The sequence below is a fragment of the Microbacterium sp. CR_7 genome, assembly GCF_041954755.1.
Lineage (GTDB): Bacteria > Actinomycetota > Actinomycetes > Actinomycetales > Microbacteriaceae > Microbacterium.
In genome coordinates, this window is sequence record NZ_JAVAYF010000005.1 from 282,091 (window position 1) to 392,807 (window position 110,717).

General features: G+C 70.7%; 111 protein-coding genes (2 of these 111 only partly in view). 42 read left to right on the forward strand and 69 right to left on the reverse strand.

Annotated elements, in window-relative coordinates; genetic code table 11:
- The 3 genes in view from RAC81_RS13155 to RAC81_RS13165 are tightly spaced (each overlapping or abutting the next) and all read left to right on the forward strand, a layout consistent with a single transcriptional unit that may run on beyond the window.
- A protein-coding gene (locus tag RAC81_RS13155) for a glucose 1-dehydrogenase (RefSeq protein WP_375082773.1) crosses the window boundary here: on the forward strand, positions 1-156 show its 3' end. Its footprint begins 612 nt before the window's first position; 156 of the gene's 768 nt are visible here — the last part of the coding sequence; the start codon falls outside the window, past its left edge; it ends in the stop codon at positions 154-156.
- On the forward strand, positions 156-1,205 hold the full coding sequence (locus tag RAC81_RS13160) for a zinc-binding dehydrogenase (RefSeq protein WP_375082774.1): 1,050 nt from the start codon (positions 156-158) through the stop codon (positions 1,203-1,205). The genes RAC81_RS13155 and RAC81_RS13160 overlap by 1 nt, the downstream gene beginning before the upstream one ends.
- On the forward strand, positions 1,202-1,810 hold the full coding sequence (locus tag RAC81_RS13165) for a gluconokinase (RefSeq protein ID WP_375082775.1): 609 nt from the start codon (positions 1,202-1,204) through the stop codon (positions 1,808-1,810). The genes RAC81_RS13160 and RAC81_RS13165 overlap by 4 nt, the downstream gene beginning before the upstream one ends.
- Before the next feature lie 70 nt (positions 1,811-1,880).
- Here RAC81_RS13165 and RAC81_RS13170 read toward each other — a convergent pair whose 3' ends face one another.
- A complete protein-coding gene (locus RAC81_RS13170; RefSeq protein ID WP_375082776.1) occupies positions 1,881-2,528 on the reverse strand; it encodes a hypothetical protein in 648 nt (215 codons plus the stop codon).
- Positions 2,529-2,605: 77 nt separating this feature from the next.
- A complete protein-coding gene (locus tag RAC81_RS13175; RefSeq protein WP_375082777.1) occupies positions 2,606-2,914 on the reverse strand; it encodes a hypothetical protein in 309 nt (102 codons plus the stop codon).
- Positions 2,915-3,045: 131 nt separating this feature from the next.
- On the opposite strand from RAC81_RS13175, the gene RAC81_RS13180 reads away from it, so the two are divergent.
- A complete protein-coding gene (locus RAC81_RS13180; protein WP_375082903.1) occupies positions 3,046-3,348 on the forward strand; it encodes a YciI-like protein in 303 nt (100 codons plus the stop codon).
- Here the strand turns inward: RAC81_RS13180 and RAC81_RS13185 are convergent.
- Positions 3,345-4,586 carry a Fic family protein gene (locus RAC81_RS13185; protein WP_375082778.1) on the reverse strand — a complete coding sequence of 414 codons (1,242 nt, stop codon included), beginning with the start codon at positions 4,584-4,586 and terminating at the stop codon, positions 3,345-3,347. The two genes, RAC81_RS13180 and RAC81_RS13185, sit on opposite strands and share 4 nt — an antisense overlap.
- A 131-nt stretch (positions 4,587-4,717) precedes the next feature.
- Positions 4,718-5,071: a hypothetical protein gene (locus tag RAC81_RS13190; RefSeq protein ID WP_375082779.1), complete on the reverse strand. Its 354-nt coding sequence runs from the start codon at positions 5,069-5,071 to the stop codon at positions 4,718-4,720.
- A 114-nt stretch (positions 5,072-5,185) separates the two neighbouring features.
- Here RAC81_RS13190 and RAC81_RS13195 point away from each other — a divergent pair, with 114 nt between their 5' ends.
- The 4 genes from RAC81_RS13195 to RAC81_RS13210 all read left to right on the forward strand — a co-directional run bounded on the left by RAC81_RS13195 (position 5,186) and on the right by RAC81_RS13210 (position 9,561).
- Positions 5,186-6,115, forward strand: a complete 930-nt coding sequence (locus RAC81_RS13195) for an NAD(P)-dependent oxidoreductase (RefSeq protein ID WP_375082780.1) — start codon at positions 5,186-5,188, stop codon at positions 6,113-6,115.
- A gap of 163 nt (positions 6,116-6,278) precedes the next feature.
- Positions 6,279-7,535: a Na+/H+ antiporter NhaA gene (nhaA, locus tag RAC81_RS13200; protein WP_375082781.1), complete on the forward strand. Its 1,257-nt coding sequence runs from the start codon at positions 6,279-6,281 to the stop codon at positions 7,533-7,535.
- Between the two features lie 144 nt (positions 7,536-7,679).
- Positions 7,680-8,729, forward strand: coding sequence for a type IV toxin-antitoxin system AbiEi family antitoxin (locus tag RAC81_RS13205; RefSeq protein WP_375082782.1), 1,050 nt, complete (start codon positions 7,680-7,682; stop codon positions 8,727-8,729).
- 88 nt (positions 8,730-8,817) lie between these two features.
- Positions 8,818-9,561 carry a hypothetical protein gene (locus RAC81_RS13210; protein WP_375082783.1) on the forward strand — a complete coding sequence of 248 codons (744 nt, stop codon included), beginning with the start codon at positions 8,818-8,820 and terminating at the stop codon, positions 9,559-9,561.
- 132 nt (positions 9,562-9,693) lie between these two features.
- Here RAC81_RS13210 and aztD read toward each other — a convergent pair whose 3' ends face one another.
- Genes aztD through aztB form a run of 4 tightly spaced genes read right to left on the reverse strand, consistent with a single transcriptional unit; the run spans position 9,694 to position 14,004 of the window.
- Positions 9,694-10,887, reverse strand: a complete 1,194-nt coding sequence (gene aztD, locus RAC81_RS13215; RefSeq protein ID WP_375082784.1) for a zinc metallochaperone AztD — start codon at positions 10,885-10,887, stop codon at positions 9,694-9,696.
- A 50-nt stretch (positions 10,888-10,937) separates the two neighbouring features.
- The gene (gene aztC, locus RAC81_RS13220; RefSeq protein WP_375082785.1) at positions 10,938-11,858 is read right to left on the reverse strand and encodes a zinc ABC transporter substrate-binding protein AztC; all 921 of its coding nucleotides are present in this window, start codon (positions 11,856-11,858) and stop codon (positions 10,938-10,940) included.
- Positions 11,855-13,078 (reverse strand): ABC transporter, encoded by a 1,224-nt coding sequence (locus tag RAC81_RS13225; protein WP_375082786.1) that lies wholly within the window; start codon positions 13,076-13,078, stop codon positions 11,855-11,857. The genes aztC and RAC81_RS13225 overlap by 4 nt, the downstream gene beginning before the upstream one ends.
- Positions 13,075-14,004 (reverse strand): zinc ABC transporter permease AztB, encoded by a 930-nt coding sequence (gene aztB / locus RAC81_RS13230; RefSeq protein ID WP_375082787.1) that lies wholly within the window; start codon positions 14,002-14,004, stop codon positions 13,075-13,077. Before aztB ends, RAC81_RS13225 begins: the two co-directional genes overlap by 4 nt.
- A gap of 55 nt (positions 14,005-14,059) precedes the next feature.
- On the opposite strand from aztB, the gene RAC81_RS13235 reads away from it, so the two are divergent.
- Positions 14,060-14,683, forward strand: coding sequence for a metal ABC transporter ATP-binding protein (locus RAC81_RS13235; protein ID WP_375082788.1), 624 nt, complete (start codon positions 14,060-14,062; stop codon positions 14,681-14,683).
- Here the strand turns inward: RAC81_RS13235 and RAC81_RS13240 are convergent.
- Positions 14,680-16,281, reverse strand: coding sequence for an FAD-dependent oxidoreductase (locus RAC81_RS13240; protein WP_375082789.1), 1,602 nt, complete (start codon positions 16,279-16,281; stop codon positions 14,680-14,682). The genes RAC81_RS13235 and RAC81_RS13240 overlap by 4 nt on opposite strands.
- 77 nt (positions 16,282-16,358) lie before the next feature.
- On the opposite strand from RAC81_RS13240, the gene RAC81_RS13245 reads away from it, so the two are divergent.
- Positions 16,359-16,919 carry a helix-turn-helix domain-containing protein gene (locus RAC81_RS13245; protein ID WP_375082790.1) on the forward strand — a complete coding sequence of 187 codons (561 nt, stop codon included), beginning with the start codon at positions 16,359-16,361 and terminating at the stop codon, positions 16,917-16,919.
- Positions 16,920-16,934: 15 nt separating this feature from the next.
- On the opposite strand, the gene RAC81_RS13250 is transcribed toward RAC81_RS13245, so the two are convergent.
- Genes RAC81_RS13250 through RAC81_RS13275 form a run of 6 tightly spaced genes read right to left on the reverse strand, consistent with a single transcriptional unit; the run spans position 16,935 to position 24,770 of the window.
- Positions 16,935-17,630 (reverse strand): response regulator, encoded by a 696-nt coding sequence (locus RAC81_RS13250; RefSeq protein WP_375082791.1) that lies wholly within the window; start codon positions 17,628-17,630, stop codon positions 16,935-16,937.
- Positions 17,627-20,134 (reverse strand): ATP-binding protein, encoded by a 2,508-nt coding sequence (locus tag RAC81_RS13255; RefSeq protein ID WP_375082792.1) that lies wholly within the window; start codon positions 20,132-20,134, stop codon positions 17,627-17,629. Before RAC81_RS13255 ends, RAC81_RS13250 begins: the two co-directional genes overlap by 4 nt.
- Before the next feature lie 2 nt (positions 20,135-20,136).
- On the reverse strand, positions 20,137-20,751 hold the full coding sequence (gene kdpC, locus RAC81_RS13260) for a potassium-transporting ATPase subunit KdpC (protein ID WP_375082793.1): 615 nt from the start codon (positions 20,749-20,751) through the stop codon (positions 20,137-20,139).
- Positions 20,752-20,773: 22 nt separating this feature from the next.
- On the reverse strand, positions 20,774-23,008 hold the full coding sequence (kdpB, locus tag RAC81_RS13265; protein ID WP_375082794.1) for a potassium-transporting ATPase subunit KdpB: 2,235 nt from the start codon (positions 23,006-23,008) through the stop codon (positions 20,774-20,776).
- A gap of 2 nt (positions 23,009-23,010) precedes the next feature.
- Positions 23,011-24,681, reverse strand: a complete 1,671-nt coding sequence (gene kdpA, locus RAC81_RS13270; protein ID WP_375082795.1) for a potassium-transporting ATPase subunit KdpA — start codon at positions 24,679-24,681, stop codon at positions 23,011-23,013.
- Positions 24,681-24,770: a potassium-transporting ATPase subunit F gene (locus tag RAC81_RS13275; protein WP_375082796.1), complete on the reverse strand. Its 90-nt coding sequence runs from the start codon at positions 24,768-24,770 to the stop codon at positions 24,681-24,683. Before RAC81_RS13275 ends, kdpA begins: the two co-directional genes overlap by 1 nt.
- 303 nt (positions 24,771-25,073) lie before the next feature.
- On the opposite strand from RAC81_RS13275, the gene RAC81_RS13280 reads away from it, so the two are divergent.
- Complete coding sequence (locus tag RAC81_RS13280) at positions 25,074-25,403, forward strand: hypothetical protein (protein ID WP_375082797.1); 330 nt, start codon at positions 25,074-25,076, stop codon at positions 25,401-25,403.
- Between the two features lie 27 nt (positions 25,404-25,430).
- Here RAC81_RS13280 and RAC81_RS13285 read toward each other — a convergent pair whose 3' ends face one another.
- The 3 genes from RAC81_RS13285 to RAC81_RS13295 are packed head-to-tail and all read right to left on the reverse strand — an operon-like array spanning position 25,431 to position 27,858.
- Positions 25,431-26,468 carry a hypothetical protein gene (locus RAC81_RS13285; protein ID WP_375082798.1) on the reverse strand — a complete coding sequence of 346 codons (1,038 nt, stop codon included), beginning with the start codon at positions 26,466-26,468 and terminating at the stop codon, positions 25,431-25,433.
- Positions 26,469-26,527: 59 nt separating this feature from the next.
- The gene (locus RAC81_RS13290; RefSeq protein ID WP_375082799.1) at positions 26,528-27,118 is read right to left on the reverse strand and encodes a hypothetical protein; all 591 of its coding nucleotides are present in this window, start codon (positions 27,116-27,118) and stop codon (positions 26,528-26,530) included.
- A gap of 53 nt (positions 27,119-27,171) precedes the next feature.
- Positions 27,172-27,858 (reverse strand): type 1 glutamine amidotransferase domain-containing protein, encoded by a 687-nt coding sequence (locus RAC81_RS13295; RefSeq protein ID WP_375082800.1) that lies wholly within the window; start codon positions 27,856-27,858, stop codon positions 27,172-27,174.
- Between the two features lie 90 nt (positions 27,859-27,948).
- Here RAC81_RS13295 and RAC81_RS13300 point away from each other — a divergent pair, with 90 nt between their 5' ends.
- Together RAC81_RS13300 and RAC81_RS13305 are read left to right on the forward strand one after the other, a co-directional pair.
- Positions 27,949-28,848, forward strand: a complete 900-nt coding sequence (locus RAC81_RS13300; protein ID WP_375082801.1) for a LysR family transcriptional regulator — start codon at positions 27,949-27,951, stop codon at positions 28,846-28,848.
- 45 nt (positions 28,849-28,893) lie between these two features.
- On the forward strand, positions 28,894-29,736 hold the full coding sequence (locus RAC81_RS13305; protein WP_375082802.1) for a MerR family transcriptional regulator: 843 nt from the start codon (positions 28,894-28,896) through the stop codon (positions 29,734-29,736).
- Between the two features lie 45 nt (positions 29,737-29,781).
- On the opposite strand, the gene RAC81_RS13310 is transcribed toward RAC81_RS13305, so the two are convergent.
- The 8 genes from RAC81_RS13310 to RAC81_RS13345 all read right to left on the reverse strand — a co-directional run bounded on the left by RAC81_RS13310 (position 29,782) and on the right by RAC81_RS13345 (position 38,294).
- A complete protein-coding gene (locus RAC81_RS13310; RefSeq protein WP_375082803.1) occupies positions 29,782-30,573 on the reverse strand; it encodes a polyprenol monophosphomannose synthase in 792 nt (263 codons plus the stop codon).
- Positions 30,574-30,591: 18 nt separating this feature from the next.
- On the reverse strand, positions 30,592-31,212 hold the full coding sequence (locus RAC81_RS13315; protein ID WP_375082804.1) for a class F sortase: 621 nt from the start codon (positions 31,210-31,212) through the stop codon (positions 30,592-30,594).
- Positions 31,212-32,369: a glycosyl hydrolase family 8 gene (locus tag RAC81_RS13320; RefSeq protein WP_375082805.1), complete on the reverse strand. Its 1,158-nt coding sequence runs from the start codon at positions 32,367-32,369 to the stop codon at positions 31,212-31,214. The genes RAC81_RS13315 and RAC81_RS13320 overlap by 1 nt, the downstream gene beginning before the upstream one ends.
- Complete coding sequence (locus tag RAC81_RS13325) at positions 32,369-33,217, reverse strand: DUF4397 domain-containing protein (protein WP_375082806.1); 849 nt, start codon at positions 33,215-33,217, stop codon at positions 32,369-32,371. The genes RAC81_RS13320 and RAC81_RS13325 overlap by 1 nt, the downstream gene beginning before the upstream one ends.
- Before the next feature lie 55 nt (positions 33,218-33,272).
- Positions 33,273-35,285 carry an ArnT family glycosyltransferase gene (locus RAC81_RS13330; protein ID WP_375082807.1) on the reverse strand — a complete coding sequence of 671 codons (2,013 nt, stop codon included), beginning with the start codon at positions 35,283-35,285 and terminating at the stop codon, positions 33,273-33,275.
- Positions 35,282-36,739 carry a glycosyltransferase gene (locus tag RAC81_RS13335; protein WP_375082808.1) on the reverse strand — a complete coding sequence of 486 codons (1,458 nt, stop codon included), beginning with the start codon at positions 36,737-36,739 and terminating at the stop codon, positions 35,282-35,284. The genes RAC81_RS13330 and RAC81_RS13335 overlap by 4 nt, the downstream gene beginning before the upstream one ends.
- Positions 36,736-37,212 carry a GtrA family protein gene (locus RAC81_RS13340; RefSeq protein WP_375082809.1) on the reverse strand — a complete coding sequence of 159 codons (477 nt, stop codon included), beginning with the start codon at positions 37,210-37,212 and terminating at the stop codon, positions 36,736-36,738. Before RAC81_RS13340 ends, RAC81_RS13335 begins: the two co-directional genes overlap by 4 nt.
- 185 nt (positions 37,213-37,397) lie before the next feature.
- A complete protein-coding gene (locus RAC81_RS13345; RefSeq protein WP_375082810.1) occupies positions 37,398-38,294 on the reverse strand; it encodes a LysR family transcriptional regulator in 897 nt (298 codons plus the stop codon).
- A gap of 152 nt (positions 38,295-38,446) precedes the next feature.
- Between RAC81_RS13345 and RAC81_RS13350 the strand changes: the two genes are divergently transcribed.
- The 3 genes from RAC81_RS13350 (at position 38,447) to RAC81_RS13360 (ending at position 41,784) form a co-directional block, all read left to right on the forward strand.
- Positions 38,447-39,715, forward strand: a complete 1,269-nt coding sequence (locus RAC81_RS13350) for an MFS transporter (RefSeq protein WP_375082811.1) — start codon at positions 38,447-38,449, stop codon at positions 39,713-39,715.
- A 77-nt stretch (positions 39,716-39,792) separates the two neighbouring features.
- A complete protein-coding gene (locus RAC81_RS13355; RefSeq protein ID WP_375082812.1) occupies positions 39,793-41,424 on the forward strand; it encodes an amidohydrolase in 1,632 nt (543 codons plus the stop codon).
- A 66-nt stretch (positions 41,425-41,490) separates the two neighbouring features.
- Positions 41,491-41,784 carry a hypothetical protein gene (locus RAC81_RS13360; protein ID WP_375082813.1) on the forward strand — a complete coding sequence of 98 codons (294 nt, stop codon included), beginning with the start codon at positions 41,491-41,493 and terminating at the stop codon, positions 41,782-41,784.
- Positions 41,785-41,805: 21 nt separating this feature from the next.
- On the opposite strand, the gene RAC81_RS13365 is transcribed toward RAC81_RS13360, so the two are convergent.
- The 8 genes from RAC81_RS13365 to RAC81_RS13400 all read right to left on the reverse strand — a co-directional run bounded on the left by RAC81_RS13365 (position 41,806) and on the right by RAC81_RS13400 (position 50,488).
- Positions 41,806-42,825: a LacI family DNA-binding transcriptional regulator gene (locus RAC81_RS13365; RefSeq protein ID WP_375082814.1), complete on the reverse strand. Its 1,020-nt coding sequence runs from the start codon at positions 42,823-42,825 to the stop codon at positions 41,806-41,808.
- 35 nt (positions 42,826-42,860) lie between these two features.
- On the reverse strand, positions 42,861-43,715 hold the full coding sequence (locus RAC81_RS13370) for a hypothetical protein (protein ID WP_375082815.1): 855 nt from the start codon (positions 43,713-43,715) through the stop codon (positions 42,861-42,863).
- Positions 43,712-45,001 carry a DUF4038 domain-containing protein gene (locus tag RAC81_RS13375; RefSeq protein WP_375082816.1) on the reverse strand — a complete coding sequence of 430 codons (1,290 nt, stop codon included), beginning with the start codon at positions 44,999-45,001 and terminating at the stop codon, positions 43,712-43,714. Before RAC81_RS13375 ends, RAC81_RS13370 begins: the two co-directional genes overlap by 4 nt.
- Before the next feature lie 35 nt (positions 45,002-45,036).
- The gene (locus RAC81_RS13380; protein WP_375082817.1) at positions 45,037-46,305 is read right to left on the reverse strand and encodes an enolase C-terminal domain-like protein; all 1,269 of its coding nucleotides are present in this window, start codon (positions 46,303-46,305) and stop codon (positions 45,037-45,039) included.
- Positions 46,302-47,198 (reverse strand): NAD-dependent epimerase/dehydratase family protein, encoded by an 897-nt coding sequence (locus tag RAC81_RS13385; RefSeq protein ID WP_375082818.1) that lies wholly within the window; start codon positions 47,196-47,198, stop codon positions 46,302-46,304. The genes RAC81_RS13380 and RAC81_RS13385 overlap by 4 nt, the downstream gene beginning before the upstream one ends.
- Entirely contained in the window at positions 47,195-48,118 is a 924-nt protein-coding gene (locus tag RAC81_RS13390; protein WP_375082819.1) for a carbohydrate ABC transporter permease, read from the reverse strand. The genes RAC81_RS13385 and RAC81_RS13390 overlap by 4 nt, the downstream gene beginning before the upstream one ends.
- Positions 48,118-49,047 (reverse strand): sugar ABC transporter permease, encoded by a 930-nt coding sequence (locus RAC81_RS13395; protein ID WP_341933485.1) that lies wholly within the window; start codon positions 49,045-49,047, stop codon positions 48,118-48,120. The genes RAC81_RS13390 and RAC81_RS13395 overlap by 1 nt, the downstream gene beginning before the upstream one ends.
- Before the next feature lie 76 nt (positions 49,048-49,123).
- Positions 49,124-50,488: an extracellular solute-binding protein gene (locus tag RAC81_RS13400; RefSeq protein WP_375082820.1), complete on the reverse strand. Its 1,365-nt coding sequence runs from the start codon at positions 50,486-50,488 to the stop codon at positions 49,124-49,126.
- A gap of 221 nt (positions 50,489-50,709) precedes the next feature.
- On the opposite strand from RAC81_RS13400, the gene RAC81_RS13405 reads away from it, so the two are divergent.
- On the forward strand, positions 50,710-54,204 hold the full coding sequence (locus RAC81_RS13405) for a sugar-binding protein (RefSeq protein ID WP_375082821.1): 3,495 nt from the start codon (positions 50,710-50,712) through the stop codon (positions 54,202-54,204).
- Entirely contained in the window at positions 54,201-56,999 is a 2,799-nt protein-coding gene (locus RAC81_RS13410) for a family 78 glycoside hydrolase catalytic domain (protein WP_375082822.1), read from the forward strand. Before RAC81_RS13405 ends, RAC81_RS13410 begins: the two co-directional genes overlap by 4 nt.
- A 58-nt stretch (positions 57,000-57,057) precedes the next feature.
- On the opposite strand, the gene RAC81_RS13415 is transcribed toward RAC81_RS13410, so the two are convergent.
- The 3 genes from RAC81_RS13415 to RAC81_RS13425 are packed head-to-tail and all read right to left on the reverse strand — an operon-like array spanning position 57,058 to position 59,701.
- Positions 57,058-58,008 carry a helix-turn-helix transcriptional regulator gene (locus RAC81_RS13415; RefSeq protein WP_375082823.1) on the reverse strand — a complete coding sequence of 317 codons (951 nt, stop codon included), beginning with the start codon at positions 58,006-58,008 and terminating at the stop codon, positions 57,058-57,060.
- 45 nt (positions 58,009-58,053) lie between these two features.
- Positions 58,054-58,983: a hypothetical protein gene (locus RAC81_RS13420; protein WP_375082824.1), complete on the reverse strand. Its 930-nt coding sequence runs from the start codon at positions 58,981-58,983 to the stop codon at positions 58,054-58,056.
- 16 nt (positions 58,984-58,999) lie between these two features.
- Positions 59,000-59,701 carry a helix-turn-helix transcriptional regulator gene (locus RAC81_RS13425; RefSeq protein WP_375082825.1) on the reverse strand — a complete coding sequence of 234 codons (702 nt, stop codon included), beginning with the start codon at positions 59,699-59,701 and terminating at the stop codon, positions 59,000-59,002.
- A gap of 277 nt (positions 59,702-59,978) precedes the next feature.
- Here RAC81_RS13425 and RAC81_RS13430 point away from each other — a divergent pair, with 277 nt between their 5' ends.
- Positions 59,979-60,323 (forward strand): ATP-dependent DNA ligase, encoded by a 345-nt coding sequence (locus RAC81_RS13430; protein WP_375082826.1) that lies wholly within the window; start codon positions 59,979-59,981, stop codon positions 60,321-60,323.
- A gap of 129 nt (positions 60,324-60,452) precedes the next feature.
- Complete coding sequence (locus RAC81_RS13435) at positions 60,453-60,668, forward strand: hypothetical protein (RefSeq protein WP_375082827.1); 216 nt, start codon at positions 60,453-60,455, stop codon at positions 60,666-60,668.
- Positions 60,669-60,713: 45 nt separating this feature from the next.
- Here the strand turns inward: RAC81_RS13435 and RAC81_RS13440 are convergent, their stop codons facing one another.
- The 4 genes from RAC81_RS13440 to RAC81_RS13455 form a co-directional block, all read right to left on the reverse strand.
- Positions 60,714-61,067, reverse strand: coding sequence for an ATP-dependent DNA ligase (locus RAC81_RS13440; RefSeq protein ID WP_375082828.1), 354 nt, complete (start codon positions 61,065-61,067; stop codon positions 60,714-60,716).
- 192 nt (positions 61,068-61,259) lie between these two features.
- A complete protein-coding gene (locus tag RAC81_RS13445; RefSeq protein ID WP_375082829.1) occupies positions 61,260-62,000 on the reverse strand; it encodes a GAF and ANTAR domain-containing protein in 741 nt (246 codons plus the stop codon).
- Between the two features lie 31 nt (positions 62,001-62,031).
- Complete coding sequence (locus RAC81_RS13450; RefSeq protein ID WP_375082830.1) at positions 62,032-62,742, reverse strand: GAF and ANTAR domain-containing protein; 711 nt, start codon at positions 62,740-62,742, stop codon at positions 62,032-62,034.
- A 101-nt stretch (positions 62,743-62,843) separates the two neighbouring features.
- Positions 62,844-63,434: a TetR/AcrR family transcriptional regulator gene (locus RAC81_RS13455; RefSeq protein WP_375082831.1), complete on the reverse strand. Its 591-nt coding sequence runs from the start codon at positions 63,432-63,434 to the stop codon at positions 62,844-62,846.
- 33 nt (positions 63,435-63,467) lie between these two features.
- Here RAC81_RS13455 and RAC81_RS13460 point away from each other — a divergent pair, with 33 nt between their 5' ends.
- A complete protein-coding gene (locus RAC81_RS13460) occupies positions 63,468-64,400 on the forward strand; it encodes a DMT family transporter (protein ID WP_375082832.1) in 933 nt (310 codons plus the stop codon).
- Here the strand turns inward: RAC81_RS13460 and RAC81_RS13465 are convergent.
- Complete coding sequence (locus RAC81_RS13465) at positions 64,375-65,379, reverse strand: GTP-binding protein (RefSeq protein WP_375082833.1); 1,005 nt, start codon at positions 65,377-65,379, stop codon at positions 64,375-64,377. The genes RAC81_RS13460 and RAC81_RS13465 overlap by 26 nt on opposite strands.
- A gap of 72 nt (positions 65,380-65,451) precedes the next feature.
- Here RAC81_RS13465 and ykgO point away from each other — a divergent pair, with 72 nt between their 5' ends.
- The gene (ykgO, locus tag RAC81_RS13470) at positions 65,452-65,574 is read left to right on the forward strand and encodes a type B 50S ribosomal protein L36 (protein WP_341933493.1); all 123 of its coding nucleotides are present in this window, start codon (positions 65,452-65,454) and stop codon (positions 65,572-65,574) included.
- Positions 65,575-65,661: 87 nt separating this feature from the next.
- Here ykgO and RAC81_RS13475 read toward each other — a convergent pair whose 3' ends face one another.
- Positions 65,662-65,865: a hypothetical protein gene (locus RAC81_RS13475; RefSeq protein ID WP_375082834.1), complete on the reverse strand. Its 204-nt coding sequence runs from the start codon at positions 65,863-65,865 to the stop codon at positions 65,662-65,664.
- A gap of 119 nt (positions 65,866-65,984) precedes the next feature.
- Here RAC81_RS13475 and RAC81_RS13480 point away from each other — a divergent pair, with 119 nt between their 5' ends.
- The 7 genes from RAC81_RS13480 (at position 65,985) to RAC81_RS13510 (ending at position 72,512) form a co-directional block, all read left to right on the forward strand.
- A complete protein-coding gene (locus tag RAC81_RS13480) occupies positions 65,985-67,319 on the forward strand; it encodes an MFS transporter (RefSeq protein ID WP_375082835.1) in 1,335 nt (444 codons plus the stop codon).
- Between the two features lie 46 nt (positions 67,320-67,365).
- A complete protein-coding gene (locus tag RAC81_RS13485; RefSeq protein ID WP_375082836.1) occupies positions 67,366-67,959 on the forward strand; it encodes a sugar O-acetyltransferase in 594 nt (197 codons plus the stop codon).
- The gene (locus RAC81_RS13490) at positions 67,952-68,518 is read left to right on the forward strand and encodes a TetR/AcrR family transcriptional regulator (protein ID WP_375082837.1); all 567 of its coding nucleotides are present in this window, start codon (positions 67,952-67,954) and stop codon (positions 68,516-68,518) included. Before RAC81_RS13485 ends, RAC81_RS13490 begins: the two co-directional genes overlap by 8 nt.
- Positions 68,519-68,625: 107 nt before the next feature.
- Positions 68,626-70,359 (forward strand): DHA2 family efflux MFS transporter permease subunit, encoded by a 1,734-nt coding sequence (locus RAC81_RS13495; RefSeq protein WP_375082838.1) that lies wholly within the window; start codon positions 68,626-68,628, stop codon positions 70,357-70,359.
- A 1-nt stretch (position 70,360) separates the two neighbouring features.
- A complete protein-coding gene (locus tag RAC81_RS13500) occupies positions 70,361-70,816 on the forward strand; it encodes a MarR family winged helix-turn-helix transcriptional regulator (RefSeq protein ID WP_375082839.1) in 456 nt (151 codons plus the stop codon).
- Between the two features lie 74 nt (positions 70,817-70,890).
- Positions 70,891-71,385 carry a MarR family winged helix-turn-helix transcriptional regulator gene (locus tag RAC81_RS13505; RefSeq protein ID WP_375082840.1) on the forward strand — a complete coding sequence of 165 codons (495 nt, stop codon included), beginning with the start codon at positions 70,891-70,893 and terminating at the stop codon, positions 71,383-71,385.
- 38 nt (positions 71,386-71,423) lie between these two features.
- Positions 71,424-72,512, forward strand: a complete 1,089-nt coding sequence (locus tag RAC81_RS13510) for an alkene reductase (RefSeq protein WP_375082841.1) — start codon at positions 71,424-71,426, stop codon at positions 72,510-72,512.
- On the opposite strand, the gene RAC81_RS13515 is transcribed toward RAC81_RS13510, so the two are convergent.
- Positions 72,476-73,234, reverse strand: a complete 759-nt coding sequence (locus tag RAC81_RS13515) for a class I SAM-dependent methyltransferase (protein ID WP_375082842.1) — start codon at positions 73,232-73,234, stop codon at positions 72,476-72,478. The two genes, RAC81_RS13510 and RAC81_RS13515, sit on opposite strands and share 37 nt — an antisense overlap.
- 37 nt (positions 73,235-73,271) lie before the next feature.
- Between RAC81_RS13515 and RAC81_RS13520 the strand changes: the two genes are divergently transcribed.
- Positions 73,272-74,759, forward strand: a complete 1,488-nt coding sequence (locus tag RAC81_RS13520; RefSeq protein ID WP_375082843.1) for a dihydrolipoyl dehydrogenase family protein — start codon at positions 73,272-73,274, stop codon at positions 74,757-74,759.
- 11 nt (positions 74,760-74,770) lie between these two features.
- On the opposite strand, the gene RAC81_RS13525 is transcribed toward RAC81_RS13520, so the two are convergent.
- Positions 74,771-75,409 (reverse strand): CDP-alcohol phosphatidyltransferase family protein, encoded by a 639-nt coding sequence (locus tag RAC81_RS13525; RefSeq protein ID WP_375082844.1) that lies wholly within the window; start codon positions 75,407-75,409, stop codon positions 74,771-74,773.
- On the reverse strand, positions 75,402-76,103 hold the full coding sequence (locus tag RAC81_RS13530) for a TVP38/TMEM64 family protein (protein WP_375082845.1): 702 nt from the start codon (positions 76,101-76,103) through the stop codon (positions 75,402-75,404). Before RAC81_RS13530 ends, RAC81_RS13525 begins: the two co-directional genes overlap by 8 nt.
- A gap of 86 nt (positions 76,104-76,189) precedes the next feature.
- Here RAC81_RS13530 and RAC81_RS13535 point away from each other — a divergent pair, with 86 nt between their 5' ends.
- Genes RAC81_RS13535 through RAC81_RS13550 form a run of 4 tightly spaced genes read left to right on the forward strand, consistent with a single transcriptional unit; the run spans position 76,190 to position 80,289 of the window.
- Entirely contained in the window at positions 76,190-77,440 is a 1,251-nt protein-coding gene (locus RAC81_RS13535) for an ABC transporter substrate-binding protein (protein ID WP_375082846.1), read from the forward strand.
- On the forward strand, positions 77,437-78,312 hold the full coding sequence (locus tag RAC81_RS13540) for an ABC transporter permease (protein WP_375082847.1): 876 nt from the start codon (positions 77,437-77,439) through the stop codon (positions 78,310-78,312). The genes RAC81_RS13535 and RAC81_RS13540 overlap by 4 nt, the downstream gene beginning before the upstream one ends.
- Before the next feature lie 4 nt (positions 78,313-78,316).
- Positions 78,317-79,228: an ABC transporter permease gene (locus RAC81_RS13545; protein WP_375082848.1), complete on the forward strand. Its 912-nt coding sequence runs from the start codon at positions 78,317-78,319 to the stop codon at positions 79,226-79,228.
- Positions 79,225-80,289, forward strand: a complete 1,065-nt coding sequence (locus RAC81_RS13550; RefSeq protein WP_375082849.1) for an ABC transporter ATP-binding protein — start codon at positions 79,225-79,227, stop codon at positions 80,287-80,289. The genes RAC81_RS13545 and RAC81_RS13550 overlap by 4 nt, the downstream gene beginning before the upstream one ends.
- Positions 80,290-80,462: 173 nt before the next feature.
- On the opposite strand, the gene RAC81_RS13555 is transcribed toward RAC81_RS13550, so the two are convergent.
- The 4 genes from RAC81_RS13555 to RAC81_RS13570 all read right to left on the reverse strand — a co-directional run bounded on the left by RAC81_RS13555 (position 80,463) and on the right by RAC81_RS13570 (position 85,976).
- Positions 80,463-81,947, reverse strand: a complete 1,485-nt coding sequence (locus tag RAC81_RS13555) for a hypothetical protein (RefSeq protein WP_375082850.1) — start codon at positions 81,945-81,947, stop codon at positions 80,463-80,465.
- 129 nt (positions 81,948-82,076) lie between these two features.
- Positions 82,077-83,285 (reverse strand): calcium:proton antiporter, encoded by a 1,209-nt coding sequence (locus RAC81_RS13560; protein ID WP_375082851.1) that lies wholly within the window; start codon positions 83,283-83,285, stop codon positions 82,077-82,079.
- Between the two features lie 254 nt (positions 83,286-83,539).
- On the reverse strand, positions 83,540-85,084 hold the full coding sequence (locus tag RAC81_RS13565; RefSeq protein WP_375082852.1) for a DUF222 domain-containing protein: 1,545 nt from the start codon (positions 85,082-85,084) through the stop codon (positions 83,540-83,542).
- A 445-nt stretch (positions 85,085-85,529) separates the two neighbouring features.
- Positions 85,530-85,976, reverse strand: a complete 447-nt coding sequence (locus RAC81_RS13570; RefSeq protein ID WP_375082853.1) for an SRPBCC family protein — start codon at positions 85,974-85,976, stop codon at positions 85,530-85,532.
- Between the two features lie 191 nt (positions 85,977-86,167).
- Between RAC81_RS13570 and RAC81_RS13575 the strand changes: the two genes are divergently transcribed.
- A complete protein-coding gene (locus tag RAC81_RS13575; RefSeq protein ID WP_375082854.1) occupies positions 86,168-87,505 on the forward strand; it encodes a cytochrome P450 in 1,338 nt (445 codons plus the stop codon).
- Between the two features lie 106 nt (positions 87,506-87,611).
- The gene (locus RAC81_RS13580; protein WP_375082855.1) at positions 87,612-87,767 is read left to right on the forward strand and encodes a hypothetical protein; all 156 of its coding nucleotides are present in this window, start codon (positions 87,612-87,614) and stop codon (positions 87,765-87,767) included.
- Here RAC81_RS13580 and RAC81_RS13585 read toward each other — a convergent pair.
- Positions 87,764-88,747: a cation diffusion facilitator family transporter gene (locus RAC81_RS13585; RefSeq protein ID WP_375082856.1), complete on the reverse strand. Its 984-nt coding sequence runs from the start codon at positions 88,745-88,747 to the stop codon at positions 87,764-87,766. The genes RAC81_RS13580 and RAC81_RS13585 overlap by 4 nt on opposite strands.
- The gene (locus RAC81_RS13590; RefSeq protein WP_375082857.1) at positions 88,744-89,220 is read right to left on the reverse strand and encodes a hypothetical protein; all 477 of its coding nucleotides are present in this window, start codon (positions 89,218-89,220) and stop codon (positions 88,744-88,746) included. The genes RAC81_RS13585 and RAC81_RS13590 overlap by 4 nt, the downstream gene beginning before the upstream one ends.
- Before the next feature lie 93 nt (positions 89,221-89,313).
- Here RAC81_RS13590 and RAC81_RS13595 point away from each other — a divergent pair, with 93 nt between their 5' ends.
- Positions 89,314-90,597, forward strand: a complete 1,284-nt coding sequence (locus tag RAC81_RS13595) for a hypothetical protein (RefSeq protein WP_375082858.1) — start codon at positions 89,314-89,316, stop codon at positions 90,595-90,597.
- 347 nt (positions 90,598-90,944) lie between these two features.
- Here RAC81_RS13595 and RAC81_RS13600 read toward each other — a convergent pair whose 3' ends face one another.
- The 7 genes from RAC81_RS13600 to RAC81_RS13630 all read right to left on the reverse strand — a co-directional run bounded on the left by RAC81_RS13600 (position 90,945) and on the right by RAC81_RS13630 (position 96,866).
- On the reverse strand, positions 90,945-91,502 hold the full coding sequence (locus RAC81_RS13600; RefSeq protein ID WP_375082859.1) for a hypothetical protein: 558 nt from the start codon (positions 91,500-91,502) through the stop codon (positions 90,945-90,947).
- Complete coding sequence (locus RAC81_RS13605; protein WP_375082860.1) at positions 91,499-92,161, reverse strand: hypothetical protein; 663 nt, start codon at positions 92,159-92,161, stop codon at positions 91,499-91,501. Before RAC81_RS13605 ends, RAC81_RS13600 begins: the two co-directional genes overlap by 4 nt.
- A 31-nt stretch (positions 92,162-92,192) precedes the next feature.
- Positions 92,193-93,029 (reverse strand): endo alpha-1,4 polygalactosaminidase, encoded by an 837-nt coding sequence (locus RAC81_RS13610; protein WP_375082861.1) that lies wholly within the window; start codon positions 93,027-93,029, stop codon positions 92,193-92,195.
- Positions 93,026-93,889: a CPBP family intramembrane glutamic endopeptidase gene (locus RAC81_RS13615; protein ID WP_375082862.1), complete on the reverse strand. Its 864-nt coding sequence runs from the start codon at positions 93,887-93,889 to the stop codon at positions 93,026-93,028. Before RAC81_RS13615 ends, RAC81_RS13610 begins: the two co-directional genes overlap by 4 nt.
- A 191-nt stretch (positions 93,890-94,080) precedes the next feature.
- Complete coding sequence (locus tag RAC81_RS13620; protein WP_375082863.1) at positions 94,081-95,493, reverse strand: MFS transporter; 1,413 nt, start codon at positions 95,491-95,493, stop codon at positions 94,081-94,083.
- Positions 95,494-95,502: 9 nt separating this feature from the next.
- A complete protein-coding gene (locus RAC81_RS13625; RefSeq protein ID WP_375082864.1) occupies positions 95,503-96,591 on the reverse strand; it encodes a YbdK family carboxylate-amine ligase in 1,089 nt (362 codons plus the stop codon).
- An 8-nt stretch (positions 96,592-96,599) separates the two neighbouring features.
- Positions 96,600-96,866, reverse strand: coding sequence for a Rho termination factor N-terminal domain-containing protein (locus RAC81_RS13630; protein WP_375082865.1), 267 nt, complete (start codon positions 96,864-96,866; stop codon positions 96,600-96,602).
- A 123-nt stretch (positions 96,867-96,989) separates the two neighbouring features.
- Here RAC81_RS13630 and RAC81_RS13635 point away from each other — a divergent pair, with 123 nt between their 5' ends.
- On the forward strand, positions 96,990-97,154 hold the full coding sequence (locus tag RAC81_RS13635; protein ID WP_179297663.1) for a hypothetical protein: 165 nt from the start codon (positions 96,990-96,992) through the stop codon (positions 97,152-97,154).
- Between the two features lie 42 nt (positions 97,155-97,196).
- Here RAC81_RS13635 and RAC81_RS13640 read toward each other — a convergent pair whose 3' ends face one another.
- Positions 97,197-97,394, reverse strand: a complete 198-nt coding sequence (locus RAC81_RS13640) for a CsbD family protein (RefSeq protein WP_375082866.1) — start codon at positions 97,392-97,394, stop codon at positions 97,197-97,199.
- Positions 97,395-97,599: 205 nt separating this feature from the next.
- Between RAC81_RS13640 and RAC81_RS13645 the strand changes: the two genes are divergently transcribed.
- Positions 97,600-98,013, forward strand: a complete 414-nt coding sequence (locus RAC81_RS13645) for a hypothetical protein (protein ID WP_375082867.1) — start codon at positions 97,600-97,602, stop codon at positions 98,011-98,013.
- Positions 98,014-98,019: 6 nt separating this feature from the next.
- On the opposite strand, the gene RAC81_RS13650 is transcribed toward RAC81_RS13645, so the two are convergent.
- A complete protein-coding gene (locus tag RAC81_RS13650; RefSeq protein WP_375082868.1) occupies positions 98,020-98,367 on the reverse strand; it encodes a hypothetical protein in 348 nt (115 codons plus the stop codon).
- Positions 98,368-98,685: 318 nt separating this feature from the next.
- Here RAC81_RS13650 and RAC81_RS13655 point away from each other — a divergent pair, with 318 nt between their 5' ends.
- Complete coding sequence (locus tag RAC81_RS13655; RefSeq protein ID WP_096716258.1) at positions 98,686-99,180, forward strand: FBP domain-containing protein; 495 nt, start codon at positions 98,686-98,688, stop codon at positions 99,178-99,180.
- On the opposite strand, the gene RAC81_RS13660 is transcribed toward RAC81_RS13655, so the two are convergent.
- From RAC81_RS13660 to RAC81_RS13675, 4 genes are read right to left on the reverse strand one after another with little or no spacing between them, the layout of a single operon-like run.
- Entirely contained in the window at positions 99,177-101,492 is a 2,316-nt protein-coding gene (locus RAC81_RS13660) for a beta-glucosidase (protein WP_375082869.1), read from the reverse strand. The genes RAC81_RS13655 and RAC81_RS13660 overlap by 4 nt on opposite strands.
- Before the next feature lie 41 nt (positions 101,493-101,533).
- Complete coding sequence (locus RAC81_RS13665) at positions 101,534-102,412, reverse strand: carbohydrate ABC transporter permease (protein WP_375082870.1); 879 nt, start codon at positions 102,410-102,412, stop codon at positions 101,534-101,536.
- Positions 102,409-103,341 carry a carbohydrate ABC transporter permease gene (locus tag RAC81_RS13670; protein WP_375082871.1) on the reverse strand — a complete coding sequence of 311 codons (933 nt, stop codon included), beginning with the start codon at positions 103,339-103,341 and terminating at the stop codon, positions 102,409-102,411. The genes RAC81_RS13665 and RAC81_RS13670 overlap by 4 nt, the downstream gene beginning before the upstream one ends.
- Entirely contained in the window at positions 103,322-104,611 is a 1,290-nt protein-coding gene (locus RAC81_RS13675) for an extracellular solute-binding protein (RefSeq protein ID WP_375082872.1), read from the reverse strand. The genes RAC81_RS13670 and RAC81_RS13675 overlap by 20 nt, the downstream gene beginning before the upstream one ends.
- A gap of 161 nt (positions 104,612-104,772) precedes the next feature.
- Between RAC81_RS13675 and RAC81_RS13680 the strand changes: the two genes are divergently transcribed.
- Positions 104,773-105,792: a LacI family DNA-binding transcriptional regulator gene (locus RAC81_RS13680; RefSeq protein ID WP_375082873.1), complete on the forward strand. Its 1,020-nt coding sequence runs from the start codon at positions 104,773-104,775 to the stop codon at positions 105,790-105,792.
- 1 nt (position 105,793) lies between these two features.
- Here the strand turns inward: RAC81_RS13680 and RAC81_RS13685 are convergent, their stop codons facing one another.
- The 4 genes from RAC81_RS13685 to RAC81_RS13700 are packed head-to-tail and all read right to left on the reverse strand — an operon-like array spanning position 105,794 to position 109,745.
- Positions 105,794-106,615 (reverse strand): PaaX family transcriptional regulator C-terminal domain-containing protein, encoded by an 822-nt coding sequence (locus tag RAC81_RS13685; RefSeq protein WP_375082874.1) that lies wholly within the window; start codon positions 106,613-106,615, stop codon positions 105,794-105,796.
- On the reverse strand, positions 106,608-107,855 hold the full coding sequence (locus tag RAC81_RS13690; RefSeq protein ID WP_375082875.1) for a kynureninase: 1,248 nt from the start codon (positions 107,853-107,855) through the stop codon (positions 106,608-106,610). The genes RAC81_RS13685 and RAC81_RS13690 overlap by 8 nt, the downstream gene beginning before the upstream one ends.
- Position 107,856: 1 nt before the next feature.
- On the reverse strand, positions 107,857-108,894 hold the full coding sequence (locus tag RAC81_RS13695; protein ID WP_375082876.1) for a hydrolase: 1,038 nt from the start codon (positions 108,892-108,894) through the stop codon (positions 107,857-107,859).
- On the reverse strand, positions 108,894-109,745 hold the full coding sequence (locus RAC81_RS13700; protein ID WP_375082877.1) for a tryptophan 2,3-dioxygenase: 852 nt from the start codon (positions 109,743-109,745) through the stop codon (positions 108,894-108,896). The genes RAC81_RS13695 and RAC81_RS13700 overlap by 1 nt, the downstream gene beginning before the upstream one ends.
- Positions 109,746-109,944: 199 nt before the next feature.
- On the opposite strand from RAC81_RS13700, the gene RAC81_RS13705 reads away from it, so the two are divergent.
- Positions 109,945-110,717: the 5' portion of an extracellular solute-binding protein gene (locus RAC81_RS13705; protein WP_375082878.1), read on the forward strand. The gene runs 529 nt beyond the window's last position; 773 of the gene's 1,302 nt are visible here — the first part of the coding sequence; the start codon lies at positions 109,945-109,947; the stop codon falls past the right edge of the window.

A 110,717-nucleotide genomic window follows, 5' to 3' on the forward strand; every position in this document is an offset into this window, starting at 1 on the left:
GACTTCAACGCCTGGGTGCTGGGCCGCACGCCGGTCGGGCGATGGGGCGAGCCGGAGGACATCGGCGGCGCGGTGGTCTGGCTGTCATCCGACGCGTCACGATTCGTCAGCGGCCAGGTCGTCTTCGTCGACGGCGGAATGACGGCGGTGGTGTGATGGCTGCGTCGTCTGCCGCCCTGCACGCGATCGTCATCCACCAGAAAGGCGATCTGCGCATCGACGAGGTCGCGGAGCCCGTGCCTGCGGCCGATGAAGCCGTGATCGACGTGATCTACGGCGGCATCTGCGGCTCGGACCTCCACTACTGGAAGCACGGCGCCGCCGGCGAGTCGATCCTCCGGGCGCCGATGGTGCTCGGACACGAGGTCGTCGGCGTCGTCCGGCGTGCGGCACCCGACGGCAGCGGACCCGCGGAGGGCGCGCGCGTGGCCGTGCACCCGGCCACGCCTCCGAAGGAGTACGTGCGCCACCCGGCCGACCGCCCGAACATCTCCGGCGGCGGCTACCTCGGCTCCGCTGCGCGCTTCCCCCATCGGGACGGTGCCTTCGCGCACCGCGTGGCGATGCCGACGCGTATGCTGCGCGCGCTGCCCGAGGCCGTCGATCTGCGTGACGCGGCGCTGATCGAGCCGACGAGCGTCGCCTGGCACGCCGTGAACCGCATCGGCGACGTGACCGACCTCTCCGCGCTGGTCGTCGGCTGCGGTCCCATCGGTCTGCTGACGATCGCCGTGCTCCGGGCGCGCGGCGCGCGGCACATCACGGCGGTGGATCTGCACGACCGCCCGCTCGAGATCGCGAAGGAGCTCGGCGCGGACATCGCGCTGAAGCAGCCGGACGCGGCGGACGTCGCGGCGATCGATGCCGACGTCGTGATCGAATCGTCGGGCAGCCACCACGGACTCGACACCGCGATCCGCGCGGCGACCCGCGGGGGAGTGGTCGCCATGGTCGGCCTGCTGCCGAGCGGTCCGCAGCCGGTGCAGGTGGCGCTGGCGATCGCGAAGGAGCTCGATCTGCTCGGCTCGTTCCGGTTCAACGACGAGATCGACGAGGTGATCGACGCGCTCGCCGAGAAGCGGTTGCACGTGTCTCCCGTCATCAGCCACGTGAAGCAGTGGCGGTCGGCCGAGGCGGCGTTCGCCGTCGCGGCGGATCCGACGGTGTCGAGCAAGGTGCTGCTGCAGTTCGGGCGTGCGCGATGAGCGTCATCGCTCCGTCGGGTCCGCTGGTCGTCGTCATGGGCGTCTCGGGCTGCGGCAAGTCGACGATCGGGGCCGCGCTGGCCGAGAGGCTGCGGGTGCCGTTCCGCGACGCCGACGATCTGCATCCGGCATCCAACGTCGAGAAGATGTCGCGCAGCATCCCGCTCACCGACGAGGACCGCTGGCCGTGGCTGGCGATCGTCGGTGAGGATCTCGCCCGGCATCGGGTGACCGGGATAGTCGTCGCCTGCTCGGCGCTGCGCGGCGTGTACCGCGATGTGCTGCGCGAGCATGCGCCCGACGTGTTCTTCGTGCACCTGGATGCGTCGAAGCAGGTCATCGCCCAGCGGATGGTGGTGCGATCGGAGCACTTCATGCCGCTCGCGCTGCTCGATTCGCAGATCGCGACGCTCGAGCCGCTGGCGGTCGGCGAGGCCGGGCTCGTCGTGAGCGCGGCGCGCAGCGTGGACGCGATCGTCGGCGCCGCGGAGCGAGCGGTCCGCGTCCCGCCCTCGGCCGGTCGTGGCTCGCGCGCAGATCAGCGGAAGTCGCCGACCTGGCGGTCGACGGGTACGGTCCCGTCGACGACGACATCGCCGGTGTGAGCGCGGTCACCGTCTCCATGAGCACGATCTCGACCTCCTCGTCGGCGATCGAGGCCGTCGAGCGATCAGCTCAGTCAGCGTCCCCGAGAACGGGAACGGCCCAGATCCGGGCAGCATCCGACACCAGGCGGTCGATGCCGTCAGGAGTCTCGCGACGAAGAGGTGCGCCATCGCGTGTGACCGGTACCGGTATCGCGACCTGTTCCACGCCATACGACACGACGATGACGAGGGTCGGGTAGAGGAAGGCGCCCTCCTGGATGCCGCCCTTCGTGACTCCCGTGATCCGATCGCGCGGCACGCTGTACGCGGTGAGCAGCCGTGCGCCGCCGCGAATCAGGCGGAACCCGGAGTGGTCGATCACACCCGTGGGGCTCGACGTCAGCAGCCCCCGCGGTGCGGTGCCGAGCCCGAGCTGAGGGATCGCGCGTGAGAGGAACGACGCGACGCCGTTGAGCGCGTACGAGCCGAACACGCGCGCCTGCGGCTCACGTTCATGAAGAGCCCGCCTCTGGTCGCGTTGCAGCCGCTGAATCCGGCCCAGCACGATCCAGAGGATCAGGCCCGCGATCGCCACCCCCGCGACGAACACGAGCACGGTCGCGACGGGGGACCCACCGTCGACGAGCGGACGCAGGAGCGCTCCCCAGACGAAGAAGGCGGCCAGCACGGCCGCGATCACGAGGACCAGTCTGTTCGCGGGCGGGTTCTTGCGCACAGGGACTCTCTCCTTCAGGCAGGGGTCGGGGAATGCGTGGTTCGAGCACGGCTCGTCCGTGCCTCGAATGCGACAGGTCAGCCCAGGAAGGCGGCCGCGGGCAACAGCTGCACCACGCCGAGCACGACTCCGACGATCGGCCACGCGTACCCACCGCGATCGATTCGGGCGAACACGATCCCGATGATGCCGAGGACGAGGGCGACAGGTCCGAAGAGCACGGCGATCGGCAGCGTGACGAACAGCAGCCAGCCGTAGTTCGGATCACCGGTCTCCGCGAGAACGAAGACGATCGCGGTGGGAAGGATGCCGACGAGCGCTACGACCGTGGCCGCGATGCCGCACCCGAGAGCCCGATGCCGGCGTGGTGGGGGAAGATCTGTCACGCGGACGAGCTTATCGATCGGCGTCGGAGCACCGTCGGGCGCGGCCTGGCGCGCCCATCGCTCGCCGAGTTTGCGTCGTCCACGCGACGGCGAGAGGATGCCCCGGGACCCACATGGAGATGAGGCACATCATGCACGCGATCCTCGAGTACACCTACGTCGACGACTACCTCGACCGCCGCGACGCCCTGCGCGCGGCACACCTGGAGAAGGCGTGGGCGGCGGTCGGCAGCGGCGACCTGCTGCTCGGCGGCGCCGTCGGCGACGGGCCGTACACCGCGCTGCTGATCTTCACGGGCGAGGACCCGCTGAGCGCTGCGCGTGCGTTCGCCGAGGCCGACCCCTATGTCACCGGTGGCCTCGTCCTGTCGTGGGAGGCACGACCCTGGACGACGGTCGTCGGGAACAGCGCGGCGACTCCCGTTCGCCCCTAGCCTCGAGCGGCCATCCGGCGGATCTGCTCGGCGTATCCGTCGAGGACGTCGAAGATCCCGCGGTGCTGCCAGACGCGGTTGCGTCCTCGGCCCGTGGTCTCGGTGAGCACTCCGCGGTCGGTGAGCGTGTCGAGCGCGCGCAGCGCCGCCATCTCGCCGAGTCCGAGAGTGTTCATGAGGTGCTTCGTGGTGACCGCCGGCTGCCCGACGAGCGCAGGAAGGACCTTCCAGGCCGCAGCATCGGCGCGCACGCCGGCGAGGAGAGAGCGAGATTCGTCCAGCTGGGAGACGAGATCGTCGACCAATCGTGTGCCCGTGGACGCGGCTATGCGGCTCGCTCTGGCGAACTCGCGGACGATCGGTCCGGCGTCGCCGGCTCGGAAGTCGGTCAGCGCAGCGAAGTAGCGGCCTGTGTTCACGAGCAACCCCGCAGAGATCGGTACGGCGGTCGAGCCGACGAGACCTTTGTTGCGCAGGATCGACTGAGCGAGAGCGCGGCCAGTGCGCCCGTTGCCGTCGACGAAGGGATGGATGGTCTCGAACTGCGCATGTGCGACAGCGACCTGGACGAGCACGGAGATGTCCTGGCGCTCGACGAAGCGGATCAGATCACTCATCGCACCGGGGACTCGGCCGTGATGGGGTGCCACGAACTCCGCTCGACGCGGACCGGCGTCGCCGGGGCCGATCCACACCTGTTCCTGTCGGTAGAGACCCGCTACGTGCTCGAAGCCCGGCTGATGGCGCATCAGGGCCGCGTGCATCTGCAGGATCGAATCCTCGGAGATCTCGTCCGACAGTGCGAGCGCGGCCTCCATGGCGCGGACGTTTCCGATCACGGTGAGGGCGTTCGTCTTGTCGCCTTCATCGATCTCGGCAAGGGCGAGCTGCTTCGCCGAGGTCGTCAGCTGTTCGATCTGCGAACTGGACGCAGACTCCGTGCGCAGCAGGATCGCGGTCATCGGGCCCAGGGCCGCATCGTCGGTGAGGAGAGCACGCCGCGCATGCTGGTCGAACGCGACCAGCTGGCGGGTGGCGTCTTCGACGTCGGCGGAGTCGTCGCTGGAGACCTGTGGACTCCACATTGCGATCGGCGCCGTGACTGTGGCTTCGTACGGACCGGTCTGACGCGCGACCTCCGCGCGAGAGAACATCTCCGGCGCGCGCGGTGCCCAGTCGAGCGTCTCGCTCGAGGCCTCGTCGACGGAGATGCGGGCACTGTCCGAAGGTGTAGCCATGCTCTAAGCATACCAACACTTAAATCATTAACCGTTGGTAAAGCTCAGGTCGCACGTATGCTGTCGCGACAGGAGGCGGGCAGTACCCCGTGAACCTCTCCGAGCGCGCGGATGCAGTCTCGCGCCGCAGGTCACCCGTCCGTCGAGTCGATGAGCTCGAGCAGCTTGCGCAGCTCGTCCCTGATCTCGGTGTGGTCGTACTGTCCGGCGCGGCTCTCGGCCGAGATCACACCCGAGCGACGCACCGACCGGAAGTCGCCGAACGGGAAGGTGTACGCCTTCTTCGTCTCGGAATCCTCACTTCTGTCCACGCCGGGGTGCCAGTGCGAGAACTCCGTCCACCCGCGCTCCGCGATGAATCGGTTCTCGTCGTCGGCGCCGGGCGCCGCCTCGGACCAGTCGTCGCGTTCGTCTCTCACGACCTTCCCTTCTCGCACGAGGGAGCGCGCGTGTTTCAGGGCCGGGCGATTCAGTTCGATGACCATGCAGGAACGGTAGGTCCTCGGGCGCCTGGCGCCGGAGCCCCTTGACGAACGCGCATCCGCATCTCTCATCTCGTCGGTCCGGGCCGACGGCTGATCGTGTGAGACCCTGCGGGAATGGATGAAACATCACCCACAGGATCCCCATCGGCCGGATCACCGCCCACCATCGGCGTCATCGGCCTCGGACGCATGGGCGCGCCGATCGCGCGGGCGTTGACGGCGGAATTCGCGGTCGGCGGATTCGACATCGATCCCACCCGCGGTGGGTCGGTGCCCGGACTACGGAGCTTCGGCTCGGTCGGGGACCTGGCCGCTGCGAGCGACGTGCTGGTGACCGTCCTTCCGGGTCTGGCTGAGTTGCAGGAGGTCATGCGCTCGGCTCTTCCGGCGCTCCGCCGCGGTGGACTCTGGGCGGACCTCACGTCGGGTGATCCCGCGGTCACCCGAGACCTCGCCGCGCAGGTGCACGAGCGCGGGATCGACGTCGTGTCGGCTCCGATGGGCGGCTCCGTCGCCGAGGCCGAGCGCGCCGCCCTCATCTTCTATCTCGGCGGCGCGGAGTCCGCGGTCGAACGCGCGCTGCCCGTTCTGCGACCGCTGTCCCGCCCGGACGGACTGCGGCGGGCGGGGTCGCGCCCCGAGGACGGGCAGATCGTGAAGCTGCTCGCGAACGGTCTCTGGTTCGCCCACGCCCTGGCTGCGGCGGAGGCGTTGCTCATCGGCCAGGGGTGGGGGATGCAGCCGTCGGACCTGCATCGACTCCTGCGCGACAGCGCAGGCGGCAGCCGCTTCCTCGATGACCACGCCGAACGCCTCCTGGACGGCGACTACCTCACGACGTTCGGACTCGACCGCGTCGTCGACGAGCTGGACGCCGTAGCCGCCATGGGCAGGGTCGCCGGTGCGCCCACCCCGGTGCTCGACGCGTCGGGCGCCGCCCACCGCGCCGCTCTCGAGAGGTACGGCTCGGAACTCGGAGAGCTCCTCGCGGTGAGGATGCTCGAAGAGGATGCCGGGCGCACGCTGCGGCGTGAGCGGCGGTGACCGAGCCCGCTCGTGTAAGCGCCTCGGCGTGCGCGGTCCTACGGCAGACGGCTCCCGAGGCCTCCCGCTCGGACCGGTAGAATGGGAAGCGGAGTGTCGGGAAGCCTGGTCGACGGATCCGTCGCCGACCCTGGACGACGGAGATCGACCAGAGGAGACATTCGTGCGTGGACTGACCCGCATCTCGAACGCCCGAGCGCGGACCCGTCGGTGGGTGACCGCCGAGACGACCAGCGGCGTCATTCTGATGGTGGCCGCCGCCGTCGCGCTGCTGTGGGCCAACTCGCCCTGGCGTGAGGGCTATCAGGCGCTCTCGCAGATCACGATCGGCCCTGCCGCGCTGCACCTCGACCTGACCCTCGCGACGTGGGCGGCCGACGGCCTGCTCGCCGTGTTCTTCTTCGTGGTCGGCGTCGAGCTCAAGCACGAGATCGTGGCCGGCAGCCTCCGCAACGTCAAGACGGCCGCGGTGCCCGTTCTCGCCGCGGTGGGCGGCATGGTGATGCCCGCCGTCATCTTCATCGCGATCGTGTCGTTCGCCGGAGACCGCACCGCCGCGCACGGCTGGGCGATCCCGACCGCGACCGACATCGCGTTCGCCCTCGCCGTGCTCGCGATCTTCGGCCGCGGCCTGCCCCGCGCGCTGCGGACCTTCCTGCTCACCCTCGCCGTGGTCGACGACCTGCTCGCGATCGTCGTGATCGCGGTGTTCTACACGGGCGACATCGACCTGGTGTCGCTGCTGGTCGCCCTCGCCTGCGTCGCGGTGTTCGCGCTGCTGACGCGCATGCGCACGACCCGCTGGTGGCTCCTCGCTCCGGTCGCCCTCGTCGCGTGGGTGTTCATGCACGAGTCCGGCGTGCACGCCACGATCGCGGGCGTGCTGCTCGGCCTCACCGTGCCGGCGCTGCGCGTGCACGGCGAGACCGAATCCCGGACGCACCGCTTCGACGATGCGATCCGGCCGTTCTCGTCGGGTGTCGCCCTGCCGATCTTCGCGTTCTTCGCCGCCGGGGTCACGCTCGTGGGCGGCGGCGCGGCATCCGTGTTCCTGCAGCCGGTGGTGTTCGCGATCGTCGCAGGTCTCGTCATCGGCAAGCTCGTCGGCGTGCTCGGGGTCACGGCCCTCGTCACTCGCTTCACACCTCTGCGACTGCCCGACGCGATCGGCATCCGCGACCTCCTGCCGGTCGGCCTGCTCACCGGCATCGGATTCACGGTCTCGCTGCTGATCGCCGAGCTCTCGTTCCCCGACACCGAGCACACCGACGGGGCGAAGATCGCGGTGCTCCTGGGCACCGTGATCGCCGCGGTGCTCGCCGCGGCGCTGCTGCGGTGGGATGCCAGGGCCGCGCGTCGCTCCGACATGAACGAGGACGGCGTGGTCGACGTCGACACCGCGCGCATCGGCGACGACTGACTGAGGGCGGAGGCGCACCGCGACCAAGCGGGCAGGGCGTCCCTGCAGATGCCGCTCGTTCGCCGCTAGAGTTGTTTTCTCCTCGCATGACTTTAGGGCTATTAAATTGATAATAGCCAGTAAATATCACTCTAGGATATAACTATGGCATCGCGAGAAAACCCTGCAGTGACGACTCTGCTGCGTGTCCTGCCGCCAGAGTTCCACGTCGAGCATCGCGGTGACTCGGTGGACATCTCCCTTGGAGCACGGAGCTGGGCGCTTCAACCGATCTGGGCAGGTGAGGGGCTTCCTGCAGACATCCGTCGTATCCGGAACGACGTCGTACACGGACAGACCCAGGTCCACGGGCTTCCTGTGATCGCAGCTCGCCGTATGAGCGCGGGAGCTCGGGAGCTCCTCGACGAATCGCAGCTTTCGTGGGTGGACGCCAGCGGGCGCGCGAGGATCGTCATTCCAGGGGAGGTGTATCTCGCGAGACTCGACCCGGTGCCGGCCGATGCCGGGCGACCCTTCACATGGTCCGGGGCCGCGCGAGCCGTTGCGGAAACTCTTCTGACATGGAGAGTGCGCCACCGTGATGACGTGCCTGATTCGATCGGTCGGGTCGGCGTGATCGCGGAAGCTGCCGATGTCTCTGTCGCCCATGCGGCGCGAGTCCTTCGACAGTTCGACGAGCAAGGGTACACGGTGAAGACCGGTGCAGAGCGGGGGAGCACCGCGACACGTGAGTTGCGCGATCCGGGGCGCATGCTGAGCGACTGGGCCGGGCAATACGCACTGCAGAACAGGGCTCCGGCGGCGGAGTTCCATGTCCCTTGGCGCGACCACACCCAGACCCTGTCGATGTTCTCATCCTCTCTCAGCGCGTTGGACTGGGCGCTGACCGGCGCGGCGGCGGCGGACCTCATCGCTCCGTTTCTCACCAGTGTTCCCGCCGTGGACCTGGCCGTACCGTTCGGTGATTTGGCGGAACTCCGACGGACGCTGTCGAGCCACGAAGACGTGCGCGAAGTGGAGCGCGGTGGGCGGGTGCGAGTGTTCGCCGTTGATGAGTATCTCTTCGGTCTCACGGACGGTCGGGGAGGCATTCGTGTCGCGTCTCCCGTGCGTGTGTACGGCGATCTTCTACGCGAGCGGGGACGCTTGCTCGATGCGGCCGAGTACCTCAGGGAGGTCGCCATTGGATTCTGATGCTCGCAGCCGAGAGGCCCGCGCACGCGCAGAGGACGCGCTCGTTCGGTTCGCGCTGCTCGCGGGCGAGCACGCACAGGACTACGTCGTGATCGGCGGGCTCAATCCCGACTTCCTGGCGCCCCGCGCTCCTATCCCTCACCAGGGGACGACCGACATCGATCTGCTGTTTGCTCTCGGGTTCGACCGCGTCGCAGACGTGCCGGACTTCTCCTGGGTCGACGCCGCGCTCGACGCGGGAGGGTTCGAATCGACGAACGGGTGGCGCTGGGACGCGTTGTTGGGAGACGCGAGAATACGGCTGGAATTCCTCTGCGACGTCTGGGACCACATCGATGACATCGTCCCGCTCCCGGGGTCAGGTCGAGCGGTGGCAAGCAAAATCGCCGGCCCCGCCGCTGCGCTCCATGCCCCGATGGAGCGCCGACTCACGATTTCCTCAGGTGTGCGCGCAGACATGTCAGACGCGCCCGAGACGCTGACGCTCCGCTTTGCGAATCTCGGCGGCTATCTCCTCGCCAAGTCTGCGGCGGCGCGATCGAGGATGCTGTCCAAAGACAAGTACGACCTGATGTATGTGATCCTCTACAACGACGAAGGCCCGCGAGGGGCCGCTCTTGCGGTCGCACGGCAGCTCGCCGCCACTGAGGAGTCGTCGGATGCTACCGAGATCCGGCGCGTGATGGAGCGGTACCTGGATCCGGCCGGGTTGTGGGCGGGCGTGTTCGCCGACACCATGATCGTCACGGGGGACACGGCAAGTGAGGACCAGCTCCGTGCTGACGCGGCGGAGGGCGCTCGAGCGTTCTTGAACGGGCTCGAGAACGCGTAGCGGAGTCCGACCCGGGCCGCTCGCGATGTCTGCCCGACGATCGCCTGGGATGGTCCCAGCACGGACGGCGGAGGACGAAGCGGGCAGGGCCCCGAAGGATGCCCTGCCCGCTCGGTTCGCGGATGCCGTCGATCAGCCGATCGCGACCGCCAGCTCGTTCGGCGTGTGGTCGAGCTCGACCGAGGCGATGACCTCGCCGGTGGTGAGGTCCACGGCGTGCACGCTGTTCGCGGCGGGCTCGGTCACGTAGGCGATGTCGCCGTCGACCTTGATCGCGGGGTGCGCGTCCTGCCACTCGGCCGGGCCCTCCCACGGGTCGATGACCGGGTAGGAGTCGGTCAGCTCGCCGGTCTCGGGGTCGAGCACGTGGATCTGTCCGTCGGTCGACAGGATGTAGGCGAGGTCGCCGGGGCCGCGTGCGATGTCGCGGAACGTGTACCGCACCTCGGCGGGCAGGTCGACGACCTCGAGCGTCTCGGCGGCGGTGTCGATCAGCGTCACGGCGCTCAGCAGGTAGCCCTCGGCATCCGGGTCGTTCTTGTAGTCGCCGACGACGATCGGGCTGGTCTCCGACACGAAGGCGTTGCCCATGCGGCCGTATGCGTCGGGCGCGGTCAGCTTCGTGAACGTCTCATCCGTGAACAGCAGCGCGCCGTTCTCGCATCCGAAGATCACGGCCTCGTCCGCCGCGGTTCCCTCACCATGGATGCCGGGGCACTCGGCGCTCGCCGCGGCCTCGTCCCAGTGGTCGTCGTGGGCGTGCAGAGCCATGGCGCCCGTGCGCGAGGTCTCGTCGCCGACGGTCGTGACGAGTGTGCCGTCCTCCAGCACGATCGAGACGCCGTGGTGCGCGGCATCCGCCGTGTAGGTCGAGGCCTCGGGCAGTGCGTCGTAGCCGTCGGCGAAACCGTCGGTCGGCACGATCGTGGTGGTGCCGGTGCCGTCGTCGAACAGCACCGTGTTCTCGCCGTGGATGACGACGTGCCCGGCCGTCGTGGCCTCGAACAGCGCGTCGGTGAGGGCGGGCTCGGCCGTGTCGAGCATCTGGAAGCCCTTCGAGGTGGTGACGGCGATCGTGCGGCCGTCGCCGAACGGGTTCAGACGTGTGAACTCCTCGGTCTCGAACTCGTCGACGACCTCGAGCGTCTCGGGGTCGAGCACGGCGATCCCGCCCGGGTAGGAGATCGCGACGCGCCCCGTCTCGGTCGCGGCGGCCGCCGTCTCATCGTCGGATGGCGCGGCGCTGCCCGCACCGCCACCGCCTGCGCAGGCGGTCGCGAGCAGCGAGACGCCCGCGAGTGCCGCGACAGCGGCACTCATCCTCATGTGTCGCTTCATTGTGTTTCCTCTCGTGTCGGGCCCCGGTCGGGGTCCTGTCATGGGTTCAGTCCGTCGGCGATGCGCTCGGTGTTGGCGCGCATCATGGTCAGGTAGGTGTCGGCGCCCTCGCCCGGTTCGGTGAGGGACTCGGTGAACAGCTCGACGACGTCGACCTCGATGCCCGCCTCGGAGGCCAGCACCTGGATGAGCCGGTCGGGCTGCGAGGACTCGGCGAAGATCGTCCGCACGCCCGCATCGTCGATCGCGTCGGTCAGATCGCGCAGGTCTGCCGCGCTGGGCGCGGCGAGCGTCGTGCCGCCGGGGATCACGGCGCCGAGGAGCCGGAAGTCGAACCGGTCGGCGAGGTAGCCGAAGACGTGATGGTTCGTCACGAGCGCCCGGCGATCCGCGGGGATCGCGGCGAAGGCCGTGGACATCTCCTCGTCGAGCTCGGCGAGCTCTCCGCGGTAGTCGTCGGCCCGGGCGCGGATCCGCTCAGCGTCGATCCCGTCGATGTCGAGCAGTGCAACCTCCAGAGCGTCGACCACGTCGATCACACGAGCCGGGTCGGTCCAGAAGTGCGGGTCGTCGGCGCCGGCGGCATCCTCCGAGGTGTAGGGAAGCACGTCGATCACGTCGCCGGCCACGAGAGTCGGCACGCCGGCGGATGCCGTGCGGTCGATGTGCTGCTGCAGACCCTCCTCGAGCCCGAGACCGTTCGTGACGAGCAGGTCGGCGGCGTCCATCCGCGCAGCCTCCTGCGCCGAGATCTCGAAGGAGTGCGGATCGGCGTTCGGCTTCATGAGGGTGGTGACCTCCGCGGCGTCGCCGACCACGTTCTCGACGACGTCGCCGAGGATGTTCGTCGTGACGACGATCCGCGGTCGGCCCGACGCCGCCTCCCCGGAGCAGCCGGTCACGCCGACGCCGATGAGTGCGGACGTGGCGAGCAGGGCGCAGGCGCGCAGCATCCTCATCGTCCGACCTCCGTGACGAACGCCGGTGCCGTCGGCGTCTCGAGCGACCGTGCGATGCGGGCGCCGTCGGCGTAGTCGATCTCGTGCACGACGCCGCCCGCCGGGTCGCTGACGTACGCACGCTGCTCGTCGACGACGAGCGACGCGGTGCTGCCGCCGTCGGCGAGCACAGGCTCCGTGGCGCCGACGACCGCTCCGCCCTCGGCGAGATGGACGACGATCCGTCCGTCGACGTCGATCGCGACGACGTGACCCTCGGCGTCGTCCACGGCGACCACGCGGGTGAGCGGGCGCTCGGTCGGCACCAGGGTCCAGGTGCGCTCGCGCGTGTCGAGCAGCCAGAATCCGGTGGTCCCGGCCACGGCCGCGACGGTCGGACGGCCCTTGCGTCCGTCGAACGTCAGGGCGCGGTCGGATGCGTCCGCCGGATACGGGATGCGCTCGGTGGCGAGCTCGTCGTCGTGCCACGTCGCCAGCACGGCGCCGTCGGCGCATCCGACGACGAGTCCGACGCGGGTCGTGATCGCGCCGGCGGGATCGACGCATTCGACGGGAGCACCGACTGCCTCGCCGTCGCGGTCGCGGTAGGTGAGACCGTCGCCGTCGGTCACGAGTGCGCCGTCGCCGACCGGGGCGAGGAACCCGGTATCCGCCCCGGTGTCGATGCGGAACAGCTCGTCGATCCGTCCGTCGGAGAGCGACCTGTTGTCGAGCAGCACGGCTTCTCCTGATCCGGCGAAGAACACCCCCGTGGTCCCCGCGGTCGACAGCGCGCCGGATGTGACCGTCGCGGGGCCGTCGCCCGGGACGGTGCCGAGCAGCGCGGGGTCCGCGAGGTAGTAGTGGAAGTGGTCGCCGTGGTCCCAGCTCCACCGGCCGGAGTCGATGACCTCCACCCCTTCGTCGGTGGTCGCGAATCCGTAGCGTCCGTCGCTGGCGAGGGCCGTCGGCGCTGCGGTGGCGCCGAGGTCGATGGCCTCGTCGGTCAGCAGGTCGAGCACGGCGGTGTTCCCCTCGGCGTCGATCGAGAGCAGTCCGAGCGGCGGTTCGGCGACCTCTTCTGCACCGGCGATCGCGCCGTGGCCGTGGCCGTGGCCGTGGCCGTCGCCGTCGCCGGATGTCGGCGCCGTCGACGGTGCGGCGCTCGGCGCCGACGAGCAGGCCGTGAGCGCGGCGATCGTCAGCGCTGCGGGGAGGAGCAGGAGGGGGCGGGAGGTCATCGGTTCCTTTCGGAGAGCGCGGCCGGAGCGAGTGCGGGGGAGCCGGCGTCGTGACGGTTCGGGTCGATCGGGTCGGCGGTGCCGCCCTCGGCGGGATGGCGCCGTCGGGTGGTGCGGGTGAGCACGGAGCGTGCGGTCGCCGAGACGGCCGCGAGCAGCACGGCCGTGATGGCGATCGACGGACCGGCGGCTGTGGCGACGTGCCATGACACCAGCAGACCGAGCAGCACGGCGGCGGCGCCGAAGACCGTCGAGACCACCATCGTCGTGGGGATGCGAGTGGTCCACGCGCGCGCGGCGACGGTGGGCGCGAGCAGCAGACCCACCACCAGCAGCGTGCCGACCGCCTGATACGACGCGACGACGGCGACCGTCACGAGGGCGACGAGCACCACGTGCGCCAGCTGCGGGCGGAGTCCGAGGGTGCGGGCGATCCGCGGATCGAAGGCCGTGGCCACGAACGACCGATGGAAACAGGCCGAGAGGCCGACCGTGACGACCACGGCGATCGCCAGCGCGGCGATGTCGTCTGGGCGGATGGCGAGGATGTCGCCGAACAGCAGGGCGGTGGCGTCGGTGGCGAAGCTTCGCGAGTGGGAGACGATGATCACGCCGAGCGAGAGCATCGCGACGAAGAGCAGGCCGATGCTCGTGTCGTACGAGAGCCGGCCGCGGCGCTGCAGCAGGCCGATCGCGGCGCTCATGGCCGTGGCGCTCAGTGCCGCGCCGAGCAGCACCGGCGCGCCGAGCACGGTGGCGAGCGCGACGCCGGGAAGCATCCCGTGGCCGATGGCCTCGCCGAGGAACGCCATGCCCCGGATCACGACCCACGAGCCCACGACGCCGCAGATGACGGCGACGAGGACTCCGCCGCACAGAGCACGGGCGAAGAACTCGACGGCGAAGGGCTCGAGAAGGAGGGGCACGAAAAGCGACCCTACATGAAAGTGAGAATCATTCTCAATTTGCTACAGTGGCCACATGATCGCCCTTCCCGCCCTGTCCGCGCGCGCCGTCTGCTTCGGCTACGCCGACGACGACGTGCTGCACTCCGTCGACCTCGACGTGCGCGCCGGCGAGGTCGTCGCGCTGGCCGGCCCCAACGGTTCCGGAAAGTCGACGCTGATCGAGATCCTGGCCGGAGTGCGACCGCCTCGCCGCGGCACGGTGCGTGGCGACGGCGACCTCGCGCTCGTGGTGCAGCGGCCGGGAGTTCCCGATTCCCTGCCCGTCACGGCCGCCGACGTGGTGCGCATGGGCACCTGGAAGCGCGGCGCCCGGATCTCCCGTGCCGCCGCGCGCCGCCTGGTCGCGCGTGCGCTGGATCGGGTCGGGATGAGCGCGCTGGCCGCCCGACCGCTGGCCGAGCTGTCGGGCGGACAGCGGCAGCGGGTGTTCCTCGCGCAGGGCATCGTGCGCGCGCCCGGCATCCTGCTGCTGGACGAGGCGGCCGCCGGTCTCGACCGCGAGAGCGCGGCGCGCATGCAGTCGATCCTCCGCGAAGAGGCCGCACGCGGCGTGGCCGTGTGCACCGTCACCCACGACGACGACGCGGTCGCCGCGGCCGACCGCGTCGTCCGGTTGGATCGGGGCCGCGTGATCTAGCTCGCGGCGTTCGCCTCGGTCACGCGCACCGCGCGGAGCACGACGTCGTGCACGTGATGACCGCTCGCGGCTCCGGCGGGCCGGGGGCGCGTCTCGTGCAGCTCGATCCGCCACGCGGGGTCCGTAACGAGCGCCGCCGCGATCTCGTCGACGCCGACGAAGGCCGCCGGGTCGTACATACGGGTCTGCTCGGCGACATCGATCCTCTCGCGCGTCCAGGTCGGCTCGTGACCGACCGCCAGCAGCGTCCCGCCCACGGCGACGGCGTCGAGCAGACTGCGCAGTCCGCGCTGCTCGGGCGTCCGCGGGAACGAGCCGTACTGCAGCGAAACGAGGTCGTACCGCTCGGCGCCGTACGGTGCGGGGGCGTTCGCGTCGCGCACCAGCGTGCGCACCTCGACGCCGCGCTGCTCCGCCGCCGCCCGCAGGCGGGCGAGCGCGTTGGCCGAGACGTCGACGGCCGTCACATCCCAGCCGCGCTGCGCGAGCCAGATCGCGTCGCCGCCCTCGCCGGCTCCGACGTCGAGCACGCGACCGGGCGTCATGCCACCGACCTCGACGACGAGGGAGCCGTTCGGGTCGCCGCTCCAGATGGGCTCCCGGCCCTCGTAGCGCGCGTCCCACTCGGTCTGCACGCCCGACGGGCGGGTGCCGGCGGCGAGGTCCTCCCCGGCGAGGCTGAACGCGATCTGCGCGCCGATCATGCTGCCGTTCGCCGCGGCCGGGAGCACCTGGGCGCCGCCGTCGCTCACGTTGCCCGCGGCGAAGACGCCGTCGACGCTGGTGCGGCCGGTGGGGTCGACGACGAGCACCTCGCCGACCCCGGCCGGATGCGGCGCCACCTCGAGTTCGAGCGGGGCGAGCGCGTCCAGACGCGGGTGCACTCGGGACCCGGTGAGGATCGCATCGGCGGGCAGCGCGGTGCCGTCGACCAGTTCGACGAGCAGCGCCCCCTCGTGATCGATCACCCGTTCGACGGTGCCCTCGAGCACGGGCACGCCGGAATCGCGCAGAGCGCGGAGCGCCTCGGCATCCACCCCCGGCTCTCCGTGCAGCACGACCGTGAGCTCCGCGCACAGGTGACGCATCAGCGGCGTCGGGTGCAGACCCCTCGCCGCGGTGACGATCTGCACGACCCGCTGATCGCGCACCTCCCAGCCGTGGCAGAACGGGCAGTGGATGACTTCGCGACCCCAGCGCTCGCGCAGGCCGCGGATGGGCGGCAGCTCGTCGACGAGTCCCGTGGCCACGAGCACCCGCCGGGCGATCAGTGCGTGGCCGCCGCTGAGCTCGACCCGGAATCCGTCCTCCTCCCGGTGCACGGCGAGGACCCGTCCGTCCAGCACCTCGCCGCCGTAGGCGCGCACCTCGTCTCGGCCGACCGATCGCAGCTCGCCGGGCGCCGCGCCCTCGCGGCCGAGGTAGCCGTGCATGTGCGCGGCCGGAGCGTTGCGCGGACTGCCGTCGTCGACGACGATCACCGAGCGTCGCTGCCGGACGAGCTGCAGTGCACCGGCGAGTCCCGCTGCCGAGCCGCCGATCACGGCGACGTCGCAGTGGCGGGTGAGTGAGGGCGGGTTGGCGTGATCATGGCTCATGCCTCCGAGCGTAGATCCGTCGTGCTGATAGCGGGATGCTGTTTGCACAATTCGCAAGCCGCTGCGATGCTGGAGGCATGCAGACCGACGACGTCGAGCGCGCAGCGCGCAGCCGACTGCGCAGCATCCGTACCACCCTGGGCTACTCGCTCGACGAGATCGCCGAGCTCACGCAGCTGAGCGCTTCGACGATCAGCCGCATCGAGACGGGCAAGCGCGCTCTCAGCATCGACGTGCTCGTGCCGCTCGCGAACGCCCTGCAGGTGAGCCTCGACGCGCTCTTCGCCGCTGACGACGACGGCGACGTCGTCATCCGACCGGCGCAGCACCGCTCAGGCACCCGCACGACCTGGCCGCTGAGCCGCGGCGACGGTCGCACGCTCGCCATGAAGATGCGACTCGAACCCGAGCCGGAGGCCGATCCGCCGGCGCAGCGCGTGCATCCCGGCTTCGACTGGTTCCTCGTGCTCGAAGGACGCGTGCTGCTCTTCCTGGGAGAGCGGCGCATCGAGGTCGCGCGCGGAGAGGCGGCCGAGTTCTCGACCATGACCCCGCACGCGATCCGTGCGGTGGACGGTCCGGCGGAGCTGATCATGATCTTCGATCGGGAGGGGCAGCGCGCCCACGTGCACCAGTGAGGCAGGACCCGCCGGTCAATCCGTCGTGAGACCCAGCAGGCGGTAGCCCATCCCCGGCTCGGTGATGATGTGCACGGGCGCCGCCGGGACCGGTTCCAGCTTCTTGCGCAGCTGCGAGACGTACAGGCGCAGGTAGCCGGTGTCCTCGGCGTGCTCGGTGCCCCAGATCGTGGTGAGGAGGGTCTGGCGGGTCACGAGCTTGCCGGCGTTGCGGATGAGGATGTCGATCATCTGCCATTCCGTTGGCGTGAGCCGGACCTGCCGGTGGCCCTCGGCGGACTCCCTGGTGACGCTTCGCGCCGCGAGGTCGATCATGACGTCGCCGAGGCGCACGACCGGAAGCGCCTCCTCCTGCGGCACGCGGCGGGTGAGGGCCCGGACGCGCGCCAGCAGCTCCTCGACCGCGAACGGTTTGGTGATGTAGTCGTCGGCTCCGGCATCCAGCGCCTCGACCTTGTCGGCGGCGCCCGCACGTCCGGAGACGACGAGGATCGGGGCGGTCGACCAGCCTCGGATGCCGTGGATCACCTCGATCCCGTCGAGCTTCGGCATGCCGAGGTCGAGCAGGAACAGGTCGGGGTGGTGGTCGATCGCCGCGGCGATCGCGGCAGCGCCGTCGGCCGCGGTCACGACGTCGTACCCCTTCGCGGTGAGCGTGATGCGCAGCGCTCGGAGGATCTGCGGGTCGTCGTCGGCGATGAGGATCTTCATCGGTTCTCCTCGGTGAGGTCGGGAGCGGGAGCGGACACGGGCAGGGAGATGACCATCGTGAGACCCCCGCCCGGGGTGTCCTCCGGGGTGAGGGTGCCGTGCATGGCCTCGACGAAGCCGCGCGACAGGGCCAGACCGAGTCCCAGACCCGACGAGTTGTCGGTGTCGCCCAGCCTCTGGAAAGGCACGAAGATGTCGTCGCGACGGTCGGCCGGAACCCCGGGCCCGCGGTCGATGATCCGGATCTCCAGGTGATCGCCGAACGTGCTCGTGCTCACGTGCACGGGGGAGTCCTCGGGCGCGTACCGGTGCGCGTTCGTGAGCAGGTTGACCACGACCCGCTGCAGCAGCACCGGGTCGACCTGCGCCACCGCGTCGTCGTGGTGGAGGGCGAGTGTGACCTCGGTCGGCCCGAGATGCAGTTCGTCCAGCGCGGGGGCGATGACCTCGGCCGGATCCGTGGGGATCTCGGCGATCGTGAGGACACCGGTCTGCAGACGACTCACATCGAGCAGGTCGGTCACGAGGGTCGCCAGGGCCGTCAGACTCTCGTCGGCGGTCTCCAGCAGCTCCTGCTTGTCGCGTCGATCGAGGTCGGGCCCGGCCGCGCGCAGACCGCCGACGGCCGCGGCGGCCGCGGCGAGCGGGCGCCGCAGGTCATGGCTCAGCGCCGACAGCAGGGCGCCGCGCACCCGGTCGGAGGCGGCGATCGGCTCGATCTCCTTCGCCGTCAGCTCGAGGCGCTGATGCTCGAGAGCGGCGGCGAGCTGGGCGGTCACGACCGCCAGCAGCCGGCGCTCGGATGCAGCGACGTCGCCGCCGTGCAGTTCGAGGACGGCGTCGTCCGTCACGCGGATCACGGTGTGGCGGTTGTCGCGAAGCGGCTCGCCGGCTCGCGCGACGACCTCGTCGCCGCGCATGAGGCGCACGCCGGGCAGCTGGAAAGCCTCGCGTGTGCGATCGACGAGCGCCTGGATCGCGTTCTCGCCGCGGAGCACGCTGCCGGCGATGGTCTGGATCATCTCGGACTCGGCCGCCGACCGACGCGCTGACCGCGTGTACCGCGCGGCGCGGTCGACGATGAAGCTCACCATGCTGGCGATGATCACGTAGAGGATGATCGCGAGCAGGTGGTGGGGTTCGTGAATGTGGATCGTGTACAGCGGCTCGATGAAGAGGAAGTCGAGCGTGATGCCCGACAGCACGGCGGCGAACAGGGCGGGCCAGATGCCGCCGACGAGCGCGACGATCACGACGAGCAGCTGATAGCTCAGCACATCCGTGGTGATCGACTCGGGGCTGCGGAACAGCGAGAGGAAGACCGTGAGCGCGGGGCCGCCGAGGAGCGCCACGACGAATCCCAGCACGCGCCGCTTCACCGTCAGCGCTCCGGTGAGGGGAGGCAGCGCGGCACGACGACCGGCCGCGGAGTGGTTCACCATGTGCACGTCGATGTCGCCGGACTCGCGGACGACCGTCGCGCCGATCCCCGGACCCGTGAAGGCGGCGGCGAAGCGGCTTCGGCGGCTCGCGCCGAGCACGAGCTGCGTGGCGTTGACCGAACGCGCGAACTCGACGAGCGCGGTCGGGATGTCCTCGCCGACGACCTGGTGATAGGTGCCGTTGAGCTTCTCGACCAGTGCGCGCTGCTCGGTCAGCACGACGGGGTTCGCGGCGCGCAGTCCGTCCTGACTCGTGACGTGGACGGCGATGAGCTCTCCGCCCGCCGATCGCGAAGCGATGCGGGAGCCGCGGCGCAGCAGCGTCTCGCCCTCCGGGCCTCCGGTGAGGGCGACGACCACGCGCTCCCGAGCCTCCCAGGTGCTGTCGATGCCGTGCTCGGCGCGGTACCCCTTGAGCGCCTGATCGACCTCGTCGGCCAGCCAGATGAGGGCCAGTTCGCGGAGGGCGGTGAGGTTGCCGAGGCGGAAGTAATTCGACAGTGCGGCGTCGATGCGCTCGGCCGGGTAGACGAAGCCGCCCGACAGCCGGTCGCGCAACGCCTGCGGGGCCAGGTCGATCACCTCGATCTGGTCGGCGCTGCGCAGCACGTTGTCGGGAACGGTCTCGCGCTGCGGCACGCCGGTGATCTGCTCGACCACGTCGTTCAGGGACTCGATGTGCTGGATGTTCAGCGTCGAGACGACGTCGATGCCCGCCGCGAGGAGCTCCTCGACGTCCTGCCAGCGCTTCTCGTTGCGCGAGCCGGGGGCGTTGGTGTGGGCGAGCTCGTCGACGAGGGCGACCGAGGGCGCGCGGCGCAGCAGCGCCGCGAGGTCCATCTCCTCGAGGTCGACGCCCCGGTGCCCGACGTTCGCGCGCGGGATCGACGGCAGACCGTCGGTCATCGAGGCGGTCGCCGCGCGGCCGTGCGTCTCGACGATGCCGATCACGACGTCCTTGCCCTCGGCCAGGAGGCGTCGGCCCTCCTCGAGCATCGTGTAGGTCTTGCCGACGCCGGGGGCGGCGCCGAGCAGCACGCGAAGCCGCCCCCGGGTGGTCACGCTCAGCCCTCCCGCTCGTCGAGCGCGAGGTTCAGCTCGGCGACGTTCACGACGGTCTCGCCGAGATAGCCGAGGTTCGGCCCGCTCGTGGCTGCCGCGACGGCCGCGGCCACCTCGTCCTCCGACATGCCGCGGGCGTCGGCGACGCGCGCGATCTGGATCCGCGCGTACTCCGGGCTGATGTGCGGGTCGAGGCCCGAGCCCGACGCGGTCACGGCGTCAGCGGGCACGGCATCCTCCGAGACGCCGTTGAACTCGGCGATCCGCGTCTTGCGCTCGGCGATGGCGGCGATCAGATCCTCGTTCTCCGGGCCCTGGTTGGTTCCCGCGGAGGCGGTGCCGTCGTAGCCGTCGCCCGCCGCGGAGGGCCTGCTCTGGAAGTACTCCGGAAGCGGTTCGCCCTCGTCGTCGGTGAACGACTGCCCGATGAGCGAGGATCCGACGACGTCTCCGTCCTGCGAGACGAGAGCCGAGCCGTTCGCCTGCGCGGGCAGCGCCAGCTGGCCGATACCGGTGATCAGCAGCGTGTAGCCGATGCCGAGGACGACGGTGAACATGATCATCGTGCGCACCGCGACCCAGAGGGTGCGGCCGCCGCTGCGTGTTCCAGCGTTCATGAGTGTGCGACTCCTTGAGAGATCAGAAACCGGGGATCAGGCGCACGACCAGGTCGATGAGCCAGATGCCGACGAAGGGTGTGACGATGCCGCCGAGTCCGTACACGGCGAGGTTGCGCCCGAGGATCTTGGAGGCGTTCAGAGGGCGGTACTTCACGCCTCGGAGCGCGAGCGGCACGAGGAAGACGATGACGATCGCGTTGAAGATCACGGCCGACAGCACGGCGGATGCCGGGGAGTGCAGCCCCATGACGTTCAGCACCGCGAGCTGCGGGAAGACGCCCATGAAGATCGCCGGGATGATGGCGAAGTACTTCGCGATGTCGTTCGCGATCGAGAACGTCGTCAGCGCGCCGCGCGTGATGAGCAGCTGCTTGCCGATCGCCACGATGTCGATGAGCTTGGTCGGGTCGGAGTCGAGGTCGACCATGTTGCCGGCCTCCTTCGCCGCCGACGTCCCCGTGTTCATCGCCACACCGACGTCGGCCTGTGCGAGCGCCGGGGCGTCGTTCGTGCCGTCGCCGGTCATGGCGACGAGGTTGCCGCCCTCCTGCTCCTTTCGGATGTACGCGAGCTTCTGTTCCGGGGTGGCCTCGGCGAGGAAGTCGTCGACCCCCGCCTCTTTCGCGATCGCCGCGGCGGTCAGCGGGTTGTCGCCCGTCACCATGACCGTGCGGATGCCCATCGCGCGGAGCTCGGCGAACCGGTCGGTCAGCCCCTCCTTGACGATGTCCTTGAGGTGGACCACGCCGAGGATCCGGTCGGTCGCGGTCGCGCGGCTGGCTGATTCCCGGATGGCTGATCCGCGCGCCGCATCCGTCCCGCCGATCGGGGAATCGTCAGCCATGCGGACCGCTACTGACGACGCGGGGCGCACGGCGACGACCAGCGGGGTGCCGCCGCTCGACGCGACGCCGTCGGTGAGGGCGGCGAGTTCGGCATCCGGGTCGAGGCCGAGCCAGGCCGCGACGGCGGAGCCGGCGCCCTTGCGGATCTGCGTGCCGTCGGCGAGGTCGAGTCCCGACATGCGGGTCTGGGCCGTGAACGGCACGACCACGGCATCCGCCGGCTGCTCGACATGGATGCCGCGGCCCGCCGCGAGATCGACGATCGACGCCCCCTCGGGCGTGGGGTCGGCGAGCGACGAGAGGGCGGCGATGCGCAGCAGCTCGTCGGCGTCGATCCCCGACAGGGGGAGCACCTCGCTCGCGCGGCGGTTGCCGTACGTGATCGTGCCGGTCTTGTCGAGCAGCAGCGTCGTGACGTCGCCTGCCGCCTCGACCGCCCGGCCCGACATCGCGAGCACGTTGCGCTGCACGAGCCGGTCCATTCCCGCGATGCCGATGGCCGACAGGAGCGCGCCGATCGTCGTCGGGATCAGGCAGACCAGCAGTGCGATGAGCACGGTGATGCTGGCGGGACTCGCGGGGTACGAGGCGATCGGGTTGAGCGTCAGCGCGACCGTCACGAACACGATCGACAGGCTCGCGAGCAGGATGTTCAGGGCGATCTCATTGGGCGTGCGCTGGCGGGCCGCTCCCTCGACGAGGGCGATCATCCGGTCGACGAACGTCTCTCCGGGCTTCGACGTGATGCGCACGACGATGCGGTCGGAGAGCACCCGGGTGCCGCCCGTGACGGCCGACCGGTCGCCCCCGGACTCGCGCACGACGGGTGCCGACTCGCCGGTGATGGCCGATTCGTCGACGCTCGCGATGCCCCAGACGATGTCGCCGTCGCCGGGGATCAGCTCGCCGGCCGACACGACCACGGTGTCGCCGAGACGGAGATCGGCCGACGAGACATCCTCGATGCGGGTGTCCTCCGCCGATCCGTCGGTCGCCGGGTCGTAGCCGTCGACCCGGTGCGCCGTCGTGCTGGTGCGGGTCTTGCGCAGGGTGTCGGCCTGCGCCTTGCCCCGGCCCTCGGCGATCGACTCGGCGAGGTTCGCGAACACGACGGTGAGCCACAGCCACACGGCGATGATCCCGGTGAACGACCACGGGACGCTGCTGCCGCCGGAGGCCGCGGGGCCGCCGAGGAACGGTTCGGCGACGGCGAGCAGCGTCGTCAGCGCAGCGCCGATCCAGACGATGAACATGACGGGGTTGCGCCACTGATCGCGCGGATCGAGCTTGCGCAGTGCGCCGGGGAGCGCAGCCCGGACCTGGGTCCAGGTGAGCGTCTTGCGACGGGCCGGAGCCGCGGTCTTCGCCGCGGCGGGCGAGGACGAGGGGGTGCGAGTGAGGGTGGACATGGTCACAGAAGCCCTTCCGCCAGGGGACCCAGCGTGAGAACGGGGAAGAAGACGAGTGCGGTGACGAGGACCGCGGTGCCGGCGGTGAGGCCGACGAACAGGGGACGATGCGTCGGCAGGGTGCCCGCGGTGGCGGGGACCTTGTCCTGCGCGGCCAGCGACCCGGCGAGGGCCAGGACGAGCGCGATCGGCAGGAACCGTCCGAGCAGCATCGCGACGCCGAGCGCGGCGGTCAGCCACGGAGTGCTGGCGGTGAGGCCGGCGAAAGCGGATCCGTTGTTGTTCGCCGCAGACGCGAACGCGTAGATCACCTCCGACAGGCCGTGCGATCCGGTGTTCGCGAGCGATTCGTCGACGATGCTGCCGCGCAGGGCCGGGACGGCGAAGCTGAGGGCGACACCGCCGAGCACGAGGAGCGGCATCACGAGGATGTACAGGCTCGCGAGCTTCATCTCCCGTGGACCGATCTTCTTGCCGAGGTACTCGGGGGTGCGACCGACGAGGAGTCCGGCGACGAAGACCGCGATCACGGCGATGATCAGCATCCCGTACAGGCCCGAGCCGACTCCACCGGGAGCGATCTCGCCGAGCAGCATGTTGACCATCGGCATCATGCCGCCGAGCGCGGTGTACGAGTCGTGCATCGAGTTCACCGACCCCGTCGAGGTCAGTGTGGTCGTCGATGCGTAGAGGACCGACTGCACGAGCCCGAACCGGGCCTCCTTGCCCTCCATCGCGGCGCCGGCGAGTTCCGGTGCGCTGCCGCGCCCCGCGAACTCGAACGCCGCGAGGGCGAAGGTCGATGCGAGGAACAGGACTCCCATGACGGAGAGGATCGCGTAACCCTGACGGTTGTCGCCGACCATCTTGCCGAACGTGCGCGGCAGGGAGATCGGGATCAGCAGGATGAGGAAGCACTGCAGCAGGCTCGTCCACGCCGTCGGGTTCTCGAACGGGTGCGCGGCGTTGGCGTTGTAGAAGCCGCCGCCGTTCGTGCCGATCTCCTTGATGGCCTCCTGCGAGGCGACGGGGCCGCCGGGGATCGTCTGCGTGCCACCCGTGACGGTGGTCACGTCGACGTTGCCCGCGAAGTTCTGCACGACGCCGCCGGCGATGAGCACGACGGCCGCGACGATCGAGAGCGGTAGCAGGATGCGGAACGTGCCGCGGACGAGATCGACCCAGAAGTTGCCGATGACACCGGAGCGGCGATAGGCGAAACCCCGCACGAGCGCGATCGCGACGGCGATGCCGGTCGCTGCGGAGACGAAGTTCTGCACGGCGAGACCGGCGAACTGCACGGTGTACGACAGCGCCTCACCCGAGTACGCCTGCCAGTTCGTGTTGGTCACGAAGGAGATCGCGGTGTTGAACGCGACGCCCGGCTCGACGTTCGTGTTGCCGAGGGAGTACGGCAGCCACTGCTGCGTGCGCTGCAGGACGAAGAGCAGCAGCACGCCGACGATCGAGAAGTACAGGACCGAGCGCAGGTACGACTGCCAGGACTGCTCGCGCGTCGGGTCGACGCCGATGACCTTGTAGACGCCGCGCTCGAGAGCCCAGTCCCTGCGGCTGGTGAACGTCCAGGCCATGTAGTCGCCGACCGGACGGTAGACGAGGGCGAGGGCCAGGGCGAGCGTGGCGACGCTCGCGATCAGCAGACCCCACTCCATCAGAAACGCTCCGGCTTCACGAGGGCGAACACCAGGTAGACGACGGCCGCGACGCCGAGCACGGCCGCGAGGAGCTCGAAGACGATCACAGCTTCTCCACCGCCTTCCCGACGAGGCCGACGGTCACGAACAGGACGATCACGCCCAGCACGTAGACGAGGTCAAGCACGACAAGCTCCATTCACGCTTCGGCGATCACCGGGCGGCGACCGCGCGTCCCGAGGACGCAACACCCGATACAACACCCGGCGGAGACCCGGTCCTGACCGCTCTAACGAAACCCATACGGCGATCGCCCGGACCCTCACGGGGTGCTCACGAAAGGGCTGATTCCTCCCGCGTCGCGTGCTCGACGGCGATTAGGTAAGGAGGTTAGTAAGTAGAATCAGCGCATGGCGACACTCCTGTATGGTCCGAGCGATGTGCCGATCCACATCGAGGATCGCGCTCTCGCACATCTGAAGATCGTCATCGCGACGAAGCTCCGCCGCAACGAGTCCTTCACGCTCTCGTGGAAGCACGCCGAGGGTGAGCCGGGCGGGCGGTCGACGATCTGGATCCACCCGTCCATCCCGCTGCGGTTCGTGTTCGACGAGCCCGAGGCGCCGCAGATCAGCATGAAGTGGATCGAACAGCTCGTCCACTCGGCGAACACGAGCGGCGGAATCGCCCTCGTCGATGAGGTGCTGAGCCCCGCCGAGATCGAGAACCCGGACGCCTAGAGCGCACCCGCTCTCCGGTCGCCGAGGCTAGTTTTCGAGCGAGCACGCCGAGACGATCGTCACATGCACGAGCCCGTCGATGCTCGTCTTGTCGCGGATGCTCATGCGGGCCACCGCTTTCGACGCGCTGTACCGGATGTCCTCCTGCATCGAGCGATCAGCGCTGTATCCCGCGTCATCCCAGACCTCGAGGATCCGCGCGACCGAAGCCGCGTTGTCATCCGTGCGGAAGGCGAGGTCGACCTGGAGCTGCACGCCCGAGCCGTGAGAGCAGGGCGCACGCACCGGTGTGACCGTCGACGGGTCGATCGGTGCACCCCCGGCATCCACCGCTGCGCCGGTCGACGCCGACAGCGAGGCGTCGACGAGACGGCGTATCTCGTCATCCATCGCACTCGGTGTGAGCGGCGGTGCGGTGGATGCCGAGGGCTGCGGCCCTCCGCCGGGGTCGGGATCGGTCAACCCGCAGGCCGAGTCCCGGTCGGCGACGGCCGGTACGGAGAGCTGCACCGCCGTTCCACCCGGGTTGGGGCGATACTGCACGAGGAGCGCCGACCCGTTCCTCGTGGCGGTGTAGTCGCCCGCAGCGAACGGCTGGTGCGCGTTGTTCCCGCTGACCCGGCCTGCGATCGTGGAGACGAGAGGGCCGTCCTTCCGGTAGATCGTCCCCGACGAGCCCAACAGCAGCTGGCGCTCGACCACCACGTACCCCGTATCGCATCCGTCCTCGACCACTGTGGTCAGTGAGACGTCCACGCTCACCAGACTGAAGAAACCCGCGGTGAGGGCGGCCACCGTCGCCGCGAGGATGCCGACGATGGTGAAGGGCAGCATCCGACGAGGGCCGCCGACGCCCCACAGTCCGACGACGATCGCGACGAAGGCGACCAGCATCGCCCCGCTGAGGATCGTCTGCTCATCCAGAGGGCCGAGGAGGACCGAAGCCGTTCCCCCAGACGCCCTGTCGACGATGATCGTGAACACGGCGATCGCCGTCGCGCACGCGAAGCCTCCCCCTGCGATCCGCACCAGTCGTCGCCGGGTGCCGTCGGGGCTCTGCATCACGTGCGAAGCCTACGCGGCCCTCGCTGACCGATGCCCGCGACGGACCTGAGATACTGCGGTCAGTGGGTGAGCACGAGCTTCGCGACGCCGATGCCGATGGCGACCGCTGCGAGGACGACGCCACCCCAGAGTCCCGACATGGTCAGCTTCCTGCCGCTGTACCGCTGCATGAACACCCCGACGAAGGCGAGGCGCACGGCGAGGATCCCCACGGCTGCCGCCTGGGCCCAGACCGGAGCGATCCACCCGGCCCACGCGGCGCCGTACACGAGCGCGGGGATGAGCGCCGAGGTGGCGATCGGGCGAGCCCGGCTGACGACGGCGCGGGCGGCGGCGCCCCGCGCCGACGGGACGTCCTCCTCGTCGGTCTCGCCGAACCCCTGGGCGACGAGGTGGGCGAGCACGTGCGCGAGGAACGTCAGCACCCCCGTCGCCAGCACCGCCCACACCGCCGCGCCGTCGTCGATCTGATGCGGGCTCACGGCGAGGGCGGCGGCGAGCACGGTGATGTTGCCGTAGATGTACGACGACATCCGTTCGCGCATCTCCTCCACGGGCACGTGCGGCGGTTCCGGCCTGATCCGGGTCGGGCGGGCGCCGCGCGAGACGCCACGCACCGGGCCGCCCCTGCCGCCCGATCCCTGTCGCATGCCCTCAGTCTCTCACCGCGCGGGGCGCCGTCGAGAAGGGACGAGCGGTCGCCTCAGGCGCGCGCGTCCTCTCCGCCGGCGAGCGCGGCGATGAGCGCGCGGGCGGTGGATGCCGAGGACTGCGGGTTCTGACCGGTGATGAGCGTGCCGTCGACGATCGTGTGCTCGCTCCAGGGCTCGGCGACGACCACGTCGGCGCCGAGCTTCCGCAGCGACGACTCGAGGAGGAACGGGGCTCGCTCGGCGAGTCCGCCGATGCGCTCCTCCTCGTCGGTGAAGGCGGCGATGCGGCGTCCCGAGACGAGAGGCTCGCCCGTCGCGGCGACGGCCGGGAGGAGGGCTGCGAGTCCGTGGCACACGGCGACGAGCGGGCGCCCCGCGGCGGCGGTGTCAGCGATCACGGCGGCGGAGTCCCTATCGACGGCCAGGTCCTGCATCGGCCCGTGGCCGCCGGGGTAGTAGACGGCGTCGTAGGCAGACGCGTCGACCTCGGCGAGCACGAGGGGTGTCCGGAGAGCTGCGATGCCGGCGATCGCTTCGGCATCCCCGTCTCGCAGGCTGCCGGGGTCGGCGACCGGGGCGACGCCGCCGGGCGTCGCGAAGGCGACGTCGTGCCCGGCTTCCGTGAGCAGGGCGTAGGGCGTGAGCAGCTCCTCGGCCCAGTAGCCGGTGGGGTGCTCGGTGCCGTCGGCGAGGGTCCAGGTGCGCGCACCGGTGACGACGAAGAGGACAGTGGACATGATTCTCCTTGGGTCGATGGCCGACGACAGCTGCGCCGGATGCTGTCCGCAACCTCGATCCGACCACCGATCTTCCGATAGCTTCGTGATATGTCCGATCGGAATTTCGATGGCTTGCGCGACGTGCAGCTCTGGCGTACCTTTCTCGCGGCGTACCGCCATGGGTCCGTCTCCGCGGCCGCACGGGCTCTCGGCGTCGCCCAGTCCTCGGTCACGGTGCAGCTGCAGGCGCTCGAGCGGAGCGTCGGCTGGCCCCTGTTCGAGCGGCACGCCCGCGGCATCCGTCCGACACCGAGCGCCGACGAGCTCGCCGGCCGCATCGCCGGTCCGCTCGACGCGCTGGCCGAGGCGGTCGGGGCTCGCCCCGATGCACCGGCGGCGCCGGTCCGCCTCGGCGGGGCGTCGGAGTTCCTCGCCGCGGTCGGCCTTCCCGCAGTCGGCCCTCTCGTCGCCGACGGGATGCTGCTCGCCGTGACGACGGGACTCGCCGACGACCTGCTCGACCGACTCAGGAACGGCGAGCTGGATGTCGTCGTCTCCGCCGTACGCCCTCGCGGGCGGACACTGCCCGCCATGCCGCTGTTCGACGAGGAGTTCGCCCTCGTCGCGTCACCGCAGCGCGGCATCCGTCCCTCCGCCGAGCTGCGCGCGAGCGACCTCGACGAGCACCCTCTCCTCGCCTACGGCCACGACCTGCCGATCCTCCGACGGTTCTGGCGTCACTCGTTCGGCATCCGGCTGGAGCGGAAGCCCGCGCTCGTCGCCGCCGATCTGCGCGCGCTCGCCGCGGCGGCCGTCGCCGGTGCGGGCATCACCGTGCTGCCGACGTACCTGATCTCGCAGGAGCTGGCCGACGGGCGGCTGGTCGATCTGCGCCCGAGCGAGGTCCCGTCCATCAACACGGTCTTCCTCGTGCGGAGGCCCGGCCCCGTCACGCCGGCCGCCGCGCTCATCGAGCGGGCGCTGCGCGAGGCGACGACGGTGCTGTGATCGCACCGTCCGGCCCCGCGACCGGATGTGTTTGACCCTCACACTGTGTCATGGTCGAGTGTGGTCGACATCATGTACACCATCGGAGAATTCGCCGCCCTGGGACGGGTGAGCGTTCGCATGCTGCGGCACTACGACGCGATCGGCCTCCTGGCACCCACGCGGGTCGACGCCCGCACCGGCTACCGCTCCTACTCGATCGACCAACTGCCCCTGCTGCTCACGATCGTGGAGCTGCGGGAGCTCGGGGTCGGGCTGGATCGCATCGCGGAGCTGACGACCGCCGAGGATCAGGATGCCGCGCTGCGCACCCTGCTCGTCGAGCGTCGGCACGACCTCGAAGGGTCGATCGCCGCGGACCGCGTGCGCCTCGCCCGGATCGAGCGACGGCTCCGTCACCTCGAAGGAGACATCATGTCGCAGGTCGCTTACAAGCACGTCCCCGCCGTCACGGTCTACGCCGCGCACGGCACCGCTCCTGGAATCGGACCGGAGAACGTCAGCCCGCTCATCGGTCCGCTCATCGGAGGACTCGACCGGGCGCTCGAAGCCGCGGGCCGTCCTCTCCTGGAGCCGGGCATCTTCTGGTACGACGCGGAGGACGAGGACCGATTCGGCGTGCACGTCTCGTACACCGCCGAGGCCGAGCCCGTCGCGGGCGACGGGTACGACGTCGTCGAGCTCCCCGACGTGCCGATCGCCGCGACCCTGCAGCACCGGGGCGACATGAGCGGCATCGAGGAGTCGTGGTCGACGCTCATGCAGCAGATCGTCGCCGACGGCTACCGCGTGGTCGGCCCCACCCGCGAGGTCTACCTGGAGGCCGACGGGCACGAGCCCGGCCCCGACTGGCTCACCGAGCTCCAGGCGCCGGTCGAGCGGATCTGACGGCAGCGGCGGCGGGCCCGGCCGCTGGTCGGACCCGCCGCCTGCTCACGGCTGGACGGGGGGAAGCATCCGGTGCGACAGCGCCCGCACCGAGCGCAGGCGCTGACCGTGGCGGAGGAAGAGCGCGATCCCGGCCAGTCGACGACGCAGACCCCACCAGGTGACGAGACTGAGCGACTCGGTGACGATCGCGCTGCTCATCTTCGACTCGCCGTGCACGCGCTCGACGAACGTGATCGGCACCTCGACGACGCGGAGTCCCCGCTCGAGCGCACGCCACAGCAGGTCGACCTGGAAGCAGTAGCCCTGGGATGCGACGTCGAAGAGGTCGATCCGACGCAGGGCGGCCGCGCTGAACACGCGGTAGCCGCCCGTCGAGTCGCGGACGTCGATCCCCAGGGCGAGGCGTGCGTACAGGTTGCCACCGCGGCTGAGGATCTCACGGTGCCGCGACCAGTTGACGACCTTCCCGCCCGGCACCCAGCGGGAGCCGAGCACGAGGTCGTGGTCGATGAGCTGCTCCAGCAGTCGGGGCAGCTCCTCCGGGCGGTGCGAGCCGTCGGCATCCATCTCGACCAGCGCCCAGTAGTCGCGCTCCAATCCCCAGGCGAACCCCGCGAGGTAGGCGCCGCCCAGCCCGTCCTTCTCGGTGCGGTGCAGCACGGAGACCCCGGGGTGCCGCTCGGCCAGGGCGTCGGCGAGCTCGCCGGTCCCGTCGGGCGACGCGTCGTCGACGATCAGGATGTCGGCGTCGGCCGCTGCGAGCACCCGGTCGACGATCGACTCGATGTTCTCGATCTCGTTGTAGGTGGGGATGATGACGAGCGTCTCGTTCATGGCGGTCCTTTCGAAGGGTCAGCTCTGCAGTTCGGCGAAGACGATGAGGTTGTCGAGATAGTGCCCCGTCGAGGGGTCGAAGACGCCCCCGCAGGTGATGAGCCGCAGTTCCGGGGTCGGCACGTTGCTGTACACGGACGAGGTCGGGAATTCGGCCTTGGCGGACTGGATGCTGTCGCTCACCGCGAACACGCGCTCCGATCCGTCCGACAGGGTGACGACGATCTCGTCGCCGACGGCGAGCGAGCCGAGACCCGCGAAGACGGCAGGCGCCGACGGAGAGTCGACATGACCGGCGATGATCGCCGGTCCCACCGCACCGGGGACGACGCCGCCCGAGTACCACCCGGCGAGGTCGTAGTCGACGGGGGCGGTGAGGCGACCGGTGCCGTCGAGCGTCAGGTCCTCGAGCGTCGAATCCACGCCGAGCGCGGGGATCGAGACGCGCGTCGGCACGGCGTCCTGTGCCGGGGGCGTGGGCGCGGCAGGATCCTGCAGCCCGCCGGCCGAGAACCCGCTCTGGGCGGTGGCCGACGGGGCGGGGGATGCCGGGCCGGTAGCGCCGCACGCCGCGAGGACCAGCGATACGGCGAGCACGCCGATCGCCGCGAGGGTGCGCATCCCACCGGCCCCGCGCATCAGACCTCTCCCGTCCCGCAGCCGCCGAGCGCGTCGTCGGTGAGCATCGCGGTCGACAGCATGACCCAGGACGCTCCGTAGTAGGTCGGATACCGCACGCTGAACTGCGCGGCGCGCTCGAGGTCGGAGGAGGCCGCCTCGGCGTCGCCGCTCGCGGAGGCGGATGCTGCGCGCGCGGTGTAGGCGAAGGCCGACTCATCGGACGACAGGGAGCCGCCCCCGAGATCCAGGCGCGACGCCAGCTCGTCCTCCCGATCGAGGGTGGCGAGGGGACGACCGGCGAGAGCCACGTCGGCGGGATCGCAGGACTCCGCGTACCGCAGCAGGAGCCGCGGCGCGTCGAACCCGTACTGCACGGGATCGCCACCACCGCGCGGCCCCGGCATGGGCTCGACGAGTCCGTCGGCGTGCACCTGGGCCCAATCGGGCGGCAGATCGGTGGCATCGAGGATCGTGCCGGTGACCTGAGCGCTGCCCGCCTGCAGTTCGGCCCAGCGCGGATCGCCCGTCGCCGCACCGAGGACCTGGAACGCCACGGGCGACGCATAGCTGGGGTTGTAGGCGTACGGCTCGCGGTCGGCCGCCCACAACCCGGGCAGCAGGATGCGTCCCTGCGCGGTCTGCACCGTGAGGCGGTCGGCGATCACGGTCGCGAGCTCCACGCCCTCCGCGCGCAGGTCCTCGCGCCCGAAGCGGTCTCCCGCCAGCACGAGAGCGCGGGCGGCGTCGAGGTCGGCATCGGTCGCCGGTTCGTCGTCGACGACCTTCCCGTCGTCCCACCGCCAGGCCATGAGCCCGTCGGGGCGCAGCAGCTCGGCGCGCGTCCAGTCCCAGACCTCGTCGAAGCGCTGCTCGTCGTCGGCGATCAGGGCCGCGAAGAGTCCGTACGCCTGGCCCTCGCTGACGGTGTCGCCGCCTTCGTCGCGCCGGACGACGCGTCCGTCCTCGACCCACTCGTCGAGGAACGAGGTCCCGAGGTCGGCGGCGACGAGATCAGGCGCCTGCGTCTCCTCCGGAGGCAGGGGCGACGAGGTGGCGGCGGGCGACGAGTCGGGCGGGCCGGTGTCGGCGGTGTTCAGGCCGACGGCGACCGCCGCGGTCCCCGCCGTCACCACCACGGCGCCCGCGGCGATCGCGATCAGAGCGGAGCGGCGCATCAGAGCGCCTCCCGCACCTGCTTCGCCGGAGCCGTTCCGTCGGCCTCGGCGCGGGCGAGGTAGCCGCCGCCCGTGTCGACGCCGCCGTCCGGCACGTCTCCCACGGAGGCGCTGTCGAGGATCGGCAGGATCGTGAGTCCGCCGCTGGAGGTGTCGAGCACGAACAGCGTCGTGACGCTGCCCGCGGCGACCGACACGTCCGCGGTGTCCTGCACGCCCTTGCCGGTGAGGTCGAGGGTCCAGTCGCCGGCGGGGATCTCGGCGTATCCGGTGGCCGATCCGGCCTTCGCATCCTTCGCGATCGGGTCGCCCTGCGCGGTCGTGACGTCGACCTCCGGCGTGATCGTCGACGCCTGGATGAGGCGGATGCGGGCCGAACCGGCCGCAGGCTGCGACAGGTCGTCGTCGAACGCCCGCACCTGCAGGTCGTCGGTCGGTCCGTAGGCCGCGACCGTCGTCGCGGTGCCGGCGTCGACCGTCACCGTCTCCGAGATCACGGGCACGTCCGACCCCGACGAACCGGCAGGCACCATGCTGACCGTGTACGACCCGGCCGGGAGCTCCTGGTAGGTCGAGACGTCGCCGTAGCCGACGCCGTCGAGCTCGAAGAGCGTCGATCCGCCGCGCACGGCCGAGACGCGCACGTCGACGGACTTCGTGTCCGGGGAGAGGTGGCCGAGACGCAGCCAGCCGGCCGTGGCGTCGACGGCGGAGGGGGCGACGGCGGGGCGGGCGTCGGCGGAGGAGGTCTGCGCTGCGGCGGGCAGCGGCGCGGCGACGCTGACGAGCAGCGCTGCCGCTCCCCAGGCCAGGCCTGCCGTGAGGTGCGGGAATCGTGAATTCGTCATGATGTGCTCCTTCTCGATGGGGTCGTGCGTTGTGTCGGTCGGTTCGTGAGGCGTCTCAGGGCAGCAGGGGCCGCAGGGAGACCGGGTACCGCAGGACGACGGTGTCGCCCGAGACGGCGACGTCGGCCGGTTCGTACGCGCCGGTGAGCGAATCGAGGAACGCGCGCCCCTCCGTCGTGACCCGGGCGTCGTCGGCGACGGGCGAGCCGCCGATCGACGAGATCGCGAGCTGCCGGAAGGACTCGTCGCCCTCCCCCGTCACCACGGGGAAACCGGCGACCGTGACGGAGCCCGCTCCGGCGACGGCGGCGAGCACAGCGATGATTCGCTCGTCGACCTGCCCGGCGACGAGCCGGTCGCGGTCCGCGTCGTCCAGCGTGATCTCGGGGTTGGTCGCGAGCTCGGCGCCGAGCCGTGCGCGCTGCGCCACGGCATCCTGCTGCGAGATCGCCGCCTGCTCTGCGCCGTCGATCGTCACCCGACGCACCTCGACCGCCTGCGGTCCCGAGCCGAACGAGGCCACGACGACGGAGTTGTCGATCGCCTGCTGCACCTGCGGGAACGCACCGGGGAACGTGCGCATGGAGTCGGTCGTGACGACGTAGTCGGCGTCGCGCCACCCGTTCGGCGAGTCCGCCTGGACCGCCGGGTCGGTGTCGAGCTTGTAGTACCAGATCACGTTCTCCCGATCCCAGCCGGCCCGCACCAGGTCGACCCACATGGCGTCGTCGACGATGATGCGCTGATCGGTGGTGGCGTTCTCCTCGAGCCACTGCTCGGCACCGCGGAGTGGCGCGTCGAGGTCGGCGAGCACGAAGCCCCGCAGCTGCGTCCCCCACAGCGGCACCGCCACGATCGCCCCCACGGCGGCGACGGCGACGAACCCGGTGGCGAGCGCGCGTCGTGAGGCCGAGCGCCGCCGGATGCGGGCCACCGCGCTGTCCGCGGCACCGGCGATGAGGAGGGCCCCGAACGGGATCAGCATGATGACGTACGGCACGGGGAGGTACCCGCCAGGACGGAACATGAACGCGGTCATGGCGAGCACGAGCACCGCGTACGGCCGGAGGCGCGGCAGCAGCAGGGCATACACCGCGGCCACGAGGCTCAGGACGATGAACACCGGATCCAGCTGCCACCACATGCCGAGCGTGCGGTTGATGAGCGAGTCCGGATCGGCGACCGACCCGCTGCCTTCGCGGGACGCGAGCTGGAAGGTGATGCCCTCCATGAGGCTGACCCGGTCGGCGCCGCTGAAGAGCTCGCCCTTGACGGCGGCGAGCAGCAGATAGCTGCCGCCGATCAGGACCAGGATGCTGGCGGCCACCGACAGGGTGTACCGGCGGGTCTCCCGACGAGCGCTGCGAAGCATCACCCAGGCGAGGACCGGGAGGGCGAGCAGGAAGGTCTCCTTCGTCAGCACCGCGATGCCGAACGCGAAGGCGGAGCCGGCGAACGCGGCGAGCTGGCCGCGCCGGTTCGTCGCCAGGAAGAACGCGAGCAGCAGCCAGGGCACGGCGACGTTGTCGAGGTACACCGTGCGGTGGAACTGCAGCGCGAGAGGGGACAGGGCGAACACGAGGCCCGTCGCCGCCGCGGCGACCCGCGACATGCCGAGTCGCCGGGCGAGAGCCCAGAGCAGCACGACCGAGATGAGCGCCGCGACGAGCACGGCCTCGCGCCCGGCGAGGACCGCGACGTCCCAGCGCTCGAACGCGCCGGTCAGCTGCGTGTAGCCGGCGATCTGCAGCCAGCCCAGCGGAGGGTGGTCGTACCAGTACGTGTAGTGGGCGAGCTCGCCGAGGTGCGTGACCGCCCACGCCTGCGCGGTGTACGTGCCCTCGTCGTCGATGCGCTGCGGGGAGCCGCCGACGTTGAGGAAGTTGACCACCGCGCTGACGAGCAGCACCGGGAGGAGCCAGAGGAGGTCGCGCGCGTGCGCGCGGAACCACAGCGACATCCGTCCGGGCCCCCTCGGCGTCTTCTCGGAGGGGCGGATGCCGTCGACCGCTGCGGAGCCGGCGGTCGCCCGCTCCACCTCGGCGGTCTTCTCGAGTGTCGTGCTCATGCGGCGACCTCCTCGCGGATCGGAGCGGATGCGGCGGGGGCGGGCTCGCGGTGCGCACCGCTGTGCGCTGTCTTCTCCCAGCCGCGCTCGCCGCGGAGCTCGCGGAACACGGCGCGGATCGCGGCCCCCGCGAGCAGCACCTGGAACGGGATGGTGCCCAGCACGAGGCGCACGTAGTCGCGGACCCGCACCTTCTCTCCGTACAGGCGTCCGAACTCGCCGAGACCCGCGATCTCGACCGCGACCGTCACGAGCGTCGGCGCGAGCGGGATGAAGGTGAGCAGCGCGACCACGGTCGGGACCTTCACGACGAGGATCAGGAACAGCGACAGCGGGATGAGCAGTCCTGTCGCGGCCTGCAGGAAGGGCATCGCGAGCATGTAGCGCGCGAACAGGCGCTGACCGCGGGTCGGCAGTGCTCGCCACTCGCCCTTGCGCAGCACCTGTAGGAAGCCCTGGTTCCAGCGCGTGCGCTGCTTGTAGAACGACGGCAGCGTGCCGGGGGTCTCCTCCCTGGTCACGTACTCGGGGCTGTACGCCACGACGACCTTCTCACCCTGGCTCGAGAGCCGGACGCCGAGCTCGCAGTCCTCGGCGAGGCATTCGGCGTCCCACCCGCCGTTGCGCTCGAGGGCGTCGCGCCTGACGAACACCGTGTTGCCGCCGAGTGGGATGAACTTCGCCCCGGCGTGGAAGTGCAGGCGGGAGCGGAACCAGAAGTAGTACTCGAGGACGTTGCGCAGCGACCACCACGAGGAGCGGAAGTTCATCAGCTGCACGCCGCCCTGCACAACCGTCGCGTCGGTCTCGGTGAACCGCGAGTCGATGTGGCGGAGCAGCTCGGGGTGCACTTCGTCCTCGGCGTCGAACACGCCGACGATGGAGCCGCCCGCGTATGCGAGGGCGCGGTTCAACGCCTTGGGCTTGTTCTTGGGCACGCTGTCGTCGACCACGACCTCGATGCGGTCGGGGTGCCGGGCCGCCGCCGCGCGCACGACGGCCGTGGTTCCCGGGTCGTCGTCGCCGACGATCGCGATGATCTGCACGTCGGGGTGCGTCTGCGCGGCCAGGGCGTCGAGAGTCTGTCCCATGACCTCCTCCTCGTGCCTGCCCGGCACGAGAAGGGTGAAGGTGTGCTGCGCGGGGCGGGGCTCCCTCGAGAAGGCCGTGCTGTCGTACGTGCTCTTCGAGCGCCAGGCGTACAGCATCCACCAGAGGGTCGTCACGGCGACCGCCGTCAGCGCGAGCGCGACGGCGACGAGGCCGACGTGCCCGGCGAAGGCCGCCCAGTCGAAGCCGGACGCACTCTGCGCCGTCTCGACGAGCCCGGGGTCGAGCACCTCTCGGTTGGGCACGCCGGGGGCGGGGGCCTGATCGGGTGCGGGGGTGAGCAGGGGTCCGGGAGCGGGATCGCTTTCGGAGGGTCGGGAGAGGGCGTGCGCGAGGAGTGTCATGATGTCGCCTCCTGAGGCGTCCGGAAGACCAGGAATCGGTAGGTGAGGTAGCGGAACACGGTGCCCAGGATCAGGCCGACCACGTTCCCGGCGATGTTGTCGGCGAGCTGGCTCGTGAAGCCGAGGAGATAGTGCGAGACGAACAGGCAGCCGGCGGCGATCAGCAGACCGCCTCCGTTGGCCAGCAGGAACAGCAGCAGTTCCTTCGCGACCGCAGGGCGTCGGGTGCGGCGGAAGGTGAGGTACCGGTGACCGAGCCAGGCGACACCGGTGGCGACCGAGACGGAGATGACCTTGGCCCAGATCACCTGCTCCGACATCACGGTGGAGCGGAGGAGGTTGTACCCGCCGACGTCGACCACGAAGGCGAGGAGACCGACGCCGCCGAACGCCGCGAGCTGCGGCACGGCTCGCCGCACAGCGGTGGCGAGTCGGGACAGCCGAAGGAATGGCGCGGAGGGGGAGAGCGTCATACTGCCCGTTCGGAGGCATGGATGGCGCGGATTGGCGGGCTTTTCCGGACCCACGGCGTGTCTCCACGGAAACGAGCAGGAAGTTTTTTTCATGCACCCCGACCCCCGGGAATGCGAGGACCGCGCGTAAATCAGTACCGCCCCGGACGGTGCTCCGGACGCTCCGGAGGGCTGTCGGGACGGCGTCAGAGGGCGCGGAGAGCTGCCTTCTCGTGCAGTCCCGACACGTGGTCGGCGACGAAGGCGGCGAGCTCGTCGATCACCGCTCGGATGTCGTCGCGGGCGTAGTGTGCGCGCTCCCAACTCGCGTACAACGCGCACTGCATGGGCGTGCCCCGGTGGAGCAGGGGCTTGGAGATCAGCCCGAAGCGCGGCGGTTCGACCACCACGCACGGACCGTGTCCGGCGGCCGAACGCGCCTGCACGATCGGCGCGTCCGCGCCGAAGCTCGCCATCTCCAGCGACCACGCCTCGCCCTCGGCTGCTCGCTGGATCTGCGTCCAGGCGGCGGAGCCGACCCCCGACGTGAGGAAGGGGCCGGCGAGCAGGTCGCGGAGCTCGACCGCGTCGCCGGCGGCGAGCGGATGGTCGGAGGGGAGCTGGCAGTAGAGGGGGAGGTCCAGGATGCGGCGGCTGCGGAGTCGCGAGTCCGGCGGGCTGGTCGTCACGGCGAGGTCGGCGCCCGACCGCAGCCGGTCGTAGGTCTCGGCGGGCGTCGCGACGACCACGTCGGAGATCGGTCCGCCTCGGGCGATGAACGGCGCGAGCACGAGCACGCTCGTCATCTCGGGAGCGGCCGCGACGAACGAGCGCTCGTTCTGCACGATGCCGCTCATGACCTCCCGCGCGCGTCGGCCGCGCCGGACGAGGTCGCGGGCCATCGGCTCCAGGCGCTCGCCGGCGTACGTCGTGACCATGCCCTGCGGCATCCGCCGGAAGAGTGCGGCGCCGACCTGGCGTTCGAGCGAGGCGATCTGCCGCGACACCGTCGGTTGGGTCCTGATCAGGCGTTCTGCTGCGAGACTCACCGATCCGCAGTCGAGGACGGCGACGAACGCCTCGAGCTCCCGTTCTCCGTACATACGAGAATCGTATGTCGAGAACCGTTTTTCTCATTGGACGAGCATGGCTCCGGCCGGTGAGGATGAGCAGATCCCGACTCCCTCCGACCAGAGAGCCCCCCCCGATGGCTACTTCGCACACTGAGATCAGTCCTGCCCGGCAACGTCGTTCGATGGTGGGTGCCTTCGTCGGCACGGCGATCGAGTGGTACGACTTCTACATCTTCGGCACCGCCGCCGCCCTCGTCTTCGGCCGCGTGTTCTACCCCGACGTGGCGCCGGGCGCCGCGCTGCTCGCCTCGTTCGCGACCTTCTGGGTCGGCTTCCTGATGCGTCCGATCGGCGGTCTCGTGTTCGGCCACTTCGGCGACAAGTTCGGTCGCAAGAACGTGCTCGTGCTCACGCTGATCCTCATGGGAACGGCGACCACGCTGATCGGCCTGCTCCCGACGTACGCGCAGATCGGCATCCTCGCCCCGATCCTCCTCGTCGTGCTCCGCGGGCTGCAGGGCTTCGCGGTCGGAGGGGAGTGGGGCGGCGCCGTGCTGCTGTCGACCGAGAACGCGCGCGCCGAGAAGAAGGGCCTCGCCGGTGCCTGGGTGCAGCAGGGTTCGCCGGCCGGCTCGATCCTCGCGACCGTGATGTTCCTGCTGGTGGGACTGCTCCCCGACGAGCAGTTCATCTCCTGGGGCTGGCGCATCCCGTTCCTCGTGTCGGCGATCCTCGTCATCGTCGGACTCGTCATCCGCGTGAAGGTCGAGGAGTCGCCCGACTTCGAGGCGGCCAAGCAGTCGCAGGAGGTCGTGAGCGCCCCGGTGCTCGTCGCGATCCGCACCGCGCCGCTGCTCATCGGACTCGGAGTGCTCGCCTCGGTGATGGGCATCTCGAACGCGTACTTCTCGAACACGTTCCTCCTCGCCTGGACGACCGGCTCGCTCGGAATCGACCGTCAGCTCATGCTCAACATCCTGCTCGGCATGGCGGTGCTCCAGTTCATCTGGCAGCCCATCGCCGCGAGGATCGCCGAGCGCTTCGGCATCGCCAGGGTCATGCTCGCGGGGCTCGTGCTGAGCGTCGTGCTGACGGTGCCGTACTTCCTCGCCATCCAGGCGGCGTCGCCGCTGTGGATCACGGTCACCCTCTACGCCACGATCATCGGCAGCACGGCCTACTACGCGCTCCTCGCCACACTGCTGGCCTCCGCCTTCCCCGCCCGCATCCGCTACTCGGGCGTCTCGCTCGCGTACCAGCTGTGCGCCACGGTGTTCGGAGGATCGACGCCGCTCGTCGCGCAGTGGATCCTCAACTCCTCCGGCGGCAGCGTGTGGGCGGTGGCCGTGTTCTACGCCGTGATGATCCTCGTCACGATCGCAGGCGTGTGGGGACTGCAGCGGCGCATCGTCCGCTCGGCGCACGCCGAGAGCGTCGCCGCCGTCCGCTGACCCGCCACCCGCCACCCGCCGACCGGCTATCCGCCGACCTGCCGCCCGCCGACTCGACCAGAACCGCGAGAGAGACCATGCGCGTCGACACGATCTTCACCAACGCCCGTATCCGCACCCTCGACCCTGAACGGCCGACGGCCCGCAGCATCGGGGCACTCAACGGCCGGATCGTCGGCTTCGACGAGGAGCTCGAGGGAGTCGATGCGGCGCAGGTCGTCGACCTCGCCGGGCAACCGGTGCTGCCGGGGTTCCACGACGCGCACCACCACCTCTCGCTCACCGGGTTCCGTCTCGCGTCGCTGAACCTGCGTCCCGGTGCCGTGAACTCGCTCGACGAGCTCTACGAGGCCGTGCGCGCGCACGCCGCCGGGTCGGCCCCCGACGCTTGGGTGCGCGGGTCGGGGTACGACCAGAACTTCCTGGAGGCGCACCCGACCGCCGAGGGGCTCGACCGCGTGGCGGGCGGGCGGCCCGTGATCCTCGAACACGTGTCGGGTCACATGATGGTCGCGAACACGCGCGCGTTCGAGCTCGCCGGATACAGCGCGCGCGAGGGCTTCCCCGACATCCCGGGCGGCGCGATCCCGCGCGACCGCGATGGGCGGCCGGAGGGGCTGCTGCAGGAGTCGGCGATGGCCCCGATCCTCGCGCTCGTGCGGCCGATGGGACTCGACGAGGTGCACCGCAACCTGGGTCTCGCGAGCGACCAGGCGCTGAGCTACGGGCTCACGTCGGTGACCGAGCCGGGCATCGGGGAGATCCGGATGGTCGGCAACAGCCCGCTCGACTACCACGCCTATCAGACGGCCGTCGAGCAGCGGAGGCTGCGCGTGCGCACGACACTCATGCCTTACATCACGGTGCTGCATCCGTTCACGGACCTCCCCGACAAGGATGTGCTGGGTCTCGACCTCGGCATCCGCACCGGGTTGGGCGACGACAGGCTTCGCGTGGGGCCGGTGAAGATCGTCGCCGACGGCTCGTTCATCGGCCGTTCGGCGGCGATGCACGCGTGCTTCCATGGCGAGGCCGAGAACTTCGGCGTGCTGCTGCACGAGCCCGATGCGCTGCGCGACTACATCGTCGGCGCCCACCTCGCCGGATGGACCGTCGCCACGCACGCGATCGGCGACCGGGCGATCACGCATGTGCTCGACGCGATCGAGCACGCGCAGAGCATCGCGCCGCGACCCGACGTGCGCCACCGCATCGAGCACTTCGCGCTCGCGAGCGACGACGACATCGCGCGCGCGGCGCGCCTGGGCGTCATCCCGGTGCCGCAGGGCGTTTTCGTCTCGGACTTCGGCGACGGCATGGCCGCCGCGGTCGCCGCGGATCGTCGTGACGACATCTACCGGGTGAAGTCCCTCGCGGATGCCGGGATCGTGATCAACGGGTCGACCGACTCGCCGATCTCCGACGCGAACCCGCTGGTGTCGCTGCGCGACATGGTGCTGCGGAGGACGAGCGGCGGCGTCGTGCTCGGCGAGCGGGAGCGCGTGACGGTCGACCAGGCCGTGCGCGCCTACACGTTCGGGTCGGCGTACGCGGTGGGGCAGGAGCACGCCACGGGCACGCTCAAGGCCGGGATGCTGGCGGACTTCATCGCCCTGAGCGACGACATCTACGAGATCGACCCGGAGCGGATCTCCGAGCAGCAGGTCACGACCACGGTCGTCGGCGGCGAGGTGGTCTTCGAGCGCTGAGCGCTGACGCGCTCGCCCGGCCTCGACGCGACCGGCGGCGGGCGCTGTCGGCGGTACTGTTCGATCATGGGAAAGCTCGAGTACAACAGTTCGCGTCCGGCCATCGAGATCGACGACGATCTCCTCGTCCATGTGAAGATCGTGATCGCGACGAAGCTGCGGCGTCAGGAGAGCTTCATGATGACCTGGCCGGACGGGTCGCACGGGGTCGGCGCGATGTCGGCGTGGATCCACCCCAGCATCCCGATGGTGCTGGAGTTCGATCAGAGTCCCGCGCCGAAGGTCGATCCTCGCCGCGTCGAGCGGATGATGACTCGACTCAATGCGCGCGGCGAGCTGGTGCTCGACGAGCTCGAGTGACGGCCCGCATTCGCGTGGGACTCAGGAGCGCGGGCCGACCGACGACTCGCCCTCGATGAGGATGCCGTCGACGCGGTGGACTCCCGGCTCGTAGGCGCCCCCGCCGATGGCGTCGGCGAGGTACTCGGCCGCGCGCTCTCCCACGGTGCTGAGCAGCGGGTCGATCGTGGTGAGCGTGCGGTCGTGCTGGTCCATGAGGCCGGCGAGGTTGTCGAACCCGACGATCGCGACGTCGGCGGGGATGCGGAGCCCCGCCTGCCGGAAGACCTCCGATGCGGCCATGGCGATCGTGTCGTTGCCGCAGAACACGGCGTCGAACTCGAGCCCGGACGCGACGAGGTCCTCGGCGGCGCGCCGTCCCCACGACCGCGACCAGTCCCCGTGGAACCCGGCCCCGCCGACGAGCTCGAGACCCTCGGCGGCGAGCACCGAGGTCAGACCCTCGGCGCGCTCCCGCGCGGAGTGGTCGTCGAGCGAGGCGCCGATGTGCGCGATGCGGCGACGGCCGAGACCGAGCAGGTGCCGACCCGCGAGCTCTCCGGCGACCTGGCCGTTGTGCACGAACGACACGTCGTCCGGCTCGTCCGAGAACCCGTACGCGTACACGACCGGCACGGTGAACCCGGCCGTGACCGACCGCATCGCGGTGCCGCTGCCGTCGCCGACGACCAGCAGGCCGTCGACCTTGCGCGCGCGGAACTTGCGCACCGTGGCCGCGACGACCGCACGGTCGAGCCGGGAGTCCGACACGAGCACCGACAGGTCGCGTGCGCCCAGCGCCGTCGTCGCGGCGGTGAGCACCGGCATCGTGAACGCGCCCGGTGCGTTGAGGGTGAGCACGCCGATGGTCGCGCTGCGCCCCTGCGCGAGGAACTGACCCAGCGCGTTCGGCTCGTAGTCCAGGCGCGCAGCGGCTTCGAGGATGCGCTCGCGAGTGGCGTCCGATGCCTTGCCCCCGCCGCGCAGCACCTTCGACGCGGTCGAGACGGAGACCCCCGCGATGGCGGCCACGTCCTTGAGGGAAATCGCTTTGCTTGACATCGCAGAACGATTGTAGCGATCCGGTGCCGCGACGCTCACTCGCGCGGCCGGATCTCCCACGCCAGGCGGCTGCGGCGCTCGCCGCGGGCGGCCACCGTCACCGACCCCGACCCGAGGGTCGCCGTTCCGTAGGCGTCGGATGCCGGTTCCAGGCCCACCGCGTCGACCGCGCCCCACCACGGGAATCCCGCGGAGCCGTGCCGCTCCTGCCAGACGAACAAACGGGGGAGCAGCGCGGCATCCCACGTCAGCGTCAGGTCGAGCCCGGCCGACGCCGACGCGATCAGGACGCGTCCGGAGGCGGCGTCGAGGTCGTCGAACCGCGACCCGGGCGCAGCGACGATCCGCACCGCGACACGCTCGGCCGCGTCGGCGCCATCGGCCCCGAGCGTGACCTCGGCGTCGTCGAACAGCGCCCCCGCGAGCGCCGGGTGCTCGACCCAGACGACGTGCTGATCGCCGTCGCTCTCGTTGCGCAGCACGGTGTCGACGGTCACGCGCCCCGCCGAGACGGTCACCGTGCGGGTCACCCGCAGCGGCGCGGTGCGCAGCAGCACCTCCGCGACGATCGCCGCGTCGCCCTCCGCGCGCACGTGCCAGGAGCGCCAGGCCGCCTCGCCGTGGAACGGCTGCTCGACAGCGGCCTCGGGTGACGGGTCGCCCGCGGCCGGGGTCAGCAGGTGCCAGCCGCCGGGATAGCGTCGATGCCATTCGGCGCTGCTCGACGGCATCCGCCACGCATCGTCCTCTCCGCCGAGCCCTTCGTCCGCCCAGGGGGTGCGCGCGAGCAGCTCGACGCCGTGCGCCCGGATCGACGAGATCGCCCCGCCGGCCCTCGTCACGGCGACGCGGATGCCGTGCGCGGCGACGACCACGTCGTCCGTCGTCACGGTGTGTCCCGGCCGAGATCGATCACGAACAGCGCGTCGCCGGCGAACTCGGTCTGCTCGAGACGGATGCCGGGGGCGCCGTCGTGCTCGACCGGCGTCCACTGCGTCGCGTCGATCCGCCGGGCGTCGAGGTCGTACACGCGCACCGCGACGACAGCGGCGGGGTCGAGCCGCAGCGTGAGCGCGAACGACTCGGGCGCGTAGACCGCGACCCGGTCGCCTGCCCGTCCGACCACGGCTCCCGACGGCTCGTCCACGAGCAGGTCGGCGGCCTCCTCGAGGTCGAACAGGACCTCGCCCTCGACGACACGACGCAGGAAGCCGACGTCGTCGGCGCCGGGGAACTCCATCGCCACCGAGAACGGGAACGGCATGCCGTGCACGTTCTCGGCCGTGAACGCGCTGCCGCGGCGGTGCCAGCTCCACACGCCGTGCGCGCCGTATCCGAGCCCCGCGGCCGCCCCGGCCACGACACCGGTCCAGCTGGCCCGCCGCACGTCGGCCCGGGAATGCCGCGCGCGACCGGCGAAGCGGCCCAGTCCCTCGTAGCAGGGCTCGAGGTTGATGATCGGCCGCGGCACCGAGAACGCCGCGTAGTGGCGCACGAGATCGCGGGGCAGGGTGTCCCACTCCTGGTTGTGCCCCGGCTGGAGCCCGTGCAGATCGAGCAGCTCCCCGTCGGCGACGGCCTCCGGCATCCGTGCGGTCGGCGTGCTGTGCCAGGTGACGAGTGCGTCGGGGGCGAGCCGGCGCACCTCCGCGGCGGCCAGCGAATAGCGGGCGAGCGCGACCTCGGAGTCGAGGTCGTCGTCGCCCGACACGATCCAGATCGGGTCGAACCGGGCGAAGCGCTCGACGGTCCCGCGCACGTGGTCGAGGGTCTGCTGCTCGTCGAGCACCAGCTCGGGAGTGAGTCCCGCGCCCCAGGTCGCCGGTACGAAGTTGTTCCACAGCAGCACGAGCATCGGCGTGAAGCCGTGCTCGACGGCCTCCTGCAGCATCCGCTCCGCCCTCGGCCAGTACTCGGCGTCGCCGCCGTCGAGGTCGAGGCGCCCGTCGCGGACGACGTACGGCGACAGCCCTCCCTCGGAGCGGTCGTGCTCGATCGGCAGCACGCTGATGAGCAGACCCGTGAAGCCCTGCCGCCGCCGCCGCACGAGGTAGTCGGTCCACTCCTCGTCGGTCGGCCCGCTGAACGCGGCCCAGGTCGTGTCGGCGAGCAGGAAGGCGGGCGCTCCGTCGCGGAGCAGGGAGCGCCGGGAGGGCGCGAGGGACCACGTGGGCATGCGGGTGCTTTCGGGAGGAGTGGACAGGGACGGGGTCAGGGGGCGATCAGGGCGCCGTCGGTGGAGCGGACGCCCGCCGCCCAGCCGTCGTGGCCGGAGAGGCCGGCGGGGAACCGCGCGGCGGCGCGCTCGTCGAGGTCGACGCCCCAGCCCGGCGCGTCGCTCGGGGTGAGCCAGCCGTTCTCGATGTCGAGCATGCCGGGGAAGACCTCGTGGCTCGCCTCGTTGTACACGTGGCCCTCCTGCACGCCGAAGGCGGGCGAGGAGACATCGAGCGCGACCGCCGCGGCGACCGCGAAGGGCGATGCGTCGCCCGGCGAGTGCCACGCGGTGCGCACCCCCTCGATGTCGGCGAGCACGGCCAGCCGGCGGGCGGCGCTGAGTCCGCCCACGTCGGAGATGTGCGCGCGCAGGTAGTCGACGGCGTGGGTCCGGACGAGACGGGCGGCCTCGGTGAACGACGTGGCCAGTTCGCCGACGGCCAGGGGCACCGACGAGACGGCCGCGACCTCGGGGAGGCGATCCCAGTGCTCCGGGGCGATCACGTCCTCGATGAAGAAGGGACGGTACGGCTCGAGGTCGCGCAGCAGCGCGATGGCCTGGCGCGGGGAGAGGCGGGAGTGCACGTCGTGCAGCAGCTCGACGTCGTCGCCGAGCAGCTCGCGCATGCGGGCGAACAGCTCGGGGGTGCGGCGCAGATACTCGGACACCCGCCAGCCCTGCGGATGGCGGGCCCAGTCGTAGAGCCCGGGCGCGGGCGGCGCCCCGTAGTGGCCGATGCCCTGCTGCCCGGTCTGGACGCGGATGTGGCGGAGCCCCTCGGCACGCAGCTGTTCCGCGTGCGCGGCCGTGGCCTCGGCATCCGGTCCCTCCGCGTGGAGGTACACCTCGGCCGCCGCGCGCACCCGGCCGCCCAGCAGCTCGTAGACGGGCATGCCCGCTCGTTTGCCGGCGATGTCCCACAGCGCCATGTCGACACCGGAGAGCGCGTTGTTGCCCACCGGGCCCTCGCGCCAGTACGCGGAGAAGCGGATGAGCCGCGTCAGATCCTCGATGTCGCCGGGGTACCGGCCCACCAGCAGCGGACGGATGTGGTCGAGATACGCGACCACGGCCTGCCAGCGCTGCGTGAACGTGGCGCAGCCGAGTCCGTAGAGCCCGTAGTCGCTCGTGACCACCTTCACGACCACGAGCGGGATGCCCTCGGGCGCCGTGACGACGGCCCGCACGTCGGTGATGCGCACGTCGTCGCGTGCCGCCCAGGGCTGGGCGAACGTGAGCGGTGGAGGGGTGTGGTCGGTCACGGGATGTTCCTCGTCGGGGTGAGAGACGGAGCGGACAGCGGGGCCGTCGCCGTGCCGTCGTGGATCGACTCGGCCGGCCGGAAGCCGAGCACGGTCGCCGCGACGCTCGCATCGACGAGGGGCGAGGACCCGTCCACGGGGGAGTCGGCGGGGATGCCGGGGGCGTACCGGGCGAGCAGCGCGCTCGTCGACTCGCCGAGCAGCGTGTCGTCGGCGCTGAGCCCGGCGACGAGGACGCCGCTGGTCGTCGCCTCGATCGCGACGCGCACGGCCCTCGCGGCATCCGCCATCGTCAGGTACGCCCAGCCCTCGCGAGCCATCGACGCGGGGTCCTCGGCGACCTCGGCCGCCGCCCGTCGCAGCACCTCGGGCCACTTGACGAGCGGGAACCGCAGCGCGACCACGTCGATGCCGTGGCGGCGGTGCGCGTAGCGCGCGGTCTGCTCGTCGACCCCCTTCGACAGCGAGTAGGCGTCGCCGACGTCGGTCGGGGTGTCCTCCCGCAGCGGGAAGGACGGCGGGAACGCGCGGTGCGGGTTGTTCGGGTAGCCGAGCGCGTTGATGCTGCTCGCGATCACCGCGCGACGGATGCCGCGGCTGCCCGCCTGCTCGAGCACGTTGAAGGTGGAGTCGGTGTTCACCCGGAACACCTCGTACGGGGTGCCGAGGGACGGGTGCGGGATCGCGGCGAAGTGCGCCACGGCATCCGCTCCGTCGAGCGCGGCGGCGACGTCGTCGACCGAGGTCGTGTCGCCGACGAGCACGCGGTCGGCCGGGTGGTCGGAACCGTACGAGAGGGAGAGGGCGGTGACGTCGTAGCCGGCGCGGAGGAGCTCCGCGCTCGCGGCCCGACCGATCTCGCCGTCGGCGCCGGTGACGAGGACGCGGGTCATCCCTTCACCCCTCCGGCCATGCTCGCGCCGCGCAGGAACTGCCGCTGGAACACGAGGAACAGCACCACGGGGATGATGAGCGACAGGAACAGCGCCGCCATCTGCACGCTCAACTCGGTCTGCGCCGCGAGGCGGGGCAGCGCCACCGACACCGGCTGCAGGTCGGGGTCGGGCAGCACGAGCAGCGGCCAGAGGTAGTCCTTCCACGAGGCCACGACCGACAGCAGCGCGACCACGCCGAGGATCGGCTTCGACAGCGGGAGCACGATGCTCCACAGGATGCGGAGGGCGCCGGCTCCGTCGATGCGCGCCGCGTCGTACAGGTCGGCGGGGATCGACTCGAGGAACCTCGCGATGATCAGCACGTTGAACGCCGTGGCGGCGGCAGGCAGCCAGATCGCCCACGGGGTGTTCAGGAGCGAGATCCCCAGCACCGGGAGCTCGCGCACCGTGAGGTACAGCGGAACGAGGGCGACGATGCCCGGCACGAACAGCGTCGCGAGGATCGCGGCCGAGAGCAGCTTGCCCCACTTCGGGCGCAGCACCGTGATGACGAAGGCGGCGCTGGTCGACACCACCAGCGTGGCCACGGTCGCACCGAGGGCGAGCACGGCGGTGTTGAGCAGGTAGTGCCCGATGCGGCCGCGCTCCCACGCGATGCCGATGTTCTCCCACTGCACGACGCCGCTCGTGAAGAACGCGAACGGCTCGCGGATGAGGTCCTGGGTGGGGGAGACCGCGGCCAGTGCCAGCCAGACCAGGGGGCCGAGACCGGCGACGAGGAGGGCGACGAGCACGAGCGTCTGCACGATCGCGAGAGTCACGCGCACGACGGGGCGGCGGCGGTCGGAGTCGGAGATGTTGGTGCGGGGCGCCGGTGCGGCGTCCACGGCGCGGCGAGGGCGGGCGAGGATGCTCATCAGGCGCTCCAGCGACGGGTCAGGCGGGTGTAGAGGAAGGCGAAGACGCACAGCACGGCGGCGAGCAGGACGCTCAGGGCGGTCGCCGCGCCGTAGTCGACCCGCACGAAGGCGTAGTCGTAGATCGTCATGAGCAGCGTCTTGGTCGCGCCGAGCGGGCCGCCGCCGGTGAAGAGGAACGGCTCGGTGAAGATCTGCATGGTGCCGATGACCTGCAGCAGCAGCATCGTGCCGATGATGCCGCGCATCTGCGGCAGGGCGACGTGCCAGACGCGGCTCCAGATGCCGGCGCCGTCGAGCTCGGCCGCCTCGTAGAGCTCGGTGGGGATGCTGGTGAGCGCGGCGATGTAGATGATGACGGCCGTGCCGGCACCCGCCCACGTGGTCTCGAGCACGATCGACGGCATCGCGAACGCCGGGGAGGTGAGCCACGGCACGGGTCCGATGCCGATCGCGCCGAGGATCGTGTTGAAGACGCCGTCGGACGACGGGTCGTAGAAGAACTTCCACAGCAGGATGGCGACGACCGGCGGCACCATCACGGGCAGGTAGGCGAGGGCGCTGAAGTACCAGCGGTGCCCGCGGAGCTCGGCGATGAGCACGGCGAGGGCGAGGGGCACGGGGAAGCCGAACACGATCGCGAGGAGCGTGTAGTAGACGGTGTTCAGCGCGGCCTGGGGGAGCTGCGGGTCGGAGAGCACGTACGCGAAGTTCTCGATGCCGACCCACTGCGCGTCCTGACCGGGCGTGACGGTCTGCACGCTCATCACGAGCGACGAGACGATGGGGCCCCACGAGAAGTACAGGTAGACGAGGATCGCGGGGGCCGCGATGCCGAGGGCGACGAGTCCGGGGCGCAGGCGGCGCCAGCGACGGGTGGTCGCGGTCGGCGCGGAGCCGGTGCGACCGTGGGAGCGGTTCTGGAACATCTGTTCTCCGGACGGGAGGGATCGGGGCGGGAGCGGTGTCCCGCCCCGATCGCGGTGGGGAGTGGCGACCTGACGGTCAGCGGCCGAGGCGGCCCTGGACGTCGGTCTGCGCCTTCTCGAGCAGCGCCGGGATGTCGGCGTTCTCGTCGGTGAGCACGGCCTGGATCACGCCGTCGAGGGCGCCGTAGACCTCCTGCGCGTTGTTCACCGGCTCAGGGACGATCGGGATCTCGGTCGACGCTTCGAGGTACGGCGTGAAGTTGCTCGACGGCACGTTGATGTAGTCGGCGATCCACTCGAAGTACGTGTCGTACGCGTCGGTGTTGACGACCGCGAGTCCGGGCAGACCGGTCACGGAGCCGGCCTCGTTCGACGCCTTCGCATCGGCGACCGCGACGTCCTGGTCGAAGTAGCGCTCGAGGTAGAAGAACTTGATCCACTTCACCGCGGCGGCCTTCTCCTCCTCCGAGGCGTCCGGCTTCACGATCTGCACGCTGCCGCCGGACAGGGTGCCGTTGACGCCGCCGTCCTGCGGCATCCCGCCGATGCCGAAGTCCTCGGCCGGCAGCTTCAGGTTCTGCACGACGCCGTAGTAGCGGTCGGTCGCGGCGATCATCATGCCGATCTTGCCCGCGGCGAAGTCCTGCCCCTGGGTGTCCATGTCGTACAGGGTGTTCGCGGGCAGAGTGCCGTCCTCGAAGCGCATGGCGTGCAGCAGTTCGAGGGCGTCGGTCGACGGGGTGTCGTCGAACGTGGCCTCGCTGCCGTCCTCGTTCTCGATCGTGCCGCCGAACGAGTAGGTGATGCCGCTGAACTGCCATCCGCCGGTGTTCGCGGTGGTGAGGGCGGAGAACCCGGCAGCCCCGGTCTTCTCGGTGATCTGCTTCGCGGCCTCGCGCACCTCGTCCCACGTCGTGGGCGGTGCGTCGGGGTCGAGTCCGGCCGCCGTGAAGAGCGAGCGGTTGTACACGAGTCCGAACGAGTACGCGTTGGTGGGGACGGCGTAGACCTTGCCGTCGTCGTCCGACGTGAGATCGAGGATGGTCGGGTTCAGCGAGTCGAGCAGATCCTCCGAGCGGAGGGCGTCGGTGATGTCGGCGGCCTGCCCGCGCTTGATGAGGCCCTGCGGCTCGGTGAGGGGGACGCTGAGGACGTCGGGGAGCGAGCCGCCGGCCGCGAGGGCCTGGAACGTGCTGGCGTCGTACGCGGTCTCGACGGCCTCGACATCGATGTCGGGGTTGGCCTCCTCGAAGGCGGCGACGCGCTCGTCGAAGTACTCGCGGTCCTCCGGGCGGTCCGCCGAGGGGCGGTCGCCGACCTGGATCGTGATCTGACCGTCCGAGCCCGAGTCGGGCGACGGGTCGGACGAGCAGGCGGCGAGACCGGCGGCCAGGCCGCCGATGGCGACGAGAGCCGCGGCAGCGCGGATGCGCTTCGTCATGGGAACTCCTTCGTTCGGGTGGTGCTGCTGTGCGGGAAAAGCGATTGCTCTACCGATGTCTACCAGGTGAGGTGCCGCTTCGTCAAAGCCAATCTTAACGACCGATGGGAGCCGCGATGACGGGCGTCTCGATGCTTGACAAGACTCCACAACTGTCGCAAGGATGCCGTTGGGCAACCGATTTCCCCATTTCATCGACCTTGGCTCGAAGAGGAGACAGAGTGAGATCACGCACACCCCGGTCGTCGCGCACCACGCGCCGCCGATCGCTGACCCTGGGCGGAGCGCTCATCGCGGTGGGCGCCCTCGCGCTTCCCGCGGCGGCCGTCGCCGCCGACACGACGATCGGCGTGGAGGACCTGGCCGACTGGTCGGCCACCGCCTTCGACGGCACGACCGTGTCGCCGAGCACCCCTCGCGCGGCGGACCGCGGGCACACCGGCTCATCGTCGGTCGAGGTGCTGCTCGACACCGCGGTGCGCGGCACCGACAGCTGGGAGATGGCCGCCCGCTCGCTCGGCGGCGTCGACCTCGACTCGGCTTCGTTCTGGATCGACGCCGAGAACCTGCACACGATCGGCGTGCAGCTCGTCGACGCCACCGGGCAGACGCACCAGACCTTCCTGCCGGTGCCCGACGTGGACGGCTGGCAGGAGATCACGCTCGCCTCGCCCACCGACGACCCGAGCCATGGGGCCTGGGGCGGCGCGGCCGACGGCGAATGGCACGGGCCGGCGCAGCAGATCGGGTTCGTCGTGAACTCCTGGGCGCGCCCCGACACCACCTCGACCACCGCCCGCGCCCTCATCGACGACATCACGATCAGCGCCGCCGACGTGACCCCCGGCTTCGCGCTGTCGGCGGGCGCCTTCGGCAACCTCTTCACGGTCGGGGATGCCGTGACGCTGCCTTACGAGACCACGGCCGACACGGTCGGCTGGCGCACCACGGCGGCCGACGGGCGCGTGGTGGCCTCTGGGCAGGAGCCCGCCGACGGCGCGCTCGACCTCGGAGCGCTCGGCCGCGGATGGTACGGCCTCACGGTCGACGCCCTCGCCGACGGCACCCGCATCGGCGGCGCGCAGACGACGATCGCGGTGCTCGCCGACACCGACGTCGCCGAGACCGCCGACGGTCGATTCGGGGCGGTGACCCACTACGGACAGCACCGCGACTTCGCCTCGATGCCGGCGCTGGCCGTCGGAGGAGTGGCGCAGTTCCGCGATGAGCCCTACTGGAGCGATGTCGAGAAGACTCCCGGCGTCTACGACTGGTCGGTCGCCCGCGCGGAGTTCCTCGACCAGGCCCGCAGCAGCGGCGTCCGTCCCCTGCTGCTCGCCGGTTACGGGAACCCCCTCTACGACGGAGGCAACGGACCCGTGAGCGCGGAAGCCGTCGCGGCGTACTCCGCCTACGCCGCCGAGATGGCGACGGAGTTCGGCGACATGGCCTCGGGCATCGAGATCTGGAACGAGTGGGACCTCGGTCTCGGCGGCAACACGAACGTCGCCCCCGAGCACTACGTGAACCTCCTCAAGTCGGCGTCGCCGGCGGTCAAGGCTGTCGACCCCGACCTGCCCGTCATCGGACCGGCCGTCGCGATCCTCAACACCGACTGGCTCGAGGACACCTTCCGCCTCGGCGCGCTGGACTACCTCGACGGCATCGTGCTGCACCCCTACAGCTACCCCGTGGGTGCCGAGGCGCTCGACGAGACGCTGACCCGCATCGACGCGCTCGTGCGCGAGTACAACGACGGCCAGTCCATCCCGCTGTGGGTCACCGAGCACGGATGGCCGACAGGCACCAACGCCCGCGCTGTCGACGAGCAGACCCAGGCGGCGAACATCGCGAAGTCGGCGGTCATCACCGCGCTGCACGACGTCGAGCGCTACTACGTCTACGACCTCGTGAACGACGGCGTCGACGCGGCGGAGACCGAGGAGAACTTCGGTCTGCTGCACGCCGCGAACGACCCGCTGGGCGCGTACACGCCGAAGCCCGCCTTCGTGAGCTATTCGACGGCGGCCGACGTGCTGGCCGGTGCGCACTCGGCGACCCGCGACACCTCGATCGCCGACCTGTGGAACATCGGATTCGAGACTCCGGGCGGTCCGGTGCGGGCGCTGTGGTCGACGTCGCCGCGGGCTGTCACCGTGACGCTCCAGGGTGACGTGACCGTGACCGACATGTACGGCTCGTCGCGGGTCGTGCAGGCGGGCGCGGGCTGGGAGCTCGTGATCGACCTGCGTCAGGGGCCCGTGTACCTGCAGGGCGCGGTGACGGGCGTGACCGCGTCGGCCACCGCCCTCACGCTGGATCCCGCGTACCTCGGGCAGCCGATCGCCGCGCACTGGAGCATCGACAACGCCGCGTCGAGCACCGAGGGCGCGTATCGTCTCGTGTTCCCCGACGGGCAGGAGGTCGCGCAGACCGTGGCCGCCGGCCAGGTCGGCGCGGTGGACTTCGCCCTGCCCGCCGCCACGGCGCTCGGACAGCACGTCGTCGTCGGCGAGCTGTACCGCGGCAGCACGCTGCTCGGCGCGCTCACGGCCACGACTACGGTCAGCGAGCCGGTCACCCTGACCGGCGCGCAGACCATCGCCGCCGACGGGGGATCCGTGCTGCGCCTCACCCTCGGGAACGCCTCCGACGAGTCCGTGACCGTCGACAGGCTGACATCGGTGCTTGGTGGATCCACCGCGACGCAGGCCGAGCAGGAGGAGGTCGCCGCGCACGCCGCGCTCGTCGTCGACATCGCACTCGACGGCATCACCGCGCGCACGACGTGGTCGGCATCCGCTCTCGTCGGGGGCCGCGAGCTCGCGGCATCCGGCGCTGTCGCCCCGCTCGCCGTGGACGAGGCGCTCGGCGCCGCGCACCGCACGATCACGGTCGACGGAGTGCTGGACGACCTCGACGATCTCACCCCCGTGGTGCTGGAGGGGCAGACCGGGGGGCTGCTCGCCGCGTTCGCGGCGTCGACCGACCAGTCCGCCCGGTTCTGGTACACGTGGGACGAGGACAACCTCTACGTGAGCGTCGAGGTGCTCGACGACGTGCACGACCAGCCGGCCGCCGGATCCAACATCTGGCAGGGCGACTCCGTGCAGTTCACGGTCGCGGCGGGGGCGCCCGGCGCGGCGACGACCTGGCACGAGCTGGGAATGGCGCTGACCCCCGCCGGGCCGCAGCTGTACCGCTGGCTCGCCGCGGGCGACGCCGCAGGCACGGTCGCCGGCTCCCAGGTCGCGGTTCTGCGCGACGACGCCGCGCAGACCACGGTCTACGAGGCCGCGGTGCCGTGGGTGCGGCTCACCGGTGTCGCCCCGTCGTCGGCTCTGCTCAGCAGCGCGCTCATCGTCAACGAGGCGGACGGCGCCGGACGCGACGGCTACCTGTCGTGGGGTGGCGGCATCGCGGGGGAGAAGGACTCTGCCGAGTTCCTGCCCGTGCGCCTGCTCGCCGCCGACGTCGACCCCGGCACGGCCGGCCCCGGCACGGGCAACGGAAACGGCAACGGCAACGGCACCGGCACGGGCGGAGCCGTGAGCGGCGCGGCGACCGGCGCGGCGACGGGCGACCCGCTCGCCAGCACCGGCGGCGCGCTGCCGATCGTGCTCGTCATGCTCGCCCTCGCACTCGTGGCAGGGGGCTGCCTGCTCGTCGTGCGCCGTCGTCGGCAGACCGCAGCCGCGGTCGACCCCATCGCATGAGGTCCGTCCGCGTCACCGGCGTGCGGGTCGGCCGCCGCCGGGACGCGGCGGTCGCCTCCTCGCCGACCCCACCCGTCTCCTGGACGGTCGACGCGCCCCCTGAGTGGCGGGCGCGGGCGGCGGCGCTGCGCCTCGACGGCGGCGCGGAGCACCGGATCGGACCGGACCCGGTGCTCCGCGCCTGGCCGCTCGCACCGCTCACCGCGGGGCGCGGCACGGCGCATCGGCTCGAGGTCAGGGTGCAGGGCGAAGACGACGAGTGGTCGGAGTGGAGCGATCCGCTGATGTTCGTCGAGGCCTTCCTCACCGAGGACTGGTCGGCGCCGCTGCTGCGGCATCCGAGTCCCGGCGGGCCTGCGCAGCCGCTCTTCCTGCGTCGCGAGCTGCGACTGCCGACCGATGTCGTGGGTGCCACTCTGCTCACGACCGCGCAGGGCGTGCACCGGGTGTTCGTGAACGGCGTCGAGGTCGACGACCACGTGCTCAAGCCCGGGTGGACCTCGTATCGCGACCGCCTCGCCGCGACCGTCACCGACGTCACGGCGCTCCTGCGGCGGGAGCAGCAGGTGGCCGTGATCACCGTGGAGGCCGCGGGTGGATGGTTCACCGAGCGCTACGGATTCGGCCCGAACGCGGCACGCTTCTACGGCGAGCAGCCCGGAGTGTCGGTGCGGCTCCTGCTGCGTCACGCCGACGGGCGGTCGAGCGAGATCGACGCCGAGGGCTGGCGGGTCGACCCCGACCCGCCCCTCGTCGCGAGCGGGCTCTATGCCGGCGACGAGTGGGACGCGCGACGCGAGAAGGAGGGGTGGATGCGCAGCGGCTTCGACGACTCCGCGTGGCCGCCCGCCCTCGTCGAGGCCTTCCCGGTGGATGTCGCGGTGGAGGTGCTCGATGCGGAGCCCGTGCGGCGGACCGCGCACCTCACGCCGGTCTCGGTGCAGCAGGATCTGCACGGCGACACCGCGATCGTCGACTTCGGCCAGAACCTCGTCGGCAGGCTGCGGCTGCGGATCGATGCGGCTGAGGGCGCGGTCATCACGCTGCGGCACGCCGAGATCCTGCAGGACGGGGCGCTGGCGACCAGACCGCTGCGCGCGGCGACGGCCACCGACCGGTTCGTCGGCGACGGGTCGGGGACGCGGGAGGTCGAGCCGGCGTTCGCGGTGCACGGGTTCCGATACGCCGAGATCTCCGGTCTCTCGGGGCCGCTCGCTGCGGGCGACGTCCGGGCGGTCGTCGTCGGCAGCGACGTCCGCCGCACGGGGTGGTTCACGTCCTCGGATCCGCTGCTGAACCGTTTGCACGAGAACGTCGTGTGGAGCCTGCGGGGCAACCTGCTGTCGGTGCCCACCGACTGCCCGCAGCGCGACGAGCGACTGGGCTGGACGGGCGATGCGCAGGTGTTCGCGCCCGCCGCGGCCTCTCTCTTCGACGTCGACGCGTTCTTCGGGTCCTGGCTCGACGACCTCGCCCTCGAGCAGCGCCGCAACGACGGGGTCGTGCCGACCGTCGTGCCCGACCCCCTCGGCGCGTTCAGCGCCGTCGCGGCAGCCGGATGGGGGGATGCCGTGACCACCGTGCCCGCACTGCTCGCCGAGCGGTTCGCGGATGTCGACGTGCGGCGCCGGCTCGCGCCCGCGATGCGCGACTGGGTCGACGCGTGCGAGCGGCTGGCGACGGACGACGGCCTGTGGGAGAGCGGGTTCCAGTACGGGGACTGGCTCGACCCGACCGCGACCCGACCGGACAAGGCGAAGACGGATGCCGGACTCGTCGCCGGCGCGTACCGGGTGCGGTCGGCGCGGCTCGCCGCAGAGGCGCTGCGTGATGCCGGTTACGACGCCGCGGCGGCGGAAGCCGACCGCATCGCCGAGCATGCGACGACGGCGTTCCGCGCGGCGTACCTCACGCCGGCCGGCCGTCTCATGTCGGACGCGCCGGCCGCCTACGCGCTGGTGCTCGCGTTCGACCTCGCGCCGCCCGCGCTGCGGCCCGCCCTCGGCATCCGTCTCGCCCATCTGCTGCGGGCCGGAGGCTACCGGCTCGCGACGGGCTTCCTCGGCACGCCGCTCGTGCTCGATGCGCTGCTCGATGCCGGTCAGGAGCTCGCCGCCGAGAGGCTGCTGTTCCAGACCGCGTGCCCGTCGTGGCTGTATCCCGTGACGATGGGCGCCACCACGGTGTGGGAGCGACCGGATGCCGTGCGCCCCGACGGGACGCTGCACCCCTCCGGCATGGTGTCGCTCAACCACTGCGCGTTCGGGGCGGTCGCCGATGTGCTGCATCGTCGGATCGGCGGGCTCGCGCCGACCGCGCCCGGCTACCGGACGATGCGCATCAGCCCCTGGTTCCCGTCGGCGCTCGACCATGCGGAGGTGGTGCAGGAGACCCCGTTCGGCCGCGCGCGCGTGCGCTGGGAGCGGGGTGGGGACGGCATCCGCGTGTCGGCGCAGGTCCCCGTGGGTACGCGGGCCGAGGTCCGGCTGCCCGACCGGCCGCGGTTCGAGGTGGGTCCCGGCGAGCACGAGTGGCGGGTGCAGGACCCCGTGCCGGCCCCGCCGGACACCGCGCGAGGCGTCGACGCCGACCTCGCCGCGCTCGCCGACGCGCCAGGCGTCTGCGGTCTCGTGTCGCGCATCCTCGCGGAGCACTCGCCCGAGATCGCGGCGGAGTTCGACGCCTACATCCGGTGGGTGCCCGGTCGCTCCCTGCGCCCCGAGCTCATCGCCGTGTCTGCTCCGCCGGAGGTGATCGAGAGGGTGGATGCCGCGCTGCGCGCCGCCGCGCGCTGAGGAGTCCGAAAGATCTTCGACGCAGACTGACCCGCCCTCCCGGGGGCCGCTCCGTCGGTCAGCGGGCGAGGGTGTCGCTCGGTCGTTCGCCGAACTGCTGCCGGTACGCGACGGCGAACCGACCCATGCTCGAGAACCCCCAGCGCCGGGCGATGTCGGAGACCGCGCCCGAGACGGGATCGGCACGCTGCAACGCCCGGCGCACGACATCGAGGCGTGCGCGCTGCACGTACTCGACGGGAGTCTCGTTGCGCACGCGGCGAAAGGCGTCTTGGAGGGTGCGTACGCTCACCCCGGCTGCCGCGGCGATGTCGTGCACCGTCATCGGCGTCGCGATGTGATCGTCGATGTACAGCAGCGCGCGTCGCACGGTGCCGGCTCCGCGGTGGCGGTCGGTCATCTGCGTCGCGACGTCGAACGCGTCGAGCGTGACCACCGCGAGCGTGCGGAGGGCCGACCTCAGCAGCAGCGGTCGTGCGCTGAGGTCGTCGGAGGCGAGGATGCTACGGACGTTATGCGCGGTCTGCACCAGGAGTCGGCTCGCGTCGCCGGAGCGCGGGGTGGGGGTCTGGAACCTCAGGGAGCTCGCCTCGGGGAAGGCGTCGAGGGCCGCGTCGTCGAGCTCGTCGCCTCCGAACTGGATGAAGTCGATGTCGGGCGACTCGAGCTCGGCGAAGGTCGTGATCTCCGGAGCCATGAGCATCGCGTCACCGGGTCTCAGGGTGATCGTCTCGTGGTGAGCGCCGCCCTGGCGCACCTGCATGGTCCCAGAGCGCAGGATCATGAGGAACGGTGTCGAATAGCCGTCGGCGAGATAGGCGTCGGCCTTCGCATTCACGAACATCCGCCCGTCGACGAGGCCCTCGAACGCGGCGGCGGTCTGTACGAAGTCCATCTCGTCCCGCACGCCCGTGAATGCCCCGCCGCCGAGCGCGGCCTGAACGGCGGCGGTGGCCTCCTCCGGGTCTCGGGTGGCGAAAGCCATCCTGATCGGCAGTGTTCCGCTCATCGTCTCCCCTTCATCCGATCCTGCTCGTGAACATGCTCGTCACGCCTACCGGTTCAGCGTCTGACGCGGGGACGCGCCGTACGTGGACCGGTACTCGCGGGCGAAGTTGTCCGGCGTGAACACCCAGCGCAGCGCGATCGCGCGCACGGTGTGACCGCGCGTCGGATCCCCCGCGAGCAGATCGTCGTGGGCGCCCGCCAATCGAGCACGGCGCAGCTCCGCCGCGGCTCCCAGGCCGCGGGGGGAGTGGGCCTTGATGGCGTCGTCGAGCTGACGCGCGGTGAGGGATGCCGCCGCGGCGATGTCGTCGACGGTGATGGGCTCGGCGGCGTGGTCGTCGATGAAGGCGCGTGCGCGTCGGTAGCCCACCTGCTGCGAACGGACGGAATCGGATCGCCGTGACGGCTGATCGAGCAGAGCGAAGCACTCCAGAAGCGCGGCAGCCATCGCCCTGTGCAGAGATGCCTGCAGCAGCTCGCTCTCGGCCAGCAGCGGCAGGTATGCCAGCGTGGAGGCGAGCACGTCGCGGTAGAACCGAGCGCGCGTGGCGTCGATCGGGATGCCGCTGGCGAACCGCACCGTGAATCCGTCGTCGGCGTGAACGATCCGCGCTACGCGCTCCAGGGCGGGCATGTCGTAGGTGAGGATGACCATGCTCGTGTCCGCCCACGAGGCGCTGATGTCGACGCCGGGGCGGGCGAGCAGGGGCATCGCGCGGCCGTCCCCGTGCTCATCGCCGGCGGACCAGCGGTGTCGGCCGCTGGCGATCATGGCCGAGAGCGCCGGTGCCTCGGTCGTGGCGAGGAAGGCGCCGGTGTACGTGCCGCGGCTGAGGGAGAACTGCGACGTCGATGTCCGATCCTCCCGCAGTGAGCCGTCGGCGCTTCCGATGTCGACGTTTCCGTACTGCGCAGACAATCGCGCCTGCACCTCGTCGATGTCGGCGCTCGCGAACGTGCTGACGGAAAGGGGCATGGGTTTCTCGATCCGGTCACCGGGCGAGGGTCGTGCGAGGATTCTCGCCGTACGCGTCCCTGTAGGCGGCGGCGAAGCGTCCGAGATGTCCGAAGCCCCACCGACGCGCGACGTGCGTGACGCTGTCGCGCAGCGGGTCGGCGTCGAGCAGGTTCCGATACGCGGCGGCGAGTCGCGCCGTGCGCAGGTAGCTCATGGGCGACATCCCGAATTCCTCGTCGAATCCGTACTGGAGTCCGCGCACACTGACGCGAGCGGCGGTGGCGATCTCCCCGACGCTCAGTGGCTTCTGCAGGTTCGCGTCGATGAACGCTCGGGCGCGGCGGATCGCCGCGGACGCCGGCTCGGGGGGCTCACTCGGAGACGGAGGCTCGTCCAGGCCGAAGGCCACGATCGCCGTGGTGATGAGCGAGCGGGTCGCCTCGCGTCTGAGAGCGACGTGGGTGAACATCTCCGACTGCAGGACGTGCGTGCGATAGACGTCGACGGTCACGCTCCACAGGTGCTCTGCCGCGGCGGACACGGGTGGCAGCGGGTCGAGGCCCCGTGTGGCCGTGACGTCGATGGCACAGGCGCCGCGAGCGGTCTGGAAGCGGATCAGATCGCCGCTCACCTCTGCGACGCATGCCTCGTCGGAAACCTCGCCGCGCACGAGAAGCGATACCGTCGCAGGGCGTTCGACGCGGCCGTTCCTCTCGTGATCGATCTGTCGGGCCATGGCCACCACTCCGTCGTCCGCGATCGGGGACCTTGCTGCCGCGACCCGGCACTGCATCTCTCACGGTACGCAGGAATCCGCGGAGCGCAAGACCCTCGGCCGATCCGTCCGACTCGCACGTCCAGGTGCTGGAGGCGAACGCCTATGACGATCCGTTGCGCGTATCGGACAGTGGTCTTGCGCTCGACGCATAGCCGCGTAGCGTCGAGATGGGTCCTCTCACCCCGTGAGGGGCGACGAAGACATCGTTCCTAGGCTCCAGACCGAGGAGGGCACCATGGGTCGTTTCATCTACCAGGGCGGACCGCGAGTGGAGATGGAGGATCGTGCGCTCCTGCACCTGCAGACCGCCATGGTCGCGAAGCTGCGCCACGGTGAGCCGTTCGCTTTCAGCTGGAAGGAGGACGCGAGCGTCGGCGGTGGTCGGACGACTGTCTGGATCCATCCGTTCGCGGACCTGGTGTTCAAGTTCGCCGGACCGCGGACCGCAGACCTCAACCGCGCCTGGATCCGCGATCTCATGGTCACGGCTTCGCAGACCTCCGGGCTGTACCTCACGCCTGAGCCCCGTGACTTCGAGCCCTCCCACCGCAGCGGGGCCCAGGCGCGCGAACTCGTGTGACGATCCGCCGGCCTCCGCCGGAACCGTCGGATGCTGTGCGAAGTGCGCGATCGCTGTGCGGATCACGCACTCCTCGAGACCGTGCGTCGTCGATGGGCCTAACCTGTTGGCGGTCGAGGGGAGATCGTCATGGCGAAGGTGGAAGTGTCGTACGGAGGGGAGACCTATCGCATACTCGACCATGACGTCGAGGACGTGGTGGGGCTCGTCGAGAAGATCCTTCAGAGCGGGCGGCCGGGATGGATCGCCGCGTACGACGGTCACGGCTCGAGCGTGCCCATCCACCTGCTCATCACACCGGGTGTCAGCCTCGCACTGGCGTCGCTCTCCGACTCGACGGGGTGATGCCGGTCGAGCACGACGGGCGTGGGGAAGCCGGCGAACCGCCGGTCATACCGGGAAGGCGAACGACTTCTCCTCGTGGCCGTCGGCGTTCCCCGGGCTGCCCTGAGCCGGTCCCGGCACCAGATAGAGGCCCGTCGGCGAGGCGGCGGTCACGGTCAACGCCATGATCCATCGCTTGTTGATGCTCGGCGGTCGGCTGCCGTAGTACTTGTAGGTCAGGGTGCTGTGGTTGCTCACCCACACGGTGGTCTTGCCTGACCCGATGCTCGGATCCTCCCTCCAGGAGAACGCGAACGCCTCTCCTCGGCGGAGCTTCTCAGTGATCACGAGCTGCAGGTGCGTGAGCGCGCGATCCTCGATCTCGACTTTCGTCGCGCCTTCGTATATGAAGCTTCCCATCTTCGGTCTCCGGTCGGCTTGATCTCGGTGAGACGTCAAGTCGGGGTCTGGGACCGTGACGTTGCCTCCTCCTCCGACTCATCCCTGCGGACGCGGAGGAGAACGCGTGTCATACGGTAGGAAAGCCTGCGAGCCAGCACTTCCCCCTTGCCGGGATCGGTGTCACTCGGTACCATCCGCGGCGCGCGGGTGCTATCCGCGGCGCTGGCGGTCGTCGCCGTCGATTCCGATCGCGGCGTCGATGACCTCCTGCGCCACGAGCGACAGCCGGCGACGGGAGGCCCGCGCCTCGCTGCGCAGGAGGGCGAAGGCCTCGTCCATGTCGACCTGCTCGCGGTGGGCGATCACGCCCTTCGCCTGCTCGATCACGATGCGGCTGTCGAGGGCGCGCTGCAGCTGACTGCGGGCGATGTTCGCCTCCCGCAACGCACGTTCCTGGATGAGCGTCACCGTGGCGATGTCGGTGAGTGCGGTCGCGATCACCATGTCGGGCGACGGCAGCGGCCCGAGCTGGTCGCTGAAGACGTTGAGCGAGCCGATCGTCTCCTCGCGGAATCGCATGGGGATGGCGTACATCGACCGGTACCCGACCGCGGTCGCGCTGCTCTCGAAGATCGGCCAGCGCGAACCGGTCGCCGCGATGTCGTCGACGGCGTAGGTCTTGCCGGTGTTGAACGCGTCGACGCACGGCCCCTGGTCGGCGCGGAGCTGCAGAAGGCTGATCAGCTGGCTGCGCTCGCTGGTCGAGGCGACGACCTCGAGATCTCCCGCGTCGTTCGGGAGCAGTATCCCCGCATCCGACGCGGCGAGGATCCGGGATGCCTGTTCCACGAGGGTCTGGAGGACGTCGACGATGTCGTATTCCGTGACGAGCGTGTCGGCCAGAGTCACGAAGGTCTGAGCCAACTGGTACTCGCGGGTCTGCTCGCTCATGAGCACAACCTACCTTTTCGATCGAGGCGATTCACGGTTCGAGCGTCAATCGACGAGCGGTGATGTCGGAGGAGATCTCGCGGACGGAACGTCCGTTCGCGAAGGCGTGGGCGCGGATGCGCAGCAGCGCCTCCTCGGCGGGGATCCGCAGCTGCGCGATCACCATGCCCGTCGCCTGGTGCACCTCGCGCCGGGAGAACGGCCCGTCGCCGTCGTCCTCCACGTGGTGTCGTCGGACGGCGTCTTCGAAGACGATCCTCGCCGTCGATGCGGCCAGGATCCTCGCGGTCTCGATCTCGGCGGGTGGAAGCTGGTGCCCCGCGCCCGAGTAGAGGTCGACGGCGCCGATCGGCAGCGCGCCGATGGCCAGCGGCAGGGAGTACACCCCGTGCACGGGGAGCCCGGAGACGGCGTGAGTGAAGATCGGCCACCGCGTGCGCGGCTCGTCATCGAGGCTCGACACGATCACGGGTGCCTGAATCCGGTGCGCCTCCCATCCCGGACCTTCACCGGAGTCGAGCTGGAACTCCATGATCCGGGCGGCGATGTCGTCGCTGGCGCTGACGGTCTCGATGTCGAACGGCGGACCGAGCGTAGAGATCGCCGCCCTGTCGATGTCCAGAGTCTCGACGAACCGCGCGCTGAGCTCGCTCGACGAGGGAGATCCTGCAGTCGTGATGGTGACCTCCTGGTCCGGTGGCGCGTCGGAGTCGGCGCCCGCTTTCCGAGAACATCGACTCACACGATATATGTCCGGTCCGCCCCGCTTCCAGAACACCCTTCCTCTGACGTGCCTCGGCGGCTATGGTTGTTCGCTTTTCGGTGCAACATCGGGGATCCTGCTCACCGTTCGGGGCGCAGGATCCCCTCCGCGCAGCGCCGAGCGACCGCGAACGGGTCGGGGAAGGTGCCCATGCCGAGCGTGACGATCGCGCCCTCGTAGAGCAGCATCAGCGTCTCAGCGGTCGAGCGGGGGTCGCCGATGCCGGCTTCGCCGCAGAGGTCGGTGAACAGATCGAGCAGCCAGACCTTCTCGCGGGAGGCCTCGGCGAGTACGGGAGCCCCCTCGTCGCCGCCGACCTCGGCCCGCGCGTTGACGGCGCTGCAGCCCTTCGGGCTGTTGGCGGTCGACCAGGCGAGCGCATGGTCGAACACGGTGAGGATGCGGGGGATGCCGGGCCCCGGCACCGCCTCGAGGTGGGCGTCGAGATCGTCGCGCCAGCGGGCGTCGCGATGCTGGAGGTAGGAGACGACGAGCGCCTCCTTCGACCCGAAGCGGTCGTAGAGGGTCTTCTTGGTCACGCCGGCGGCCTCGGCGATCGTGTCGACACCCACGGCGTGGATGCCGCGCTCGTAGAACAGCCGCGATGCGGCGTCGAGCACGCGGCGCGCGCCGGGGGTCAGGGGAGCGAGGTCGGGGACGGGCGAGGCCATGACACGAGTATACGGATCTGTATACTCAGCGTCATGGGTATACAGACCGGTTTACTTCGCGGCGTGGTGACGGCGGCAGCGGCGATCGTGTTCGTCGTCACCTGGAGCTCGGGCTTCCTGATCCCGGCCTTCGCCACGGTCGAGGTCGCGCCACTGACCCTGCTGGTCTGGCGGTTCGTGCCGCTCGCCCTCGTCCTGCTCGTCATCGTCGACATGTCGGGCGCGGGGAAGGGCGTCACGGCGCACGACCTCCGCGTGCAGGCGCTCATCGGCCTCTTCGCGCAGTTCGGGTACTGCGCGGCCGTGTACGCCGCCGTCGCGATCAGGATCGCCACCGGCACGGTCGCGCTCATCGACGCCGTGCAGCCGCTCATCGTGGCGGTGCTGGTCGGCCCGCTGCTCGGCATGCGGGTCCGCGCAGCGCAATGGGCGGGGCTCGGCGTCGGCGCGGTGGGCGTGCTGCTCGTCGTGCAGTCGCAGTTCGGCTCGTCCGACGCTCCGCCCGTCGCCTACCTGCTGCCGATCGGGGCGATGGTGTGCCTCATCGTCGGCACCTTCCTGCAGCGGCGCTCGACCGTGCAGACCGGCGTGCTCGTCACGCTCACCATCCACGTGACGGTGACGGCCGCCCTCTTCCTCGTGATCGCCGCCGCGGCCGGGCAGCTCGTGCCCCCGGCATCCGGCTCGTTCTGGCTGGCGGTCGTGCTCACCGCGCTGTTCCCGACGCTCGCCGCCTACGGGCTGTACTGGTGGCTGCTGCGTCGCGTCGGCATCACGGCCCTGCAGGCGCTGCTGTTCCTCATGGCACCCGCGACCGCCGTGGGCGGCGCGGTGCTGCTGGGTGAGACCCTGACGCTCGTCACGGTCTGCGGCTTCGTGCTCTGCGCGGTCGGGGTGGCCGCGGTGCTCGTGGTCGAGGCGAGGATGCAGCGCGCCTCGCTCAATCCTCCGCGCGGACGCTCGTGACCCAGCGAGGGAACGGGTCGGGGAGGAGGGCCCACTCCCGCGTCCCGCCGGCGAACTCGGCGTCGGAGAGCACAGCCCTGTCGAGGGCCGCCGTGAGCGCCGCGGCATCCAGGTCGATGCCGATGAAGGCGAGATCCTGACCGAGCGCCAGCAGCTCCCTGTCGTCGCTGTCGCGGGAGAGGGGGTCGAGCGAGATCATCTGGCCGACCTGATCCCAGCTGCCCACGACGCCGGGTCGGGTCGCGAGGCGGCAGAACCCCGCCGACCGCAGCACCGCGCCGAAGTCGCCGCCCGGGAACTGCTGCTCCAGCAGCCGCCAGAGGCGCGCGGGGTGGAACGGCCTCAGCTGCTCATACCGGAACGCGCTGACGCGGATGTCGTTCATGTGCGGCTCGTGCTCGGAGTTGAGCAGCTGCACCCAGCCGGGTTGGTTGCGCGTCTGCGAGAAGGGCGACGGCGGTGCGGCATCCGCCGTCCGGTCGAGGCGCAGCCGTGCGGCGGGAGCGAGGTGGCTCAACGTCGCGAGCAGGATCGACAGGTCACGCGTCTCGAGGCCTTCCCAGCCGGCGACGAGCACGGTGCTCGCGTGCTCGATGTGCTGCACCATCCGCAAGGACGACGCGACGTACAGCGGCGGGATGCTGTGCGCGACGGTGACGTAGTCGTCGGCGAGCAGATCGTCGAAGAAGGATGCCGCGTCGACGACGCACACGAGTTCGGCGAGGGTGGTCTCATCGGCGTCGTCGAGCATCCCGATCGCGGCCTCGATCGACGCGTCGGCCGGCAGCTCGACGACCATGCGCTCCGGGGCGGTGCCCGCCGCGCGGCGGAGGGTCTCGACGGCGGCTGCGTCGCGGGACTCGGACAGGGCCTCCGCGGGGAGCCGTGAGCAGCGCTGCCGACGGGCGACCCTTCGTGCGACGGCTGTGCGACTGCTCGCCCGGAGTCCGGCGACGACGGTGATCTGGGTGCTGCTCACGAGGGCTCGTTTCCTTTCGGTGGAGGATCTGTCCTAGCTTAGATGATAACCATTCTCAATAAGGAGTCCATCATGAAGGTCCGCGCCTCGCTCAAGTCCCTCAAGAACCAGCCGGGAGCCCAGGTCGTGCGCCGCCGCGGCCGCGTGTTCGTGATCAACAAGCTCACCCCGCGCTTCAAGGGTCGACAGGGCTGAACCCCGTCGACCCTCGGTGTCGCGGCGCCCGTGACCTAGCGCGGGTGCCGCAGTGCGGGTGCCGCAGTACGTGAGCCGCAGCGCGGGTCAGCGCGACGTGGGCGGCAGCTTGTCGACGCCGTGACGGTTCGGCTTGCCCGGCTCCGCCGCGGTGTCGGGCGACGCGTGCGAGGGTCCGTCGGGCGCCTCGGACGTGGGGTAGTGGGGTTCCTCGATCTCGACGGCCTTGTCGCGCTCGTCGAGCGGCGGCAGGTGGTCGAGCGGTTGCTTGATGTCGTCTGGATGGCTCATGCCCCCAGGGTCGGAGCCCCGACGGCATCCGGCCAAGGGGGTTGTGTCCCCGTCCGCGGTGTGGGTGAGTGGGTGGGTACTATTTGTAATTCCCCCTTCCTTATCGAGAGACGGTGCGCGTGGCGCGTGAACACGCTCCCGGCGGCGGCGCCGCGGCGCCCGCCTCGGCTACCCGGTACATCCTGCGCTCGCGGCTGCTGCGCGGGGCCTTCCTCAGCCTCGTCATCTCCGGCATCGGCATGTCGATCACCGCGCCGCAGATCACGCTGTTCCTCGTCGAGGAGCTGCACCTCACCGACTCGCAGGCGGGGCTCTACTTCCTCACCAACCTCATCGCGCCGGTCACGGGGTACATCGTCGGCTCGGTGTCCGACCGCATGGGCTCGCGTCTGCTCGTGTTCCGCATCTCCGCCGTGGCGGGCTTCGTCGGCTGGGCGCTCATGGCCGTCGCGATGCAGGCGTGGATGCCGTTCGCGATCAACATGCTGCTGCTCAGCGGTGCCGGAGCGGGGGCTGCGCAGCTGCAGGCCGCCGTGCGCGACGAGCTCAACCGGGCGCCCACCCCGGCCGACAACGGCGTTGTCGCCGTCATGCGCACCGCGATGGCGTTCGGGTGGGTCGTGGGTCCTGTGCTCGGCGCCGTGCTCGGCGCGATGCTCGGGCTGCGTCCGCTGCTGTTCCTCACCGGTCTCAGCATCCTGCTCTCGATCGTCCCGCTCATCGGCGCGCGAGCCGTGCCCCCGCCGCGCGGTCGCGAGTCGGAGATCCGGATGCCGCAGACCGACGAGGCCCTCGGCGAGGACGCGTTCGAGGCGGAGGGCGACGCGCCCGCGGCTTCCGCATCCGCGTCCGCTGTGCGCACTGCACGCCGACGCTCGATGGTGCCGCTCCTCTTCTTCACGGCGATCTACGTGCTGATCATGTGCGGCGAGACCGTGAAGCTCGCCTACCTGCCGCTCTACATGGACCGCGGTCTGCACGTCGATGCCGCGGTGCGCGGTGCGATCATCGGCCTGCAGCCCCTCGTCGAGCTGCCGCTCATGCTGCTCGCCGCGCGGCTCGCCGACCGCTTCGGGGTGACCAGGGTGCTCATGGTCGGGGCCGTGATGGCGGTCGGCGCCCATGTGTCCTACGCCTCGGCCGCCGGGATCGAGCCGCACATCGCCCCGCTCATCGTCGGACAGCTGCTCATGGCCGGCGTGATCGCGACGTTCGGGGTGCTGGGCATCACGGTCGCGCAGCGGCTGCTGCCGGATCGCGTCGGCACGGCATCCAGCGTCTTCCTCAGCGCGTACGCGATCAACGCCGCGCTCGGCGGGTTCGTCGGCAGCGTGGGGGCTGCGTGGCTGGGCATGCCGCACCTGTTCTGGATCCCCGCGGCGATCGCCGCTCTCGGCGCCGTCGCCCTCGTCGTGCTCGGTCGGCTCGTGCCGCTGGGGAGGCCTCGGGGGTAGCCGCGTCTTTTGAGTACGAACGTACGCACCCTGGTACGCTCGGACCATGACGGACTACTTCGCGGGTGACTCGCGCACCCACCGGGAGCGGATGCTGGCCGGGGATCTCTACATCGGCGACGACCCCGAGCTCGTCGCGCGAGCCGCCCGCGCCGCGCGGCTCGCCGACCTGTATCAGCGGCAGACGCTCGCGGGAGACCCGGGCGCCCGCGACTGGCTCCGCGATCTCATCGGGGATCTCGGCGAGGACGTCGCGATCCGCCCGCCGCTGCACGTCGACTACGGCGAGAACATCTCCATCGGCGCCCGCACGTTCGTCAACTTCAACCTCACGGCGCTCGACGTCGCCCGCATCACGATCGGCGCCGACTGCCAGATCGGTCCTAACGTGCAGCTGCTCACCCCCACGCACCCGATCGACCCGCAGATGCGGCGCGACAAGCTCGAGGCCGCGGAGCCGATCACGATCGGCGACAACGTCTGGCTGGGCGGGGGAGTGATCGTGTGCCCCGGCGTCACGATCGGCGACGACAGCGTCATCGGCGCGGGGTCCGTCGTGACGCGCGACATCCCGGCGAACGTCGTCGCCGTCGGCAGCCCGGCACGTGTGGTGCGGACGATCGGCGAGGGCGATGTCTGAGCCGACGGGCGGGAGCCGCAGCGGTCGCAAGAACGACCCGGAGCGGCGGGACCGCATCATCGCCGCCTGCCTCGACGTGATCGCCGAGTCGGGCGTCGCCGGTGCCTCCCACCGTCGCATCGCCGAGGCCGCCGGGGTTCCGCTCGGCTCGATGACGTACCACTTCGACGGGATCGACGAACTGCTGCACGAGGCGTTCACGCGGTTCTCGCAGACGATCAGCACCCGGTTCGAGGAGCGGATGGCGGCGGCATCCGATCTCGAATCCGCCCGCGCCGCGGTCGTCGACATCATCCGCGAGGACGTGTTCGGAGACGGCCGCGAGCTCGTGCTGTCGCACGAGCTGTACACGCTCGCCGCCCGCAAGCCCGCCTACCGTGCGCTGACCACGGCCTGGATGCAGCGCAGCAGGGCGGCGTTGGAGCGGCACTTCGACCGCGACACCGCGCGGCTGCTCGACGCCCTCATCGAGGGGTTGTCGATCCACCGCGCGCTCGACGAGGAGGAGCGGGACCCGCAGGAGGTCGCCGTCGCGGTGGCCCGCATCACCACGCCGTGAGCGTGCCGAGCTCACCGAGATGGTTGATCTGAGTCCATAGTTGCAGTTTTACAACTAACGGCGTATGGTTGATTCTTATCAACTTTCTACGCAGGAGCTCTTCCACTGTGACAACCCCCATCTCACCCTCATCCGAGACCACGCGCTCGGCACGCGAGGTCTTCACCGCGATCTCCGGACTCGTCGTCGGCATGTTCGTCGCCGTGCTGTCCGGCACCGTCGTCTCGACCTCGATGCCCGTCATCATCGCCGACCTCGGCGGCACCCAGTCCCAGTACACCTGGGTCATCACCGCGAGCCTCCTGGCGACCGCCGTCAGCACCCCCATCTGGGGCAAGCTGGCCGACCTCGTCGACCGCAAGGTGCTCGTGCAGCTCTCCCTGATCCTGTTCACGGTCGGCACCGTGATCGCCGGGTTCTCCACCGACACGAACATGCTGATCGCCGTCCGCGTCGTGCAGGGCATCGGCGTCGGCGGACTCATGTCGCTCGTCATGATCGCCGTCGCGCTGATCATCTCGCCGCGTGAGCGGGGCAAGTACATGGGCGTCGTGGGCGGCATCATGGCCCTCGGCACCATCGGCGGCCCGCTGCTGGGCGGACTCCTCACCGACGTGTGGGGCTGGCGCTCGAACTTCTTCGTCGGCGTTCCGTTCGCGATCCTCGCGATCGTGCTGCTGCAGTTCACGCTGCACCTGCCCAAGCCGCAGCGCGACACCAAGGTGTCGATCGACTACTTCGGCATCGTGCTCCTCGCCGTCGGCGTCTCGACGCTGCTGATCTGGGTGTCGATGGGCGGCAACCAGTTCGACTGGGACTCTTCGACCAGCATCATGCTCGCCGTGACCGCCGGTGTCGCGATCGCCGCCTTCATCACGGTCGAGTTCTTCGTCAAGGAACCGATCGTGCCGATGTCGCTGTTCCGCAACCGCACCTTCACCCTGTCCGTGATCGCCTCGATCGCGATCGGCGTCTCGATGTTCGCGACCTCGGTGTTCCTCGCGCAGTACTTCCAGCTCGCGCGCGGCGCGACGCCGACCGAGTCCGGCCTCATGACCATCCCGATGATCGTCGGCCAGATGGGCGCCTCGATCATCATCGGACAGCTCGTGAGCCGCTTCGGCAAGTGGAAGGGCTGGATGCTGCTCGGTTCGGTGCTCACCACGGTGGGTGTGAGCCTCATGGCCACGCTGCGCTACGACACCCCCTTCGGTCTCGTCGCGACGTACATGGTCGTTCTCGGAGCCGGCCTCGGCATGGTCATGCAGAACCTCACCCTCATCGTGCAGAACGACACGGCCCCGCAGCAGCTGGGCGCGGCGTCGTCGAACGTGAACTTCTTCCGCACGATCGCCGGCACCATCGGCGTGACGATCATGGGATCGCTGCTGTCGTCGAGCGTCGCCACCTACGTCAAGGACGGCCTCGAGGGCTTCGTGCCCGCCTCGCAGGAGGAGGTCGACGCCCTGCAGCACCTCGGCTCGGGTGACGTGCCGAAGGTCGGTCAGCTGCCCGAGACGGTCCGCTCGATCGTCGAGTCGGCCTACGGCCACGGCATCGCGGACGCGTTCATCATCGCCATCCCGCTCGCGGTCATCGCCGTCATCGCGATCGCGTTCATCAAGAACAAGCCGCTGTCGACGAAGAACGCCGCCGAGCAGCTGCGCGAGCAGGCCGAGGAGTCCGCGATCGAGGTCTCGCAGGCCGAGGTCGGCTCGTCGGCATCGACCGGCACGATCCGCATCGCGGACCTCGAGGCCGGTTCACCGAAGACCGGCTCGGTCACGGTGCTCGAGCGCGAGGACGAGCGCGAGCGCGAGCGCGAGGACCGCGGGCGCTGAGATGACCCCCATCGATGCGGCGACCGCTCCGGACGTCGAGAGCGCCGTCGGCGACCTCCAGGCACATCTGAACCTCATCTTCGCGAGGACTCGGACGCTGTGGAGGGAGTCGGCGGCGCGCATCGCCCCCGACCTGCAGGTCGGCGGGTACAAGCTGCTCACGTTCATCGACCGGGCCGGCTCGGCCAGTGCGCACGAGCTCGCGGAACGGTTCGAGATGGACAAGTCGGTCATCAGCCGACAGGTGCGGATGCTGGAGGAGCTCGGCCTCATCGAGTCCCGCCCCGACGAGCGCGACGGCCGCCTGCGTGTGCTCACGGCCACGCCCACGGCCAGCGCCGCGCTCGCCGAGCTGCGTCGCGACCACAGCCGTCGCCTCGACGCGGTCATGGCCGAGCTGACGGCGGACGAGATCCGCGCGGCATCCAAGGTCTTCCGGCTGCTGTCCGAGGTCTGAGGCGTGATGACGACGGCGCGGCGTGCGCCGTCGTCGGCCGTGAGCCCGCGGGTATCCGCCGTAAGCTGGCCAGCATGAGCGCCGCCGACGATCCCGCCGACGAGAGACCCGCGTCTGCCGGCGAGACCGCCGCGCTCGAGGATGCGGTGCACCGCGTCGAACACGAGCTGGGCCGGCTGTTCGCCCGCATCCGGGTGAGCTGGCGCGAAGCGGCGATCACGGTGCATCCCGACCTCCAGCCCCTCGGCTACCAGGTGCTGACCTCGATCGCCTCCGGCAAGGCGACGTCCGCCGGCGCGATCATCGAACGGCTGCAGACCGACAAGTCCGCGGTCAGCAGGCACGTGCGGCAGCTCGAGCAGCTGGGACTCGTCGAGAGCGTCGCGGACCCCGACGATCGACGCGCGCGTGTACTCGTCGCGACGCCGCTCGCGCAGGAGCGCGTCGCGCTCGCCCGCTCCCGCTACGAGGCCCGTCTGAGCGAGCGCCTGCGCGGCTGGTCGCCGGAGGATCTGGACCGCTTCGTCGCCCTGCTCGGCGATCTCGGCGGCTCGCCCGAGGGCTCCTGACGGGAATACGTCGAGCGACGGCGGGCTTGTCCCTCACCGTGAGTCTTTTCGAGCCCGCCGCCTTCGGCGCCCTCCCGCTGTCCAACCGCGTCGTCATGGCGCCCCTCACCCGCACGCGCGCGGACGACCACGGCGTGCCCACCGAGGCGATGGCGGAGTACTACCGTCAGCGCGCCGGGCAGGGCCTCATCATCACCGAGGGCACCTGGCCGGTCGCGGAGGGCAAGTCGTATCAGGGCCAGCCGGGCATCGTCACGCCCGCGCAGATCGACGGATGGCGCCGCATCGCCGACGCCGTGCACGCCGAGGGTGGCACGATCGTGATGCAGCTCATGCACGGCGGGCGCGTCGGCCACCCCGAGATCTCGGGTGAGCCGCGGGTCGTCGGCCCGAGCGCGATCGCCGCGCCCGGCGAGACGCACACCCCCGTCGGCAAGGCCGCGATGCCCGTGGCGCACGCGCTCGCGCTCGACGAGATCCCCGAGGTGATCGAGCAGTTCGCGCAGGCGGCGCGCAACGCGATCGAGGCGGGTCTCGACGGCGTCGAGGTGCACGGAGCCAACGGCTACCTCGTGCACGAGTTCCTGTCGCCGGTGTCGAACGTGCGCGAGGACCGGTACGGCGGGTCGCCGGAGAACCGGGCGCGCTTCGCGATCGAGGTCACGCGGGCCGTCGCCGAGGCGGTCGGGGCTGACCGCACCGGCATCCGTCTGTCGCCGCAGCACAACATCCAGGGTGTGCTGGAGGAGGACGACGATGACGCCCTCGCCACGTATCGCGCGGTCGCCGAGGGGCTCGCCCCGCTCGGCATCGCTTTCGTCGACGTGCTCAGCGCGGCCCCGACGAGCGAGCTCGTGCAGCGCATCCGCCGGACGCTCGGAGCTCCGCTGATCATCAACTCCGGCTTCGGTGTCGTGACGACCCGAGACGAGGCCGAGGGTCTGATCGCGGGCGGGTGGGCGGATGCCGTCGCCGCCGGTCGACCCGTGATCGCCAACCCCGACCTCGTCGAGCGCTGGAAGCAGGATGCCGAGCTCAACGAGCCGCGACCGGCGCTCTTCTACGGGCGCACGACGGAGGGGTATACCGACTACCCGTCGCTGGAGGCCGTGCGCGCGGGCGCCTGATCGTCCGGGGCGGCGAGTATGCCGCCCACGGCGACGATGTGCCGGCCCTTGCGCTCCGCGCGGTCGACGCCGGGCGGGTCGGCCGCATCGCGCTCCAGCATCCGCCACGGACGAGCGGTGATGTCCGATCCGCCCGCCGCGCAGGCGAGGCGCGCGAGAGGCGACAGGAATCGCCATCGGCCGCGCGGCGGCTGCATGTCGACGATCACGGCGCGCGCCCCGTCGCGGAGCAGCGCCTTCGCGCTCCGCCATGCCTCCGTGCGCGAAGGGATGACGCTGAGCGCGTAGGTGGTCAGGAGCGCGTCGGCGCAATCCTCCCGGCGGCCCTCCCGGCGGCCCTCCCCGTGACCCTCGGCGTGACCCTCGGCGTGACCTCGGGCGGAGGAGATCACGCCCGAGACGTCGTCGGGTCGCAGCGCCGTCGCATCCCTCTCCAGCAGGCGAACCCGATCCTGCCAGCCGTTCGCCTCCACCCGCCTGGCCGCCATCGCCAGCATCTGCGGACTGCGATCGATGCCGATGACCAGCCCCTCGCTGCCGACGGCGGAGACCAGCCCCGGAAAGTTCAGACCGGTGCCGCAGCCGAGGTCGATCACGACGTCGCCGGTGCGCGCGCCGAGCAGCTCCATCCCCGCGCGGCGCCCTGCCGCGTAGACCCAGCGTTCCCCCGACAGGACGTCGTACCAGCGTGCACCGGCGGTGTACCGCGCGAACCGTGCCATCGTCGCCCTCCGATCGCGTCCACTCTAGGCTGTCGGCATGGTCACCTCCCCCCGACGAACGGCCCGGATCCTCACCGCCGAGCAGGCGGCGACCCGTGTCTGGGACCTCGTCGTGATCGGGGCGGGGAGCGCCGGCCTCGTCGGCGCCAAGACCGCCGCGTACCTCGGTGCCCGAGTGCTCATCGTCGAGGCGCATCGCTTCGGCGGCGAATGCCTGCACACGGGATGCGTCCCGTCGAAGGCGCTGATCGCGGCGGCCAGTGCCGCGCATTCGGCACGGGAGGGAGGCGAGCTCGGCGTCTCCGCGACGGTGCGGGTCGACTTCCCCGCGGTCATGGCGCACGTGCGTCGCGCGATCGCCGCGATTGCGCCGGTCGACAGTCCCGAAGCGCTGGCGGCTGACGGCGTGTTCTCGGTGCATGGTCGCGCGACGTTCGCGGCGCCGCAGGCGGTCGTCGTGGACGGGCGGTCGATCCGTTTCCGCGACGCCCTCGTCGCGACCGGAAGCTCGCCGCGCCTGCCCGACGCCCCGGGCGTGGACGGCGTGGACGTGCTGACGAACGAGACCTTCTGGGACCTCGACGAGCAGCCCGAACGGCTCCTCGTGACCGGCGGCGGAGCCGTCGGATGCGAGATCGCGCAGGCGATGGCCCGCCTCGGGACCGCTGTGACGCTGGTGCATCGCGGCGATCGGCTCCTCGAGAAGGAAGAGCCCGAGGCGTCGGCGATCGTCCTCGACGCGCTCAGGGCCGACGAGGTCGACGTGCGGCTCGGCGTCACGGTCACGGAATGGGCGGGCGAGGAGGGCTCGAGCGGGCCGACCGCCGGCGGTCTCGCGCGGCTCAGCGACGGCGGCGAGGTGCGGTTCGATCGGGTGCTCGCCGCGCTCGGGCGTCGCGTCGACACGTCCGCCCTCGGTCTCGACGCGGCGGGAGTGCGCCTGGACGACAGCGGTGCGATCGTCGTCGACCGCACGATGCGCACCTCGAACCCGCGCATCAGGGCGGCCGGCGACACCACCCCGCTGCCCCGCTTCACCCACACCGCCGGCATGTACGCCAGCGTCGCGGCGACGAACGCGGTGCTCGGGCTGCGGCGCTCGATCGACTCCGACGCCGTCCCGCGCGTCACCTTCACCGCCCCCGAGGTCGCGGCGGTCGGCGTCGCTCCCGCGGATGCCGCGGACCGCGGCCTTCGGGTCGTCGTGCAGCCCTACCGCGACGTCGACCGGGCGGTCGCCGACGGGAGGACCGAGGGGTACACGGCCGTCGTGCTCGACCGCAGATCCCGCGTCCGGGGCGCCGTGGTCGTCGGGCCGCGGGCAGGGGAAGCCCTCGCGGAACTCACCGTCGCGACGAGGCTGAGCCTGACGGCGGGAGCCCTCGCCGGGACGATCCATGCCTACCCCACCTACTCCGACGCGGGGTGGAGCGCGGTCGTCGCCGACACCCGCCGCTCGCTGTCCCGCGGCGCGGTGGGCCTCGCGATCCGGCTGCTGCGCGTCACCCGCCGCCGACGCGGCTGACGCAGGTCTTATCAGCGCAGGCTGCGGTATCCGACGACGATGCGCTGCACGGCGCTCACCGCCACGAACAGGCACCACCCGATCGCGATCTGCCACGACCAGAACGGGAGGATCAGCCACAGGGCGTGCACGGCGATCGTCTCGGTGCCCTCGGCGATGCGTCCGAGGAACGACAGCGAGCGTCCGTCGTCGATCGTCCGCCCGGTGCGCTCCGCGATCGAGGAGAAGGCGAGGAAGGCCGTGCCGTTGACGTAGTAGGCGAAGAGCACGGCGAGGAACGGCCACCACGGGGCGTCGAATTCCGACGTCGCCCCGATCGCGACCCCCAGCACGGTCGCGCCGTACACCACGAAGTCGGCGGTGATGTCGAGGAAGCCGCCCGCCTCCGACCCGCCCGCGGCTGCGCTCCCACCCGCGGCCGCGCGTCGACGGCGTGCGAGGGTGCCGTCGAGGCCGTCGGCGATCCGCGAGACGAGCCACAGGGCGAGCGCCGGCCACCAGAGATGCAGCGCCGCGGCGACGGCCGACGCGACCCCGATCATCAGACCCGCCACGGTGATCCGATCCGGCGTCACCCAGCGACGGTCGATCGCGGCGGTGATCGCATCGAGGGGGCGGCTCAGGGCAGCGCGGACGGCACGGTCAAGCACGGGAGTCCTCCTGCGGTGCGCTGCCTTCCCGCGCACCCTGCCGCCGTCTCAGGACCGCGGCGGCGATCAATCCGCCGAGCACCAGCACCCCGAGCCCCGCCACCGCCACCCAGAACGCCGGTCCGAGCTCCACCCCGAACGCGCCGAGCGCCACGTAGGCGGCCGAGCCGGGGATGATGCCCAGAGCGGTCCCCGCCGCGTAGTCGCGCGGACGCACCGACGTCAGACCCGCGCCGTAGTTGATGAGAGTGAACGGGATGATCGGCACGAGTCGGGCACCCAGCACCGCGAGGAATCCGCGATCGGCGAGAGCGGCGTCCACGCGTGCCACGCGCGCGCCGGTGAGCTTCTCGACGGCCTCGCGCCCCAGCGCCCTCCCGATCACGAACGAGGCGGCCGAGCCGAGCAGAGCGCCCATGTAGACCATGGCGAGCGCGGGCCAGAAGCCCCAGATCAGTCCCGCGGCGATCGTGAGGATGTTCTTCGGCACGGGCGTGAGCGTGATCGCCGCATAGCCGAGGATGAACAGCGCGGCACCGCCGGCTCCGAGCCCCTCCGCCCAGTCCCGCACGGCCTCGACATCGCTCGGCGTGAGAAGGAACCCAACCGTTCCGGCGAGGGCGACGAACAGGAGGAGGATACCGAGACGGATCGCCGCCCTGCGGCGACCCCGAGGGGCCTCCTGATGATGCATGTCGTCAGCGTCCACGGCATCCCTCCGACCTCCTATAGCCTAGTCCGGCGCGATTCGCCCGGCCCATCCCCGAAACGAGGATCCCCATGATCAGCACCGGACGTCGTTCCCGCCGAGCGGTCGCCGCGCTCGCCGGCATCGCTGTACCGCTCGCGGCCCTCGCCGCGTGCGCCGCCCCCTCGACGGGCGAAGCCTCGACGTCGTACGACGACTGGGATGCCGTGCTCGACGATGCGAAGGGGCAGACCGTCCAGCTCTGGATGTACGGCGGCGACGATCAGGGCAACGCCTACGTCGACGACGTGCTCGCCCCGGCGGTCGCCGAGTACGGGGTCACGCTGGAGCGCGTGCCCGTCACAGACACGGTCGATGCCCTCAATCGCGTCTTCACCGAGATGCAGGCGGGGCGCGACGACGGCACGGTCGACCTCATCTGGGTCAACGGCGACAACTTCCGCACCGGCAAGGAGGCCGACGCGTGGCTGTGCGGCTGGACCGATCTGCTGCCCTCGATGGCGGCGACCGATCCCGACGATCCGCTTCTGCAGTCGGACTTCGGCACCCCCGTCGACGGGTGCGAGGCGCCGTGGCACAAGGCGCAGTTCACGCTGGCGTACAACGCCGAGGCGATCCCCGACCCGCCGACCACCCTCGAGGGCGTCCTGGAATGGGCCGAGGCGCACCCCGGCCGTTTCACCTACCCGGCGCCGCCGGACTTCACCGGTTCGGTGTTCCTGCGCGAGGTCCTCGCGAGCGTGTCGGGCGGAGCGGACGAAGTCCCCGCGCAGTTCTCCGACGAGGCCTATGACGAGCTGACCCCCGCCCTGTACGAGCGGCTGTCCGAGCTCGCGCCGAGCCTGTGGCGTGGCGGCGACACGTACCCCGCCGACGAGGCCGAGCTCGGCCAGCTGTTCGCGGACCGGCAGATCGACATGACGATGACTTATGGTCCGGCGACCTTGACCGGCCTGGTGGCCGATGGCACGTACCCGCCGGCGACCACGGTGCTCCCGCTCGAGGACGGGACGGTGGGCAATGCGAGCTTCCTCGGCCTCCCGGCGAACTCGGATGCGGTCGCGGGCGCGATGGTCGTGGCCGACGTCGCGCTCTCCGTCGAGCAGCAGGTCGAGAAGGCCAAGCCGGACGTCTGGGGTCAGTTCACCGTGCTCGACATCGACGCCCTCGGGGATGACGACCGCGCGCTGTTCGACGCCCTGCCCGAGTCGCCGGTCGTGCCGGGGTACGAGGTGCTGTCCGAGAACGCGCACGGCGAGCTCGCGGCGGAGTGGGTGCCGGCGCTCGACGAGGGCTGGCGGAAGAGCGTCCTCGCTCGATGAGCTTCGCACCGGTCACGCGACGGAGCGGGACGCGCGGCGAGCGAGTGCGCAGTGCGCTCCTCGTGCTGCCCGCCGTCGTCGTCGCGGCCGTCGTGGTGGGCGGCGGACTGGGGGCGACCGCGCTGCAGGCCCTCGGGCTCATGCCCGTGGCCGGTCCCGTCACGCCGGGACTGGAGGCGTTCACGGCGCACTCGGACGACCTGATCGCGGCGATCGTCGTCTCGCTCGCGATCGCCGCGAGCGCCACCGTCATCGCGGTCGTCGTCGGCACGGCGGCAGCCGTGGTGATCGCCGCGGGCAAGACGGGCAGCCGCGTGCTCGCGGGGCTCGGGGCGACGGCGATCACCGTGCCGCATCTGATCGGCGCCGCGACCGTGGGGCTGCTGCTGTCGGATGCGGGGGTGCTGCCCCGACTGCTCGGGATCGCGCCGGACGCGTGGCCGGCGTGGGTCGGCGGGCCGCTGTGGGGGGCGGTGATCGTGGAGTTCGCGTGGAAGGAGTCCGCTTTCGTCGCCCTCGTCGTCACGGGGACGCTCGCGACGCGCATCGCGACCTACGACGAGACGGCCGCTCTGCTCGGTGCCGGGCGATGGAAGCGGTTCCGCCACGTGCTGCTGCCCTTGACGGCGCCGACGATCGTCATCTGCGCGACCATCAGCTTCGTGTACGCGCTCGGATCGTATGAGGTGTCGTGGCTGCTCGGACGCTCGTATCCCGAGCCGCTTCCGGTCCTCGCGGTGCGACTGTTCCAGGGCGTGGCGCTGGACTCGCGCCCCGAGGCGGCGGCCGTCGCCCTCGTCACCAGCGCGATCGCTCTCGCCGTCGTCGGGCTCGCCTTCGCAGCCCTGCGGCGCACAGCGGTGTGGAGGTGACCGGGTGACCTCTCCGGTGCTCGCGGCTCCCCGCACCGCCAGTCGGGCGCTCCGGCTGGTCGCCACGGCCGCGCTGGTGCTGTGGTTCGCGATCCCGCTCCTTCCGCTGGCCCTGTGGGCGTTCGCCGACGCGTGGTCCTTCCCGTCCCCGCTCCCCACCGCGTGGGGCGGGCAGGGCGTGGCGGATGCGATCGGCTTCGGCATCCTGCCCGCTTTCGGACGCTCGGTACTTCTGGGTCTCGTGGTGGCGGCGATAGCGACCCCGCTGGGCGCGCTGGCCGCGCGCGCCTTGACGTTCGGCGCTGTCCCGTTCCCCCGCGTCGTGTCCGCGCTCCTGCTGGCCCCGATCGCCCTCCCGCCGTTCGCCGCCGTGCTCGGCGTGAACGTCGTTCTGCTGCGTGCGTACGTTCCGCCCCTCGTCGGCGTGGTGCTGGTGCTCGTCGTGTTCGCGCTTCCGTACACGGCCTTCGTGATGCGCGCCGCCTACGGTGCGTACAACCGGTCGTACGAGGAGGAGGCGCGTCTGCTTGGGGCATCACGCCTGCAGGTGCTGCGCCGTGTGCAGCTGCCCATGCTGGCTCCGGCGCTCGCGCGCGCCGCCTTCCTCGCCTTCCTGGTGGCCTGGAGCGATTACATCGTGACCGTCATCGTCGGAGGAGGGGCGCTCGTCAGTCTGCCGCTCGTCGTCGCGGGAGCGGCGTCGGGCCTGGGGAACGACGCAGCCGTCGCCGTCATGTCGCTCGCCTCGGTCATCCCTCCGATCGCGCTGCTGCTCGCGGTGCTGGCCTTCGGTCGACGCCGCTCCGCGCGCGGGGTCGCCTCGCGCGGCCGCGCGCTGTCCGGTCGCCGAGCGGCATCCGATTCCCCTCCGGCAGACGTGTCGGCCGTCCTCCCACAGTCAGGAACCCCGTCATGAGCGCCGAACTCGAGGTCGTCCGTCTCGACAAGCACTTCGCCGGATCGCCGACACCGGCCCTGCGCGACTTCTCCCTGCACGTCGCCGCGGGGACGTGCACCGCCGTCCTCGGTCCGAGCGGCTCCGGCAAGAGCACTCTGCTGCGCGTGATCGCGGGACTCGAACAAGCGGATGCCGGGCACGTGCGCATCGGCGGGCGGGAGATGGACGAGGTGGATGCCGAGCGGCGCGGCGTCGGCATGGTCTTCCAGCGGTCGCTGCTGTTCCCGCACCTGTCTGTGCGCGACAACGTCGCCTTCTCCGACAGGATCCGCGGCGCGTCGAAAGCGCGAGCGCGCGACCGTGCCGAGGAGTACCTCGGGATGGTGCGACTCAGCGGGTTCGGAGACCGGGGCGTCGACGAGCTGTCGGGCGGACAGGAGCAGCGGGTGGCGATCGCGAGGGCGCTGGCCGCAGAACCTGCGGTGCTCCTGCTCGACGAGCCGTTCAGCGCCCTCGATCCGGCGCTGCGCAGCGACATGCACGACCTGCTGGATGCTGTCCGGTCGCAGGTCGCGCCGACGATCGTGCTCGTCACCCATGACCGCGACGAAGCAGCGCGCGCCTCGGATCGCATCGCCCTCATCGAGCACGGAGTGCTGCTGCACGAGAGCGACGTCCACGACGCGTACCGCCGGCCGCAGAGCCTCCGCGCATCCGTGCTGATGGGCGGCCGCAACGCCGTGCGAGGGGCGGTGCGCGACGGCATCCACCACAGCGCCCTGGGGGCCGTACCGGTGCCCGGTGCCGCTGACGGGACCGGTGTGATGGTGGTGCGACAGGAGGACGTGACCGTGCAGGGCGACGAGCCCCGCCGTGCGGCGGGAACCGTCGACTCCGAGGCCTTGGCGTTCGGGGGTGTGGTCGAGGACGTGCGTATCACGGGACCTCGATCCGAGGTGCAGGTGCGGTGCGGAGACGTGCTGCTGCACGCAGAGGATGCACCGACACGGTCGCGTCGCATCGGCGAGCGGGTGTCTGTCGTGATCCCGGTGGGGGCGGTCCACGTCGTCGCCGAGTGACGCCGTGCGCGGTGGGGCGTGCGCGGTGGGGCGTGCGCGGTGGGGGCGCGCGATGGGGCGTGCGTGGTGGCGCGTGCGCGGTGGGGCGTGCGTGATAAGGGCCGCGCCCGGCGGGGCTGCGCCTTGCGGGGCTGCGCCCTGCGGGGCTGCGCCCGGTGGGGAAGCGCTGCCCGTCAGCTCGCGGCGGGCTGCGCGGCTCCTGTCGTCCTCACCGCGGTGAGTCCTGCGGGCCGTGACACGACCTGCGGTTCGGCACCGTCGCGCAGCGACGGCAGGGGGAGCAGGCGGCGCAGTTCGATGTTCTCGATCGGGTCGAGGACGGAGTGCTGCACGCAGGCGGGAACCAGGCGTCCGTCCTCGGGGTGAGACATGGCGTACATGCACGCGCCCAGGCGCTCCTGCGTCTCCTTGAGCAGCGGGTCGTCGGCGACCACGCCGTTCTGCATCATCTCCCAGGCCGGAGCGACCTGCTCGGCATCCATGAAGTTGTGGATCACGAAGGTCTTGAACGACACGGCGCCCTTGCGCGCCTCGCGGATGAGACGTCGGAGTCCGCCGGCGCGGCGGACCACGCGGCGGCCGAGGCCGATCAGCGGCGGGATGTCGCCCGGGTGCGCGGCGATGGCCCTGATGACTTTGACGACGAGCGTCGACTTCGGGATGCCGCCGAAGATCATGCCGCCGAAGTGGGCGAGGAAGCGGTCGCGTGCGGCGATGTCCTTCGGGTCGTCGGGGTCGAGCAGTGGTGCGAAGCTGCCGCCGACGCGCACTCCGACCGTGGAGCGGTTGCATCGGGGGTCGCCGAACTGGGTGGCCTGCCATGGCAGCTTCTGTCCGGCTCCACGTTCGATGCGCTCCCAGACCGCGTCGATCGTGACTTCGCCGAAGTCCTCCCGCCACCGACGATCGTCGCCGATGAACGCCGCGGGCTGGAACGACATCATGTCGAAGGGCATGTCGAGCACGTCGCGGGTGACCTGTTCGACTTCGTCGACGTTCGACGGGGTGACCGTCATGTTGTGGGCGAGGTAGCTGCCGACCCCGTGATCGCGCTTGAGGTCGATGAACATCTGCGCGAACTTTTCGCGGAACGGGTTGAGCTCCGCTTCACTTCGTGGACGCACCGCGCCACGGCGTCCGCGCATGAGGGAGTCGAAGTGGGCGGCGAAGGAGACCTTGTCGAAGCGCGGCTTGCCCTCTTCGTCGAGCACGAGGTCGAGCAGGTAGTCGTACTCGAAGTCGCCGTGCGTCATCGACATCGGCTCGCGTCCCGCGTCGCGCATGGCGAGCAGCGCCTGCGCGTGGTCTTCGGCGGGGAGGAGGCTCACCTCGCCGCCGATCAACTGCGCGTGTGCGCGCGGCCCGCGCACCTGCCGCAGGTAGGACATCTGCGACGCGACGTTGTCGACCGTGTGGTCGCCGTCGATCCTGACCTTGTTCGCGTCGGCGGAGTGGTAGCAGGGCGAGCACGTGAGGTTGCACTTGGGAAAGACGCCGTGGGTGCCCTCGCATCCGACCGCGCACCGGCCGAGCAGCTGGTTGGGCGTCTTCGCGTGCTCGGGCAGTTCCGCCCAGCGCACGGCGAGGGCACGTCTGGTCTCGGGGTGGATGGGCCTCGTGTCGAGTTCCCAGCGCTTGAGCGTCGTTGCCAGTCCCATGGTTCCCTTTCCGGCCGGCCGCTCGCGCGGCAGTCCCCGGGTTGTTCGGTGCGGCGGTCCTGTCGGATTGGTGCCGCGATCCCATCCTGCTCCCGTCGTCGCCGCATGGCGAGAAGTTGTGCGCTGATTTCAGCTGAACAGCACGATCAGGTAGGCGGCGAACAGAACGAGGTGCACGGCGCCGTGGGTCGCGGTGACGCGTTTCGCGGAGAACGTCGTGACCGACAGCAGCAGCGTCACGCCGAGCATGAGCAGGTTCGCGGGCGACTCGGCCAGCACGACGGTCTGGCCCGTCAGCATCCCGATGATGAGCACCGCCGGGATCGTGAGTCCGACCGTCGACACGAGTGCACCGTGGCAGAGGTTGTTCACGCGTTGCGCCTCGCCGCCCAGTGCCGCCCGGGCCGCGGTGATCGACTCGGGCAGGAACACGACCGCGGCGATGAGCACGCCGGCGAGGGCGGGCGGCGCGCCGAGCCGGCCGAGGCCGTCGTCGAGCAGCGCCGCCATGTCGTGCGACAGCAGCACGATCGGCAGCACCGTGACGACGAGCAGGGCGAGGCGGACGAGCACCTCGAGTCGGTGAGTGCGCAGGGTGGCGAGGATGCTCGTCGAGTTTCGTTCCGCGGCGGTCTCGCCCGGGGTGCCCGCGGGGTTCGTGCCGCCCTCCGCAGCCCCGACCTCGGCGAAGTCCGCGGCCTGAGCGCCCATCTGTCGGACGAGGAAGAACGCGTACACGCCGACAGTCAGCACGACGATCGGGATCTCCTGCGCGACTGTGTACGAGCCGTCGACGCCGATGAGCGCGGGCAGTCCGAAGGCGAGCGTGACGAGGAGCACGAGCATCGCCAGGTATGCCGAGGTTCCCGTGCGGTTGTGCTGCAGCGTCCGGTGGCGGAGTCCGCCCAGCAGCAGAGCGAGGCCGATGACGAGGTTCATGATGATCATGGCCACGGCCATGACGGAGTCGCGGGCGATCGTCTGGTGCTCGCCCGGCCCGAGCATGACGGCCGAGATGAGGACGACCTCGATCAGCACGATCGACAGCGTCAGCACGAGCGATCCGTAGGGGTCGCCGAGGCGGTGGGCGAGCGCTTCGGCCTGCTTCACGACCCCGAAGGCGCACACGAGGATGACGGCGACGATCGCGACCAGCCCGACGACGAGCACCACGGCCGGCGCGGGGGCAGCGAGCAACGGATGGGCGACGAGCACGGCAGCGAAGGCTCCCCAGCCGAGCACGATGCGCGCGACGTCGGAGCGGTGGACGAGGCCGCGCAGCGAAGTGTGCGGGGCCGACTCGGCGGTCAAACGTGCCCTGCGTGAGTTCGGCGACATGGTCGTGCTCCTTCGAGTGGGGTCGTCCCCGCCTGAAGATCGACGGTCGGGTCGTCCCGATCGCCGCGCGGTGCCGATGCACCGACGCTCACATCACGATCTCCAGGATAGGCGAGGAACCGCAACAGATCCTGTGCAGCCAGGAGTGCGACCGGTGCCCGGCGAACGCAACCTGCGTCCCGCACCCGTGCCCGCGTCCGACGCCCCGCGATCGCGTCCCGTGGCCGGCGACCGGCGGTGGCGAGCGCGTCGGGTCATCCCGCTCGGGGCATTGCCGCGCTCTCGCGGTCGCTCCGGGCGTGAGGGAGACTGAGCCGCGGCGCACGCCACCGCCGCGTCGGATCCCACCACCCCGGCCCTCGAACTTCGGGGACACCGTCGTTCATCCGTATCTCCCACCCGGAGGTGCCCAAACTCCGGTGGTGCCACCAGCACAGCGGTACTCCGTTGTCGGTGTGGGTCGGCCCGCCACGCGCATGCTCGGTGACGTGGTGGATCTCGCACCAGGACGCCGGCACGTGGCATCCGGGGATCAGACACTCCTTGTCGCGCGCGACGATCGCCCGTCGCTGGTGCACCGTGAACACCCGGTCCGTGCTGTGGATGCCGACGATCCGACCCTCGTCCATGGTGACCCGCTGGATCGTACCCGAGCAGCCGACGTGCGCTGCGACATCCGCGTGCGTCTGATTCCAGGCGCCCGGAACGCTCGCTCGCCCGCGTCCCGCTGCGAGATCTTCCGCGTTGACGGTGACGACGAGGGTGGGAGCCGCCCCGCCGAGGCTCGGCATGTCCCGATGGCGAGCGGCTATCCCCAGTGCTGCGGCGAGTGCGTCGTGACGCTTCTGCGTGGCCGTGCGGTCGTCGATCACGGCGCGAGGATCGGAATTGAAGGGATCGGGCTCGTCGACACCTGAGCCGCCATGACCTGAACCGACGGCACCTGAGCCGTCGACACCTGAGCCCTCGAGACCTGCGCCGTCGGCATCCGTCGGAGCGAACCGCACCCCGAGTCCGGGCGGCCCGTCGCCCTTGGGGTTGTTCTGGGCATCGAAGATGAGTTCCAACTGTGCGGCGACCTCGGGCGTCAGCGCTCCCGTGATCGATCGCAGCCCGTTGCGCAGCCGTCCCACCGTGATTCCCCGTCGTCTGGCGGCTTCGTCGGCGGGCTCCTCCCCGTCGGGATCGAGCAGGTCGACCAGTGCCTCGGCGAGCAGGCGCAGATCTTCGGGCATCGGAGCAGGGCCGCGACCGGAGTCTCGATCTGCATCGTCGGGAACGCCGTCTGCACTTCCAGACTCAGGAGCGTCGTGCGCGCCCCTCGCGGCGCCGGCGAGGCACTCGTCAGCGCCGAGTCGCCCGTCGAGTCCGATGCGGTCCATCACCTTTTCGATCGGCGCGGTCGCGGCGAGAACACCGGCCGTGCCGACTGTGCCGTCGAGCAGCGCCTCGCGAAGCGCCGGCCAGCGGGCAGGGAGGCGTTCGCCGGAGGTCAGGCTCGACTCGCGGCGGACGAGATCGACGACTTTGACCAGCCGAGACGCCCCGCCCGTGTCGACCAGCAACGCTCGCCGCAGCAGTTCGTTCTCGTTGCGACACCCGGCGATGTGGGCGAGTTCGACGTCACCCGTGGCGACGGTCTCGACGATCACCGCCTCGACGCGGCGGAACGCGGCGCCCGCCGTGGCGAGGACCTCGACCCGCTCCGACTCTGTGAGTCCGGCGAGGGAGTCATCGGCGAGCACTCGATCGAGGTCGGAGATGACCTGGTCGAGGAGTGTGCGCGGCTGGGATGACATGCCCTCAGTCAACCCCGGGCCACCGACATTGCGATCGCTGGAAGCAGCGGATTTCGGCCTGTTCAGGCGTGTATTCCAATACTCCCGATCTGCATCCCGGCATATCGCGGACGAGGGGGCGGACGAGGGGGAGCGGCCGTGGAGGGACCTGGGTGAGGGGCCGCTGAGAAGGGGATGGCGCGCGGTGGGGTCTGGTGTGAGGGGCGCGAGAAGGGGCGAGGGCCGCGGAGAAGGGGACGGCGCGCGGTGGGGTCTGGTGTGAGAGGCGCGAGAAGGCGGCAGGGCCGCGGAGAAGGGGACGGCGCGCGGTGGGGTCTGGTGTGAGAGGCGCGAGAAGGCGGCAGGGCCGCGGAGAAGGGGACGGCGCGCGGTGGGGTCTGGTGTGAGGGGCGCGAGAAGAGGGCAGTGCCGCGGAGAAGGGGAACCGGGGCCGGACGAGCGCGACTCAGTGTGCTCGGCCCGCACCGCCCTCCGCCAGATACGCGAGCCGGTGCAGGGTCTCCGAGTTCCGCCACCGCAGCAGGGGAGTGGTGACGAGGCCGGGCAGCAGTGTCGCCGGACCGTCCACCGGCTCCTCGTCGATGCGCACCATGCATCCGCCGTCGTACGAGCGCACGCGGAGGGTCACCCTCGCCTCGCCGATCGGCCAGCCCTTGGCGCGCATGACCATGCGGCGCGGCGGATCCCACTCCTCGACCACCGTCGTGTCGTCGAGCAGCGCGGGCCAGACGCCCACCGAGTGGTGCAGTTCGGCACCGGGTTGCGGCCAGGTCTCATCGACGTCGCGCATGCGCGAGGCGCCCACCACCCATGCGGGGTACAGCCAGCCGTTGCCCAGCACCTCGAACACGTCCTCCGGACGGCAATCCAGGGTGCGCACGTTCTTCGCCACGTCGTCCACCTCTCGTCGGTCTCGGTCGGTCCCGGTTCATGCATCGTCTGCGACCCCGCCATCGTGCCCAAGGGGCTTGACGCGCGCAGGCAGCACGGCCACATCTCGCAGGGGCGGCAGCGCGACTAGCACAACCCCGCCGCCCGCGCCTCCCCCTGGAACCCTCCTTACCTCTCTGCGAGCCTCGAGCCATGGCACTCATCGATCTCCCCGTGCGGGCCGTGCGCCGCGTCGGCGAACTCGCGCGTGACGACGCTCCCGCTCTGCTCACCCACGGCTACGGCTTCGGCTCCCGCATCTGGCGGCGCGTCCGACCGGGCGCGCGGTCCGCGCCCATGCGTCTGCTCGGAGACGACGCGGTGTTCGTGCGTGGCGTCGAGGGCGTGGAGCTCTTCTACGACGCCGATCGCATCGCCCGTCACGGCGCGATGCCCGCGATCGTGCAGGAGTCGCTGTTCGGGCACGGCTCGGTGCACAGCCTCGACGGCGACGACCACCGGCACCGCAAGGCGACGTTCGTCGACGTCGCGTACGAGGACGAGCAGGTGGCTCGCCTCGCGCCCCTGCTCGAGCGCGAATGGGATGCCGAGCGCGAGGCGTGGCTCGCCGGCGGCACCCGCAGCGCGTACGACGCGGCAGTCGGCGCGTTCGGGCGGGCGATCATGCGCTGGGCAGGACTCCCGGGGTCGGGCGCCGCGAAGACGCGCTGGGCCGCGCGGCTCGCGCAGATCGTCGACGGCTTCGGATCGCCGTACTCGCCGGTCTACCTCGCCGCGATCGCGAACCGCTGGTGGTCGGACCGGCACGCGGCCCGGTTGATCGAGGCGGTGCGCAACGGCGCCCTGCGCGCCGATCCGGGCACCGCGCTGCACGAGTGGGCGCACCATCGCGACCGCGGCGGCGAACTGCTGCCCGCGCGCATCGCCGGTGTCGAGCTGCAGAACAGCATCCGACCCATGATCGCCGTCGCCCGCTTCGTGGCCTTCGCCGCGAAGGAGCTCCACGACCGGCCCGAGTGGCGAGACCGCATCGCGGCCGAGACGGCCGAGCGAGGAGCGCTGGTCGGTGGTCCGCTCTCGATCATGTTCGCGCAGGAGATCCGTCGCACGGCGCCGTTCGTGCCGATGCTCCCCGGCTGGGCGATCGCCGACATCGACATCGACGGCCAGCACGTCGACGCCGGCGGCCGGGTCGTGCTCGACCTGCTCGGCACCGACACCGACGACCGGTTCTGGGCGCGCTCCGACCGCTTCGACCCCGAGCGCTTCCGCGACGTGGGTGACGACTACGAGGCGCTCGCCGCATTCGTGCCGCACGGAGGGGCAGAGGTCGCCACAGGACACCGCTGCCCCGGTGAGAAGCTCGCGATCTCCGGCCTCGCCGCGGCCATCGCGACGCTCAGCGACCCGCGCCTGCTCATCCTCGGCGCGGGGCTCGACGTGAACCGCCGGCGCCTCCCCACCAAACCTCGTTCCGGTGCGCTGGTGCGGTCGGCGACGGCATCCGGCAGCCGCTGCCCGTTCCACTGACCCGCCCTGGTCACGGTGTCAAGGGGAGAGCACGAACGCCTCGTGACGCGGATGCTGGACGCCACCCGTCACGAGACGGGTGGACCACCCGACGAACGGAGACACCATGTCCGACCCGAACTCCACCCCGGATGCCGAGAACTCGTCGAACGACGAGACGCCCATGGTGCCGCATGAGCTCGCCCCCGAACAGCTCTCCGACGACCCGGTCGCCGGCGACCCCGACGCGACCGGCGCACCGTCCGACGACTCCGACGACTAGTCGCGTCCCGACACGTCCGTCCCGTCCGGAAGCTCGGCTACCGGCGAGATCACGACCTCCTGCACCTTCCAGTCGAGGTCGGAGATGCGCGCGGCGAGGTCGGTCGTCTGCTCGACTGTGACGCGTGACCGCCGCGGCACGACGAACGCCTCGATGTGGAAGACCTGGCCCTGGTCCCGCATCCGCACGGACGCCTCCTTCACCCACGGCTGCGACCGCATGGTCGAGAGGATGTCGCCGGCGAGCGGATGCGGGTGCGCGCTGTCGAACGTGCGGGCGCGCTGATCCATGAGGTCGATGATCGCGGTCTTGGTGTTCTTCACGCCGTCCCAGACGATGCCGAGCGAGATGAAGAGGGCGGCGGCGCCGTCGAGCCACCACAGGCCCGCACCCACGCCGAGCACCCCGACGATCGAGGCGACCGTGGTCTGCCAGTCGGCCTTGGCCATATCGGCATCGGCGTACAGCAGCTTGTTGTGCAGCACCGGCGCGAGCCGCGCCTTCGCGGGGCCGTAGAGGAACACGGGGCCGATGATGATCACGGCCATGACGGCGACCATGAACCAGCCGAGCCAGATCGTGTGCCCCCAGAGGTTCACGGTGCCGATGGTCGGATGCTCGGCGGCGACGAGCCCGGTCACGGCCTCGATGGCGAGATTCACGCCGACCGCCAGCAACGCGACACCGGCGACGAGGTGCCCGACGCCCATCGCGCGGTGCAGCCCGTAGGGGTGCTTGAGAGTGGGACGACGGCGGACGAAGATCAGGGCGATGAGGAACGCGAACTGGGGGATGAGCGACAGCATGTCCTCGATCCAGGCGGTGCGCATGGCCTGCGACCCGCCGACGACCAGCGCGATCACGGCGATCGTCACCGAGGTGTACGCGATCGTGAACCACTCCCACCGGATCGCGCTACGCAGCGCCTTCTGCTGCTCCTCCGGCAGCTCGGTGCGTCCGATGCGGTCGACGGTCCTCACGATCCGACCTCCTGGTCGAGGTAGGTCTCCAGGGCGCTGAGGAACCCGTTCTCCCCGAGCGGCACGAGCATCACGATCGATCGCCCGTCCGCGCCGTCGATGCCGGGATAGCCCCGCGTCATCCCCGCCCTGTCGATCCACGGGCTCTGGTCGGTCATGCCGCCGACGACGAGGTCGAGGTCACCGCGCTCCAGCATCCCCACCAGCGTCTCCTCCGAGCCCTCCGTCCAGTCGACGTCAGCGTCGACCGTCTCGGCGAAGCCGCTCACCAGCTCGGGGAGGCTGCCGTCGGGGTCCCCGCTGCCGTCGCTCGTGATCAGTCCGGGGTCGGGGGAGAAGCCCACCCGCAGCTCGGCGTCGCGCACGCTGGTCAGCGTGCCGTCGGGGTCGGTGGGGATCGTGAGCCCGCAACCGGCGAGCGCGGTGGAGAGCAGCAGCGCCGTTGTGACAGCCCCGATTCGAGTCGTCCTCATGGGGGCATCCTGCCGCCCTCCATCTCGGCGCCGCAACGCTGTTGACGGGCGTCGGCCCCGCGGCTAACCGTCGATGGCCACTACGGTAGGCACATGCGACAGGCCCTGCGGACGTTCGGACGCATCCTCGCCCGACACTGGCCCGCTCTCGCGGCCTGGTACCTCGGCGGCGAGGCCTTGCACCGCGTGCTCATCGAGCTCGCGGGCGTCGTCGGCGGCCTCACGACTCTCGGCGGTCTGCTGCTGCTTCCGCTCGCGGTCGCCGCCCGACTCGTCTCGTACGTCGCGATGTACCTCACCGTGCGCCCGTCGCTGCCGCACAGCAGGCGGGAGGATGCGGGTGGGCCCCGAGAGTTCGCGTCAGCGACTCTCGCGGCGATCCTGCCGTTCTTCGCGTTCTACACGGCGTGGGGCATGCTCGACGCCGACCAGATCGAGTTCTTCCGCATCGCCAGCGCGATCGCCCTCGCCGACTCGGGGTACGAGCTCGATCGGGTCGGCGACCGCGGCGGTCTGATCGGCGTCGGCGTACTGCCGGTGACCGTGCTCCTGATCGCCCTCGCCGCCCGACTGGTCTACATGCGGTTCGCGGATCGGCTGCCGCGCTGGTGCGTCGTGCTGGGCGCCTACGCCGAGGTGCTGTGGACCTTCATGCTCTTCACGCTCGTCGCGCGATGGTGGAGTGGAGTGCTCGACTGGTTCGGGGAGCGCGAGGTCGCGAGCCGCCTGCAGGTCTTCGGAGACTGGTTCGCGGTGAACCTGGCTCCCGTCGCCGTCGTGTGGGAGGCCGCGACCTGGATCGTCGGCATCGTCATCGCGGCGGTGATCGTGCCCGCGGCGTGGCTGACCGTTGCGAGCGTCGTGTACGGCACGACGTTCGACTCCACCCCGGAGTTCTCGCGCTGGGGCTCGGGTGCCGCGCGCGGCACGGCGATGAGCCTCGCCCGCACGCTCGTGATGCGGCTCGAAGGCCTCTGGGCCGCCGTGACCGTGATCTGGCGCGGCGGGCCGCTGCTGTTCGGCGCGTACGTGCTCGCCTATGCGCTGTGGGCCCTTGCGGAGCAGTCGGGAACGAGAGGTCTGCTGCAGCTCATCGGCGGGCACGAGTCGTCGTTCTGGGCGGGGGTGTTCCCGCTTGCCACGCTCGCCGTCGCGGCTTTCGCGGAGCCGCTCCGCGTCGCGATCGTCGCCACCGCGTACGACGAGGTCGTCGGCCGCCCGCACACCGGTCTCGATACGCGGCCGTCAGGGCTCGACGAGGAATCTGGCGGTCAGGTGGTCGCCGTCCTCGACGTCGAGCACGAACGGCCCCTCGGCGTCGTCGGGCAGCAGGAACACCGCGAGGATGCGGTACGCCGACCCCTCGATGGTGCATGACCTCTCGTCCTCGTCGTAGGGCACATCGAGTCCGTCTCGGGAGCTCAACCAGGTCCGCGAGGTCGACGGCTCGGAGATGCTGATCGTGCACGACCCGGCCTGCGGCCCACCGCTCGACGTCATCCGGACGCTCAACGACCGGGTGCCTTCGGGCCCCTCGAACTCGCGCCACTCCGCGCCCGACAGCGACAGCGTCTGACCCGCGACGTCAGCGCTCGACTCGGCTTCGATCACCCGATCTGAGGGGCGGATGCCGGGGAGCACGTCGAGCCAGAGGTAGGCGCCCACCACGGCCACGATCGCGACGGCGAGCGCGAGGAGCGCGATCCGCTGCCGACGCAACCAGCTCATGGCGTCACCAGCTCGGACCGGGTGATCTCGACGGAGTCTTCGCGGGCGATGCCGTCGAGGGGGAGTGTGATCACGACGAGGTCGTCGAGCTCCGCAGTATAGTAGTCGGGGGTCAGTCGCAGCTCTACCGTGCCGGAGCCGACATCAGCGGGGAGCTCGAAGGCCAGGGTGCCGACCGTGTCGATGCCGACGCGCAGCGGCGTGCCGACCAGCGACATCGTCGGGCGTTCGCTCGCCTGGAACACGCGGTCGCCGACCGCGAGGGTCGCGAGTCTGATCGACGCATCGATCTCGGTCTCGGGCGCCGACGCACGCACGGTGACGAGGAGCCAGTTCCCCTCGGCGCTCCATCCGTCGTCGGTCTCGACCGTCTGCGCGAAGCGCGCCTCGACCGCCGTGGCGATCAGAGCACGCGACGACACGATCTCGTCCATCCCGCCGCGCTTCTCGATCGGGGCGATGAGCGCGTCGTCGTCGGGCGTGAGTGCGACGAGCGCGCCGGCTCCGACGACCAACGCGGCTCCGATGATCCAGGGGAGGGCGCGGTTCCTCATCGCGCCTCCGATGCCGAGACGAGGATCCGGGCGACCACGCCGTCGGGACGCCAGGTGACGACGCGCGACGAGAGGATGACGGCACCCCGGCTGACCTCTGCCTCGTACACGTCGAGGGCGACGGTGCCGTCGGAGAACGCGTCGTCCGGGACGGGCCACGCGATGGTCACCTCGTCGGGGACCCCCGGCTGCAGCACGACCTGACCGGCGGAGCCGTCGGCACGCCAGACCGTCGCGCTGCCGGTGGCCTCGGCGCCGTGCAGGTCGAGCAGCGGCTCCGCGGTGTTCACGAGGTTGGCCTTGAGCAGATCGGCGGTCGTGCCGACGCCGATCGGGGCGTCAGCGAGGTTCTCCATGCGCGCCGTCATGACGAGGAGCTTCTCGCCGGGCTCCGCCTCGAGGTACTCCGACTCGACCGCGTCGGTGAAGGCGACGTCGAGGACCGTCATCGCGTAGGTCGAGGTGCGTACCTCGTCGCCCGCGGCGACCTCGGCCGCTTCCGTCACCGAGCGCGCCAGGCCGCCGGTCACGATCACGGTCACGGCGACGAGGAGGACGGATGCCGCGACGACCCATACCCACCGGGGGACCTCGCCCAGCGCGCGGCCCCATCGCGAGAGCACGGCGCGGACCCGCCACTGCTCCCCCGAGATCGTCACGACGCCAGCCTAGTCAGGCCGTAGCCGCAGTTCAGCGACAGGTCTCGAAGACGTGCCCGTCGACTCCGGCGGGGAGCAGATCGCGGTCGCGCAGAACCATCGACGCGGGCGATTCGGCGTTCTCGCACATGTCGGCGAACGCACGGGGCAGCTGGTCGGTGTACTCGATGTCGATCACCTGGTCGCCGTACACCGCGGTGTACGCGGTGCACTCCTCGTAGGCTGCGCACTCCTCGACCACCGCGAAGTCGAACCCGGCGCGGTCGTGCAGCGCCTCGGCATCCTCCGCCGCGTTCTTCTGACCCGCGGCGAGTCCCGACTCGTGAGCCCGTTCGACCAGCAGCGTCGCGAGAGCGAGGTTGTCGTCGAGGGTGAGGGCGTCGTCCGAGCGCGTGTACGAGTCCAGGTTGTCGAACTCGACCGCGTCGAAGCCCGACTCCGCGCATCCGTCGATCCAGGGGCCGATCACGTCGGCGATGCTCTCTCGACGCTCACTCGTCGAGGTGTCGAGAAGCGCCTCATCGGGCCAGTCCGGGTCGAAGACGGGCTCGCCGTCGTGTTGGAGGAGCAGGTCGTCGGGCCACGTGTCGAGCTCGCCGGGCTGGGTCTGGAAGCCGTTCACGTAGCAGATCGAGTACACGCCCTCGGCAGGCTCCGCGGTGCGGTCGCGGCCGACGACGCCCACGTCGTCGGCCGGCTCGTAGGCGCCACCGAGCTGGTAGTCGGGCACGGCGCCGACGGGGAGGAGGTCGATCTCGCCGGACGCCGTCGCGGCGGTCTCGCCGGCCGCGTCCTGTCCGCCCGCGCACCCGACCAGCGCGACGCCGAGGGCCGCCACGGCGACGAGAACGGATGCAGTGCGCCTCACCGCAGCAGGGCGGAGTCGTCGGTCTTGCGGTCGAGGTGACCCTTGACGAGGAACAGCGCCACGATCGTCAGGATCGCGTACAGGTACACCGAGACGCCGGCGACCGCGAGCAGCGGACTCGGTGCAGCGGCAGCCGTGTCGATGCCGCCCGTCGCGAGGAAGCTGGTGGGGTCGGTGATCGCGTGCAGCAGGATGGGACACACGAGGCTGCCGGTCACTCGCAGCGTCAGGTACATCGCGACGCCGAAGACGAAGGTGAAGGCCATCGTGATCAGCACGGTTCCCAGCGCCTGACCGCTGAGCAGGTTCGTCGAGTGCAGGAGCGCGAAGATGAGCGACGAGAGCACCATGACCCAGCGTTCGGAGTAGCCGCCCTTGCGCAGCAGATTCACCGCGAGGCCGCGCGTGAGCAGTTCCTCGGACAGTCCCACGAAGAGGCCGGCGGCGAAGGTGACGAGCACCACGCCGATCGAGTACGAGCTCCAGTCGGTCCCTGCGGCTCGGAGCGCCGCGGCCAGGATCACGACGATGGGAGCGACCCACATCCAGCCGCGCCCGCGCCCGGGCTGGCGGCCGAAGAGCTCGGGCAGCCACTTCACCGAGGCGGCGAACGCCAGCAGGATGAGCGACCCGACGACGACGGGAAGCAGGAGGGTGATCGCGACGGTCGACGCCGACCCGAACTGGTCGGTCAGGTCGAACTGCCCCGCGAACAGGATGCCGATGAGCTGCGAGGCGCCGAGATAGAGGCCGATGTAGACGGCCGCCACGAGCAGCGCCTTCCACCATCCGCCGCGATTCCAGAACCGGAGCCACGTCGAGGAGGACGAGGGACGAAGAGCGGTGTTCGCGTCAGTCACGACTCACACCGTACAGCTCGGCGATCTCCTTCGACCATCCCCTGTGAATAGGTCGGATGCTGCGGCCATCCGGCGGGCGGCCGACCTCCCTCCCGCGAACCACCCCGTGACGACCGAGCCACCCCGTTGCGGACGGTTCGCTCAGGGGTGGGTCGCGCCGAAGGGGGTGGGTCGGCGGGAATGGAATGGGGTCAGCCCTGCGCGGGGTCGGCGGCGGGAGCGGGGCCTTCTGCCGGAGCGGGTTCCTCGGCGGGATTGCGGCGGATGCCGATCCACGAGACCACTCCGCCGAGGACGAGCAGCGCGGCGGTGACCCAGGCGGCGTTGTGGAATCCGCCCAGGTCGAGGGTGCCGCCGATGATGGTCGTCAGCATCGCCACGACGAGCAGACCGGCGACCCGCGAGACCGCGTTGTTGACCGCCGAGGCGATGCCGGAGCGGGACTCGTCGATCGCCCCGAGGATCGCCGAGGTCAGCGGGGCGACGGTCAGCGAGAGGCCGAGACCCATCACGATCATGGCGGGCAGCACCTGCCACCAGTAGTCGAAGTCCTCGGCGACGAGCAGCAGCATCACCGCGCCGACCGCCATCACGAGCGGGCCGACCGTCATGAAGATGCGGGGACCGAACCGTCCGGCCCAGGAGCCGGCGCGCGAGCTCACGAGGATCATGAGGATCGTCATCGGCAGGCTCGCCAGTCCGGCGGCGGTCGCCGAGAGGCCGGCGCCCTGCTGCAGATAGACGCCGATCACGAAGCCGTTGAGCGAGAGAGCGGCGTAGACGAACAGCGTGGCGAGGTTGCCCCAGGCGAAGTCCCGGACGCGGAACAGCGACAGCGGCATGAGCGGAGCGGCCGAGCGCTGCTGACGCACGAGGAACAGCGCGAAGAGCACTGCGCCGATCACGCCGGGCAGCCAGATCGCGGGGGATCCCCACCCGAGGTTCGGCTGCTCGATCAGGGCGAAGACCACGGCGCCGAGACCGACCGCGCAGAGGATGCCGCTGACCCAGTCGACCCGGACGCCGCTCGGCTTCTCGTTAAGCTTCAGCCGCGCGAGCAGGAGCAGCGTGACCCCGATCGGCAGCACGTTGATGAGGAACACGAAGCGCCAGGAGAGGAAGTCCACGAACAGCCCGCCCAGCAGTGGACCGACCAGCTGAGCGGCGGTCGTGAACGCCGTCCACACGCCGATCGCGCGCGACTGGACGTCGGACCGCATGGTCGCGGTGATCAGAGCGAGCGAGCTCGGCACGAGCAGGGCGCCCGCCGCGCCCTGGGCGGCGCGCGCGATGATCAGCACGAGCGGATCCGGTGCTGCGGCGACGGCGATCGACGCCACGCCGAAGGCGATCAGGCCCACGCGCATCACGAGCACCCGCCCGTACGCGTCGGACAGCGAGCCGGCCAGCAGGATCAGCGCGCTGAGCGTGATGAGGTACGCGTCGACGACCCACTGCTGCGTCGTGATGCCGCCTCCCAGCTCGCGGCTGATCGCGGGAAGGGCGACGGTGACCACGGTCCCGTCGAGGAACGTCACGAACGAGGCGAGCACGGCGACGGAGATCACCAACCGCTGCAGCGGCGCGAATCGAGAGGAGGCCACAGGCCGACACTACTGCCGCTCGGCACCCCCGGGGGCGGTCGTCGCGCGGTAGAGATCGCGGAGCCCGGCGAGACCGTGCTGCTCGAGAGCGCGGAGCTGACGCTGCGCCCCGGTGCCGTGCTCGCGGACGCGGGCGAGCTGCGCTCTCACGAACGCGTCGTCGCCCTGCGCGGCGAGGGCCGCGGCGGTGCGGGACAGCATCCGCTCGATGACGTCCCACGCCGGGGCCGCGTCGCCCGTCGTCGGGTCGACCACCCTCGCCTCGGGGCCGAACCGGGACGCGGTCCACAGCGACGCGTCGATCGCGTCGAGCCCGACCTCGGGGCCGTCGTCGAGGTCGTCGGTGGTGACGAGCGCGCGGCTCAGAGCCACCGCGAGCATCGCGTCGTCGACGTCGAGCTGCGTGTCGCACACCCGCACCTCCACGGTGGGATATCGCTCCGACAGCCGGGCGGTCCAGCCGATCGACGACGCCTCGGTGATGCCGCGCAGGGCCAGCAGCCCGTCGACGCGCGCCCGGTAATCGGTGTAGTCGTGCGCGTGCGGCGGCGTCCACCCGGTGGGCAGGCGGCGGGTGAGGATCGACCGCCAGCTCGCGAAGCCCGAAGGACGGCGGTGTGCGAACGGGGAGTTGCCCGTGATCGCGAGCAGCGCCGGCATCCACGCCCGGATGCGGTTGAGGGCGCGCACGCGTTCCTCGTCGCCGTGCACCTCGACGTGCACGTGCAGGCCGTTGACCTCGTGCGTGCGAGTGAGCCCGCCGAGGATACCCGCGACCTCGTCGTAGTGCGGCGAGGGCGAGATCACCGTCTCCTCGGACCACACGAACGGGGTTCCTGTCGCGGCGACGATCGCGCGGTCCGGCGCGGCCTCCGAGGCCATCGCGGTGCGCATGCCGTACAGCTGAGTGACGGCATCCGCTGTCGTGTCGAGCGGAGCCGAGGTGGTCTCGAGCTGAGAGGTGAGGAACTCGCGGGTCACCGTGCCGCCCGCGCGCTGCCCTGTCAGGCGGTCGCGGAGGCCCTGGTTCATGGCCAGCGGAACGAGAGAGTCTTCGTCGAGGAGGAAGAACTCCTCCTCGATGCCGAACCTGGCCACCGCCGCGCCTAGTGGTTCCGCAGCGCCGAGATCAGCTCGGCCTTGCGCTTGCCGCTGTAGCCGGTGAGTCCGATCTCCTTCGCGCGCTTGCGCAGCTCGTCGACCGTCCAGTCCTCGTAGTCGCCGTGCGAGCCGCCGCGGCGGCCCACGGTGCTGCGGCCCTCTTTCGCCGCCGCGTTCGAGATGCGCGCGGCCTTCTCCTTCGACGCTCCGTCGTCGCGGAGCTCCTCGTAGAGCTCAGGGTCCTTGAGGGAGTTGTTCCTGCGTCCCGGCATGTCACTGCTCCTTACTCACGATCGGATGGTCTGCGTCAAGCCCCTGCTCTGAGGGGTGGCTACGGGTCTACAGTGAGGGCACCGAAGACGGGCGCGCCCTGCGCCCCAGAGAAGGGAAGACCGATGAATATCCTTCTGATCATCGTCATCGTGATCGCCGTCATCCTGGCGATCACCGGAGGACTCGTCCAGTCGCTGCAGTTCCTGCTGTGGGTCGGACTCGTGCTCCTGGCGATCGCCGTGATCGCCTGGTTGATCCGATCCATCTCGGGGAACCGCACGCGCTGACCCGTCACGGAATGAGGCCCGCCTCGGCGGGCCTCATTCTCGTTAAGAGTCGCGCAGGCTGTCGCCGGCCTTCTTCGCGGCGTCCTTGACGTTCTCGCCGGCCTGCTTGACCGAGGCCTTCGTCTGGTCGGCCTGGCCCTCGGCTTCGAGCCGCTCGTTGTCGGTGACCTTGCCGACGCCCTCCTTGATCTTGCCTCCGAGCTTCTCGGCGTTGTTCTTGATGTCGTTGTCTGCACTCATGATGCGTCCTTTCATCGTCCGATCAACGGGAATCACACCCTCGCACGCGCCCGCGGAACGGGCCACGGGATTGACAAGCCGCGTCTCGCGTGACAACCGGATCGGGACCGTCGACGTGGACGCCGCCTGGGGCTACCCTGGCCGGAGGCGGGTGGTCCTGCCCGCTCTCTCACCCGGCAGAGGCCGACGACGGAAGAGGTGCGCGATGGACTCGATGATGATGGATGCCTGGCGGGCGAACATGACCGCGGCCCCCGAGATGACGACGATCGACATGGCCGCGATGGACATGTCGGTCCTGCAGGCGGCCATGGACGCGTGCTCCGCCTGCGAGCAGGCGTGCACCGTGTGCTCGACCCAGATGATGGACTGTTCGCCGGCGTGCATGAACTGCGCCGACATGTGTCACACCATGATGCGGTCGATGCTGCGGATGCAGGGGATGACTCCCGCGTCGATGATGGCGATGCTCGACGCGTGCATCGCGATGTGCCAGACCTGCATGGACGAGTGCATGGAGCACGCCGCGCACAGCGACGTCTGCCGCATGTGCGCTCAGGCGTGCCAGGCCTGCATGGACGCGTGCATGGCCGTGCGCGGCATGCTGGTCCCGGCCTGACGCGCCTCAGCTTCGTGCGACGTTGAACTGGGTGCGGCCGACGGCGAGCACGCCGTAGCGCACGTGCAGCGCCACCGGCGTGCCGATCGGTGCCTCGAGGGCGGCGCCCGCGGCGTTCCACAGCCCGTGCGCAGCGCCGTCGAGCGTGCGCACCACGACCTCGCCGGAGACCGGGTCGGCGTGCTCGACGACCGCGTCGACCCACTCCGACGGGGTCGCGGAGGCCAGGCGCGCCTGGATCAGGTGCAGCGCGTGGCCGGGGGAGTGCGAGGAGCACGCGTCGCCGCGGTGGCACATGCACGCCGAACGCTCACGCACCGTCGAGGGTGAGAGATGGTTCTGCGGCGTGGACACGGCTGGCTCCTTCGAGACGGGTCGGTGATGACGTTCCGGCCAGCGTAGGCGCGGCATTCGCCCGAATGAACCCGCACCGACACGGGGCGAAACAAACAGGCGTATACTCGCCGGGTGCTGTTGTCGATGAGCGCCCCCGGACACCCGGAGCGGGCGCGGAACGGAGCCGCAGGCGCATCTCGCGCCGCGGGCAGAGGCTGACGATCGGCCGGAGGCGGAACATCCCGTCACCGGCGTCGCGTCGTACCCGGCATCCCGCCGGCATCCACCTCTGACTTCCGCCGCCCTCCGGCGGCCCCATCGAAAGCTCACACACTCATGCGTCCCATCGACGAGCGCGCCCTGCGCGCCTCCTTCATCAACGCCACCCGCAAGGAGATCTCCGACATCTCCCTGCCGCCCGGATTCGACGAGATCGACTTCGACCGGCTCGACTATCTCGGCTGGACCGACCCCAAGCTGCCGCGCCGCTCGTACGTCGTGGTGTGGATCGACGACGTCGTGACCGGCGTCGTCCTGCAGCGCGCCGAGCAGCGCGTGCTCGCTCGGGCTCAGTGCTCGTGGTGCGAGGACGTGACGCTCCGCAACGACGTGCAGCTCTACACCGCGCGCAAGGCCGGACCCGCCGGTCGCAAGGGCGACACGATCGGGAACCTCACGTGCGCCGAGTTCGGCTGCTCGAAGAACGTGCGCGTGCTGCCCCCGCTCGCGTACCAGGGGTACGACCGCGAGCTCGCCCGCGAGATGCGCATCCTGAAGCTCCAGGAGCACGTGACCGGGTTCGTCCGCGACGTCGCCGGCGAGACGGTCTAACCGATCTCGACGACGGCGACCGTCTCCTCGTCGTCGCACGCACCGCCGACCCACAGTCGGAAGCGGCCCGGTTCGACGCGGCGCACGCCGTCGGCGGCCGTGAACGCGAGCCGATCGACCGGTACCTCGAAGCTGACGCGCTCCTCGGCGCCGGCCGCGAGCGCGACCCGCCGGAAGCCCACGAGCTGGGCGACCGGACGGGTCGCGCTCGCGACCTCGTCGTGGACGTACAGCTGCACGACGTCGACCCCGTCTGCCTCGCCGGTGTTGCGCACGCGCACCGACACCCGCAGGACGTCGTCGGTCGACGCGGTGGGAGCGACCATGAGCTCGTCGTGCGCGAAGGTCGTGTACGTCAGGCCGAACCCGAACGGGCGCACCGGCGTCGGGTCGGCGCTCGTGACGTCGGCCAGGCCGCCGAGCAGCGGGTGCAGATACGAGTAGGGCTGCGCCCCCGCCGCGCGCGGCAGGGAGACGGGGAGCCGTCCCGATGGCGACGTCCGACCGCTGAGCAGACGGGCCAGCGCCGGGGCGCCCTCCTCGCCGGGGAAGAACGCCTGCAGCATCGCGGCCGGCCGCGGGGCACCCGCGCCATCGGTCGACGGGGCCTCGGACGAGGAAGCCGTCGACGCGGAGTTGACGGTTCCCAGGCCAACCGCCACTCCCGCGGCGCCGTCGCGCGGCGGGAGCGCCCAGTCCCAGGCGTACGGCCTGCCGGTCATCGCGACGAGGATCACCGGGGTGCCGGTCGCCACGACCGCATCGATGAGCTCGCGCTGCACGCCCGGCAGCTCGAGCGACTCGACGTCGTTGCCCTCGCCCACCGTGCCGCGCCCGAAGAGGCCGGCGCGATCGCCGACGACGACGATCGCGAGGTCGGCCGCCGCGGCATCCGCCGCCGCGCCGTCGATGCGCGAGCGGTCGGTGCCCTCGACCTCGCAGCCGAGCGAGAAGGTGACCTCGGCCCGCTCGAACTCGGCGCGCACCGCGTCGAGCACGGTGGGCAGCTCGATGCCCGCCGGCACCTCCGGATGATGCGCGAGCACGTGGTTCACGAACGAGTAGCAGCCCATGAGCGCCTCGGAGCTGTCGGCGTTGGGTCCGATCACGGCGATCCGCGCCGTCGTCGAGGTCTCGAGGGGAAGGATGCCGTCATTGCTCAGCAGCACGATCGACTCCTCGGCGAGCCGGCCCGCGAGCGCGCGGTGCGACGCGGAGTCCAGGTCGATCTCCTCGGGAGGTGCGCCGAAGTCGGCGTCCAGCAGGCCGAGCTCCTCCTTCTGCGCGAGCACCCGGCCCACCGCCCGGTCGAGCACGCTCTCGGGCAGCCGGCCGTCGCGCACCTGGTCCGCGAGGGTGAGGAACGCATCGGGCGATGGCAGTTCCACGTCGATCCCCGCGCTGATCGCGAGCCGTGCGGCATCCGCTCCGTCGGCGGCCACCCGGTGCATGCTGCGCAGGAAGTCGACGGCGAAGTAGTCCGACACGACGACGCCGTCGAAGCCCCAGCGCTCGCGCAGGACCTCCGTGAGGTAGTGCGCGTCGGCGGTCACCGGAGTGCCGTCGATGTCGACGTACGAGTTCATGACGCTGCGCGCCCCGCCCTCGCGCAGCGCCATCTCGAACGGCGGCATGAGGACGTCCTCGATCTCGCGACGCCCGGCGTGCACGGGCGCGTGGTTCCGCCCCGCCTGCGACGCGGAGTAGCCGATGAAGTGCTTGAGCGTCGCGTGCACCCCGGCCGACTGCAGACCGCGCACGTACGCGGTGCCGATCGTGCCGACCACCAGCGGGTCCTCGGCGATGCACTCGTCGACCCGGCCCCAGCGGGGATCGCGGATCACGTCGAGCACCGGCGCGAGACCCTGGTGGATGCCGAGGGCGCGCATCGACTCGCCGATCGCCGCTCCGACCGCGGCCACGAGATCGGGGTCGAACGAGGCGCCCCAGGCGAGCGGCGTCGGGTACGTCGCCGCCTGCCACGCGGCGAGGCCGGTCAGGCACTCCTCGTGCACGATCGCCGGGATGCCGAGGCGGGTCTCCCGCTGCAGCCGGGCCTGTTCCGTCCATAGCCAGCGCGCCCGCTCGACGGGATCGACGGGGCGGGTGCCGTACACGCGTGTGAGGTGGCCGATGCCGTGCGCACTCGCCTCGTCGTAGCGGCTGGAGCTCTTCTTCTCACCCGACAGCGGAGCGACGACCTCGTCGCCCTGGTCGACCCAGTACCCGACGAGCTGCGCCTGCTTCTCCTCCAGGGTCATCTCGGCGAGGAGGGCCTCGACCCGCGCGGAGTGGGGGGTGCGCTGCAGCATGCTGGTGTCTCTCTCGGTCGTTCTCGTCGACATGTCCGCGCTCATCCCTTGACCGCGCCGGTGAGTCCGCCGACGATGCGGCGCTCGAAGACGCTGAAGAAGATCAGCGCCGGAATCATCGACAGCGAGGTGAAGGCGAGGACCTTCGCGGTGTCGACGGAGTACTGCGACGCGAAGGACTGCACGCCGAGCGGCAGCGTGAACGCCGCGGAGTCGTTGAGGATGAACAGCGGCAGCAGATACCCGTTCCAGCTGCCGATGAACGCCAGGATGCCGGTCGTGATGACGCCCGGCAGCGAGAGCGGAAGCACCATCCGCCAGAAGAATCCGAGGCGACTGCATCCGTCAATGAACGCGGCCTCCTGGATCTCGTCGGGGATGGCCCGCAGGAACGGGACGAGGATGATGATCGTGGTCGGGAGCGCGAACGCGATCTGCGGCAGGATGACGCCGCCGAGCGAGTTCATCAGTCCGAGGCTGCGCACGACGATGTACAGCGGCGTGATCGCGACGGTCAGCGGGAACATGAGCCCTGCGGCGAAGAACGCGTACAGCACGCCGCGACCGGCGAACCGGTAGCGGGCCAGCACGTAGGCTGCCATGAGGCCGAGCGCGACCACGCCAAGGGTCGTGGCGAGGGCGACGATCAGCGAGTTCAGCACCTGCCGCCAGAAGATGCCCCCGGTGATCACGTCGAGGTAGTTCGTCAGCACCCACGGCTGCGGCAGACCCGACGGGTCGGTCGTGATCTGCGAGTTCGTGCGGAATCCGCCGACGATGATGTAGGCGATCGGCGCGAGCATGAGCCCGACCGCGACGAGCGCGACGAAGTAGACGCCGGGGTTGGCCCAGGGCAGTCGGGGCCGCGCCGCCCGACGCGCTCCTGGGCGCTGCGTCACGAGCACGGAGGTGGCGGTCATCGCTTCCTCTCCTTCCTTCCGGCGCCGGTCAGCGCGCCCTCGGTGTCGCGCCGCAGCACGGCGCGCTGATAGATCAGCGCGACGATCAGCGAGATCACGAACAGCACCACGGCCACGGCGTTGCCGTATCCGAAGTTCCCGGCATTGCGCCCCTCGGACACCATGTAGGTGGCCATGGTCGAGGTGCCGGCGGTGGAGGCGATGTACTGCCCCCAGATGATGTAGACCAGGTCGAACAGCTGCAGCGAGCCGATGATCGACAGGAACGCCCAGATCCGCAGGGTCGGGGCGAGCAGCGGCAGGGTGATCCGCCACTGGGTCTGCCAGTACGAGGCGCCGTCGATCGCGGCCGCCTCGTGCAGCTCCTGCGGGATGCCCTGGAGGCCCGCGAGGAAGAGGATGACCGCGAACCCGACGTACTTCCAGGTGATGATCGCCATCAGGGTCCAGATCGCGATCGCGGGGTCGGAGAGCCAGTCGGTCGCGAGCGCTCCGAGCCCCATGTTCGTCAGGAGTGCGTTCAGGGCGCCGCTGGTCTGCAGCATCAGGCTCCAGCCGGTGCCGACCACGACCTCCGAGATGACGTAGGGGACGAAGATTAGGACGCGGATGAGCGACTGTCCGCGCATGCGCCGGTTCAGCAGCAGCGCCAGGAGTATCGCGACCGGTCCCTGCAAAACGAGCGACATGACGAGGATGACGCCGTTGTGCGTGAGCGCGTCGATGAACAGCGGGTCCTGCAGGATCGTGAGGTAGTTCTTGAGGCCGACGAAGTCGGTCGGCACTCCGTATCCCTGCCAGCTGAAGAAGCCGTAGTACGCGGCCATCAGCACGGGGAAGATGACGAAGGCGAGGAAGACGACGAGGGCGGGCCCGGCCAGAAGGATCACTTCCAGCCGGGCGCGCGCCTCACGCCTTCGCTGCCGCATCCTTCACGGCGGCGACGATGTCCTCCGGACCGCCCTGGCCTGCCAGCATGTTGACCACGGCCACGTTCAGCGCGTTGCCGACGTTCTGGCCGTAGACCGTGTCGAGCCACTGCGACGCGTAGGGGGCGGCGTTGTATGCCTCGAGGATCTTCTGCAGGTACGGCTCGGTCACGGCCTCCTGTGCGACCGTGTTGACCGGCGGAGCGTTGAACGCCTTGTAGTACGCGGTCTGCACGTCGCTCGTGCCGAGGTAGTTCAGGAAGTCGACGCACGCGTCGGGTGCATCGACGGAGCAGGAGTAGCCGTCGACGCCGCCCATCATCGAGCCGGGCTCGCCTTCGCCGCCCTCGACCTCGGGGAAAGGGAACCAGGAAAGATCGGGCAGCGGCTTCTGGTCGGGGGTGAGCGATCCGATGACCCCGGGGTTCCAGGCGCCCATGAGCTCCATGCCCGCCTGGTGGTTGGCGATGAGGCCGGCGGAGCTCGCCGCGCCCTGCTGTGCGGTGGTCGTGAGGAATCCGCTGTTGAACGGCTCGGTGGCCGCGAAGTCCTGAAGATCCTCGCCGGCGCGCACCCAGCACTCGTCGTCGAAGTTCATCTCGTCCGCCGCCTTCGCGAGCGTGTCTGAGCTGCACTCGCGCAGTGCGAACCAGTAGTACCAGTGCGCGGCCGGCCAGGCGTCCTTCGCGCCGAGCGCGACGGGGTCGATGCCGGCGGCCTCGAGCGCCTCGGTCGCCGTCTCGAGCTCGTCGATCGTCGTCGGGGTCTCGGTGATGCCGGCCTGGTCGAAGAGGTCCTGGCTGTAGAAGAGCCCGCCGGGCAGCACGGCCACCGGCATCGCGTAGATCTTGTCGTCGAGACTGTTCGCCGAGTACGCGGCATCCGGGATCTCGTCGGCAGCGGCGCCGCTGATCGCGTCGGTGAGGTCCTTCAGCTGCCCGGCCTTGACCATGGCGGCCATCTTGCCGCCGCCGCGCTGCAGGAAGATGTCGGGAGCGTCGCCGGAGTTCAGCGCGGTCTGCAGCTTGCCGTCGAGGTCTTCGTTCTGGATGGACTGGATCTCGATCGTGACGCCGGGATTGGCCTCTTCGAAGTCCGCGACCGTCGTCTCCCAGAACTCCACGCCCGGGCCGGTGGTGGAGTTGTGCCAGAGGGTCATGCGCGTGCCGTCGCCGTCGCCGCCGGACGAGTCGCCGGTGCAGCCGGAGAGCGCGAGCGCTCCGACGACGACGACCGCTGCGGAGGCGAGAGGGAGCCTTCTGCTGGTCATGTGATGTTCTCCTCATCGAGTTGCGCCTCGCTGCATTGCGGGCGCCCCGCGGGGCTCGGGTGAGATCGCGGTGGATGCAGTCTCCTGGCGTCCTCGTGGGTCGTCAAACGTTTTCGAAAACAGTTTCCATGTCGCTTCGCGGCGGTCTACGCTGACTCCACATGAGCGGGAGAACGACGATCCACGACGTCGCGAAGGCGGCGGGGGTCTCGGTGTCGACCGTGTCGAAGGCCGTCAACGGCCGGTACGGCATCGCCGACTCGACGGTGCAGCGCGTGCTCGACGCCGTCCGAGAGCTCGGGTACGAGTCGAGCCTGGTCGCCAGCAGCATGCGTGCCCGCCGCACCGGTGTCGTCGGCGTGCTGCTCGCCGACTTCGAGCCGTTCAGCGCCGAGATCCTGAAGGGGGTCGGCGCCGCGGTGCACGGGACGGCCGTCGACCTGCTGGCCTACAGCGGATCGCATCTGGGGGCCGGTGACGGGTGGGAGCGGCGGTCGCTCAGTCGACTGTCGGGCACGCTCATCGACGCGGCCATCATGGTGACCCCCACCGTGGTGAGCGCCGCGACCGAGATCCCCGTCGTCGCGATCGACCCGCACACCGGTCGCGCCGACCTGCCCACCGTCGAGTCCGACAGCTTCGGGGGTGCGCTGACCGCGACCCGCCACCTCATCGAGCTCGGACACCGGCGCATCGGATTCCTGGCCGGTCGGCCGGACCTCCGCTCGGCCGGACTGCGCGACGCCGGGTACCGACGGGCGCTGTCGGATGCCGGCATCCCCGCCGACCCCGCGCTCGTCGCGGTCGGGCGCTACGACCTCGCGATCACGCGGGAGTCGGCTCGGCGCCTTCTCGCCGGTGAGGATCGCCCGACCGCCGTGTTCGCCGCGAACGATCTCTCCGCGATCGCCGTGATCGAGGTCGCGCAGGATCTCGGACTGCGGGTACCCGAGGACCTGTCGGTGATCGGATTCGACGACGTTCCGGAGGCGTCCCGACGCGCGCTGCCGCTCACGACGATCCAGCAGCCGATGCGCCGACTCGGCGCGGTCGCGGCGGAGATGGTGTTCGCTCTCCTCGACGGTCGCGAGATCGATCAGATGCACGTGACCCTCCCGACGCGCCTCGTCGTCCGGGCGACGACCGCTCCGCCGAACGAACGGCGAGACCGCGCGTCGTGAGTCAGGTGGCCGCGACCACGCTCCGCACGTGCGCGAGCGCCGGGCCTGTGAGAGGGCGCGACCGTGCCGTGAACTCCTCGACGCTGCGTCGTCCGGGCCAGTCCTCGGGCAGCATCGCCGGCGGCAGGCCCGGATCGGTATAGGGCAGCACCCGCCAGCGGTCGATGAGGTGCACGTAGGCGGCGAAGGGCTCGGCGGGAAGGGTCGCCAGCGAACGCTGGAAAGTCAGGTGCTCGGCGCGCAGCGCATCGAGATCCCACCAGTTCGCCGCCGCCTCGACGAGCGACCCCGGCGGTGAGGGCGCGTCCGCCCGGAACAGCGTCGCCCAACGGCGTGCGTCGAGGTCGTCGAGGATCTGCTCCACCTCCCCGCGCAGGTGCCCCGGGCAGATCCAGAGCGCGGACGACACGAGCCCGGCCCCGATCCACTGCAGGCGGCGGCGGAGCTGATGGCGCACGCTGCGCGCCGTCTCGGGGATCGAGAACGACACGAGGCACCAGTCGTCGGCATCCGACATCTCGTGCATCGCGAAGATGCGCCGGTCGCCGCGCTCGAGCATCGGCACCGCGTCGGGGTTCAGCCGGTAGCCGGGCGCAGCTCGTCGCTCGCTCTGCAGCAGCCCCTTCTGCTTGAGCCGCGTGATACCCGTGCGGGCCGGGGCCTGAGCGATCCCGAGGTCGCCCGCGAGGGTCACCAGGTCGGCGGTCGAGATCCACCCGCCCAACCGGCGCAGGTACAGACCGACCAGCGTGCGCAGCAGCGATGCGGTGCTGCCGGGGCGCGCATCGATGTCGTCGAGCGGCTTCCCGATCGCGTCAGCCATGCGACTGCAGGGCCTCGCGCACCGCGAGCACCCCGCGGACCGTCTCGGCGTACGACGTGCTCAGTGGAGACAGCCCGAGGCGGATGCCGTCGGGGAACCGGAAGTCGGGGATGATGCCGTCGGCCCAGAGCCGCTGCGTCACGGCGCGGAAATCGGGATGGCCGATCGTCACGTGGCCGCCGCGTGCCGCGGCGACGCGGGGGCTCAGCAGGCGCACCCCGAGCGGGGCGAGCACCTCGTCGTGGGCGCGGATCGCGAGATCGGTGAGTGCCTGCGACTTCTCGCGCACCGCGTCGATCGTCGCCTGCTCGATGAGGTCCAGCATCCCCTGCATCGCGAGCATCGAGGTCACCGGCGGGGTGCCGCTCAGCAGTTGACGGATGTCGGATGCCGGCACGTACTCGGGCCCCATCGCGAAGATGTCGGCCGCGCTCCACCACCCCTGGATGGGCTGCCGCAGCACGCCCTGCAGCGAGTGACGCAGGTACGCGAAGGCCGGGGAGCCGGGCCCGCCGTTCAGGTACTTGTAGGTGCAGCCGACCGCCAGGTCGACGCCCCATTCGTCGAGCTGCATCGGGACGACGCCGGCCGAGTGGCAGAGGTCCCACATCATCAGGGCGCCGGTCGCGTGCGCGGCCGCGGTGATCGCCGGCATGTCTGCGAGCGCGCCGGAGCGGTAGTCGACGTGGCTCAGCGAGACGACGGCGGTGCGCTCCGAGAGCACCGCCACGACGTCGGCGAGCTGCACGCCGTGCACGGGGTCGGGGTCGATCCAGCGGATCGTCGCGCCGGTCTCGGCCGCCACGCCCTCGACGAGGAAGCGGTCGGTCGGGAAGTTGCCGCGCTCCATCACGATCTCGGTACGCGACGGCTCGTGCGCGAGGGCCGCGCGCAGCAGCTTGTAGATGAGCACGCTCGTCGAATCGGCGACGACCGTCTGACCGGCGGCGGCGCCGAGGGCGACCCTGCCGATGCGGTCGCCGAGCTCCATCGGCAGCGCCATCCACTGCTCGTCCCAGGAGCGGATGAGGCGCGTGCCCCAGTCCTCGCGGGCGAACTGCGCGAGGCGCTCCGGAACGTCTCGCAGCGGGCGCCCGAGCGAGTTCCCGTCGAGGTAGGCGTGCACTCCCGGTGCCTCGGCGAAGGCGTCGAGGTGCGCGCCGAGCGGGTCGGCGGCGTCGAGCGACGCGGCGAGGTCGAGCAGCGAGGCGGCGGCGTTGCTCGTGTCGGGTTGGGTCATGTCAGGCCTCCAGATCGGCGGTGGTCAGCGGGCGGGCGAGCGTCGGATCGGCGTCGCGGTGCGGCAGGACCAGCAGCACGGATGCCGGGTCGCGGGGATCCACGGGCGCGAGCGCGCGCAGCAGGGCGATGTCGTCGATCCCCGCCTCGCGCAGCGCCGCGACCTCGAGCGGGTTCACATCGACCGGCGTCGGGCCGTTGCCCATGTCGGTGCCGTAGCGGACGCTGCCGCCTGCGCCGTGGAACCGGCGGACGTTGTCGAGGGCGACGTGCAGGTCGGCGCCCGCATGGATCGCGAGCGTCGAGATCCAGGAGACGGATGCCGCCTGCTCGGCGATCTCCTCGTCGGTGAGCCTCTCGGTGAAGGGCGCGTGCGCGAGTGTCGCGGCTCCGAGCCCGGCGACGCGCTGCGCCTCGCCGCGCCCTTCGGCGTGCGCGACGATCGGCAGGCCACGGGTGCGCGCCGCCTCGACGAGCACCCGGAGCAGGATGTCGTCGAACACGGGTCCCGCCGAGCTGTTGCTCGCGACCTTGATGCAGGATGCTCCGGCATCCGCCATCTCGGCCACCGCCGCGACGGCGTCCCGGGTGTGGGCGATCTCGCGGAACGACCCGGCGGGCGCCCAGGACCGGTCGGACGGGTAGCCGCCGACCGGGGTGAGGAACGCCCCGGCGTACTCGATGCGGGTGGCGCGTTTCGTCTCGTCGCTGCGCTCCTCGCTCGACGACCGGAGTCCGTCGCCATTCCGGTCGCCCCGCGAGCGGAGCGGGCCGACACACGCTGCGCTCGCGTACGATGCGACGACCCCGGGGTTCGCCCCGAGGTCGACGACCCGCCCGAGCCGCGAGCCGGCCAGCCGTTCATGCTCGACGAGCTGCAGATGCACGTGGTGGTCGGTGAATCCGCCGACGATGACGCCCTCGAACCGGGGTAGATCGGATGCCGCGGGCTCGCCGCGAAGCAGCATCCGCTCGTCGTCGTCCACACCGACGACGCCCTCGCGCCATCGCGTGCCGTCGAAGAACGTCGCGGCTTTCATCAGCCGCCGATCTCGGTGCGCACGGTGTAGAGCTCGGGGAAGAAGGTGAGGTCGAGTGCGCGCTGCAGGAAGCCGACGCCGCTGGATCCGCCGGTGCCGACCTTCATCCCGATCGTGCGGGCGACGGTCTTCAGGTGGCGGAAGCGCCAGAACTGGAAGTTGTCCTCGAGGTCGACGAGGTCTTCGCACGCCTCGTAGAGGTCCCAGTGGGTGCTCGGGTCCTGGTAGATCGCCCGGATCGCGGGTACGAGCTCGGGGGTCTCGCGGTAGGGAAGGCGTACGTCGCGGTCGAGGATCTCGGCGGGCACGGGCAACCCGCGGCGGGCGGCGAAGCGCAGGAACTCGTCGTAGAGCGTCGGCTTCACCCACTCGGCTTCGAGCAGTGCGCGGTTCGCGGGGTGATCGGAGAAGACGCCGAGCATCTTCTCGTTCTTGTTGCCGAGCGCGAACTCCACCGCGCGGTACTGCACCGACTGGAAGCCGGACGAGTTGCCGAGCGCGCCGCGGAACTGCGCGTACTCGGTCGGGGTGAGTGTCGCGAGCACCGACCACTGCTGCGTGATGACGTCCTGGATCCGCTTGATGCGCGCGATGCGCTTGAGGGCCTCGCGCAGGTCGTCGCGGGCGAGCAGCTCGCGCGCCGACGAGAGCTCGTGAAGCAGCTGCTTGAGCCAGAGCTCGGTGGTCTGGTGCTGGATGATGAACAGCATCTCGTCGTGGTGCTCGGGGACGCTGACGGGGTGCTGCGCGGTGAGGAGTCGGTCGAGCGCGAGATAAGACCCGTAGGTCATCTTTCCGCTCAGATCCGTGACGATGCCGGACTCGAGGTCGCGCTCGTTCTCGGGGCTCATACACTGAACATATCACTTTCGTAGCGAGCGTCACATACGTGAGATATGTGCGAGCCCTCCACAAACTGGACCGTACCAATTGTTTCGAACAGGTTACGTTTTCGCGATCCCGGCCGGAACGGTGTCATAGTCGTGCGAGAACTGGACCGTACCACTTGGAGGAAAGATGCGAAGGACGAGAACACTCACCCTGGGCGCCATGGTCCTGTCAGCAGCGCTGCTGGCAGGCTGCTCCACCGGCTCGAGCGGCTCCGGCGGCTCGGACGGATCGGGAGAGGGCACTGTGAAGCTGGTCGCCTGGCCCGGCCCGGAGGGCGACGCGATGGCCGAGGTCGTCGATGCCTACAACGCGGGCCAGGGGGAGGACGACGGCGTGAAGGTCGAGCTGACCCTGCTGTCGCGACAGGACACCTTCTCGAAGGAGACCGCGCTCATGGCGTCGAAGTCGTCTGACGTCGACATCTACTTCACGGCCTCGTACAACATCGGGCAGTTCGCTCCATCGCTCGACCCCCTCACGGATATCGACACCTCCCCGTACTTCCCCGTCGCGGCGGAAGGTCTCACCTACGAGGACGAGCTCTACGCGCTGCCGCTCGACGTGAGCAATCACTTCCTGCTCTACCGCAAGGACCTCATCGACGCCCTGCTCGCGGACCCCGCCGCCCAGGCCGACTACGAGAAGATCAGCGAGACCGTGCTGGGTGAGAAGCGCTCGCCGAAGGACCCGAACGAGTGGGACCTCGACGATTTCAAGGTCGCCGCCGCCTACTTCTCGCAGAGCACCAACCCGGCCTCGCCGACGACGTACGGCACGATCCTCCAGGCGAAGAACCTGCTCTACAACACCATGATCTGGAACGACGTGCTCTGGGGCTACGGCGGCAACTGGGAGGAGGACGGCAAGGCCGCCCTCACGAGCGACGCCGCCAAGAAGGCCGTGCAGCTGTACGCCGACATCTACGAGAACGA

What these genes read in the sequence shown, in the direction of transcription:
- RAC81_RS13300 (WP_375082801.1), top strand. Translation starts at nt 27,949, where the DNA reads ATGTCCGATCGGAATTTCGATGGCTTGCGCGACGTGCAGCTCTGGCGT.
- RAC81_RS13310 (WP_375082803.1), bottom strand. Translation starts at nt 30,573, where the DNA reads ATGAACGAGACGCTCGTCATCATCCCCACCTACAACGAGATCGAGAAC.
- RAC81_RS13490 (WP_375082837.1), top strand. Translation starts at nt 67,952, where the DNA reads ATGTCTGAGCCGACGGGCGGGAGCCGCAGCGGTCGCAAGAACGACCCG.
- aztC (WP_375082785.1), bottom strand. Translation starts at nt 11,858, where the DNA reads ATGAGGATGCTGCGCGCCTGCGCCCTGCTCGCCACGTCCGCACTCATC.
- RAC81_RS13440 (WP_375082828.1), bottom strand. Translation starts at nt 61,067, where the DNA reads ATGGGAAGCTTCATATACGAAGGCGCGACGAAAGTCGAGATCGAGGAT.
- kdpB (WP_375082794.1), bottom strand. Translation starts at nt 23,008, where the DNA reads ATGTCCACCCTCACTCGCACCCCCTCGTCCTCGCCCGCCGCGGCGAAG.
- RAC81_RS13160 (WP_375082774.1), top strand. Translation starts at nt 156, where the DNA reads ATGGCTGCGTCGTCTGCCGCCCTGCACGCGATCGTCATCCACCAGAAA.
- RAC81_RS13560 (WP_375082851.1), bottom strand. Translation starts at nt 83,285, where the DNA reads ATGTCGCCGAACTCACGCAGGGCACGTTTGACCGCCGAGTCGGCCCCG.
- RAC81_RS13205 (WP_375082782.1), top strand. Translation starts at nt 7,680, where the DNA reads ATGGCATCGCGAGAAAACCCTGCAGTGACGACTCTGCTGCGTGTCCTG.
- RAC81_RS13245 (WP_375082790.1), top strand. Translation starts at nt 16,359, where the DNA reads ATGCAGACCGACGACGTCGAGCGCGCAGCGCGCAGCCGACTGCGCAGC.
- RAC81_RS13185 (WP_375082778.1), bottom strand. Translation starts at nt 4,586, where the DNA reads ATGGCTACACCTTCGGACAGTGCCCGCATCTCCGTCGACGAGGCCTCG.
- RAC81_RS13520 (WP_375082843.1), top strand. Translation starts at nt 73,272, where the DNA reads ATGGTCACCTCCCCCCGACGAACGGCCCGGATCCTCACCGCCGAGCAG.
- RAC81_RS13595 (WP_375082858.1), top strand. Translation starts at nt 89,314, where the DNA reads ATGCGACAGGCCCTGCGGACGTTCGGACGCATCCTCGCCCGACACTGG.
- RAC81_RS13235 (WP_375082788.1), top strand. Translation starts at nt 14,060, where the DNA reads ATGATCGCCCTTCCCGCCCTGTCCGCGCGCGCCGTCTGCTTCGGCTAC.
- ykgO (WP_341933493.1), top strand. Translation starts at nt 65,452, where the DNA reads ATGAAGGTCCGCGCCTCGCTCAAGTCCCTCAAGAACCAGCCGGGAGCC.
- RAC81_RS13530 (WP_375082845.1), bottom strand. Translation starts at nt 76,103, where the DNA reads ATGCATCATCAGGAGGCCCCTCGGGGTCGCCGCAGGGCGGCGATCCGT.
- RAC81_RS13535 (WP_375082846.1), top strand. Translation starts at nt 76,190, where the DNA reads ATGATCAGCACCGGACGTCGTTCCCGCCGAGCGGTCGCCGCGCTCGCC.
- RAC81_RS13410 (WP_375082822.1), top strand. Translation starts at nt 54,201, where the DNA reads ATGAGGTCCGTCCGCGTCACCGGCGTGCGGGTCGGCCGCCGCCGGGAC.
- RAC81_RS13360 (WP_375082813.1), top strand. Translation starts at nt 41,491, where the DNA reads ATGGGAAAGCTCGAGTACAACAGTTCGCGTCCGGCCATCGAGATCGAC.
- RAC81_RS13290 (WP_375082799.1), bottom strand. Translation starts at nt 27,118, where the DNA reads ATGCGACAGGGATCGGGCGGCAGGGGCGGCCCGGTGCGTGGCGTCTCG.
- RAC81_RS13390 (WP_375082819.1), bottom strand. Translation starts at nt 48,118, where the DNA reads ATGAGCATCCTCGCCCGCCCTCGCCGCGCCGTGGACGCCGCACCGGCG.
- RAC81_RS13695 (WP_375082876.1), bottom strand. Translation starts at nt 108,894, where the DNA reads ATGAAAGCCGCGACGTTCTTCGACGGCACGCGATGGCGCGAGGGCGTC.
- RAC81_RS13600 (WP_375082859.1), bottom strand. Translation starts at nt 91,502, where the DNA reads ATGAGGAACCGCGCCCTCCCCTGGATCATCGGAGCCGCGTTGGTCGTC.
- RAC81_RS13365 (WP_375082814.1), bottom strand. Translation starts at nt 42,825, where the DNA reads ATGTCAAGCAAAGCGATTTCCCTCAAGGACGTGGCCGCCATCGCGGGG.
- RAC81_RS13660 (WP_375082869.1), bottom strand. Translation starts at nt 101,492, where the DNA reads ATGCTGCAGCGCACCCCCCACTCCGCGCGGGTCGAGGCCCTCCTCGCC.
- RAC81_RS13685 (WP_375082874.1), bottom strand. Translation starts at nt 106,615, where the DNA reads ATGGCTGACGCGATCGGGAAGCCGCTCGACGACATCGATGCGCGCCCC.
- RAC81_RS13630 (WP_375082865.1), bottom strand. Translation starts at nt 96,866, where the DNA reads ATGCCGGGACGCAGGAACAACTCCCTCAAGGACCCTGAGCTCTACGAG.
- RAC81_RS13225 (WP_375082786.1), bottom strand. Translation starts at nt 13,078, where the DNA reads ATGACCTCCCGCCCCCTCCTGCTCCTCCCCGCAGCGCTGACGATCGCC.
- RAC81_RS13700 (WP_375082877.1), bottom strand. Translation starts at nt 109,745, where the DNA reads ATGAGCCCCGAGAACGAGCGCGACCTCGAGTCCGGCATCGTCACGGAT.
- RAC81_RS13165 (WP_375082775.1), top strand. Translation starts at nt 1,202, where the DNA reads ATGAGCGTCATCGCTCCGTCGGGTCCGCTGGTCGTCGTCATGGGCGTC.
- RAC81_RS13550 (WP_375082849.1), top strand. Translation starts at nt 79,225, where the DNA reads ATGAGCGCCGAACTCGAGGTCGTCCGTCTCGACAAGCACTTCGCCGGA.
- RAC81_RS13640 (WP_375082866.1), bottom strand. Translation starts at nt 97,394, where the DNA reads ATGAGTGCAGACAACGACATCAAGAACAACGCCGAGAAGCTCGGAGGC.
- RAC81_RS13395 (WP_341933485.1), bottom strand. Translation starts at nt 49,047, where the DNA reads ATGTTCCAGAACCGCTCCCACGGTCGCACCGGCTCCGCGCCGACCGCG.
- RAC81_RS13190 (WP_375082779.1), bottom strand. Translation starts at nt 5,071, where the DNA reads ATGGTCATCGAACTGAATCGCCCGGCCCTGAAACACGCGCGCTCCCTC.
- RAC81_RS13505 (WP_375082840.1), top strand. Translation starts at nt 70,891, where the DNA reads ATGAGCGCCGCCGACGATCCCGCCGACGAGAGACCCGCGTCTGCCGGC.
- RAC81_RS13180 (WP_375082903.1), top strand. Translation starts at nt 3,046, where the DNA reads ATGCACGCGATCCTCGAGTACACCTACGTCGACGACTACCTCGACCGC.
- RAC81_RS13580 (WP_375082855.1), top strand. Translation starts at nt 87,612, where the DNA reads ATGTCCGACCCGAACTCCACCCCGGATGCCGAGAACTCGTCGAACGAC.
- RAC81_RS13460 (WP_375082832.1), top strand. Translation starts at nt 63,468, where the DNA reads ATGGGTATACAGACCGGTTTACTTCGCGGCGTGGTGACGGCGGCAGCG.
- RAC81_RS13250 (WP_375082791.1), bottom strand. Translation starts at nt 17,630, where the DNA reads ATGAAGATCCTCATCGCCGACGACGACCCGCAGATCCTCCGAGCGCTG.
- RAC81_RS13320 (WP_375082805.1), bottom strand. Translation starts at nt 32,369, where the DNA reads ATGCGCCGCTCCGCTCTGATCGCGATCGCCGCGGGCGCCGTGGTGGTG.
- RAC81_RS13375 (WP_375082816.1), bottom strand. Translation starts at nt 45,001, where the DNA reads ATGCCCACGTGGTCCCTCGCGCCCTCCCGGCGCTCCCTGCTCCGCGAC.
- RAC81_RS13430 (WP_375082826.1), top strand. Translation starts at nt 59,979, where the DNA reads ATGGGTCGTTTCATCTACCAGGGCGGACCGCGAGTGGAGATGGAGGAT.
- kdpA (WP_375082795.1), bottom strand. Translation starts at nt 24,681, where the DNA reads ATGGAGTGGGGTCTGCTGATCGCGAGCGTCGCCACGCTCGCCCTGGCC.
- aztD (WP_375082784.1), bottom strand. Translation starts at nt 10,887, where the DNA reads ATGAGGATGAGTGCCGCTGTCGCGGCACTCGCGGGCGTCTCGCTGCTC.
- RAC81_RS13565 (WP_375082852.1), bottom strand. Translation starts at nt 85,084, where the DNA reads ATGTCATCCCAGCCGCGCACACTCCTCGACCAGGTCATCTCCGACCTC.
- RAC81_RS13485 (WP_375082836.1), top strand. Translation starts at nt 67,366, where the DNA reads ATGACGGACTACTTCGCGGGTGACTCGCGCACCCACCGGGAGCGGATG.
- RAC81_RS13540 (WP_375082847.1), top strand. Translation starts at nt 77,437, where the DNA reads ATGAGCTTCGCACCGGTCACGCGACGGAGCGGGACGCGCGGCGAGCGA.
- kdpC (WP_375082793.1), bottom strand. Translation starts at nt 20,751, where the DNA reads ATGAACGCTGGAACACGCAGCGGCGGCCGCACCCTCTGGGTCGCGGTG.
- RAC81_RS13690 (WP_375082875.1), bottom strand. Translation starts at nt 107,855, where the DNA reads ATGACCCAACCCGACACGAGCAACGCCGCCGCCTCGCTGCTCGACCTC.
- RAC81_RS13280 (WP_375082797.1), top strand. Translation starts at nt 25,074, where the DNA reads ATGGCGACACTCCTGTATGGTCCGAGCGATGTGCCGATCCACATCGAG.
- RAC81_RS13355 (WP_375082812.1), top strand. Translation starts at nt 39,793, where the DNA reads ATGCGCGTCGACACGATCTTCACCAACGCCCGTATCCGCACCCTCGAC.
- RAC81_RS13675 (WP_375082872.1), bottom strand. Translation starts at nt 104,611, where the DNA reads ATGACCAGCAGAAGGCTCCCTCTCGCCTCCGCAGCGGTCGTCGTCGTC.
- RAC81_RS13340 (WP_375082809.1), bottom strand. Translation starts at nt 37,212, where the DNA reads ATGACGCTCTCCCCCTCCGCGCCATTCCTTCGGCTGTCCCGACTCGCC.
- RAC81_RS13330 (WP_375082807.1), bottom strand. Translation starts at nt 35,285, where the DNA reads ATGAGCACGACACTCGAGAAGACCGCCGAGGTGGAGCGGGCGACCGCC.
- RAC81_RS13420 (WP_375082824.1), bottom strand. Translation starts at nt 58,983, where the DNA reads ATGCCCCTTTCCGTCAGCACGTTCGCGAGCGCCGACATCGACGAGGTG.
- RAC81_RS13195 (WP_375082780.1), top strand. Translation starts at nt 5,186, where the DNA reads ATGGATGAAACATCACCCACAGGATCCCCATCGGCCGGATCACCGCCC.
- RAC81_RS13295 (WP_375082800.1), bottom strand. Translation starts at nt 27,858, where the DNA reads ATGTCCACTGTCCTCTTCGTCGTCACCGGTGCGCGCACCTGGACCCTC.
- RAC81_RS13645 (WP_375082867.1), top strand. Translation starts at nt 97,600, where the DNA reads ATGGACTCGATGATGATGGATGCCTGGCGGGCGAACATGACCGCGGCC.
- RAC81_RS13415 (WP_375082823.1), bottom strand. Translation starts at nt 58,008, where the DNA reads ATGAGCGGAACACTGCCGATCAGGATGGCTTTCGCCACCCGAGACCCG.
- RAC81_RS13325 (WP_375082806.1), bottom strand. Translation starts at nt 33,217, where the DNA reads ATGACGAATTCACGATTCCCGCACCTCACGGCAGGCCTGGCCTGGGGA.
- RAC81_RS13455 (WP_375082831.1), bottom strand. Translation starts at nt 63,434, where the DNA reads ATGGCCTCGCCCGTCCCCGACCTCGCTCCCCTGACCCCCGGCGCGCGC.
- RAC81_RS13315 (WP_375082804.1), bottom strand. Translation starts at nt 31,212, where the DNA reads ATGCGCGGGGCCGGTGGGATGCGCACCCTCGCGGCGATCGGCGTGCTC.
- RAC81_RS13590 (WP_375082857.1), bottom strand. Translation starts at nt 89,220, where the DNA reads ATGAGGACGACTCGAATCGGGGCTGTCACAACGGCGCTGCTGCTCTCC.
- RAC81_RS13385 (WP_375082818.1), bottom strand. Translation starts at nt 47,198, where the DNA reads ATGACCCGCGTCCTCGTCACCGGCGCCGACGGCGAGATCGGTCGGGCC.
- RAC81_RS13350 (WP_375082811.1), top strand. Translation starts at nt 38,447, where the DNA reads ATGGTGGGTGCCTTCGTCGGCACGGCGATCGAGTGGTACGACTTCTAC.
- RAC81_RS13425 (WP_375082825.1), bottom strand. Translation starts at nt 59,701, where the DNA reads ATGGCCCGACAGATCGATCACGAGAGGAACGGCCGCGTCGAACGCCCT.
- RAC81_RS13655 (WP_096716258.1), top strand. Translation starts at nt 98,686, where the DNA reads ATGCGTCCCATCGACGAGCGCGCCCTGCGCGCCTCCTTCATCAACGCC.
- RAC81_RS13635 (WP_179297663.1), top strand. Translation starts at nt 96,990, where the DNA reads ATGAATATCCTTCTGATCATCGTCATCGTGATCGCCGTCATCCTGGCG.
- RAC81_RS13680 (WP_375082873.1), top strand. Translation starts at nt 104,773, where the DNA reads ATGAGCGGGAGAACGACGATCCACGACGTCGCGAAGGCGGCGGGGGTC.
- RAC81_RS13400 (WP_375082820.1), bottom strand. Translation starts at nt 50,488, where the DNA reads ATGACGAAGCGCATCCGCGCTGCCGCGGCTCTCGTCGCCATCGGCGGC.
- RAC81_RS13670 (WP_375082871.1), bottom strand. Translation starts at nt 103,341, where the DNA reads ATGCGGCAGCGAAGGCGTGAGGCGCGCGCCCGGCTGGAAGTGATCCTT.
- RAC81_RS13665 (WP_375082870.1), bottom strand. Translation starts at nt 102,412, where the DNA reads ATGACCGCCACCTCCGTGCTCGTGACGCAGCGCCCAGGAGCGCGTCGG.
- RAC81_RS13445 (WP_375082829.1), bottom strand. Translation starts at nt 62,000, where the DNA reads ATGAGCGAGCAGACCCGCGAGTACCAGTTGGCTCAGACCTTCGTGACT.
- RAC81_RS13475 (WP_375082834.1), bottom strand. Translation starts at nt 65,865, where the DNA reads ATGAGCCATCCAGACGACATCAAGCAACCGCTCGACCACCTGCCGCCG.
- RAC81_RS13345 (WP_375082810.1), bottom strand. Translation starts at nt 38,294, where the DNA reads ATGTACGGAGAACGGGAGCTCGAGGCGTTCGTCGCCGTCCTCGACTGC.
- RAC81_RS13500 (WP_375082839.1), top strand. Translation starts at nt 70,361, where the DNA reads ATGACCCCCATCGATGCGGCGACCGCTCCGGACGTCGAGAGCGCCGTC.
- RAC81_RS13575 (WP_375082854.1), top strand. Translation starts at nt 86,168, where the DNA reads ATGGCACTCATCGATCTCCCCGTGCGGGCCGTGCGCCGCGTCGGCGAA.
- RAC81_RS13555 (WP_375082850.1), bottom strand. Translation starts at nt 81,947, where the DNA reads ATGGGACTGGCAACGACGCTCAAGCGCTGGGAACTCGACACGAGGCCC.
- RAC81_RS13335 (WP_375082808.1), bottom strand. Translation starts at nt 36,739, where the DNA reads ATGACACTCCTCGCGCACGCCCTCTCCCGACCCTCCGAAAGCGATCCC.
- RAC81_RS13240 (WP_375082789.1), bottom strand. Translation starts at nt 16,281, where the DNA reads ATGAGCCATGATCACGCCAACCCGCCCTCACTCACCCGCCACTGCGAC.
- RAC81_RS13435 (WP_375082827.1), top strand. Translation starts at nt 60,453, where the DNA reads ATGGCGAAGGTGGAAGTGTCGTACGGAGGGGAGACCTATCGCATACTC.
- RAC81_RS13515 (WP_375082842.1), bottom strand. Translation starts at nt 73,234, where the DNA reads ATGGCACGGTTCGCGCGGTACACCGCCGGTGCACGCTGGTACGACGTC.